A 115,343-nucleotide genomic window follows, 5' to 3' on the forward strand; every position below is an offset into this window, starting at 1 on the left:
AGCATTCTTAATAAAGAATGCTTTTTGTGTGTTTTTATTAGTTTAGTTCAGTTAGTTCAATGTTTGAATCCAGTTGTCTTCTTTCCCTGTTAATTCTTGAAATTTGGTATAGATAAAAACCTGATCAAATGAACTGTACCATCTTCTATAGTTTTCATCTAATATACGGTAATGATGAGTAATAATATTTTGTTGCACAATAAATCCATTACTATTTTCTTTTTCTACCCACCACACTTTCCCGCCTAATGTTTTTGGTTTTTCCCCACCGTAGTGATGATGAGTAATTGTTTTTACTACTTCCAATGGAGCTCCACCCAGTGCGTTTTGCAAAATAACACTCTCTTCAAATAAAGCAGTCAGTGCAACAACATGCATCCAACTAGCAGCTTGTCGTCCTTTTTCTATTTGTACCAGCGTTTTCTTTGATAATCCCAGCTTCTCCGCCATTTCTTCTTGTGTATAGGAAAACTCTGTTCTTACTAATTTAAATTGACGTGATAGTAGACTTATTAACTCATCTTTCCCCATAGGTGTCACCTCTGATTCTTTATGTGTAATTTTACACCCATATGTGAATATTGTAAATAATCTGTTTCCAAATAATATACGCTAGAGGCGGATTTGGCACATTCTAAGTGTATGTGTAGGCACACTTTTCCCCATGCTATTTGATTATATATGTCAAAAAAGCAGGCTAATTTCGCCTACTTTTATATTTCTAACCTTGTGGAGTCAAAATAAAACTACTAATTAATATGGGTAAATACCACATCACAAAAGTCGTTACTACTGCAACTGAAACAGGTACACGCAGTATCGTTGCGTATCCAATAGAAGCAATTACCCAGTTCCACACTGTAAAAATAGTCACAAAACCAAGTGCAATAGACAGATGTCCTACTGATAATTGAAAAACATCTTGAAGACTGTATGTAAGAATGGCTAATTTCCACTCCAAAATATGGGTAATCGCTTGCAAAATTAATCCAAGTGTAGGGATCACTTGCAAGAAAATGGCTAATGAGAATAAAGGCTTGATACTTACGCTGCTATGAAAAGCTTTAGCTACTCCATATACAATAAAGGCAATAATAAATATGGATAGTAGAAAAGTAAGAAGATCCGACAGCAATAATCCAGCTGACATATATGTATAAGATATGGTTGGAGGTGTTTGTACAGAATTCAAATCCCATTCTTCCGTTTTTACACGAGTTAGAAATAACATTGCAATTACATGTAATGTACTGAGAATAGCCAAAGGAATCCAAATAATTGGCTGTTCCTTTAGACGTTGAAATTCTATTTGAGGTCTCCAAATCATCCCCCATAAAGACGGTTTTTTCAAATCGTATCCCCTTCTTTTTTGTTGAAATTCACCTATAAAATAATTAGATACCAATTCAGAATTTTAAGGTATGAGCTAGGTATATTTTACATTTTGTATGACTTGGTATCCTATGAAATAATAATACCATATAAGCATAAACACGTATTCTTTTGAGGTGTATAAAATGGATCAAACACAATATGAATGGGTTAAAAAAACAAGAAATGATCTTTTAGACTTTTGCGAAGAAATAGAGCAAAATGATTTCACACGCCAAATGTCGGGATTTGGATTTCCATCTATTCGCAATCTTCTTGTGCATATAGCAGATTGTTATATTGGCTGGATTGGTTCTTTCGTTCTGTTTCAAACCAAAAAGCCACTTACTCCAAAAGAATTTCTCCATCAAATGGGTGTAAAAGCTGTCCGAGAACGTTTTCAGCAATCTGATAGATATGTGGAGCAATTTTTTCAAACATTGTCTCACGAACAAAGAAATACACTTATTACGAAAGAAATCCCTTGGTGAAATACAGAAGAAATCCTTTCGATTACCCCCAACAAACTGCTACTTCACGTTGTAACCCATGAATTCCACCATAAAGGGCAAATTGTTGCAATGGCTCGACAAATGGGATATGAGGAAATCCCTAATACAGATATTCTTGGTACGGATTGAAATCTACACATACAAAAGACCAGCTATACAAGCTGGTCTTTTGCGTTAAACATTGGTATATTCACGAATGGCATCTCGTAAAAATTTTGCTAATCCAGGTTGATGCTTATCATAGTAATCTCTAAATCTCTCATCATCTACATACATTTGCACTAAACCCATATGGGCTTCTTTGCTATAATCATTCCAAAAAAATGTAAGCCATTGTCTGTGAAGTTCAGCAGCTTTCTGGGCGACTTGGCTTATAGGTTTTCCACTTTTATATGCTTCTAGCAGTGTATCCATTACTTCTTTTTCTAATCTAGTTACTTCCTCATAATCGGATTGGGACATATTTTTTAGTTTTTCATTTGAGCTATTTGCCGCATTATCGCCATATTTTCCACGGACTTCTTTACCATATTTTACTTCGTTTTCATCAATGAGATTTTGTTTAAAACCTTCAAATTTCTCTTTATCTGACATTTTCACTCTCCCTTCTTGTGCTGCAATAGTTTTTTTGACATTGGAGATGAGTGCTTCCAACTGCTCTTTTTTCTCGAGTAGTTGATCATGGTGTTGTTTCAAAGCTTCAATTTTATCGAAGTTTGGCGCATGAATAGCCTCTTGTATTTTATCTAAGGAGAATCCAAGCTCTCGGTAAAAGAGGATCTGTTGAAGACAGTCCACTTCTTTTTGTTCGTATATCCGATAACCCGATGAATTAATTTTAGCTGGCTTTAACAGACCTATCTCATCATAAAACCGTAGCGTTCTAGAGCTAACACCTGCTAGTTGAGCTAGTTTCAAAACGGTGTATTCCATTCCTCCACCCCCTAGCTACATTTACGATATACCTTAACGTTATGGTAAGGTCAAACTTTTTTTAATTAGTCTCTGTTAAATCTTCATATTGATATTTGCATGATATTGAAGTGTATACTTCTGGTAAATGCTTTTCTTATACTTGTTCAATTGGCCGTACATATACCATTATTTTTTAAATCCTTTCTGATTGTTTCTTTCCATTTATTGATGTTGTTGATTGCATTCTCCTCTCCACCACTATATAAATCTTCCATTGTCAATGACCATCTTCTATATATACGTTTTCTTTTGTGGTTTGGCAGCGGATTGGTTATTTTGCCAACTTTTAAAATTAGTTCTCTATTTTTCCTAAGAATATAAGCCGTATCCCAATCATTATCAAAAGCTTCGATGAATAAGTTTATCAAATGATTATATCCATCTTTCGTATAGTTAGATGGGTGTTGAATCATATAACAAGAAACAAGCCAAAAATGTAAATCATATAATTTAGGATCGTTATGCTCCCAAACCAGTGGGAATTGAAACATCTCATAGCAGGAAAGTCCATCTGTTTCATTTGCTCCACATTCCATACATTTACCAGACTTCATTATAGTATCATTGTCAACCATTGCAGTTAAATCCTCCATATAAAAAATTACATTTCTCTCATTTCATTTATTCTTTCACGTAACGTAAAGGTAAATGGTTATTTAACTAGCCTAACCCAATCGTTGAATAAGAACTACGTATTAATCATGGTATAAACCTTTTACAGCATACAACCATATGGATATCAATCGATAATATATTTTAATCCTACCCTCCAAATTGCTTTTTCTTGTAGTAAGCTATTTATTCTTAAACTACCCTTTTATATTTTGCGTAAATCCACCCATTCCTTCACTAAGTACTTTGGTGCTGCACGCAAATATGCCTCTTGAATCAGCTCTGTTAATTCTCCCCAATCTTCCTCTTGTGGATTTAGAATAGAAATCCAACCATGCCGACCTATATATGGAGTCACGAAAAACTTCTCTTTTTGGATAAGAATCTCTTGGGTCTCGTGATTCGATTTCAAACATAAACCCGCTCTGCCTGTTATTTTCACAAAAGATCTTCCATGTACTTGAAAAGTAATATTACCAAACCCATCTTCTATTTCTACTGTTTCACGAAGAGTACTGCAAACCTTTCGTGTATTTGCAATAAGAACTTCTTGTGCTGAAGATTGCATATTTCTACACTCCTCTTCCTGTTTTTCTAAATGAATGTCTGATAGAAAAAAGACTTAGAATATCTCATCCTAAATCTTTTCACATACTCGCTAGAAAGAGTTATAAATTCATATCATTTAGTAAATCACGCAATACTCTTAATTCTTCGCTTGTAAACGTAACACCTTTGCCCATTTTCACATGTTCTGGATCCCATTCTCTCAGGTCATACTTTTCTTTTTTGCCATTCCAGCTGATCAGATTTAATTCCTTTTTCCATCCTTTTGGAGATTCAGAGAGAACACCTAAGGTTTTTTTGATCTCATACTTTATTTCTGCCATCGAAAACATCCCCTTGAATTTGTTTATGTTGGTTAATTGTGATATAAATCAATCCATTTGCAAATGTTCGGAAACCTAGATTCTTATAGTACTCCATATTTTCATCAGTGGTAAACAGCTGAATTGCTAACTTACACTCCCTACACTTTGTCACCATTTTATTTATCATATTTTTGCCTATACCTCTACGACGATAATCTGGATCCACAATTAGCCCTGATACCAATGCTACAGTAATCCCATCTGAAATTAATCTTCCTGTACCTACTAATTTACTTTGTTCATATGCACTAATGACATACCAACTGTTGCTGATAGCCTGATGTAATGATTCTTTTGTTAAATGTAGAAAATCATTCCACTGTTCCGTCTCGTAAAGTGTAAATAAATCAAGAGCATTTGGAGTTTCTTCCGTATAAATAATCCCCAATACCTACCAGACTCTCCTTTTTCTATATAATTACTGTGAACTATTATATCAAAAAACCATGACCTCCTCAGAGACCATGGTGAATATGAATAAACGCGGACTTTTTAATGGTGGTAGCATCTATACCTTATTTGGTAGTTATAAGTCTTTGGACTATTTTTTTTAATTTCTTTTGTTTCCATCTATGAAAATAGCACAAAAGACCATTATTCCATATACCACATATTTGCTCATCATTTCAATAAAAAATAATTCCTTCCTTGTTTTCTGCAAACGGGATATAATAGAAAAAAGTTGGCACTAGGGAAGGATTCCCCATGGGTAAGGTCCACATCGACGGACAGGAATACCCCTACGAGAACGGTGGTGAAATCTACATCAGCAACAGAACTGGTGGTGCTTTCGCCATCGGAGACAATGCCGTGGTGAAGTCGTACAACTACTCTCCGGCTCCGGCTAAGCCGGTCGCTGCTCCCAGTGGGCTGAAGCTCAAGCCGGGGATGGGGTTCGTAGAGGTCTTCTTCGATGGGCATTTCGTCAAGTTCGTGGGTGAAGAAACCATGATCTCTCCGACTTCAAGGACTCACTTCAGCATCGGCGGTATCCCGCTGGTCTACCGAGAAGGAGAAGGCAAGCTCTACCTCGAGGAAAACAACGTCGAGCTCACCAACGAGACAGCAGACGTGTTCCGTTCGAAGGGCGTAGAGGTCCACTTCGGTTGCTAACTCTAGGGTCGAAACTGCTCTAGAGCTAACTGCTGACCTGTCGTAGGTTGGCAACTGGGCATGTCACATTCGATAAAGAATGAGGCGTGCCCGGTCTGGTTTTTATCGGTTAATAATTCTAAAAATAGTGATCGCAATTATGTAATTGAATCTAATAAATAAGTATGAGAAATGGGAGAATCACTGAAAGGACCCTCTTTTTTCTTTATCTTTGATAAACGTTATGTACCTCTGATGTTTCATTGTACCATCTATATCGAATTTATAATCAACTTCTCTGATTAACAGCGCAAAAAATTAAAAAGTACTCCCTACTGCTTGTTTGTAGAAGATACTGACCCTCACGAAATTATTTTTGCCCAGAAAATCTAGAGTAAATTCGTATTCCACAAAAATGAGGAGTACTTTTTAAGAAACCTATTAAAAATTAATCGCAGACATAAAACACGAGTCTGCTTTTCTTTCCTACATTTTTTACTCATTCTAAAAAAATGTTGATTCAACACCCACATCGGATGACAACCTACCTATCGTTCAACTTCCGCCACCACAGGAACCACAACTACTACAAAATGAACGGCTGCTACATGAACCTCCACCACTGCCGCCTGGACAACTGCTACTGCTATTTTTTCGTTTATCTCCATCATCGCAAAGTTCTCCACAGACACCCGCTATTCCAATTACAAAAAATGACACAATAATATTCATAACCATAATATCTATCAGAAATTCGCCAACTCTTCTAAGCGAAAGATGGTTTCTGTCTATATTATATCAATTTATAATAATTACTGTATTTATACTTTGAATTATCTTTACACATAAAATTATATAATCTACATTTCTTTTTGTTCTGTATCCTTAGCAATGGAATCGATTCGATATTATGTCTAAAAACTCAAAATTCGGTACGTTTTTTAGACCTCCATTTCTTCATCATGCCTCTGCTCCTTTTTTTATAACAAATTGATAATCTATCCTCACTATTTATTCCTTTTCGACAGTATCTCTAGCTTTTTGTCTTCGCTATATGCTAAGAGAAATAAAAATGAAAATATAGATAAGAGCTGTTTCTATTTATCTATTAATCCATATGATAACAATAAGATTTCAAGTATAATCCAAGGAGGTTTTTTTGTGATACCAGAATCGAGTGGTTTAAACCATAATGAACTCATCCAAGAAATCAACAAAATTAAAGTCACAAAGCCATTAACTAGAGAGGCTATCATTCATAATCCAACGGATTTATCTGTTATAAAAAACGAAAAAAGCCGGGCTGTCATTGGCATTGATGCAACACATTGTGCTGTCTTTTATACTGATGAGATAAAAGCAGAGAAAGAGTATGAAGCTCTTCGATCAGCTGCAAAAATAGGGATAGCTCCGCAGGTTTTCGGAAGAAAAGGAACGTATGTAGTGATGGAGCCCATCCATGCACCTACTTTAGCAGACTATTTAGCCAATAGTTCCATAACATTAGATTTAACGAAGCAACTGCTTCAACTTCTGCACGATTTTGAAAAAATCGGATTTACTCGATCAGATCAAAAACCAGAGTATATCTATATGATGCCTGATAACAGCTTGAAAGTTGTAAATCTATATCGACACAATAGATTACCAGCAAAAACACTTCCAAAACGCATCATGAGAGGTATGGGGAGTCAATTAGCGTTGTTTTTACAATACGTAAAAAAATTGGAACTAGATACTTATAGAAGATGGAGAAAACATCCTGATTTCAATTCCGTTTTGCTAAAAGCAAAAGAAGTCTCAAAATTAAAAGGTAGTACGTAATGAACGTAGCCATGATAGGTTGGGAATACCCTCCACAATTCTCGGGCGGTTTAGGAATTCATTGCCAAGCTATCACTCATGGGTTAACAAATCTAGGTATTTCCATTAATTTTTACTTACCTTGTTTCCATATAAATACTTTTGAAATTCCTGACGGTATGAAACTTTATCAAGTAATGCTGGAACATTCGGTAAACAATAATTCATACCTAGGAAGTACCATGTGGGACATGGTTATAAAGTTTCAGCAACAGTTAGAATCCATTTTCCAGCCGGATGGGATTGATCTTATTCATGCACATGATTGGATGGGGATACTTGCTGTCACACCAATCGTCCAAAAATATAAAATCCCCTTAATTTGGACAGTACATTCTACTGAATATGATCGTGCTGCTGGAATGCCCATACATCCAGCCATTTATGCAGTTGAACGGGAAGCCTTAGAAATGGTGAAGCATACTATTGTTGTCTCTAATAAAACCAAACAAATTTTACTTGATAAATACGATGCTGACTCTAAACATATAACTACCATCTATAATGGAATTGATTTTGAAAAATACAAAAAAATTGCTGATCGAGATTATGAGAAAACAGATGGATATATCCTATTTCTTGGGAGAATCACTGGACAAAAGGCGCCAGATATTTTCTTGGAAGCAGCAAAATTAGTTATTGCAGAGCAAAAAAATGTACATTTTATGATGGTGGGTGAAGGCGATTTACTGCATAAATTAAAAATGTTAGCACAGCGCTGGAAGATCGATAAAAACGTAACCTTTACAGGAGGTATATTTGGAGAACAACTACTATCTTGTTATCAAAATGCTTTACTATATGTTCTTCCATCTCGGTCTGAACCATTTGGAATAACAGTTCTCGAAGCAATGGCTGCTGGAATCCCAAGCATTATCTCATCGACTACAGGTGTAGGTGAAATTGTGAATAACGTTTATATCGTTGAACCTGAACAACCTACAAAGCTGGCTCATGCAATGCTCACCTTACTAAACGACAGTGCACAACGCAAATATTTAGGACAGCAAGGTTACCAAGAAGCCCAAAAATGGTCTTGGACTCGTGTGGCGAAGCGAACAAGTCTACTTTACCAAACAACCAAAAATGATTTGTCCAAATAACTATCAATGTGAAAGGAGAATTTACGAATGGACAAATTCCCTTCTCTTGAAGAGATTCGCTCGATCTATGAAACGAATACGAACAACAAAAGACATGTTACCAAAGTAGAACTAATTTCTATATTACCAAGATTGCAAGATACTATCTTAGAATACCTTGTTACTTACGTACAAGAAGGAAGCATCAAGAAGGAAGCAGTCATTGGTAAAGCGTACAGTCAATACGAGAAAGGAATCTCTAGTTATCATTTTTTAAAATTTATTTGGACAAATTCATTTTATGATTTACAACAATTTAAAGTTGTTCGTCCGATCGCTTTCATACCAAAACAAAACTTCTTTCTAATGTCTAAAGCACCTGGAAGGAAACTAGAAGAGTGCCTCTATGATCGTACACTTGATCATATTCATATAGCTAATCAAATTGCAAAATGGTTAACTCATATGCACAATATTCCACATACATCTTTCCAAGTTAGCACGCCAAAAAGAACAAATCCTGAAATTAACCGATATTCTCATGAATTAATTGTATTACTCCCTCATAAACAATCTAGAGTTACATCTATATGCCAGCAGCTATCCAAAAAACTAAATTCATTACTTATTGATCGAGCAGTGCTTTTACATGGGGATTTTCATACTCGGAATATCTTTTTGACTCCCTCCCAAGTTGTTGCGATTGATTTTGATCATCATTTTATCGGAGATCCTGCTTGGGAGATCGCTTATCTCATTTGCCAAATTGAAATCAGTAGTTACTTTAAACTGGGGGTATTTGATGCTTTTTCTGTCATGATTCAAAAAATTATAGCTACTTATCTACAAGCGAATCCCTTTTATGACTGTGATCAATTTTATGATCGTCTTTCCTTTTATCGTGTTTGCTGCTACTTAGAAAGTCTTCATTATGAGTTATGTGTTTTAAAAACTGGAAATCAAGTGATTCCAGAACCCTTTTTACATCATTGTCAAACATGTTTACAGGGAAAGAGTATTTTATGATTAAACAGGGTATGCCTTTCGCTATTGTCCATCATGCGAACCAATATCTCATTACAAATGGTTACCTCAATCGACCGGGTATTTCTGAAATTATTGGTTCTCCTGACGCATCTTGTGGACTTCGAGCAGTCATGCACCTTCATTCTTTGTATAATATTCCTTTTCATCTTCATATCAGCGGAACATTTATTGAGGCATGCGCTTGGTACGATCCCTTATTTTTAGAAGAGATAAAAGATTTACAGGCTCATAGACTCGTCGAAATCATTGGATCAACGTATGCACAAAATATCATGACACTATTTGACTGCAAGCAAAACAAATTTCAAATCCAAGAAGAACTTGATTTGATTCACACTTGGATTCACCCTAATCGTCAAGCAGTAAAGGGATTTTGGGTTCCCGAACGAGTCTGGGATACACATAAATTAGCCAAATTACTGACTGACTCTACCCTAAAAAATCACGGATTTCAATATGTTCTTGTCGATGATCGCCTTCTATTACAAAATGATGCACGAAAAAAATACGATCAAAAACCAATCTTTCAACCTGAACTTTTTCAAGCATATCGTATTCGAAATGGAAATGGACTCATTGCTCTTCCGCTCTCCTATCCAATAAGAATATCAGTACCTTTTGAAAAAAAGATACAAGCAAAAAATTTCAGCCAAATCTTTGATCAACTATACAAAGCAAATCAACAAGAACAAAATTTGATTGCTATTTATGGGGATGATATGGAAAAAGTTGCTGCTATTCCTCCTTGGAATCCTCAAGCTCTCATTCATTATCAACATTTTTTGGATTGGTTGAGCTCAAATAAAAGAATAGAACCTGTCTTACTTCAGCAATGGCTATCGAATCAAGTAATTGAGAGTGAAATTAAAATTGGAACAGGAAGTTATCGAGAACTAGCTACTGAATTTGGAGCTGGTGAAGATTATCAAAACTGGGCCAATTCCAAAGCCTGGGCTCCTTATCAATCGATTCTAAACAAAACTTGGAAAAAACTTAATAAACTATCTACCCATAAAAATGTAGATTGTTCCCTGCTTACACTAGCTCATAAACATTTTTCTGCATGTACGTATGAAACAGCTTGGCATGATGCGGTCAACAGCATTCATTCTGATGGTAACCAAAGCATAGCAATGCCTGCTCCATGGGCTCGATCGCTTGCAAGTCATGCAAAAACCAGTTCGATTCTAATAAAAGCTGCTATCTGGAAAAAAGACCATGGTAGCACTAACTTTCTCCATTGTGATATAGCTGATATAGACGACGATGGTCATAAAGAAGTAATCTTACGAAACCATCTGATCGCCGCAGTATTCTCTCCAAACTTTGGGGGAAGACTGATATACCTTATCTCATATCTATCAAATCAAGATGCTCTAGTCGTTGGAAATCCATCTGATGATTGGAATTGGCTAGAAGAACCCAACGATTTCATGGATTCTCCGATGAATCATCCTGGTGCATTTGCTGATCACCGATTTGAACATGATAAATATAAGATTCACTCTCTATTGGCAAATAAACAACGTACAGAACTAATTCTTATGAATGATCAAAAAGATAGTCCAGCATTTGGTTTAATCAAACGCTTCACCATCGAACACCACTCCTCTCAAATTCATGCCAGCTATGAACAAATACCACCGTCCATCCTCCCCCTTTCCTTAGATATTGGACTATCTCCTGATTACTTGCAATTACTCCGTAATGGACGTAGAAATATTTTGCCCTACCAACATAAAAACAGAAAAGGATTTCAAAATGGAAACCTGATTGCTTGGATGGAGCCTAAATCAAATCATATCAATTGGATATTTCCTCGTAATCCCATTTTTGGTCATGGATTTTGCTTGAGTTTCCATATTACTTCCTCATCGGCTGCCTTATGTTTAGGTATTGCAACTCATCCTAACAGAAAGGAGGATGAAATATAGATGTCTAAATCGATACAACCTATCCGACTAATCGAACGTATGCCCCTTGGTTACTCCAAACCTCAACGTATACTCTTTAGTGATGGTAATTCGTATGTCGTAAAATTTAAAAATAACCCTTCTGGAACAAGAATATTAGTAAATGAATACATTTCTAGCGCGTTGGCTCAATTGCTCGCCCTACCTATCACTCCATTTCAAACTGTAGAGATAGACCAAAATTTTATCCATCAGTATGAATCATTTACAAAATACAGTTTTCATAGTGGTACCCAATTTGCTTGTCTTTATATTGATAAATGTAAGCATCTTACTTTTTCCAGTGACATATTGATACAAAACAGAGAACACTTTGCAGGAATTACTGCCTTTGACCTTTGGATCAACAATACAGATCGAAAAGTAGGAAATGTTCTACTAGAACCTCAACAAAATGATTCCTACTATATGTACATGATTGATCATGGTCGCATATTTGCAGATGCCAAGTGGACCATAAAAACATTTGATAAAAAGCCAAAAATAAAACTCAAACAAGATGTTCATAAATGGTTTATTTCTCAACTGCCTAATAAAAGTGAAATCCAAACAGCTGTAGAAAAAATCCAAACTCTTCCAAATGAAGAGATAACTAAAACGATATATTCCATTCCCGCAGATTGGGATGTTTCCGATGATGAGAAAGCTGCAGTTGTTTCTTATTTAATAGAGGCAAAGCAATTTTTGTCTCATATAAAATGGAAAAAAAAATAAAAGGTTCTATCCAAACGTTAGGGCAACTTTAGACTTGGATTTCCAAGTCTTTTTTCTTTGTGCTACTGATTGCTATCCATCATCATTATTATGTAAAATGCTCACTAGACGGTAAAAATAAGAGGAGCATGTCAAATGTTAACTATTGGTATTTTAGGATCAAAACAATTTATTGATACAATCTCGAAACACTATAGCAACTACCCAGATATTACTTTTATTTCCTATCTCTATCAATCTCCTAAAGACACGGAACCCTATATAGAAAAAGCATATCAAGAGACTGACTTTCTTTTATTTTCTGGAATCATTGCTTATTATCATGCTAGAAAACAACTGCAAAAGTACCCATTAAACAGCATGTATTTGTCTTTTCGAGAACTTGTACTGAGTCTGTCTCTTTTTTCGATTCACTACCATCACCACTTCCCCCTTCACTCTTTGTCGATTGATCTTCCAGATAAAAGCGTTTTAGATGGATTACTAAAAGAATTACAAATAACAGATAAACCATATGTAAAAGACTATGCCTGGATTTATCAATTGGAACAGCACAGGAATAGTCTTGATATCGAATCTTACATTCGGTTTCATGTAAATTTGTTTCATCAAAAGAAAACAACATTTGCACTCACCAGTATTCACGCAGTGTATGACCAACTTCAAAAACACAATATTCCTTCCATTTACATGATGCAACCTTCTACATTACTAAAAGAAGAATTAGAAAAAGTGGTGACCTTAGCAAAGTTAGAAAAGGCAAAAGATGCGCAGATCGCAGTTATTTCTGTTCATACCTCCTTTCCAGATACTCAAACAGATAACCATTCACTACAGCTCGCTATCTTACAAAAACTGCAAAAAATCGGAAGAAAATTAAATGCGCATGTTTCGATGGAACAAATGCAGCCATTTTTGGTATATACCAATCAAGGCACTTTGGAGCAATTTCAGATTGAAAATGTGTTACAGGAGTTAGACTCTTTGACAGAAGGAATAGATTTAAAATTTGAGGTGGGTATTGGATATGGATATACGGTACAAGATGCCGAGAGTCATGCATCACAAGCTTTATCTTACGCAGCCAAACAATCATCCAAACATACTATTACTTATTTAATCGATGAAAGAAAACAATTAAAAGGACCTTTATTTCAAAACGAAAAAAACATTTCCCTGCAAAACGAAGATAGTAATATTCAACAATTAGCAGCACAATGTCAAATAAGCACCAAAAATTTGCTTCGTTTTATTGAATTTGTTCGTGTCCATCAATTTCGTTCTTTTACCGCTTCTGCATTAGCATCCTACTTGAATTTAAGTAGACGATCAGCAGAGAGACTCATAAAAAGGCTACTAGAAAAAAATTTATTACTTGTTACCGGTGAGGAACAACCTTATGAACAAGGACGGCCTCGTGCTCTATACAATATCTCAGAAAAATTTAAACAACAAATAACTATTAAAATTTTACATTGACATTTAACGTTTACATCAATAAAATCATGTATAACTAAATAGCGACTATATAACGACGACATTTCTATTTGAGCAGAGGAGGAGCATCTTTGAAAATTGTTCAAGCAGATATTTACGGGATTCACCTGCCTTTAAAATCTCCATTTGTTATTTCTTATTCTTCCTATGACTATATGCCTTCTATTATTTTACGGTTAAAAACAGATGAAGGGTTGGTAGGATATGGAGAAGCTGTCCCGGATGAGCATGTGACAGGAGAAACGTTTTTCGGTGTCATTAACATTTTAAAACACCATCTACTTCCTGCTATCATGGGACAAAATCCTTTCTCGATCGAACAAATTCACCATATACTCGATCAAGCGATCTATGCCAATCCTTCTGCAAAAGCTGCCATCGATATTGCCTGTTACGATCTAATGGGAAAATTTCTGAGTCAGCCTGTATATCAATTAATTGGAGGCGCAGTTCATGAATCCTTAACTTTCCCAGCTGTATTGAGTATCGATGATCCTGATGTAATGGCTCAGAAAGCAAAGAAAGCGATCACAGAAGGTTATCTATACTTAAAATTAAAACTTGGCCGTGATCCCCAGGAAGACGTTGAACGCGTAAAAGCAATTCGCCAAGCAATAGGGGATAAGGTTACCATCTGCATTGATATTAATCAAGGATGGGTGAACTACTCACAAGCGATTCAAGCCATTGAACAGCTTACTTCCTATCATGTCGCTTGGGTGGAACAACCCATTCGTATACAAGATATCGACGGACTTGCAGAAATAAAAAAACATACGATGACACCTATTATGGCTGATGAAAGCGTTCATGATGGTTATCAGCTTCTAGAAATCATCAAGAAACAAGCAGCTGATCGCATTAATATCAAATTAATGAAATGCGGGGGTATTTATCCAGCTGTCCATATGGCAAAAATGGCTGAGTTTGCTGGTCTCCCTTGTCAAATAGGCTCCATGGTCGAATCTTCGATTGCATCTGCCGCAGGTTATCATGTTGCAAAATCACATCGTAACATTACCCATACAGAACTAACTGGCCCTCTCCTGTTTAGCAAAGATATCGGTGATCTTCAATACACGCTTCCATATGTTGAATTAACGGATCGAGCTGGGTTGGGAATAGAAGTGGATAAGCAGCAATTACATGAGCTGATGATTACACAGGAAACCATTATGTATTCTTCATAAAACAGTCGAGGTGAGATAATGGCACAGAAAGTAGATATTTCTACTAATAAACAGAATCCTCTATTAAAATGGTTTACTTTTCCTCATACCTACGCTATTTTGTTGATCATGATTATTGTAGCAGCACTAGCATCATATGTTGTCCCTGCCGGAGAGTATCAAAGAATAGAGGATAAAGAAACAGGAAAAACCATTGTCCAAAATGGAACCTATCATGCAGTAGAGAGCAATCCAGTTGGATTTTTCGATACTTTCAAATCCATTCCAACAGGATTAGAAAAAGGCTCACAAATCATATTTTATATTTTTCTTGTCAGTGGGGTTTTTGGAATTATTCGGTCAACCGGAGCAATTGAAGCAGGTATTTACAAAGGAGTGAAACTTTTAAATGGCAGAGAGAAAATTTTGATTCCTGCCTGTATGTTTCTATTTTCAATCGGAGGATTTACCCTTGGTATGGCTGAGGAGACTATTATATTTGTGCCGATTGGAATTGCAATTGCACGAGCAGTCGGTTTTGATGCCATAACAGGTACAGCAATGGTCACACTAGGGGCTGCGAGTGGATTTATGGGTGGAATGTTCAATCCATTTACCGTAGGAATTGCTCAGTCCTTAGCAGAAGTCCCTCTTTTCTCCGGTTTTATCTTCCGTGCAGTTGTTTATGTTTTCGTTCTTAGTTTCGCGATCTGGTACGTAAGCCGTTATGCTGCAAAAGTGAAAGCGGATCCAAAAAATAGTATTATCTATGAAATTGAAAAACAGCAAGCACCAGAAAAAATGGAGGATAAACCAAATATCCCAAACTATCATTTTCGACATACTCTTGTTTTTATTGCACTTGCAGGCGGTCTTGCTTTTAATGTGTACGGCGTTTTTAAATGGGAATGGTTTTTAATAGAACTTACTGCTTCCTTTTTCATCATGGGAATGATAGCTGGTTTGCTTGGAGGACTTTCCTTTACGAAAATATTTGATTCTTTCATTGATGGGGCAAAAGCGGTAACCTTTGGCGCGCTCATCGTTGGATTTGCACGGGCTATTACGGTTGTTTTAGAAGATGGAAAAATTATCGATTCCATGATCTATGGTTTAACTTCTCTAATCGGCCATTTGCCTGATACGTTAAATGTTGTCGTTATGTTTGTGGTGCAGGCATTTTTAAATTTATTTATTTCATCTGGAAGCGGGCAAGCAGCCACAACCATGCCCATCATGATTCCTATAGCAGATTTGTTGGATATTAAACGGCAAGTCGCTGTACTCGCTTTCCAGTATGGGGATTCTGTTACAAACTCCATTATTCCAACTTCCTCCGCCTTAATGGGCTATTTGGCAGTCGCAGGTATTCCTTATGAAAAATGGGTGAAGTTCATTTGGAAAATGCTTGTAGGCTGGGCTCTTATAGCTTGTACAGCCCTAATTGTTGCGGTATTAATTGGTATATCTTAGGTGAAAAACATGAAAAAAACAATTGAAACATTAAAACCAACTATCTTTGAAATCTATGATCGCCTTCATGGTCATCCGGAAATAAGCTGGCAAGAACATCATACCACTTCTTTTCTTGCTGATTTTTTGCGAAAATCTGGATGCGAAGTTACTACTTTTCCAGATTGTACGGGAGTAGTAGGAACAATAGGTAACGGAAAATCTGACCTCTCCGTAGGATTGAGAGCAGATATGGATGCATTATGGCAAGAAGTGGATGGGAAATTTCAAGCAAATCATTCATGTGGACATGATGCCCACATGACAATGGTACTAGGTGTGCTGCTCGTCTTACAAGCACAAAAGATAGAAGTTCCCGGACGAATCATGTTTCTTTTTCAACCTGCTGAAGAACAAGGCAATGGTGCATTAAAGATGATCGAAAATAAGGTAGTAGATGAATTGGATTTTCTATATGGTGTACATGTAAGGCCTATGGATGAAGTACCACATAACCAAGCAGCAGCTGGAATATTACACGGAGCCAATCAAACCATTTTTGGCAGCATAACTGGATATGATGCACACGGAGCGAGACCACATCAAGGAAACAATGCAATCGAAGTGATCTCTACCATTGTAGAACAGTTAAAAGGCATACATCTTGACCCAACAACACCATATTCCATCAAGATGACACAAGTGACCGCTGGTGAAAAAAATACGAACATCATTCCTGGTTCTGCAAAATTTCATTTGGATTTACGTGCTCAAACCAACGAAGCGATGAATGAACTGGTACACAAAACAGGACATGTTCTACAGTCTGTTGCACGGTTATATCAAACTTCTATTTATTATGAGAGCAGCAATCAAGTATATGCAGCAACCATAAATAAGACTGCTCAAAAATTGATGGAATATGCGATCACACAAACATTGGGTGAAGAGAACCTCATGGCGCCTATCGTTACACCAGGAGCAGAAGATTTTCATTACTATACGAAAGAAAGACCACATTTAAAAGCAACGATGCTAGGATTAGGTTGTGATTTACAACCTGGATTGCATCATCCTAACATGACTTTTAATCGAGAAGCACTATTAAATGGAATTGAAATTTTAACACGCACTGTCCTTCATACTTTTGATAAATAAAAAGAGACTTGCTATGTAAAATGCCCCTTACAAACGTTACACTTTAATAATGCGAGACCCTTTTTATATTATTCCAGTATTTGTTTTCTTGTCCACTTTTTAGTCTACTATTCAATATGCTTGTGTTTCTACCTGCACCTGTTTCTTTTCTTATAAAAAGGTTCTATCCAAATGATAGAACCTTTTCATTTATTTGGTTCGTTTATTAATGCTACAAATCCTGGCTGTTTCTCCCAGCGTTCATACCACTTTGGACTTAACTCTTGAACAAAATGAACAAATTTTTGCTTATTTACCCCCATATCACTTATTAATTTTTTTGCAAGAAGTACAGGATTAGGTTTTATAATGTGAACCAAATCGATGACTTTCATCTTTCCATTTGGAACTACATAGATATGACGAGCAGAATGATCGAAACGGTTAAATCCTACTTGCTCAAATGATTCCAACACATCTATGATCTTTACTGTTAATTCTTTCGTTAATTCATTTGTCTGAAGATACTCAAAGAGTGATGGATATGATAAATATTCCATTATGATGAAATTCTCTCCCCAAGAAAACACCTTTGGACAGATACCTATTTTTTCCCCTAATTGCAGAGCACGAAGTTCTCTAACAAGACTCTGATTGGCACAATAAATCTTCACACACCGTTGTTCATCTATCCGAAACACGGCTCCTTGAGCACCTGATCCAATCAATGGAAATTTTGTCGGATTTTCAATCGTAACTCGATTGGATCTTTTTGTTATATGAATCTGATCTAATTTATCGATAAGGTCTTGCTGCAAATACACAGTCAACAACTCCTTATTTTATACCAATTTAATTACTCACTAGTCATAGATTATTATATGTCAAGCTTCTCATTCGGTGTTTGGCGAATACCCTTCTTTATCAAAAACGAAAGACTTTGATAGAAATGGATTAATAGAAAAACCCACTCTCAAAAGAGTAGGTTTTTCTATACAATCATTTTTTTATACAAGCCCATTTTAATAATTAAAATAGAGAGCCTTGAGCTAATATAGAAGAGAAATCATTTCCTCGCAAATACTTACCAATACCAGCTCCCTTTGTAACATAATACTCTTTTTCCTCAAATTCTTTACCACTAAGATCATAGTATCCAACGACTACACTATTTTTCTTTGATTTCATCGCTTGAACTCCAATTGTCGTTTTGCTCGTCTTCGGATTTATCATAGATGTATGGAAAACGATTGCTTTTTTTATCGTAGATACTCCTAATATCTCCTTATCTTCATGGATATGATCCCAATAAAGAGCCTTTTTATTGGCATAAGCATTCTTTAACATAGAACGATTTTGTTTGGTATAGTAAGCGGTTAACGCTATTTTTGCTACTTTGCCATCTTCAAAACCAATTAATAGATTACCTTTGTAATCATTTGTTACCGTTACAAAAAGAATCGATTCATCTTGCAAGTTAAGAAGAGTTGGAAGGTATTCTCCTAAACCTGATAGTTTATGATCTTCTATCTCATATGTTTTGTATTTATAGCAGTTATACTTATCAGTAAAAATCAAGATATCAGAATGATTGGTTGTACTATATTGATTAATTATTTCATCCCCGTCTTTTACTTTCATTGCATTCCCACCGCGAAGAGAGGTTAGTGGAACTTTTTTGAGATATCCTTCTTTTGTGACACTGATACGCACATTGTAGTTGTCAATCGTGATTTCCTCTGGAGCTAAAGTCGGTAACTCATCAGCAAAAATAATTTGAGATTTTCTTTCTTGTCCATGTACTTTTTTCACATTTTTTAATTGTTGTATCATTTTCCTATCCAATTTCGACTTGTTGTGGATAATTTCATGAAGCTCTGCGATTTCTTTTTCTAATGTTTCAATCTCTTCAATACGATGAAGCAAATATTCTTTATTCAGATGACGTAATTTAATTTCTGCTACATATTCAGCTTGTAGTTCGTCAATTTGAAATGCTGACATCAAATTTGCAATGACTTGATTGTTTTTGTTTGTTTCTCGAATGATAGCAACTGCTTTATCGATATCCAGTAAAACTTGTTTTAAAGCTAATAAGAGATGTCTTTTTTGCTCTTTCTTTGTCTTATCAAATAAGGCCCCTCTTTTGATGGCATTTCCCCGAAATGCAACCCACTCTTGAATGATTTGTTTTATTCCAAGCGTTTGTGGTCTTCCATTGACAATTAAATTAAAGTTACAAGAAAATGTATCTTGTAATGGTGTCATTTTAAACAGCTTTTCGATAAGCACAGCTTTATTGGTGCTGTTTTTTACGGTTATCTCAATCCCTTTGGTGTTAATGCCATAAATATCATCAATATCAACGATATCCTTAATCTTTCCTTCTTTAACAAGCTGACTAATCTTCTCAATAATCGCTTCAAATGTAGTTGTGTAGGGGATTTCTTCGAAAATAATAGAGTTGCCTTCGATCCGATAAGTAGAACGGATTTTGAATGATCCTTTTCCAGTTTCATAGATCTGTCGCATATCTTTTTCATTATAAATAATATTTCCACCTGTAGGCATATCAGGTGCTTGAATATACTGCATTACGTCCGTCTCAGGTTTCTTAATACTAGCAATGGTGTAATCAATAATCTCATTTAAGTTAAAAGGTGCAATATTACTCGCCATTCCCACAGCTGTTCCACTTGAATTATTCACCAAAATAGATGGAAAAGTTACTGGGAGTAGTCGTGGTTCCTGCAATGTACCATCATAGTTTTCAATCATATCAACGGTATTCTTTTCAATATCTCGAAAAAGTTCTCCCGCGATTGCACCCAGTTTTACCTCTGTATAACGTGCAGACGCGTATTTCATATCACGAGAATAATGTTTTCCGAAGTTTCCTTTTGAATCAATATAAGGAATGAGCAATGACTCATTGTCCTTCGTTAATCTCACTAATGTCTCATATATTGCCATATCCCCATGAGGATGTAAAAACATTGTTTGTCCCACTACACCTTGAGACTTTTTCCGGCCACTCTTTAATAAACCCATCTGAAACATCGTATAAAGAATACGTCGTTGACTAGGTTTTAATCCATCAATTTCAGGTAATGCACGATGCATAATCACATGTGCGGTATACGGCATATAGTTATCTTTCAAGCTCTCGGTAATGTTTTGTAGAATCAATTGTGTCAACCTCCTTTACTCTTTTAATCCAATGCTACATCAATATACGCATGCAGATTTTCTTCAATATATTTCTTACGCCCTTGTAAGTCGTCCCCTAAAAATAATTCAAAGTGTTGCTGCGTAACATCCACATCTTCTTTCACAATCTGAATCAATTTGCGCGAAGCAGGGTTCATCGTTGTTTCCCACATCATTTCTGCTGTATTCTCTCCCAATCCTTTGGATCGTTGAATAACAACTTTTCCTTTTAACTTTTTTACGATTGCATCTTTTTCTTTGTCACTATAGGCAAAATAAGACTTGTCCTTGTGGGTAATCTCATAGAGGGGAGATTCTGCGATGTATACTTTTCCAGCTTCGATAAGTGTTGGCATCAAGCGATACAACACCGTCAACAGCAATGTTCGGATGTGAAACCCATCAATATCTGCGTCTGTTGTGATAATAATTTTGGACCACCGTAAGTTATTCAGATCAAAAGTGTGTAAGTCTTTATTATATTTTGACTTCACTTCAATCCCACAGCCTAATAGTTTTACCATATCTACGATAATATCGTTTTTAAAAATTTTGTCGTAATCTGCTTTTAAACAATTCAATATCTTGCCTCGTAGGGAATAAATCGCTTGAAATTCAGCATCTCGACCTTGTTTAGTCGAACCAAGAGCTGATTTCCCTTCCACAATATACAATTCAGTTTGATTATTATCTTTTGATTTGCAATTGATAAAACCATCGATTCGATTCGTAATATTATTAACCGATGATTGAAGCTTCTTTTTCACATCTAATCTTGTTTTTTCTGCTTTTTCTCTACTACGTTTGTTAATGAGAATCTGATCAGCAATCTTTTGCGCTTGGATGGGATTTTCAATAAAATACACCTCAAGCTTCTCTCGAAGATATTGTGTCATATACTCTTGTACAAACTTGGACTCCATCTTTTTCTTTGTCTGATCTGTATACAAAGAAATGGTGGAGTACGAATTACTAATAACAATGAGGCTATCTTTTACATCATCGAAACTAACCTTTTTCTCTCCTTTTGTATACTTATCTTTTAAGAGATAATCTACCGCTTTGGTAAAGGCGTTTTTGATGTAGTTTTCTGGAGTTCCTCCATGTTCTAACAAGGATGAGTTATGAAAAAACTGCATATGCTTTACTTCGTTATGGAAGGCAAAGGTAATCTCTGCTTTAAACTTAAACTCAGATTCTTCATTTTTTTCTTTTCCTTGTGTCTCCGTCCTAAATTGAACAACATCCGTAAAGTTTTTCCCACCGCTCAACTCATCAATATAGTCCAAGACACCATTTTCATAAAAAAAGACTTCCTCTTCACCTTGTATCTCATTAATAAAGGTAAACTTTAAACCACTGTTTACGATAGCTTGATTCTTAAGCGTTTCTTTTATAAAATCTGTATCTATTTCATTCTCACCACGAAAAACTTCTGCAGAAGGCAACCAGTGTATCAACGTGCCACGATAATCCAATTTATGTTTTTCCTTGATCAGTTCACCAACCTGCAAACCCTTTTCATAACGGATATAATATTTATACCCATTCGCATTAACTGCCGTACACTCAAAGTAATCACTGGTATAATTAGTTCCTGTTGCCCCTACTCCATTTGTTCCTAGTGAAAACTGATAATTACCAGTTGTATCATTATTGTTATACTTTCCACCAGACCAAAGCTCATCAAAAACTTTTTTATACGCATACTCTCCATCTTTGTTTTTATCCATTGGTACAGAACGGCCAAAGTCTTGAATTGTGATTGATCTATCCAAAAGCTTTGTGATGATGATTTCCTTCCCAAAACCTTCGCGATATTCATCAATTGCATTTGCCAGTATCTCAATAAAGGTATGATTATGATTTTCCAGACCAATCGAGGCAGGTTTTGCTCGAACACCACCAAGAATACCTAGTGATTGTATGGAATCAGAATTATATGTATCTATACTCAACAAGTGAACCCCCTTTAGTTTCCTTTGTTTCATCTTTATTATCTATTAATTATCTAAAAATAGATAATTATATATATGTTCTTTTGTCAAGTAGAAACGGACAAACTTACCCACGCACTACAAAAAGAAATGGGTAGGTTTGTTCGCTATTTTCTAACTTTTCATCCGTGTTTTTGTGGGAAAGAAATAGGTTGTTTTCTAACTTGATTCACAAAAAATACAAATATAAGACCAGTAATTAAAAGTAGTGAGTTCACAGGGGAAAATGTATGCAATACCAAGAAAGATAGAACCAAGTCCAATACCCAAATCAAATGCAGTTAGCAATTCCTCGTTTTTCGACTAAAATCATTTCGATATTTTTGCTGTGAAGTTGATGTGTTTCTTCAGATACGCCAAAAACCGCATATAAAGTGGTATGCAAAACAATAAATATATCTATTTTCATGATAATCCTCTATAATGAAAAATACGGTTATTCTTAGAGAGGTATCATGCCACTGCATTTCTACGAAACACGAAACCGAAAGAACTTTGAGATTTTTGGTGAATTGGGTGAATATTTTGTAAAAGGAATATGTGCTTCACGATCTACAAGGACAATGATCTACTTTCCAGATCTGATCTTTACTCATCGAAAATCGGGAAATGAAGTGCATATTCACCCTGTTAGTGGACTGATCTCCTTTTTGCAAATTGTTCCTATGAAAAACAATCCAGAAATCGAAAAACTCACTTTTCGAGGAGTAGCATTCTGTACCAGCTCAAAAGAACATACGGTGGGATGGTATTAGCCAGCTAATCCGCCAAAACGACCATGACAATGTGAATTGATCATGGTCCATCTTATTTTACTGCATAAAATAGCTGGTCATTTTACAGATTTAAGCAGCAATCCATAAACCCAATGAATACCCATACTACGTGTAAAATCAAAAAATACAGATTCACATCCAACATGAAAATCCCGAAAGTAGATGCTTTCTATGCATAGAACCCAAAGCAAATTTCTACTCTAACAAATATTGATGATGCCAAACAGTGATGTTAGTAAGATCCTCCGTCTATCTATTTCATTCTTTAGCTCCTTATCCCCAATTGTCCTAATGAAAAAAAAATAACAAAATTTACTGATAAACACTGCAGAAAAAACTTTTCATAATCAAGACAGAACTTGTCACTATCAGAGTTTATATTTATAGTTGTAAAACGAAAACAAAGGAGCTGGATGATATGAGCTTAGAAATGATCCCTTTTTTCATGATGGACGGAAATGCAAAAGAAGCAATAACTTATTACGAAAAAATACTAGATGCAGAAGTTGCCTTTATTCAAATGAATGGAGATAAAGTTGATCATGCAGTGCTAAAAATCGGAGAAAGCCAAGTGATGATTTCTGATCTCATCTCTGAAATACCTTATCAAAAAGGAAATCAAGTTAATATTTGTATCACCACACCAGACAGAAAACAAGCGGAACAAATTTATCATTCTTTAATAGAAGAAGGAAAAATACATTTACCTATGTGTGAAATGCCATTTAGCCCTGCATACGGCATCGTAACTGATAAATTTGGAGTTTGTTTTCAAGTCTTTACTCAAGTAAACAAACACCTGTAAATACAAAAACTCCCTTTCACAAGGGAGTTTTTGTATCCAAATTACTCTACAATACTAGGAATGCTCTTCACTACATCTACTTCTGCATCATAATCCACTTCTGATTGGTCAAACCCAAAAAGTTGGAAGAATTCTTTGCGATATCCTTCAATATCGGATAAATCACTTAGATTCTCTGTTGTCAGTTGACTCCAAAGCTTGGAAATCTGATCTTGAACTTCAGCTTTCATTTCCCAGTCATCCAAGCGGATACGTCCTTCTTCGTCCACTGGTGTTTCTGCTGCATACAAACGATCGTCAAACAGACGGTACATTTGCTCAATACATCCCTCGTGTAAGTTTTGTTCCTTCATTACCCGATAGAGCAAAGAAATATAAAGGGGAACAATTGGAATAGCGGAGCTTGCCTGAGTAACAAGTGCTTTATTGATAGAAACATATGCACTTCCATCAAGAGATTTTAATTCTGCTTGAATTGTTTTCGCTGTTTGTTCCAAATCGTTCTTGGCTTTTCCAATCGTACCATCTCGATAAATCGGTTGAGTTACCTTTGGTCCAATGTAAGAATACGCGACCGTTTTCGCACCTTTTGCAAGAACTCCAGCTTCTTGTAATGCTTGCATCCAAAAATGCCAATCTTCTCCACCCATCACAGCAATGGTGTGCTGAATTTCTTCTTCGGTTGCGGGATTGATAGTAATTTCAGAGATCTCGCCATTGTGGAAGTCAACTGTTTTATTGGAAAATGCTTCTCCAATCGGCTTGATGACAGAGTTAAACTTTTCCCCTGTTTTTGGATGGACACGTACAGGTGAAGCTAGGCTATATACTACCAAATCAACTTGACCTAAATCTTGTTTAATCAAGTCAATCGTTTGTTGTTTAATCTCGTCAGAAAAAGCATCTCCATTAATACTTTTTGCATATAACCCTTCTTGTGCAGCTGCTTCTTCAAAAGTAACGGTATTATACCAGCCAGCAGTTGCGGTCCGTTTTCCTGATGCAGGCCGTTCAAAAAATACTCCAATGGTACTAGCACCAGCTCCAAAAGAAGCAGTGATCCGAGAAGCCAAGCCATAACCTGTAGAGGCACCAATAACAAGCACTTTCTTTGGACCTTCTATTTTATTTTGTGCTTTTACGTAGTTAATTTGTTCTTGTACTTTTGTTGCACAGCCTTCTGGATGAGCAGTCGTACAAATAAACCCACGGAACTTTGGTTTAACAATCATCGTATTTATTCCTCTCTCATTAGCGTAAGATATGTAGATAAAATTAAGACCAAGTACTAATTCTATTATAGTATACCGAAAATATCAGCAAGTTTACAGTATAATCGTCAAATGCCTTTGTATGCTTGTTGTTTAAGCCAATTTCAAAGTATGATAAAGACAATACCGGAATAAGGAGGATGAAAATGTCAGCAATACGACCACCCAACTAAGGACAAATCTATCCCTTTCCTCGTTCCCCTCCTTAGGTGGATTGTGCAACTTGCAATCTAACTTTAGGGAGGAAAATTCAGAGATGTATAATATTTGGAAACTATATTTGATTCGTTTTTTTCAAGGTTTTATTCCTGCTTATGTGATTGAACGTTTATTTTGGGAACAGCGTGGCATGGCTATACAACTCGTGATTTATACCGAAATCATCTATGCTATCACCATTTTGTTATTGGAAGTCCCAACCGGGATCTTATCCGATAGATGGGGTCGCAAAAAGATGCTTCTCGTCAGTGCCTTTTTAGCCTGTTTTGAGTTTCTTCTATTATTATATGCTACGCAATTTTGGCATTTTGCCCTTGTTGTCATTTTTGCTGGCGTAAGTAACTCGTTTCTAAGTGGCACTGAAAATGCCTTTCTTTATGAATCGCTGCAACAAAATAAAAAAGAACACCTATTTGAAAAACATCTCGGGCTGTTGGAAGTGTGTCAAATTGTAGCAGCATTAATCGCCGCTCTTAGCGGTAGTTTATTAGCTATTTATTTTTCTTTGGAATTCAACTATCAGATCTCTTTTCTCAGTATGGTAGCTGTCCTATGGTGCTCTTTCACCTTACAGGAACCTATTTATAAACAACATACTGAGCCATTACCAAGTTTGTTCGATTATGTGAGACAATCTGTTTTCTTTTTTAGAAGCCATACTCATCTTTTCATGGTTGTTTTAACTGGAATCGTCATCGGGGCCTCACTCAACTTTGTAGATGAATTTTGGCAGCTATACCTTAGTGAATTGAGTATTCCAATATCCCATTTTGGCTTATTCTCAGCTTGTTGCATGCTGTTGCATATCCCTGGGAACTTGCTAGCACCGTTTTTACAAAAATACTACTCACAAACTTCCATTCTACTTAATATTCAAGTTATTTTTGTAATTGGATTTACGTATATTGCTTTGATCCATCATTTCACTAGTTTACTAGTTATAGGTGTTATCTTCCTTGCTTCTGGTGTCGTTGTTCCAATCGTGACTGGTTACATGCATCATCAAATTCGAGCTGACATGCGCGCTACGATCGACTCATTTCAATCTTTGGGTCAATACGTAGCAATTATGGTGATCGGATTGGGATTTAGTTACTTCACCAAAGATAACGATATATTTGGTGGTTTTGGTTTTATTGGTGGTATTTGTATGCTTTATTTCATTTATTTTTGTTTTATCTCTTGGAAAAATTCAAAAGAATAAAGAATACATCCCTTTCAATATGAAAGGGCTTTTTCCGTTTTAAATGTTGATTTTTATATCATTTAATAATATATTATATTCAACGATATATCATTAAATGATATAAATGATGAGGAGATTGATTATGCCACGAGCAGATACCCTTGAAATGGGAGAACTTACGGATAGTGCGTATTATATTTTATTATCACTATTAGAAGCGAAGCATGGCTATTCCATCATGAGATCAATCGAAGAGATGACTAGTGGCACTTTATCAATTGGCCCTGCTTCCATGTACACAACGATCAAAAAATTAGGGAAAGCAAACTTAATTAAAGAAATTAAAACAAAAGATACCCAAAACAAAAAAACTTATGTTGCAACCGAAAGTGGGATCTCCCTATTAAAGAAAGAGATTCAACGAAGGCGTGATATGGTAAGACATGCAGAAGAGATTTTTAAAACCAGCAAATGGAGTGACGCGAAATGAAAACTGTCAAATATGTGTACAACAGTGGACTAGCATTCTCTGAAAAAAAAGATATGCAAAGATTTAGTCAATATGCTAAAGAAGGATGGTTTTTGGAATCCTTTGCCTATTTAGGATTTGGTTATAAACTACGTAAAGGAACATCAAAAGAACTCATCTATAATCTAGATTACCGAAAGGACGCAGATGAAGAGTACTTTCACTTTTTTGAGGCAGCAGGCTGGGCACTTGTTTGCTCATTTGGAAATGAAATACACATTTTCTCTGCTCCTGTTGGAACAAAACCGATTTATACAGACCAACCAACTCTTGAAGAGAAATACGAACTTGAAAAAAACAAAATGGGAAAATATGCATTACCTTTTTTCATCTCTTGTTGTGTATTTTTCCTGCTATATGCAGTTGGTTCAGGAACTTGGTTACCTTTATGGGCGAGTAATATTCTTCTTGTTCTCGGGACAATAACAATAATCCCTCTTATTTTCACTGGATTACCCTATCTTGCACACTGGAAAAAATTAAATAAAGTTCGAAAATCATAGTAGTTAAAAAGGATATCAAGTTGGAGATTATCCCCTTGATATCCTTTTTCCTTAAAATGTCAATAAGTCACGTAGGCGTGTGAAAAACCTAGCAATATCTTCTTCTTGTTTGTATAATTTTTTCACAGTTTCTATCAGGAAAGTTGGTATTTTCATACCTTTTATATAAGAATAGAACATATGGTAACCTTCTACCAAATGCTCCCATCGATTATCATTTCCAGATTTGCGATACTCGGAAACATCGATGATTTTGGCATGACCATCTTGAAAGATGACATTTCCTAAATGTATGTCCCGTGGATTCAATCCCTTTTGTCTCGCATATTCCCGTGCTGCTTCTACTTCTTCTATTACTTCAGGATTAATCTCCACACCCTGTTCCAGACATTGATAGAGTGTTGGACCTTTTTCATAAGATAGTTTTAAGAAATTTGGTCCTTTTTCATAGCAGACAGCATATGTCTTACAATCTTTTAACTGCTCATAGATGGAATACTCTACTTCACACTTGTGCACTGCTTGATCAACATAAATCTTATAGACAAATGTAGGTTCGGTTTCATGCTGTACCACCACTGCATCTGTTCCTACACCAATTATCTGAAAAGTGCCGGGGATGTGTAAAACAGTTACCTCTTGTGAATCGACCTTCTTTTCTAATTTAATTGTGCTTAATTCATTGCTAATTGTGGATCTTTTTAAAGGGTCAGATTCAATACTAATTTTTATTCTCCCCTTTGATTTGAAATTGCATGGCATCTGCCACCCTGATTAAGATTTTGTATTTAGAATTAGTACTACTTTATCATACCATGAAGGAAACAAATAGTAGAGAAATCTATGCTCTGTTCAAATACTCGTCAAAGAGGTGAAAATATGTTCTCTGATATCCGTATTGTGATAGGCACAAATCACTATCACAATAACCCTGGTTGGATCCATACCCAGAAAGAGGAACTAAATTTACTAGATCGGAATAACTGGATACAACAGTATACACCTAATAGCATTTCAGCCATCTTAGCAGAACATGTTTGGGAACATTTAACCTATTCAGAAGGTGTGCTTGCTGCAAAGGTTTGTTTTGAATTTTTAAAACCACAGGGTTATATTCGCTGTGCAGTACCAGATGGTTTCTTCCCTAACAAAGACTATCAAAAAGTCATTCAAATAGGTGGACCTGGTCCGAAAAACCATCCTGCTTTCACTCACCAAATCGTCCATAATTATAAAACATTAACAGAAATGTTCCAAGAGGCAGGATTTCAAATAACGTTATTGGAATATTGCGATGAGAATGGAGAGTTTCACTTCATCCCTTGGAACGCAAGAGATGGATTCATATATCGCTCTTTCCGTTATGACCATAGAAACAAAAATGGAGAATTGCATTTTGCATCACTAATATTAGATGCCTTTAAACCATTTTCATAGACAGTTAAATCATTACTTTCCAACCGTCTCTCCCAAAAAAGACACCTTCTGGCAATACTCTCTTGGAAATATCAATATCATGTGACATATGTGTCAATATCATTTTCTGAGGCATTACCATCTCTTTTACTTGAAGTGCTTCTCTGACATCGTATATGGATCTTTTATGTTGATGAGGATAGTCAGATACATCCCAATAGGAAGCTCCTAAAATCAACAAATCTAAATGGTAAAAGGGTTTCAATTGGTCAGATGTCATACAGATGACATCTGATACATACGACCATTGGCGGTCTTTACTAGTAAATTTGATGCCGTATGAAGTTCCATTATTTCCATGATTGACCAAGTGAAAAGAAATAAACATATCATCCAAAACCACATGGTCTTTTGGCAGAAAATAAACGTTTCGCGAAGAATTAAGATAGGGATACTTTTGTTTCACTTCGTCCAGCACATTTTGGGGACTTATGATAGTTAATTTTGATTTTTGCCAAAAGCATAAATCAGCAAGATCACCTAATCCAGCAATATGGTCATTATGTGCATGGGTAAGCAGTAAGATTTTAGGTATCGAAAGGTTGCAATCAATAAATTGTTGACGAAAATCCGGAGATACATCTACCAAGATATTTGTTCGAGAATGCAAAAATATACTAGGCCTACTCCTCTTATTTTGAGGACTTCTACAAACTGCACAATCACATAACATCCGTGGGACTCCTTGAGCATCACTTGTGCCTAAAAATTGTATCATTGTTTTCAAACCTATCTTCTCCTAACGAAACTTATCTAGAAAGGTGTATTTGAATATGAATGATTTTTTAAATATTCACTATTTAAAACGTGGCAATGCTCGTCAGCAAAAAGTATATGATCTCTTACAGAAGACGCAAATAATGAAAAAGCTCCGTATTTATCAACCGATACTTGTTGGTACTATCCCTATCGGTATTGATCTTGAATCAAGCGATTTGGACATCATTTGTGAAGTGAAAAATGAAATTGCTTTTCAAAAACACCTTCAAGCCATGTTTAGATCCTACCCATGTTTTTGTCAAAAAAAGAAAGCCAATTATGTGGTTGCTACATTTAACTACAAGGATACAAAGATTGAGATATTCGGTCAAAATATTCCTACGATTAAACAAAATGGATATCGACATATGTTGATCGAACATCGCTTATTGACAATCCTAGGACCAACATTTAAAAGCAATCTAAAAAACTTAAAAAAGAATGGTTTGAAGACCGAACCAGCATTTATTAAATTATTAAATATAGATGGAGATCCCTATAAAGAATTATTACTCCTAGACAATCTCACTAATATCGAGTTACAAATCAGATTCTCACATCTTATACCATCCTAAAAGAGTGGATAGAGTATTTGCTCCGAATACAACAAAAAACAAAACCAACTCAGAATATTAATCCTAGATAATGAATTCTTTGTGCATTTGCTTCGAACTTAACCAATATCCTTGTCCCCTTTGACGAAAAGCCATTGAATCGCTTGTATGATATTTGAGGCAACATAGTCTGGTTTAATGGTTTTCCATTTGTGACGATATTTCCCTAATGCTTCTTCACCTGCACCTGTTAACACAAGTATTTTATAACACCCTGCATCCTGTGCAGCCACCATATCTGACCAGCGATCTCCAATCACGACACACTTACTCAAATCTAATTGATGATCCTGTGCAGCCTGATAAAGCAATCCAGGTAATGGTTTTCGACAAGAACAGCCATCTTTGTGGGAATGTGGACACAGATAAACTCCATCAAAGCCAAAAGATAACATTTCCTCATGGAATGATTCTACGGTCTCTTCTCCTTTTGCTATCCCTGGTTGATTGGTAAACGAGAAGATCTTTACTCCGAAATCTTTTAAGAGAGCTATTCTTTCTTTAACTAACGGATATAAGTGAAACTCTCCAGGATATTGCACTTCACAATCTCCCCCAATTGTTCCATCTCTATCCAAAAAAACTGCCATAGTATGAAAAATTCCCACAACTCGAGTCCTCCTTTTGTTAAATATGAATTCAAATTCTAATAAAAGCAAAAATGCGATATATTTCATTCACTTGATAAAAAACTACTTCCTTCTTTAGGAAGCAGTTTCTAGAAGAACTGATCAAATTTAATGAATAAATTCTTGCTCTACAGATCTATTCGTGAGTGCAACTTTCTTCCTCGTTTAATCTTAGAAATCTTATGGAAAGAGGGATACCGAAATCGGCACAAAAAACATCTTTTATTCTAGCATGAGGTGATTGGAAGTACATTCTGAGGAAGTTGATAGTGTAGAACTTCAAGCAGAGCCATCTGTATCCACTAGATCAGCAATACAATCTCTTGTTTGGGTAAATTAAGTTCCCCATGGCTCGATATCTTTCAAACATTCTCATCCTTTCGTTAATTCCCTTCCAGATTATACTATATGGTATGCACTTATCAACGCTACATCACCTATTTTTTGCGTTTATATATAATAAATATGTTCTGTCCTACCTAAGGGAGAAATTTAGTGTATGAATGGTTTGCGTAAGAAAAACAAAGCTGCTTTAAACACCAATTAGGTCAACATGCCAATACAATCTAAGAATAGAAAGAAATCCTAATACTGTACTCATAAAAAAATGGCAGTTTCTATCATCTGCTTATAAGATAATTGTTTCATTTGAGGCTTCAAGCAGTTAGGCTTTGGCTTCTCATCTTCCATGCGACAATAACTCCAGTATCACGGTGAGGATGTGTACTTATTTATTATATACAATCTTAATGACCTAGTAAAACCTGCCAACAAGCGTAGTCTACTTATATCTAAACGAGATTGCAAAAAACTCCTGATACTGACTCTTTAGAAACTATTTCTTTATTTGAATTTTCGCTATAATTGAACTGAACAGCAGCATTTCTATTATAGAAAAATCACAAAAACTGGTAATCATAATTTATGATGAGGAGCGATTAATTTGATCAATCTAAAAAAATGTTTATCCATTTTTAGTATTTTGATTATTTGTGCTGTAATTGCGTTTCAAACTCCCTTCAGCTATGCCTCTGAGAATTCCGATCCTAAACCTAAATCAAGTGAGTTTCAACTTATAATCCAAAATGCTAAACAAATTCCAACAAAATACAGGCAACAATTAACCCAAGAATTTTATCGAGTTTATCCTCTACTAGTAAATAAATTTAATAAAAACGCACCAAAAACAATATATTTAAAAGTTGACAATAAAACCGAGTATGGTGCATATGTAATAGGTCATACCATTTCCATCAATTACAAAGCAATTCAAATTGATTTAGACGCAGGAAATCTTGGTATAATGATTCATGAACTGACTCATATTGTGCAAGATGGATACCAAGGAGATGTTCCCTCCTGGATTGTCGAAGGAATGGCTGATTACGCTGTCCTCCTTTATGGAACAGAGAAAACAGATGTCTCTTTACCGAAGGCTTCTGAAGTAAAGTCTGGAAAAAAATATTTAGAGAAAGAAAGTTATCGTCATGTAACACGTTTTCTACTTTGGGTAAAGACACACAGACGGGCTACCATTTTTGAAGACATTAATGCTGCAGCAATGGCTGGAACTTATAAGGAATCATTGTTTAAAAAATGGACTGGACAAACACTGGAACAACTTACACAAGCTTATGCTAAAAATCCAGGATCCTTTGAAGAGAATAGCCAGTGTTTTGCCCAACGAAATGATTGTCCTGATGTAGTCCCAATTGAAATATACCATCAAGTCAAAATAAGTAAAGGTAAAGCGGTAAATCTTCGATCAAAACCTTTCAAAGAAGCAAAAACAGTAGGCTCTATTAAAAATGGTGAAATTGTAACAATTAAATGTCAAACAACTGGCGATCTAGTAGGCAAAAGTTCTAAAAAAACGAAACTGTGGAGCCATGTGCAAATCGGAAATAAGAAAGGTTACCTATCCCATATCTACCTTCCAGATATAAATAAAACCAATATAAAAGATATTCCTGCATGTAAAAAGAAATAACAATTCCAAATTTAGCCAACCCGATTTCAACAGTATTTGCTGAAATCGGGTTTTTTATCAAAAAAACTTACTGATAAACGACAAACCCATCACAACTGCAATGACAACACATGTCCAAAACAGCATAGTATCTTGTTTTTCAAATTGATTTTTCTTCATCTTTGTCACACCTATTATAATGAATTTTCATTCCTTACAAATATAGAATACATCTCTAATTGATACAGCTTAATAAATAGCATGAGATATCTTCTTTCTGGAAAGATTTCCATTGGAAATTCATCTTTAAAGTAGTTTATAGAAAGAAAGCCCATAAAACTGTAATTTTGATCAACAGACATAAAATGATGATTTTATATCTATGCTTTTAAATCAAATATAACTAATTTTTCATATTTTAACAATTAATTCACTAGACAGTTTTCCAATTTTTGTTATATTATACATAAAAGGGAGTGTGTAATGTGCAAAAAATTAACCCCTGTCTGTGGTTTAACTATCAAGCAGAAGAAGCTGTTCATTTTTATCTTTCTATTTTTAAAAACTCCAAAATAGTAAATACCAGTTACTATCCAGAAAAAAAAGCTACAGCAAATAAAACCGTTATGAGCATTACATTTGAACTAGATGGAAATACCTTTATTGCGTTTAATGGAGGACCGCATTTCACATTTAGCCCTGCTGTCTCTTTTTATGTAAATTGTTATTCTCAAAAAGAAGTAGATGAACTGTGGGAACGACTTTCTGATGGAGGAAAAAAAGGAGAATGTGGTCGGCTAGAAGATAAATTTGGAGTTACATGGCAGATTGCTCCTATAGAATTAATAGAAAAATTAAATGATCCTGATCCCCAGAAGGCATATCGAACGATGAAATCTATACTGAGAATGGGCAAAATTGAGATTGATCGGTTATAACACAAAACTGCGACCACATCAAAGTCGCAGTTTTTGATCGTTCACTTGTAACGAAAGGATTCTGTTTCTTTTGTGAATCTTACTAGTTGTGTCGCGTATACTTCATAAGTTCCACTGCATCTGTTCCTCATGTTTAAATTAGTAAAATTAGCAGAATTAAAAATTAAATTCACACATTATTTTATTAGACTATTACTATGTAAAAGACAGTTTCTATTTCATGTTGAAACCCATATAAAATCACACTTCCCTAGTTGTGAATTAATATTTTTATAGAAGGAAACAACCATGTTATAATATAATGTATTTTTTATACATCAAATCTTCTATCCCCTACTTACTCTATATCCTCCCAATCAAACCTTATTTTGTGATCTGAAATATTCTCCTAAAAAAATAAAAAAAAACGTTTACTTCAACTTATTTGAATGGTATATTGAGAATGATTATCAATTTCAATGCATGGTAGGAGTGATACTCAAATGAATCATCCCACAAGGGGACACAATGCCTATTATCTTACTAATCAAGAACTTCGTGAATCCAATGCTCGTTCCTATCCACGTCGTATCCCTATTGCTATTAAAGAAGCAAATGGAATCATGGTGAAAGATGTTGAAGGAAAAAACTACTTTGACTGCTTGGCAGGTGCTGGAACACTTGCATTGGGGCATAATCACCCCGTTGTGATTGAAGCCATTCAAAAAGTCCTCCACCATCAACTTCCATTGCATACACTTGACATTACAACTCCTGTTAAGGATGAATTTATCGGAGAATTGTTTAAAATCCTACCGAAAGAATTCTCTTCGAAAGCAAAAATTCTATTTTGCGGCCCTACAGGAGCAGATGCTGTAGAAGCTGCAATTAAACTGGTGAAGACTGCAACAGGAAAAAGGAGCATCTTTTCCTTCCACGGTGCTTATCATGGAATGACTCATGGGGCACTGAGTTTGACTGGAAATGTTAGCCCAAAACAATCAGTGGCGAATTTAATGCCAGATGTACATTTTCTGCCATATCCCTATAGCTATCGTTGTCCGTTTCAACAAGGTGGCGATCTAGGAGCACAAACTTCTTCCCATTATGTACAACATGTACTGGATGACCCAGAAAGTGGTATCGTCTCTCCTGCTGGAATGATTATGGAGATAGTACAAGGGGAAGGCGGGGTAATTCCTGCTCCAAATAGTTGGATAGATCAAATACGTTCGATCACCCAAGATAGAGGAATCCCACTTATTATTGATGAGGTTCAAACTGGTTTAGGTCGAACTGGGAAGTTGTTTGCATTTGAACATTCCGGCATTGTACCAGATGTAGTTATCTTATCCAAAGCAATCGGCGGTTCGCTTCCTCTCTCTGTTGTTGTCTATGACGAATCTTTGGACAAATGGTCTCCTGGAGCCCATGCAGGGACATTTCGAGGTAATCAAATGGCTATGGCTGCTGGAACAGCAACCATTCGCTTCATCCAGGAAAACAAGCTTGAGATACAAGCAGACAAGCTTGGAAACAAAATGATGGCTAGTTTAAAAGAAGTTCAAAAAAACAGTTCAAGTATTGGGGAAGTACGTGGTCGAGGTTTAATGATTGGGGTGGAGATCGTCAACACCCAACAAAGTCCAAACAAGATGCAAAGTTATCCTCCATACCCTGAATTGGCACGTCAGATTCAACATGAATGTCTGAAAAGAGGATTGATTTTAGAATTAGGCGGAAGGTATGGCAGTGTAGTTCGCTTTTTACCTCCATTGATTGTTACAGAAAAACAAGTTGATATAATATGTGAAATCTTTGATACTGCAATACAATCTGTAGAACGAAAATTACTACATTTCACATAATCAGGAGGTTTTCATGTTTCCTTCAAAAGAAAAAACCGAAAAATCAGCAGAACACCTCTTTTTAAATAACTCACAAAAATCTTGGCTCGCATACCAACATGGAATGACACAGACCCATCAAACAATTTATGAACAGTTCGCCAATCTATCCCTGCCTTATAGTGGAATTTCCATTCATGATCTAAAAGAGCAACTAGATTTATTTTCCATATGCCCAGAAGAAGGTCGTGATCTTTCCCAAATCATCATAAGTGTTGGTGAAACGATTCTTAAAAATTCAATAGCTGTACATCATCCTAATTGCTGTGCTCATTTACACTGCCCGCCACTGATTCCTGCTTTAGCTGCTGAAGCGATGATCAGTGCTAGTAATCAATCCATGGATTCATGGGATCAAAGTTCAGCTGCAACATTAATGGAAGAGAAATTGATAAGCTGGCTTTGTCACTTATTTGGGTATCAAGATGATGCTGATGGTGTCTTTACAAGCGGCGGGACACAATCCAACTTTATGGGTCTCCTTTTGGCAAGAGATCAATACATCAAAGAACATTTTAATTGGAATGTAAAGAAACAAGGGCTTCCATCAAACTTTCATCAATTACGAATTTTATGTTCCACTTCCGCTCACTTTACTGTAAAACAATCTGCTGCATTGCTAGGGCTAGGAGAAAATGCTGTCGTAACGATCGAAACAGATGAACAGATGCGTATGTGTTTAGACGATTTAGATAAAAAACTGGATATTCTTTATTCACAAGGACTTGCTCCATTCGCCTTAGTTGCAACAGCTGGATCTACTGACTTTGGCGCGATTGATCCTATTTTAGCATGCTCAAAACGTGCAAAACATTATAGGATGTGGTTACATGTGGATGCTGCTTATGGAGGAGCTCTCCTATTAAGTGACCAGTACAAACACTTGCTTACTAATATTGAATTAGCAGATTCTATCACCGTCGATTTTCACAAACTTTTTTATCAGCCAATTAGTTGTGGTGCATTCCTTCTAAAAAGAGCTAAATATTTTAACCTGATGAAATCCAATGCAGACTATTTAAATCCAGAAGAACATGAACACCAAGGGATACCGGATTTGGTTGCAAAATCGATTCAAACTACTCGCCGTTTTGATGCATTAAAGTTATGGATATCTCTGCAAGCAATTGGACGGAAAAAATTTGCTGAACTACTGGATTATACTATTGAGTTAGCTAAAAATACATCAAAACTCATCTTACATGATCCATCATTGGAACTACTGAATAAAAATCCCACCTTAAATGCAATTGTTTTTCGTTACACCGGAAAATCAATGGTAAATCAGCTTGAAACCTTGAATCGCCTGAATATAAAAATACGACAAAACTTAGTGAACAGCGGAAAAGTAATATTGGCACAGACCAAATGCAACGGTATTGCTTATTTAAAATTGACAATGCTCAATCCCCTTATGACGATAGGGGATGTCACGTTTATCTTAAATGAGGTAAAACAAATTGGAGAGTTACTTCAATCAAGGAAGAGAGAGGACGACAAGAATGTCTAAGACCATAGCTGAACAGGCCAGCATGCAAAATTTTATAAATTGCTACCTGAGGGAAGTAGATAACTTTGTATTTATAGAAGATAACAATTCCAACAAGACGCATTCTTTCTATCGGCTTTTCTCTGTTTGTCAGGCAGACAAATTGGTTATCTGCCCTCTTCCCCATCATGGGATTCATATTGTTGCACCAATTAAATATTGGTCTCTTACTGGTCGTCATCTGTTCCAATTTCCATGGCATTACTTGACGCCAAGCAAAGAGTTACTATCCCTTGATTATGTTACACTTGTAACCCTGATTACAAAAGAGTTATCTATTCACCATCATACAGCTGGATATCTAGATAAATTAGTTTCTGGAACAATACAGAGTTGTCAACACATCGATTCTTATATTTCAGCTCGTAAAACGGACAGACAAGAACTATATCATCCCACTTTTCGTTTTATTGATGCCGAGCAATCTCTTGTTTTTGGGCATCCGATGCATCCCACACCAAAAAGCAGGCAAGGTTTTTCTGATTTGGATCAGCAACTGTATTCTCCAGAACAAAAAGGAAATTTTCCTTTACACTTTTTTCGTGCTCACCAATCCATCATAAAAGAGGACTCAACTTTTTCACTATCCGCTACTCAATTAATAAAAAAGGAATTATTACAAGATCCTCTATTGAATGAACCATTTAAAAAACAATTTTTAAATGAGGATGAATATTCGATTTTACCTATCCATCCCATCCAAGCACAGCACTTGCTACAAAAGCGAGAAATCATAGATTTAATGGACAAGGAACTATTGATGGATCTTGGTGTAAGAGGACGAGCATATTTTCCTACCTCTTCTGTCCGAACCTTGTACCACCCTCAAGCCCGATTCATGCTCAAAAGCTCATTGAATATCAAAATTACAAATTCTGTTCGAGTCAATAAATTAAAAGAGTTGGCACGCGGCGTTGAGGTATCAAGAATCTTGGAAAGCAAGATAGGAAGTGATATGAAAAAACGATTCCCAAAATTCAGTATCATACAAGATCCTGCCTATCTTACCATCCAAATCCCCTCACTAGAAGAATCCGGATTCGAGTTAGTGTTACGGGAAAATCCCTTTATGAAGGGACAAGATAAAGATGTCACACTTTTAGCAGGATTAGGACAAGACCCTATTGTTGGAGACAAATCACGTTTGGCTAATATTATTACCGAATTAGCTCATAAAGAACATCGAAACATACGAGAGGTAAGTCTTGATTGGTTTAACCAATACTTGTCTATCTCATTTGAGCCGATCATGTGGTTGTATCTGCAATATGGAATCGCATTGGAAGCTCATCAGCAAAACAGTTTGGTGCAATTGCATAATGGTTATCCACATCACTTTTATTATCGGGACAATCAAGGCTACTACTATTGTGAATCTACTTTCTCTAACCTTGAACAAATTCTCCCAGGAATCAATCAACAAAGTCAAACCATGTGCGCTGATGAAGTAGCAGATGAACGACTTCGTTACTATCTCTTTATCAATCATATATTTGGTTTAATTAATGCATTTGGTACTTCTGAGTTAATTGACGAAGAAGAACTTCTTATAGAACTGAGGAAATCACTCGTCAAATTACAACCCTTAAATCGTGAGCCATCTACTTTAATTTCTAGTTTATTAGAAAAAGAGCAGTTGCCTTGCAAAGCTAACTTGCTAACCCGTTTGTATGATATGGATGAATTGGAAGGACCAATGGAAAGTCAATCTGTATATGTTCACATTTCTAATCCGTTAGTAAAAGGGGTCACAGATAATGGAATCACATCTTCATCTTGATAACTTCAGCTTCTACCATCAGAAGATTAGGAAAACAATTTCTTTTCGTCCTGTTCGTTTGGAACAAGACTTAGAAATGCTTCATCAATGGATGCATGAACCACATGTTATTCCCTTCTGGAATCGTGCCCTTTCACTAGAAAAATATGAAGTTCACTTACGGGATTTTTTGAAAGACACTCACCAATCCCTTCATATTGGATCATTAGATGATGTCCCAATCAGTTACTGGGAAACGTATTGGGCAAAAGATGATGTATTAGGTAAAAGCTATGATGTTCACCCAGATGATCAGGGAATTCATCTCTTATTTGGACCAACTTCTTATCTAGGAAAAGGTTACGCTCTTCCTTTTCTAAGCACAATGGTTTACTGCCTATTTCAGCATGAGAAAACCGAAAAAGTCGTAGCCGAACCTGATATTCGAAACGAAAAAATGATTCATATATTCAAAAAATGCGGATTTGAACTTCAAAAAAATATCAAGCTTCCTGACAAAGAGGCGGCTCTTATGTTCTGTCACCGCGAACCATTTTTAAGGAGTTGGAATGATGTCTAATCATATGGACACAGAAACACAGTCCTCTCTATTGGACCTCATCGGTGTGGGAATTGGACCTTTTAATTTGGGATTAGCAACCATGCTGACAAAAGCAGAAGATGTAAAAGCTATGTTTTTTGAGCAAAAACCTCAGTTTGATTGGCATCCTGGATTATTGTTGGAAGGAACTACTTTACAAGTTCCATTTTTTGCTGACTTGGTTACAATGGCTGATCCGACCAGCCCTTTCTCCTTTCTCAACTATTTGAAAGAACACAACAGACTATTCCATTTTTACTTTCTAGAAAAATTCCATATCCCACGAGTAGAGTATAATCACTACTGCCAATGGGTTAGTCAACAATTGGATTCCTGTTATTTTGGCAGACAAGTAACCAGTGTCACATGGCATAAAGGAAACAACCAAGACTATTTTTCCATCGAAGTAATGGAAATAGATAGTGGCAATACCAAGAAATACTTGGCTAAAAATTTGGTATTAGGGGTTGGAAGTACACCTAACATTCACCCTAAGTTCCAAGGCTTTCTTTCAGAAGAAGTGTTTCATTCTTCCACATTCCAGCATCATCGTAATCGGTGCCGCAAAGCCGACTCCATCACAGTTGTTGGATCAGGTCAAAGTGCCGCTGAGGTTTTCTATGCATTGTTGCTGGATCAAACTGATTATGATTACAAATTGGATTGGTTGACACGATCAGATGGCTTTTTTCCGATGGAATACTCCAAACTCGGATTGGAACATTTTTCTCCTGATTACACGACATATTTCCATCATCTCCCACAAAACAAGAGAGATGACCGCATCTTAAAGCAAGATTTACTTTATAAAGGAATCAGTACCAAAACAATAGCTGATATATATGATCTCATTTATGAACGTACTGCCTGTGGCTCACAAATTCCTGTGCGTTTATTATCGCAAATTGATGTTCAACAAATAAAAAAACAAGAGCAGGGCGAGAAACAAAACTATCAACTATCCTGTTTTCAAAAAGAGCAGGAGAAGCATTTTGTACATGAAAGTGAGATGGTGATCTTTGCCACTGGATACCAACGCAAAACACCTTCATGTCTCTCTCATCTAGAATCATTGATTTGTCGGGACGAAAAAAATAGAACCATTGTAAACCGAAATTATCAACTTGTTCTAACAGAAGAAACAAATTGCTCTATTTTTGTACAAAATGATGAGCTTCACACACATGGGATAGGCTCTCCGGACTTAGGACTAGGTGCTTACCGCAACTCTGTTATTATTAACGAGCTATCTCATCGAAATATCTACCCTGTCTCAGATCGAAACATATATCAACAATTTGGTATTTTCTCCCCTTCAGTTGATAATTCCAACAAAGATATTCAAAAAGGAGTATCTATCTATGAATAAACACCAAACGATAACTTCTGTACTTAATCCAATCTCATGGGAAATCGTATCTGTTCAATTATTGACCAAAATGATAGCTGAGTTTATGTATGAAGAAATTATCTATCCTGAACAGATAGAAACCAAAGGAAATATGATACGTTATCGATTACCATTAGACAATGGAATAGAATATACATTTGAAGCTAAAAAGCGTCTTTTTGATAGTTATCATGTTTTCTCTGAAACGATACAACGGCACCAATCTGGTTTATCGACCAAAGCGACCAATCCAAATCAATTTCTCCTAGACCTTCAAAGTACTATCGGAATGTCTGCTACCACAACGGCACACCTCATAAGGGAGTATAATCATACCTTAATTGCTGATGCTCATATTTTGGAAAACAAACAAAACCAACATAAAGATCTGACACAACTGGATTATAGCGAATTAGAGGGAGAGATGGATGGTCATCCTTGGATAACTTACAACAAAGGCCGCATTGGGTTTGGTTATGATGACTACTTGTCCTATGCTCCCGAACAAAAGCAGCCAGTTCAACTTCTATGGATTGCTGTCCACAAAGAAAAAGCAGGTTTTTATGCGATAGATGGACTTATGTACGATGAGCTTATCTACAAAGAATTAGGAGAACAAGCTCTCGATTTTAATAATCACTTATTGAAATCCAAAAGTAATCCTCATCATTATTATTTTATGCCTATACATGAATGGCAATGGAACAACTATATTATTCCATTCTTTGCTGAAGAACTAGCAAATAGATCCATTATCTATCTTGGAGTTGGTGAAGATAAATACCTTCCTCAGCAATCCATCCGAACATTTGTAAACCTGGATCAAAAAAATCGACATCATGTCAAGCTACCGATGAGCATCTTAAACACACTAGTTTATCGAGGATTGCCGGGCGAAAGAACAGTTCTTGCACCTACCATAACAACATTTATTCAAGATATTTGGCAGAAGGATGCTTTTTTGAATAAAGAGTGTCGATTGATTCTTCCAGGCGAAATAGCTAGCATAAATTATGATCATCCTCATTATTCTAAAATGACTGGAGTGCCATATCATTATCAAGAATTACTTGGCTGTATTTGGAGAGAAAGCATATATTCTTTCTTGGATGAAGGCGAACAAGCCATTACCCTTGCTTCTTTGTTACACTTAGATGAGCAAGGTAAACCGTTTTTCACTGCACTTTTGGAAAACTCGGGGCTATCTCTAGAGGAATGGCTTGACCATTTGTTATCCGTCATTCTCTCCCCACTACTTCATTACTTATATCGTTATGGCGTAGTATTTTCCCCTCATGGGCAAAATACCATCTTAGTATTAAAAGATTTTGTTCCTCATCGCATAGCGATAAAAGATTTCGTAGATGACGTAAATATAAGTCGTCACCCAATCCCTGAGCTTTCCAACCTGCCAAACGATTTGAAAAAAGTTTTACGCAGTGAAGATCCAGAAGGATTATGCCAATTCATTTTCACTGGATTATTTATCTGTCATATGCGATATTTATCTGATTTGTTGGAAACATATCATCAATACCCTGAATTCGAGTTTTGGAGTAAGGTTCGTTCAGCTATTGTCCATTACCAAAGTCGTTTTCCCGAACAAAGTGAACGATATGATTTGTTTGATTTACTTAAACCAAAGTTTACGAAGCTTTGTCTCAATCGAAATCGAATGCTCGACTATGGCTATGAAAATGGCGATGACAGACCTCACGCTTCTGAATTCGGTTATGTCAACAATGCTTTAAGTAAATAATTTTTTGACATCTTAACAAATGTCATATTCTGAACAGTTGTGTCTCAAAAGCTAAACTACCATAAAAACCGCTATCCTTATGATATAGATAGCGGTTTTTATTGCCTACAAGATAAAAAGATTTCATTCCTATTTTTTTACTGTAAATTACCAATTACATTTCCAGAACTATCGATCTGTTTTGTTGACCTTATAACAGTCGATTTAAATTTCCATTGGTTATTTTCTTTGACCATTGTATGTTCTGCTATGGTCCGATTGTTCTTAAAGCGAGGGTCACTCTTTTTGTTAATTGTGTCCTGTTCGACCTCAATAATCGCGGTATCACCTGAAATGGATACTGCTTTAAACCTTTTCACAGTCGATACAAGATCTAAGTTGGAAAAAGCATATTCCATTGTTTTCTCTGTTTGAGTAACAACATTTGGATCAGTGTCTTTTGAAAGCATATCCATATATTTAGTAAAATCTTTTTCATTCATAGCTTGCAAATTATCTTCGACTACTTGCTCTAACTCTTTTTCTGTCTGAGAAGTTGCAGTGCAGGCGGTAATTAGAAACAACATCATCATTGTGATGACCAAACGCATGTGTGATTTGTTCATAACATCTACCTTTCTTATCCCTATAAAATATTTTATTATAAAAAATAATAATTTTATACCTATTACAGCTATTTGATTTCCAAAAACGTGAACCAAGTTTGTAGTTAATAAGAATTACTCTTTACTCGACCAAATTGATAATAATAGACAAAAAAGATGAATAGGTGTAAAACAGCTAACACAAGAAAGATATTGCTATAAACATAGCCTAAAGAGTTCATCGAAATTGGGTTCCAATGAACAGTAGATCCAATATCTACTACACTACTATAAATAGCTGTACCTACACCTTGGGAAATAAAATTTAGCATTTGTAATATGCCCATCCCAACTCCTACTTGATCTTTGGGCAGTGTTTGAGAAGCAGAGTTTAACATAACAATAATCATAAAAGATTGTCCCACATTGCCCAGCACTAAAATAATAGCAACCAACCACGCTGGACTTCCTATAAAACTAGAGAGCAGCACAAAACAAATAACTAACAGACTAGATGCCAAAAAATATAAACTGGCATTACCTTTCGAGTCAGCTAGTTTTCCTCCTTGCTTCCCTAAAATCGCTGATGCCACAGTAGCTGGTACCATTGCAAAACCAATCCAAAACGTAGAAAGCTTTTGAACTTCAGATAAGAAAATAGGTGTTAAGAAATATAAGCTGGTCCCAATTCCATTTATAAAGAATGAAATTATCAAATAAAGCGTATATTTATTATTCGAAAATAGTTTAGCAGGGATAAATGGTTGTTTGGCTACTCTAATTCTTATCACAAATAAAGCTATGGAAAGGAATGCCACTACTAATAACCACCAGATGTGGTTGGTAACACTGAGCATAAAAAATACAATGGACACCCCCAATAATGCACTACCTGTCCAATCAAATTTATCATGGCTTTTTGGTGTATGATCCTCTAAGTACTTCCGATAAAAAGGCAGTGTTACCAGTATGAGCATGGGTACAACAAATAACCAGCGCCAGTTAGCGATGCTTGCTATAAGAGCTGAAACAACAGGACCTAATGCACTCCCTAATGCTAACCCAACTGCCATCATTCCCAATGCTCTACCTCTTTTTTCTGGCGGAAAATAACGTACTGGAATTAACGTTGCTGTTGCAGGGATAGCTCCTGCTCCTATTGCCTGCATGCATCTACCAATTAGAGCCATCCAAAATGTTTGGGAAAGCAAACCAATTAACGAACCAATTGCAAAAATTACTAAGCCGAACGTGAGTAAATTTTTCAACTGAAATCGATCTGCTAGTTTACCATAGGTCACTGTACCTATCGCATAAATAATTCCATATGAAGAAGAAAGCCAACTAACCTGTGAAAGAGACAAATGAAATTCCTTACTAATTTCAGGTAATACATAGATAAACATCAGCACACTCATCGAAGATAGGATAAGTGTAAACATCACAATCTTCATCAATATTTCTCCTGTTTGCTGATTAACCTTTGACTCCATATTCCATACCTCCAAGTAAGTTCGTGGTGCAAACGAAATATTCTCATAAATAGGCAGAAAGTAATCTCTGCACTTTTCCCTTAAGCAATTTAACAAAATCGATTGTAGATCAGGTTCCACCTGGAAAAATCTCCAACTTTTCTTTGTATTCATAACTCTTCTTTTGACTAGCATGGTTATGATGCCTTTATTCACCAAGATAGTCTAAACTGACTGTTCTACATTTTTGAAAATAGAGTATGTTCAAGCCTCATTTAGATAAAACTCACTCTTCACCTTTCGTTTCAGTCCATGCATTCATCAACATCTGCTTAATCATCTTTCAAACTGCTCCTCTGTAAAATCATGCGAAAGTGTTTTGGACCGATACATTAGTTTTTCCTTTATAAATCCCTGCATTTCCAATCCCTTTTCTGTCAGTGTTACAAGATAAGCTCTACTATCCAGTGAAGAACGAATTCGTTTTATGCATCCTAATTTTTCCAATCGACCAATTGCACGGGCAGCAGCTGATTTGTTGATAAACAAATTCGCAGACAATTGTTCTTGGGATACACCATCTTTCTCGTAAAGATTTACTAAGTAAATATACTCGGATGAATGAATATCGTACGCTTTTAACTCTCGATTGAGATAAATTTGAAATTGACGGTGTATAACGGAAATCCATCTTGCAATAGTAGCTTTTTCATTCAAGATACATGACTCCTTCGATTAAAGTTGATTAGTCAACTAAAAGAAATATACATTATACTTAGTTGCATTGTCAACTATATTTCAATGAAAATCATTTTTATTTTTCGCCTAACTTGTGTAATATAAATATATAATGGATTGAATTGAAATTAGGAGCGACAAACTTAGAAAATGGACACAGTAATAACAACTGTATTGAACTTAGTTTTGATAATGGTGCTCGTTTTGTTAAATGGTTTCTTTGTAGCGGCTGAGTTTGCATTGGTCAAAGTCCGCACCACACGGATCGCACAGATCATGACAACAAGAGGACAAATGGCTCAAAAGGTTCTGCGTAATCTTGATGCCTATCTTTCTGCTACACAGCTGGGAATTACCCTAGCATCTTTAGGACTAGGTTGGGTAGGAGAACCCACATTAGCTAGACTACTAGAACCAATTTTCCACTATCTGCATCTTCCAGATTGGATGAACCATACTATCTCATTTATAATCGCATTTTCCATCATCACCTTTTTGCATATCGTTTTAGGTGAGATGGCCCCTAAGTCATTGGCAATACGACGATCTGAAGCAACTACCCTCTGGACAGTAACTCCTCTGCATTGGTTTTATGTATTGTTTCGTCCTTTTATCGTTGCCCTAAATGGCTCCGCAAATCAAATCTTAAAATGGGTTGGTATTGGATTAGAAAACGATCATCAACAGGTCCACACAGAAGAAGAAATCCGGATGGTAATTGCGGAGAGTCACAAAAGTGGAATTATTGATAAGGCAGAGCTTGCACTCTTCGACAATGTATTTGAATTTACAGACCGTTTGGTTCGTGAAGTCATGCTTCCCCGGGTAAAAATAATAGGTTTGGATATTCAAAAATCTTCTGAGGAACATCTACAAATCATGTTAAATACAAAGCTGACACGCTTCCCTGTCTATGATGGTAACAAAGATCAGATTCTCGGAATTGTACTTCTGCGTGATTTCTTTGAAAGCATGGTAAGAGAAAAGAAAAATGTAGAAATTCAATCTCTTATGAGACCTGCTCATTTCGTACCAGAAACGATAGAGGTAAAAGATGCATTTATGCAAATGCAAAAAGAAAAAAGTCATATGGCGATCGTTGTTGATGAATATGGTGGTATATCAGGACTTGTTACAACGGAAGATATTATCGAAGAGATCTTTGGAGAAATCCAAGATGAATTTGATAACGAAAAACCATTATTCCAAGATACAGAAAAAGGGGTTTCGATCGAAGCAAGACTGCTTATCGAAGATGTCAATAAATATTTTCATCTTCATATATTAGATGAAGATAACGATACAATTGGTGGCTGGCTTTTTTCTCAGTTTGAAAGAATACCATCTATTGGAGAAGAAATAAAGTACGAAGATGCCACCTTTATTATAGAAAAAGTAAGAAAACAGAGTATTGAACGTGTTTTAGTAAAAAAAACAGATCCCTCAGATAATGAGACTCTTTAACTAAAAACAGACATCCTGAATCAGGATGTCTGTTTTTGGTTTGTATCATGCTATTTATGTCCAAATCCATTCAGTTTTCCGTTGCTTTTTTGATTTGTATGATACAATAAGAGGTATTTGAAAATTCATGTCTTTGAGGTGTTAAATATGGACAAAGAACAAAAATTAATTGATTTACAATCTTTGCTTAATATTCCTGATAATTATCAAAGTAAAGAAGAGATCAATCGAACTGCTATCGAAAGCAGGGAGAAGCAAATGGATGAGACTCAATCATTATCTGAATATTTAGGATTGTAATCCAAATAGAATTTATCGATTAGTTGACCGAAATGACAAACAATATTTTTAGCTGTATGACTAGGTAAGTTGATGCTCAAGTCATAAATTTCCATATAAATAAGAAACCGTCTGGTTGATAGAAACTAGACGGTTATTTTTGCTATATGAGTGGGTACGTACAAAATTCTCTTAGACAAATACTTTCATAGGCAGAGAAGTTAAAGACTGACCTGGAGCTGAATCAGTTAAGCTACTCTCTAAATCAAACGATGCAATAGGTTCTATACCAGAAAATTTTTGTAAAAATGTACGTAGTACCATCTGTACTTCTAATCGAGCAAGAGGTGCACCAAGGCAAAAGTGTGGACCACTGCCAAAAGACAGATGCTTCTTACTATTACTCCGGTGAATATTCAACGAAAAAGGGTCTTCAAACATTGCCTCATCCATGTTGGCAGCGCTCATCCACGAAATCACAACGTCACCTTTTTTCAACTCTACTCCTAACAAATCGTTATCCACTTTAACAGTACGATTTCTTCTTGAGATATGAAAACGATATCGAAGCATTTCTTCTACTGCGTTTGGGATCAGTTCCAAGTCATTCTGGAGAGTCTCAAACAATGATCTATCATCATAAAGAAAAGAATAAAAAGTGTTTGCTATCAGATGACTGGTTGTTTCTACACCTGCTCCCAATAAAAGCATAGTAGCTTTTACAATCTCATCATCGGTAAACATTTCTTCGTCTACTTCCACTCTTGTTAAGTCAGAAATAATATCATCGCTAGGTTTCATACGTTTCTGGACAACAATAGGATACAAGAACTCATAGTATTCTTTTGCAGCATGATGCTTCTTTAACAAAATCTCTTCTTCTGTGTTTTTATCATAAGGTTGAAATAAAATGTCTACCCAATTTTTAAACTGGACTCTATCTTTTATCGATACTCCAAATAAATCTGCAATGACCAAACTAGGCAAAGGTGCCGCTAAGGATTGAACGATATCTACCGTTTCATTTGGAGGAATTTCTTCTACAAGATCCTTTGCTAGTTTTTGGGTTCGTGGTTCCCAATCTTTCAAACTGCGAGGAGTAAAGGCGGAAGAAAACAAGGAACGACTTTTTCGATGCAAAGGAGGATCGAGATCCGTCAAAGCCAATTTACCGGATAACCTCTCACCAGTCCCCACACTCGTCGTTGTCCTTGTGCCCACATTTGAAAAAAACTCAAAATTTCCCATTACTTGTTTTACATGATCATACTTAAATACATTCCAAGTATTTGTTTCTTCATGATAATAAACAGGATTATCGTGAAGCATTTTTTTGTACCATTCGAGTGGAAAAAACTCCATAGAACGTGTTGAAAAATTCGTAATATCATTAGTGGAGATAATATCTTTTTTCATTGAACTTCCTCCTTTATGTTAAACTAACATATATTAATTTAACACATTGAAAAGATGGCATCAAGGTAAAAATCCCTTAATTTAGAATTATTTAATTTTTTATCCTATTACACTTCTTCTTTTGAGAATATAAAAAAAGAACCTGTCGGTTCTTTTGTGAAAATTTTATAAGCGGAAAAACCAAAGAACATTTTAAACTTTCAATAGTAGGCTGTCTATCCATGCTATCTCGTCTCTGAGTCTTTTTGTGGAAAATTGCAAAACTTGATTTGTATACTCGCTTTTCTTTACATTAGAAGGTTCTCTTGAGAGCAGCTTGTTTAGGTGCTGCTTTCTTACATTTAAGATACGAATTCGATCTTCATGGCTGATACGATCAAAAAGCGCTACTCTAGCCAAAAATTCGATGTCATTTTTAGCATTTTTGGTATTAAAATCTCTTACCATTTCACAAAGGAGCTCTGTTCCCTTATCTGTTATATAATACACATTTCGATTCGGTCTTCCTTCTTGTTCACTTACTTTTTTGATTATTGCACCTTTTTCTTCAAATCTTCGCAAGGATGGGTACAACAAATTATGATTTACATCTATTACTTCACCTAATTGGTCTATGATATTTTTTTTAATTTCGTACCCATACATAGGGGATATCTCAATTTGATGTAAAACTAATAAATCAATATACATATTATCCTTCTCTTCCAATATTCTTTTCACGTTTCATATCCATGATAACAATACAAAAAGATTCGTTCAACGTGTATATTTTTACTTTCCTTGCAAGAGGAGGAATTGTATAAACTCACCCATTTGGAAGACAATTCCATTTCTTCGATGGTTAGGTAATGAAGAACAAAATCAGTATTTACACGATTTTCCCCTATACTTAAGAAGGACTTCCTACGCTCAAAGCCCTTCATTCAAGTTCTTATGCTGGTTGATCACTGGCAAAACCATATATTTCTTCCTTAATGCTATAAATGGCGGTTTTCAAGCTTCATCTTTCAACAAACAAAATCCCTTATAAAATTTTCTCGTAAATGGACGAAAAAGGCAATTTTAATTCTTTATGTTTACTGTTTTATAAAAATATTTTACGATAATTTAATTGGTCTTCTATTATATTAATATAATTTAATTTATACGGAGGTAGTTGCATCCATAAAGTTTAAACATGTTAGGAAATCGTTTGATGCTTGCGCACTTACGGGCAAGTTGCGCTATGTTTTCCGCGTCTGGTAATTGAATGAATACCTACAAAGAACGCACCACCCGCGAATATCTTTTTTTGTGTGGAATAATACAACAAGCTCTATATGTTCAAATACTACAACTTAAATGAAATTCATTATTTCCATAAACTAAATACAATATTAAATTTTTTCGAATGATCTTTTTTAAATAATCACTAATAGACATCTACATTCTTTTCCATACATAAAAATCCCTTGCTTTAAGCAAGAGACCACAAATTGTTAATATGCTGGCCAAACCCAATAAAACAAGAGTTTGATCAGATTTTTTTCAGTGTGAATAATCATGATAGAATATGCAGCTTATCCCAGCCAAAGCCAAGATCCCACATATTAGATCATCTCTTTTACGGCCACCACTGATAAAAAAATCATACATGACTGCCACTACAAGCAAAATGATACCAATTACCTTGAGTGTCATCACATCTCCCAAAGTAGACGGGGAGTCTCGCAGCTTATTTTATTGTATGATACTTCGGGATAAGTTACTACTGATTCAAGGGTGATTTTATATTAATTCTTATAAGCTATGAACCTCCCTCCACTTTGCTGACACTTAGGGATGAGAGACTTCTTAAGCAAGTATGTCAAATAATTATTATCAAATCACTTTGTTCACATAAGGTACTTTCACCAGGAGAGAAGCAATCAAAAAGCAGGTGATGGTCCCACCGACACCTACAAGAGCAAATTTAAGCAGAGGCTGTAAAGAAACACCTTTCAGTAATAAAGCATATCCGACTAGTACGATTGGGTGAATGATGTATACCGCAAACGCACTCCTAGAGAAAATAGACCAAAGGGTACTGGTTTGATTGTAATATTTTTTAAACCAAGCAAGTAATCCGACACAAATACCAAATGCAAGTAGATTTTCCCACATTGCATAGTGGAATGCTTGAATATTGAAACCTCCATTTAAATTACCCTGAAATAAGAGCAAACTAATTGGAAAAAGAGGGGCAACAACGGAAAGACCCAGTACCCATTGCTTTGTCGTTTTCTTAGGGACTTCTTTCAGCCAATTTTTGCTACCTGCAACAATTCCTATTACAAATAGAAATAAATAAGAAGGCAAATATGCAATTTGAATTCCCCAAATCCACAATCCGATTGGAAAGACAAGGCGAATTGCAAATGTACAAACACCTAACAAAAGGGCAGTTATCAAAAGAGCTTTTGAAGAAGGAAATAGGTCAGCTTCATTTTTTGGAGATTTTTTCATCATAAGTCGATATAAGACATATGACATGGTAAAAATTAACAATACTTCTGCAAACCAAAGTGGACCTGTTTCAATACTTTGAAAAGTTAAAATTTCATTCTTATAAAACATCCAAAAACTTTGACTCTTGATAGTAACCATATACCGAACAACTGGACTCAAAATAAACAAATAAGCCAATACAGGGATGCCCAATCTCAGAAGTCTATCCTTTATAAACTGTCGCGGAACTTTGCGATCAAAAGACATAGGAGTAAAATAACCCGCTAAAAAGAAAAAGAATCCCATAAAAAAAGCCTGATTAATTGCAATAAAAAAACCTAGCATAGCAGATACAAGTGTTTGTCCTTTTTCCATATCTGAGATGTACCAAACTCCCTCCATATTCGTATAAGGCAAGGCAGCATGATGAAATAGGACAAGAATAGTAAGAAACACACGAATATGATCCAAATAATAAACACGATTAGCATTAGTCATGTTGTCACAACCTTATCCATTGAAATCAAAAATAAAAATACTCCTTAATAGTTTTATAACACAGCTGTATTAAATAAATCAACTTTAACTTATAGGGTAAAAAGGACCTGAACACCCTCCGTAAATATAGACTATAAATACATGAAAATGGAGCTGTTCAAACCTTATGAAAAACCCTTGTTTTTATTTCGTTCTTTCTCTACTTGCATATAGATTGCAGATGCACTTCTAATGCCTTTCGGATGATATCTTTTGTCAAGGTACCTTGGTTTGCGTTCCAATGAAGAGATAAACCATCTACAAGTGCATGTAAGCGTTCTACCTCCACTTCCCTGTCCAATGTTTCATCTAGAAAGCCTCCTTGACTCAGTAAATCAATATACGTCTTTTGCATATACCGCATGTATTGAAAAATACGCAATGAAAGATCTTGGAGATTTGGATTTTTCTTAGCAAATGTGATAATGGAATACCATACATCCATATCTCTTTGTCCTGAACCTTCCATAGGTAAGATTTCAGATACCATCTGTTTGATTACTTCATTTCGTGTCAAGGATAAATCGATATGCGATAAAATGTGGTGGTGCACATTTTCTCCTGCAGATCTGATACAATATCGCAATAATTCGTTTTGTGTAGGAAAGTAATGTCGAATTGACCCCGATGAAATATTCATTTGGTCAGCAATTTTCCTTACAGATACTTCTTCAATTCCTCTGGTTTGAATAATTTCCCAAGTAGCTTGTCCTATTTCTTTTTTTCGTTGTTCATGATTGACCATTTTAGGCATTTCGATCACCTTCTACATCAAACTTCAATTATTTAACTTTATTTTAGGTGTAGAAAAGTTATTATACAAGAACAGGCAGAGAGGTGTATTTAAAAATCTTAAAAATAAGCTATAAGGATTTAAAGTAGTTTTTATTTCCTTTACACTCACCAAAGTAAATAATTGACCATCTGCAAATTCTCAAAACCATAGAAAATATCTATGGTAAAATGCTCTTGACAAGTAGCAAGCTGACTCAGGAGGATTACTTTGAGAATGACAGCTCCAACTAAAATGGTTCTGCGCGAACTACTTTCTGCTCATCAAGAAAATCATAAACTCTATGGGCTAGAAATTTGTGATCTCACTGGATTGGGACATGGTACGGTGTATCCTATTCTTGATCGCCTTGCCGAAGAAGGATTTGCACAAAACCAAAAGGAAGATAAAAAAGACCGTGTTGGACAAGGAAGACCTCTTCGCATTTACTACTGGTTGACAGAAAAAGGTGTTAAAAAAGCTAATAGTATTAGGTACTAATACTACGATGACCAACTATCGAAAATATAGTTGGTCATCCCATCAAGTTATCATTTTGGACTGAAGCCAATATCTAGTCCCAAATATTTGCTCGTTTCACATCCGCTGTTCTTAAATAATCTAACATCTGTCCTGTATGAACAGCTTCATGGTATGCAACTCTTAACAACATATCACCTAAAGAGCGAACATAGCCCACATCGCTACGATCAATTTGAATATCAGATAATTCCTCTTCTGTAAAAGCTTTGACTGTAGCTAAAAAATCTTTGCGATAACGTTGACTAAATTGAAGTTCATCTTCAACAGAAACAAAGCTTCGATTTTCAAATGGTGATTGATAGAAAGATAAACTGCCTCTATTTTTTATACATAGATGATAATAATGTTCTGAATCCAGCACATGTCTGATCATTTCTTTCATACTTAGTGCTTGTTCATCTGGTTTCCAAACCAATAGATTCTGAGGTATTTCCTGCCATACTTTTATGCTTCTACGTCTAATTTCTTCAAAATTGTAAATGATTAATTCATTACTTTTCATTTTTTCATACCTCAGCTTTCCACTTGTAACATTTTGTTTCTAATTAAGTATATAGTAATCCATATCCCAAAAGGATTGAAAAATCCTACCATCTGTCTTTATCTCGCACTCCTTCCCAAAGGATGATCTATATCTTGGACCTTTGTAAAACAAAAAAGCTGAAGTGGTCATCCTGCTATGTTTAAATATATAATTTTCAGGTTTTATGCTATACGATTACTCCGAATTTTCACTTCCCCTTTTCTTTAAAAAGATCATCCATGCCCACAGATCAGTTGGGTGAAATCTTAATACATAACACATCCTGATCCAATGACGCAAAGCATTCAGGCAACCTTCTCATCCACGACTTTCCTTTCATTAGCTGTCAAAAAAATAACTTTGTAATTAAGTCTATATGAATCCAATTGACCACGGAATCCCAAAACACTTTCTTGCTTTCCGATTATATTTCTGCAAAAAAGCAAGTAACATTTGATTTATGAATGAATGATATTTAATTATGAAGTAAATTTTGATAGCATCTCTGCTATTATGTTTGCTATTATTCATGGTAGGGACTGATTTACCTTCTATAAAGTCAAGGTAAATTTAAATCTGTTTCTATATATGATAAGAAAAACGAGAGAACCACACAGAAATAATATGAAAAACCAAGGATATCTAAAGTTTTTGGTGATCTGTATAAGGGAGAGGAATTTATAACTACACAATACATTGGAAGTTTTGTTAAAATTTCAAGTAGAAGCCAACTACTACTTTTTTGATCAATAATATCTATACAATGGGAATAATATGGAAGAGACATGCTTCAAAAATATCAATCCCTATTTTATTTCTCTATTAACGTTTAGCCACTGCACTCTAAAAAGATTTAATGATTTTTCATTGGTTATCAAAAATGGAAGGAACTATAAAATTACAAGTAGGAGGAGGAATCAAAATGCCAAATCAAAAAGGTAAAGAGGAAAAGCCTTGGAATGATTTACATGGACCTAACTTAGCATACATACTAGAGCAATATGAAATATATAGCAAAAATCCAGAATCCGTGGATTCCACCTTGAAGAGTCTTTTTGAGGAATGGGGATCTCCCATTACTTCAGAAAACAAGCAGCCGAAAATAGAGTCGGGTATAGATGTACGAAAAGTAATTTCAGCTGAAAAATTGGTACAATATATTCGAACATACGGTCATTTGTCTGCAAACATTAATCCTCTGACAAAAAATCAACATTCTCTGCCTAACCACGGTGAGTATGGATTAAATGAGGAAGATTTAAATCAGATACCCGCAGAATTAATTTGGACAGGGTTATCGGATAACATCCGAACAGCACTAGATGTCATCCAACACCTACAAACTATTTATACAGAATCACTAGCTTATGAATTTAGTCATGTTCACAATCAAGAGGAAAGAGAATGGCTCTATTCTGTGGTCGAATCCAGACAGTTTCTTACCGATTTAACTACCGAAAACCGATCAGATATACTCAAGAGGCTGATCGAAGTAGATGAATTTGAGAAATTTCTTCAACGTACGTTTACTGGCCAAAAGCGATTTTCGATAGAAGGTGTAGACATGTTGGTGCCCATGATTGACGAACTGATTCGTGCCAGTTCTCAAGTGGGCGTCCGTCATGTAATGATGGGCATGGCACACCGTGGTCGTTTAAACGTACTCGCTCATATACTTGGAAAACCATATGAGAAGATTTTTTCCGAATTCCATCATTCTACCAATAAAGAAGTTGTTCCATCTGAAGGATCTATGGGCATTAACTACGGATGGACAGGTGATGTAAAGTACCATCTTGGTGGAAATCGAGATATAGATGGCAGTAATAGTGTCCGCACGCGTGTAACACTGGCTAACAACCCCAGTCATTTAGAATTTGTCGATCCAGTGGTAGAAGGATTTACCCGAGCTGTTCAAGAAGATCGTACCAATCCTGGTTATCCACAACTAGATACCAGCAAAGCTATCGCTTTACTCATTCATGGAGATGCAGCTTTTCCAGGAGAGGGCGTAGTAGCAGAAACTTTGAATTTAAGTCAGTTAACAGGATATCGCACAGGTGGAACGATCCATATTATTGCCAACAACCAATTAGGTTTTACAACTGATCACTCAGATTCTCGTTCTACTACTTATTCCAGCGATTTGGCCAAAGGATTTGAAATTCCGATTGTCCATGTGAATGCAGATGATCCAGAAGCATGTCTGGCAGCTATTCGTCTTGCATGTGAATATCGCACTCGTTTCCAAAAGGATTTTCTAATCGATCTCATTGGGTATCGTCGCTTTGGTCATAACGAAATGGATGATCCAACCGTTACACAACCGCTTATGTATGAAATTATTCAAAAACACCCAACCATTCGCACACAATATGCTGAAAAATTGAGTGAAAAATGGGTAGATGCTACGGAAATTAAAACATGGGAAGCGAATATCAAAGAAACATTACAATCTGCACACGAAAAAATGAAGGAAGAAACAGATAACCAAACAGAATACCATTCTGAAACAGGCTTGAATCTACCAACAGAAATAAATACTGGAGTTACCATTGAATCGTTGAAAGCTATCAACCATGCCCTGTTAGAGCGACCAAAATCTTTCAACGCATATCCCAAACTAGAACGTACATTATCCAGACGAATCAGTCTACTGGATGAAGAAGAAAAAGTAGATTGGGCATTAGCTGAGACATTAGCTTTTGCTACCATTTTAAGCGAAGGAACAGCTATTCGTTTCACTGGTCAAGATACAGAAAGAGGAACTTTTGCGCACCGCCATCTTGTCCTGCATGACAGCAAAACAGGTAAAACATTTAGCCCGCTACACTCTATCCCTCAAGCGAAGGCAGCATTTGGGATTCATAATAGTCCATTATCTGAGACATCGGTACTTGGGTTTGAATATGGATACAACTTCTTTGCCCCAAATACCCTTACGCTTTGGGAAGCTCAGTATGGAGACTTTGCGAATGCAGGCCAAGTAATCATTGATCAGTTTCTATCTGCTGGACGTGCGAAGTGGAGACAAAATTCTAGTTTAGTGATGTTATTGCCTCATGGATATGAAGGACAAGGACCAGAACACTCAAGTGCACGTTTGGAACGCTATCTGCAATTAGCTGCTGAAAATAACGTAGTAATTGCTAATTTATCAAGTGCAGCTCAATACTTTCATTTATTGCGCCGTCAAGCTGCTATGACAGGAAAAGAAGAAGCTCGTCCTTTGATTTTGATGGCTCCTAAAAGCCTCATACGCAGTAAACGCACAGTTTCGCCTAGTGTGGAGTTAGAAACAGGCTCATTCCAAGCAATAAAAGAAGAAACAGGTTTAGGAAAAAAATCCGATCAAGTAAAACGATTAATTTTGTGTAGTGGCAAAATCGCTATTGATTTGTCGACTGAATTGGAAGCTATGTCTCCAAAACAAAAGAAATGGTTACATATTTTACGAGTAGAACAATTATATCCATTCCCGAAAAAAGAGATCCAATCTATTATGAATAGATACAAACATTTAGAAGAAGTGGTCTGGGTACAAGAAGAGCCGAAAAACATGGGTGCATGGACTTTTATGGAATCTAGAATTAGAGAAACAGTATCTGATCAAGTTTCCATTCGTTATATTGGTCGACCAGATCGGTCAAGCCCTGCAACTGGAAAATCCAATGTACATGATGTTGAACAACAACGTATTCTCACAGATGCTTTGCATCATAAATCATAACTGTCCTATACCAGGAGGGAAAAATCGTGACTGAGGTAAAAGTACCAAATCTAGCAGAGTCCATTACAGAAGGGACCATATCCAATTGGTTGGTCAAGGAAGGAGATCGTGTACAGCAAGGTGATATCTTACTTGAATTAGAAACAGATAAAGTGAATATGGAGATTTCCGCGGAACAAGCAGGAGTAGTGAAAAAAATCGTCAAACAAGCAGGAGAAAATGTTGAAGTTGGTGAAGTAATCGCCCATCTTGATGAAAATGCGGATGCAGGATCTACTTCAGGTCAACAAGAAAAAGAAACAGCTGATCAACAAACATCCTCCACTCCAGCAAAGAAAGAGTCGAATTCTGAGCAAGAAAAACAAGACTCTCATACAAAAAGAAGCGTAGGATCCAATGCTTCCCCTGCAATGAGAAAACTGGCAAGGGAAAAAGGCGTTCCAATAGAAGATCTTCAAGCGGAACGTTTCCAAAAAGACAATACTGATTCTGAGAAGAAAATAGAGAAACAAGCTTCCCAGACGTCTTCTCCTTCCCAGCCGGAAACCAATCAAATCACTTCACCTTCTAAGCCGGTGGAACGCAAACGGATGACTCGCAGACAACAAACGATTGCAACCAACTTGGTACAATCACAACACAATGCGGCCATGCTCACTACTTTCAATGAAGTAGATATGTCCAAAGTCATGGACATCCGTAAAAGACGGAAACAGGCATTTATCGATAAACATGAGATCAATCTAGGCTTTATGTCTTTCTTCAGCAAAGCAGTAGTTGGTGCTCTAAAGGCATACCCTATTCTCAACGCAGAAGTCGATGGCCAAGATATTGTCTACAAAAAATATTACGATATTGGAATCGCTGTTGCTAACGACGCGGGTCTTGTCGTTCCTGTAGTCCGTAATGTAGATTCGCTGAGTTTTATAGAAATTGAGAAGCAGATCGCCACACTAGCTCAAAAAGCTCGAACCAATAAATTAACATTAGAAGATTTAAAAGGTGGTACTTTTACCATTACCAATGGTGGCGTATTTGGTTCTCTCTTCTCTACTCCTATCCTCAATGCACCACAAGTAGGAATCTTAGGAATGCACACCATACAAAAACGACCTGTAACGGTAAGCACTCCAGAAGGCGATAAATTAGAACACCACCCTATGATGTACATCGCCCTTTCCTATGATCATCGCATTGTAGATGGTAGAGAAGCTGTTGGTTTCTTGGCTACTATTAAAAAGCTGTTAGAGGAACCTGAGTTATTGTTACTGGAAGGTTAAACACGAGGATACTATCACAAAAAGAGTCACCAGCTTCGAGTAAAATAGCGGTGACTCTTTTACTATCTAAGTTTTTCCGTTTAATCCAAGGTCTTTACGTGGATCTCCTACCATTTTCTTTAGATCGATGTTCTTATCATACTCTTCTACGGTAATATAACCACTAGAAATAGCTGCCTCACGCAGAGTTGTATTTTCTGCAAATGCTTTATGGGCAATTGCTGAAGCTTTATCGTAGCCAATAACTGGGCTCAAAGAGGTTACAAGCATAAGCGATTCATTCACATGCTTTTCAATTCCCTGTTTGTCTAATGTTATCCCCTCAATACTATACTTACGCCACATTTCACATGCATCACCAAGGATTTTACTAGAATGCAACACATTTTTAGTGATTATTGGACGCATGGTGCTCAGTTCAAAGTTTCCTTGGGTTCCAGCAATAGCAATTGCATTGTCATTGCCGATCACTTGAACACAGACCATAATCATCGCTTCTTCTTGTGTTGGATTCACTTTTCCGGGCATAATCGATGAACCAGGTTCGTTAGCAGGTAAATTTAACTCATGAATCCCAGCTCTAGGTCCGCAACCAAGCCAACGAATATCGTTAGAGATTTTCATAAGTGCTATCGCAAGGGCACGTAGAGCTGCACTAGCATTCACCATTGCATCCAAGGATGCTTGAGCAGCAAATTTATTAGGTGCTGTTACAAAAGGATGCCCGGTAAGCTGTGCGATCTCAGAGGAGATACTTGAGCCAAAACCGGGAAGCGTATTTATCCCTGTCCCGACTGCTGTACCACCAGCTGCAAGTTGATATAGTCCAGCCATCGAATTTTTGACGAGCTGAAGTGCATCTTTCAACTGTGTAACATAGCCGGACCACTCTTGACCAACAGTTAGCGGAGTAGCATCTTGTAGATGAGTTCGTCCTATTTTAACAACATCCACCCACTCTACTGCCTTATCCCACATCATATGAATCAGTTTTTCCACACTAGGTATCAAGTGATTCGAGAATTCAAGTACAGTGGCAATGTGCATAGCAGTTGGAAATGTATCATTGGAAGACTGAGACATATTGACATGATCATTTGGATGAATGGGATCTTTTGTACCTAAAGTTCCTCCTACTTTTTGAATTGCACGATTCGAGATTACTTCATTTATGTTCATATTGGTCTGTGTTCCAGAACCCGTCTGCCATACAAATAGCGGGAATTCGGCATCTAATTGACCTGTGATCACTTCATCGGCAACTTGCATAATCAATTCTGCTTTATCCTTTGATAAAACACCTGCATCCCTATTTACTTTGGCCGCAGCCTTTTTTACATATCCATACGCATGGTACACTTCCAAAGGCATTCGATCATCGCCAATAGAGAAATGAAGTAACGACCTCTGGGTCTGTGCCCCCCACAATTGCTCTGCTGGAACCAATATTTCCCCCATGGAATCCGTTTCGATGCGATATTTTCCATTTTCCACTAACATACCTGCTTTATGAGCTGAATCTCCTTCGAGTTTCACCAAATCTCTCCTTCTAATTAAAAAAATTTACAGTACTGCCCTTTTTTCTTCTCACATAGTCCAATTCCATTCTACTACGTTAAACACGGTAACCCCAAATCTCTCTTATCCATACACTAATAAAAAAGGAGAATACCGAACATGCCTCACATTGAAGTCTCGCTATCCAAAAGACGACTGTACTTATATGAAGGCAACACGCTCATCAAAAGTTATTTGATCGGTATCGGTAAAATACTCACACGAACACCTGTCGGTAATTATGTCATTATAAACAAAGTCACCTATCCATACAGCAGACCTGGTGGACAGCTTACTGCATATGGAACATTGTGGATGGGACTGTCTCGTCGAGGTTACGGTATTCACGGTACGAATCGTCCTTCCTCTATTGGAAAAATGGTATCAAAAGGTTGTATTCGTATGTATAACAAAGATGTCGAGGATCTAGGCAAAAGAGTTGGTATTGGGACATCTGTAATCATCCGTAACTAGCTGTGGACTATCCTTCCTCCTCTAACGAAAGAGGGAGATTCAAATTATAAACTGTTATATAATAAAATAACTCATTTAAATATATTCCTATTTTTAAAAAGAGGTGAAAAAAATAAAGATAGTTTTTCTTCGGAAAATACTTGTAACGTTTGTAATGGTATTTGTAACTCCTGTATATCTTCTTTTGATTATGCATGATCTAACCTTTAGTGAATCTATCGGCATATTTATCATCTCATTTACGACTGCTATCCTGTTTATGTTCCTATATGCACTTCCTGTTTCTATCCTTGCTGAATACCTATCACAAAAAATTCGGTATCGCAGATTATTGTCATTTTTCATTCATGTGGCCTTTTCTATCGCATTCTTTACATATGTGAAAAGAGCTGAAGGAGAGATTCAACTTTTTAATCCTGGAAATCTCATAGCAATACTATTTTGGGGGTTAGATGAATGGTTTCGATATTTGCAAGAGAAAAAAAGAATACAATAATTCCTTTGCATTCTTAGTTACCTTCCAGTTAGAAATCTCATACATCATTATCTTAATATCATCAGAATTATCTATACATTCATTCAAAAATAGAGAGGAAACAGAAGATAATCGAACACCTAAACACCATATTAAGTCTACATTCCGTCGTCTGGCTATTTCTCATCGTCTTTCTCATTCATGATTTTGAAGAGATTATTTATATGGAAACATGGTTCGCGCGTCATTATCACAAATTTCGTCACAAAATACCATCTCCATTCTTAAAAATTACGGATCAAGCCTCGAAAGTAACAACACAACAGTTCGCTCTAGCAGTTCTTGTCGAACTTCTTTTTTTAGTTATTGCAACTCTTATAGCATCAGAAGGAATGGATTATCTCTTATTTCTAGGTGTGAATATCATAATGCTTCTACATGTGTTTATGCATATTGGTCAATCTATATATTTGAGAAGATTTGTTCCAGGAGTTCTAACTGCCATTTTCTTCATTCTCCCTTACAGCCTATACCTATTTTACCGCCTGCTAGTCGAAAAGGTGGTAAGTTGGTCAGATATAGTTATAAGTATACCTTTTGGTTTTCTACTTGTTCCTATTGTGCTTTTCGGTCATTACCTAGCTGGAAAGCTTTTAAAAACAAATGATTAGAAATTAATCTACTTTTTATTTGAGTCGTTTCCTTCTCTTCTTGACTCAACTTTATCGAATTAACTTCAAAAATTATCTACGAAAAACGATTTATCCTTATATAGGACTTCAAAGCCACGGCATACAAAAAATCTGAAATTCCAAAAATAGGGGGATTTCAGATTTTTTATATCTAGCAGGTGATAATCTAGCTTCATTATGACGAATATCTTGTCAAGTTTCCTCAGTAAAATTATCTCTTATTTTTTTGATACTATTTCATATCTGATTATTAGTATGTATAATGGATTCCTGCAAGGTGTTGTCAACCCGAAGGAATACCCTGTGCAGACGATCAAGCTCAGCTACTCGGACTGTGTGGAAGGCGGCTACGAAGATAAGGAAGTTAAAGCCACGGAAGGGGATCGTAAGCTTTTTGTCCATGCATGGATGAGCGATCCTGCTTATACCCATGTCCGCCCTGGTGAGGATGCACACGCCAATGTCTGCTATCATCCAACTGGCATTGATAGTGATGGTTCCGTCATTCAGGATTCACAGGATTTCCCATGTGCTGAAGGTCTCCAGGTGGAACAGGTTGGTTACAAGCCTTGGACATGGACCAGCCCTTGTGGGTCGTTTCGGTTAGTCTTCGAAGTGAAGTAGCCTACGACTAGGTTGGTCTCCATGCGGGGTAACTCACTTGGAAAGTTACCCCGCACTGCGTTTCCCTAGATTTTTCATATATTGCTAACCAATAAAAATGGGTTCAACAAGTATCCCACTTTAAATTGGGAAGATTTTGATTGTTGGTACTGGATTCATTATTTTCCACCCACCTATCTTACTTACATGCCGGTAGCCCCATCCCTCTTAGCTACTATAGCTTCGCATGTGATACGGATTATCTGTCCCAACCAGCTCAAACATAGTTAAACAAATAGGGGGTGAACTGTTTTTATGATGGATCACATACCCCCAAATATCACCTCGTTCTACCCGGCTACCGTGAAACTGCAACCATTTGTATAAGTTTTTTCTTAGCTGGACAACCTTATAATACGAAATACCATCCAAATAAATGGATGGTTAATGCATACTTTTTTCAAACTAATCACGACGTAAGCCCATCTGAACAGGTGGATCTGTTAGCAGACTCGAGTCCAAAATCTCATACCATTTCTCTTGTTCAGTCCTTCGGGTTTCCCATTCGGGATCTTGGCTTTTTTGTCGTACTTTTTTACGATATTCGCCCCACTCAGCTTCATTTTAGAAAGTCACAATATGTTCGACAGCGTGAACATCGATACCGATTGTTCTTACATACCACTCTGTTTTTAATACCATCTCAAGCCCATCATAAAACCAATGCTCTCTATCTTGCATCCATCTCCAAAATTCGCCAGAGTTTGCTCGTGCATAGGCAGTAGGTTGAAATTTATATACCAAATATAACATATTGATCATCCCCTTCCATAAAGCTTCCTTTAAGCCCAATTAGACCATGAAATATCAATTGCTTCAGGTCTAGTTAAAAATCTTTTTTTCCAATGTTCCACAACAGACTTGTTATATTTGCGGGCTAAGGATTCACTTACGAATCCCGATTTCCCATGTGGTGGAAAGATAACCATGGCTAATGGATAAAGGTGTGCACCTCTTCTTACTTTTGATTCCCACGCAGATATGGAAAGATGTATATGTCGAAAACCATGTTGAGCTGCCCATTTCACAGCAGCATAGTGTGTCAGAACATAATAAGAATAAGGAGGTGCATCTATATCCGCTCCCCAATATCGACCATAGAGCCAATCGTGATGTCGATAAAATATTGCTAGTGCCATGATTTTTTCTCCTACACGAGATAGTGCTACGATAGCCTTTTTCGCAACTCCGCTTTGTAATTGAGCAGAAAAGGTACGATGCATCCATTCTAATCCACCACTAGAACCATACTTACTCCGGTTTGCAGCGATCAATCTAGCCGCCAATTGTATTACATCAAATTCTAATGGTTTCCACTCTACTTCTCCGCCAGAATGTTGAAAGTCTTTTATTTCTTTTTGCCATTTTTTCCTATCATTGCGTCGTGCAGCTTGTAGGAAACCCTGAAATCCATCCGCTGGTATATGCACTACAGGGTCTGCAGAGTGCAGGACGAAATTTGCTGATGGACAACATCGAGCAATTTCGCATGCTTCCTCTAGAGAAAGATATGGCCATACAATTCCTGAAAATTGATGTTTATCAGCATAAACACGGACAGCATGGATCAATTCACGAATAACATGCGATCGCTGCTCCCCCTTCGTACAGATAAGAGAGTTTGCAGTAACTCGGTGCCCTCCTAGCCATAAAAACTGTTTGTCCCATGATCCAGGCAAATCACCAATCAATTCTGAAAGCGTGAACAATGGATCTCCAGATAAATCGCCTCTCCATGATGGTATCCCTCCTAAAACTTTATCATCGATTTGTGCTAAAAAGGTCGGATTAGTCCCATGTGCAAGTTCTAAAGAATGAATCCACTCATAACTAGAGTAAAAAGCATTGGGACCTACAAGCGAATTCCAACTCTTGGGAGAATGAATAAGAGATATAGGGGTAAAATTGATCGATATAGGACTTATATCTTTACATTTACCATGATAATGTATATCGATCCCCCCTATAGTTACCATTTTTGAAAAGGAAATATCAATTTCAAATCCCATTTACATTAAACAAAGTATTAATTTTATTCTCTAAATATAGAATTAAATATAACAAATGTAAAGATTGGGCTTCCTATTTGCAAAAATTAACACTTTTCTCAAGTGAACTAACCTTATACTTATTTAATAATTATGAAATATAGTTACAAGAACAAAAAAAGAAAGCCAAAGCTACTTGGATTTCAAGCACTTAAGACTTTCATTTAGTTAGTTCTATTGAAATTCTCTTCCTATATCATGTTTTTCAACAGTCGCTATCAAATCCGATTATTGCTTCTATTACTTAAACCCCGCGCAAAGGACGATACTCAGGCTGCCACATTGCTTGTTTAACTGCTTGTTCGATATCGCTCGGATGTTTACGAGCCACTCCATCTATTATAGCAGCTTGTACCACACTAGTAGCAACAGATACTGATACTTCACGCAGTTGCTCCACTGGAGGTAATAAAGATGAACCAGGCTCTGATATTTCTACCATTCCTGCTACTGCTTCTGCTGCGGCTTCCAGCATTTTATCTGTGACACGTTCTGCTCGAGACACAATCGTCCCTAATCCAATACCAGGAAAGACAAATGCATTATTAGCCTGACCGATCTCATACGTAACCCCATTATGTGTAACAGGTTCAAACGGACTACCAGTTGCAATAAGTGCTCTGCCATCCGTCCAGGTCAATAGATCGGCTGGAATTGCTTCTGAAGAAGTTGTTGGATTAGACATCGGCAAGATGATAGGTCGATCTACATGAGCAGCCATCTGGCGAATGATCTCTTCTGTAAATGCACCACCGACTGTTGACGTTCCAATCAAAATGGTTGGCTGTACTTGACGAATTACTTCATCAAAAGAAATGTTACCATCAGATCCATTGTGATCCCATTCTTTGATCTCATGAATAGTTCGAGCATAAGGACGTTGAAAATCAGCAAGGTTTTCCATATTTTCTATTAGAAGACCAAACTTATCAACACACCAGAACTTGCGATTCGCATCTTCTTTGGATAGACCATTATGAACCATTGCATCTCGGATTTGCTCCACGATGCCGATCCCAGCTGAACCAGCGCCAAAAACCACAATCCGATGCTGATCCAAAGGAATTCCAGAAGCTCGAACCGCAGATAATACCACAGCTAAGGAAACAGCACCTGTTCCTTGAATATCATCATTGAACGTGCAAATTTTGTTTTGGTATCTCTCTAAAATCGGTCGAGCATTAGGCTGAGCGAAATCTTCCCAGTGTAGCATTGCATTGGGAAACATACGATTAGCAGTAGTTACATAGGCATCGATAAAAGCATCATAACGTTCTCCACGTACTCTCGGGTGTCTTCTACCGATATACAAAGGATTGTCCAGTAAACTTTCTCGATTGGTTCCAACATCTAAAATAACAGGGAGAACACGACTAGGATCAATTCCACCAGCTGCGATATATACCGTAAGTTTACCGATGGCAATGTCAATACCACCAATTCCCCAGTCTCCAATTCCCAAGATTCTCTCTCCATCTGTAGCGACGATCAAATCTATTTCGTCTGAATCGACTCTCAGATTGCGAAACGCTTCCTCAATCCCATCTGGATCATCGATCGAAAGATATACCCCGTGAGGTCCACGATACACTTGACTATAGCGCTGGATTGCTAGACCGATCGTTGGTGTATACACAATCGGAAGCATTTCGCTTATATGCTCGGAAACCAACCGATAGAACAAAATCTCATTACGTGCTCGTAATAGGCTTAAGTATACATATTTACTAAGATCATCAGGTTGGTCTTTAAACTGTTTATAAGAACGTGTTACTTGTTCTTCAATAGTCAGCACGGCTGGTGGTAACAATCCATTTAACCCAAGTGACTGCCGTTCCTCAATCGAAAAAGCGACCCCTTTATTTAACTTTGGAGACTTTAAAATACTACGACCTCGTAGTGTTGTTTCTAGGTGTTCATACATAAGAGTTCCCCCAAATTTTTGCGTATTTATTATTTTTCCTGATCATAATTGAAATCATCAAATGACTGGAGAAACCTTACATGATTTTTTATTCCGTTACAAGGTGAGCAAAATGAAAGTATCTACCTAGAGCTGTCACAAGCACTTGTATACTTTCAACACCTACTATTTATACAAAATGAAGAAAATTGTTATGTGTTCATTTCCTTATTTTACTTAATTGGTAATTGCTTAACATCATATAAAATATTTTACTTTATTTATTCACTTTCATGATTTTCTTTATACAAGAGAATACCCCATAAAGTCTATTTCTTTTTTGCAGGAAAATAAATATTCAAATAATTAGAATGCATATACTATCTATAGTATTCTTAATTAGGAGGTGTTTATTTGCATTGAAAAACAATAGAAATAATTACAAAAGACAACGAATCATCAGAAGAAAATATATTGAGTTTAAAAAAGCGTTTAAAAGAAAAGCAAGAGTCCCTCTCTATCCATTCTTAGCCATTCAATTTATTTTGGAACAAATGAAATTAGGTTACAAGCCAAGTTTAGATCGTATTGTTTTCCAAACAGACAGCCCACTTGAACGAATGCTGTACTATGCGATCCGCTGCGATTACAAAGGGAAAATAGTACCACAATATCCACTAGGACCATATTGGGTTGACTTAGCCATTCCTTCAAGAAAACTTGCTTTGGAATGTGATGGTCAAGCCTATCATTCTAGTTCAAAAATGAAAGAACACGATCGAAAACGAGATGCTTATATGAAACGTATGGGCTGGAAAGTAATGCGTTTTACTTATCAAGATTTATTGCAAGATCAGTTACCAATTTCGATACAAAAAATCTATACTTATATGAATCCAAAGTCCATATCGAAGAACAAGAAAGCGAATTAGGATCATTGATAAGATATAAAAAATGCAGAAAACAAAAGTTCCGATCTTTTATGGTCGGAACTTCTTAATAAATCTATACTGTTTCCTCTGCCGCCTTCGCTTGTGCTAACTTATCTAAATAATATCTTTCTTCTCGATACATATGATCAGCCATTAATGGTGCAATCGTCCCAAGAAGCGTCTTGTTTGTAGTCATTTCCTCTACTTCTTTCAAGAAATTTTGAAAAATTTTCATCTGCAGCTCAACATCCTGGTTAAAACGACTTAAAGCGGGAAAATGCATACAATTGGTGCGCAAATACCCAGCTAGTTCAATCGCTTTTAAATAAAATGCTTCAAATTGCTTAGTAAAATAAGCAGTTTTGGCTAACCATTCTTTCTCTACACCATCTGTATTTTGGTTTAATGCAGTAGCATGACCAGCGGCATCTGGTAACCATAGCAGATGATGGTGCAGAGAATGGAGATGCTTTGGCACCTTATTTCGTTGGAAACAATCAAGAATTCTCAAATACTCATCGAGTTCATTTACCATGTGATTGACGAATGTGGGAGTAAGATGAAAAGAGATTTGCTCTGTCAACAATCTTTTTAATAAGTGAAGTTTAAATTTCCTCAACTTACAAACAGCTTGATAAACTGCTGAAAGGTCATGCGAGTGGTGCTGGTACAAATTATCAAATGAAGCGTAAAGTTCTTGGGCTTTATAGATCTCTTTTTCTTCTGTGGGAGCAAGAGCTTCCAAGATAAACTGACAATGATCTCGAAGCACATGAAGCCAAAAATGTTGCTCATAATCAAGAATTTCTTTCAAATTATCCACTGCATTCACCTCTTTTTATCACTCTTTTTTAGATATATGACAAAAAAATGGAGTTATTATTTTATGAATCATATTTAAACTACTTTCTGGTGCATGATCTTTTGATGTATGTCATAAAAACCATTATGATTGAAGAAAAAGATGGACGCTCAGCGTAAACTTGAGTTTCTTGTTTCATTTTTTCATGGTCCATTAGGGTCACTGTATCTGTGAAAACCAATAAGATTGGCGTTGCGCAAGACCGCGTCATTGTCAGGACATAGGTACAGGGTAGGTAACGGATATAAAATAAATCCTCTGCTTTGTAATGTAACAAAGTTGGAGGATTCATCAAAGAAATCATGGCAAAAAAGATGTCGTATGACATTTTATTACTTTCTATATAGAATAACTGTTTAATTGATAGTGCGGTATCATGTCACTTGTTTCTTCTCATTCATTGGTATATTTTCATTTAAGGTTTGGAGAAGGGATTATTCATCCCTTTATCTGACTCCTTTTATTCTTCAGTACTTCTGGCTGGACAGGATCTTTTACAAAAAAAGCAGTGAAGAGGGCAATCGCACTTCCGATCAATCCATATAGAAATAGATGATGAATACCTGCCATAAAATCATCTGACTGATTTAGAAATATACCCATAATAGTAACACCAATGGCAGTTCCAATATTACGAATAAACAAGGTAAATGAAGTAGAAACTCCCTTTTCATTTTCTAAAACAAGTTGTTGCGCTCCAATAACACCTGTTGTAGAAAGTAAACCAAAAGCTGAACCTTGAATCAACATGACAAAAAACACATACCAAAATCCATGTTCCATCTCTAGCAAAAAAAGGAAAATACCTGAACAAAGCAACACAGCATTTCCAATTATAAATAGCGGACGATAGCCGTATTTTGCTATCCATTTCCCTGCTGCAACAGATGAAAACATCCAACCGATTGCTGTGCCAAGTAATGCTAATCCACTTATGAAAATAGAAAGGTGCGTTATCTTTTGCAAAAACAATGGGATATAGCTCGCTGTCCCAAATAAAGAAACCCATCCCAAAAATCCATTTACGTTCATCCAGCGGAGTTGTTTATCTTGAAACAAATAAAGAGGAATAATCGGTGATTCTTGTTTTCTCTCCACCAAGATAAAAACAATGAGAAAGAAAACGCCAATGACACCATAAAGTATTTGATAAGTTTTAACTACTGTTGTTAAAAGTAGTAAACTCACACTAACTATAAATAAAATCGTCCCTATGTAATCAATCGAAGTTTTTTTAGGAGTATACACTTCTTTATAAGGTAGTAACGTAACCAACGCAAGGATTGCAATAGGTATATTGACATAAAATATCCATCTCCAAGTCAAATACTCAACAAATAAAGCTCCCAACATCGGCGCAAGTACAGCTGATAATCCCCACATAGCTGTCCCCAGTGCTTGGATTTTTCCACGTTTCTCAATGGAAAATAGATCTCCTGCAATAATAGCGGGAAAGGGAAGCATAAAACCAGCTCCAATCCCCTGAATACCCCGAAATATAACTAGTTGCACCATATTCTCTGATATTCCACATAGCAGAGAACCAACTAAAAACAAAACAATCCCAAAAGAAAATACTCGTTTTCTACCATATATATCAGATAAGCGACCTGCTATAGGAGAGAAAACAGTTGTGGTAATCATATAAGAGGCAAATATCCATGCAAACAAGTCAAATTGACCAAGGTTTTCTGCGATAACAGGGGCGGTTGTATTCATGATAGTAGTATCCAAAGAGGCGACCAAAAGAGAGAGAATGATACTAATCAAAACAGATATTTTCCTATTCATTATGACCTCCTACTCCATTTCATACTTTTGGTTATTAGGTACACAATAATGTATCATTTATTACAATATAGTAGAAGTAAAGGAAAGTACATATATAGTTGGAAAAATTAAAACTAGGCCTACTATAGACCTAGTTTTAATTAAAGAGAAGAAGAATAACCAATCCGATTCATCAATGCTTTACTTTCTTCATTCAATCCTCGAATCATCACTTCTTTTTCTAATTGTTTGTATTTGCTTTGAACCTTGGCAATTGCTGTGACAGCTGATTGATCCCATATATATGGGAATGGGTAAAGTCGATTACAATTTCTTTTGGATCATCATGGTAGGTAAAGAGATCTGTAAAATGACTCATTGTTCCAAAAAAGAGTTGTCCAGATATGTGATAAACTTTGTTTCATCTTCCAGTTTAAATAGATACATCCAATCTTGTGATTTTCCATCCAAATAGAACAGCACTTAAAACCACTCCAGTGGTAACCCCTTTTGCTAAGTCATGCGTTGCAACTACAATCGCTACCGTTACCAGCATCACTAACGCATCGCTGCTTGGAATACGATGCAAACTTCGCAATGATTGCCAATCAAATGTACCAATCGAAACCATAATCATTACTCCAACCAAAGCAGCCATTGGAATTTGTTTCACAATATCCCCTAGTACCATGATCAAAAACAATAGAAAAACCCGGCAACTATTGTGAATATACGACCTCGACCATCAGATTTTAAATGGATGACAGATTGCCCAATCATCGCACATCCAGCCATACCACCAAAAAATCCGGTTACGATATTGGCGATTCCCTGACCTTCTATTTCTTGACTTTTCTCGCTTTTTGGTGAACATTTCCCATGTCAACGGAATATGTGAAATGTGAAAGAGGGGTAAAGCTTGCTTGATTTCTCCCATGTCCTCTACCGTACGAAGATCCAGATGAAAAGCAATCGCTATTATACTCATTACAATAATCGCTACTAAAGAAGACGGAACTATTTTTGTAAAATGTGGCAAAATATAAATAATTGCTAAAGTACCAACGACCATTGCATACATCATCCATGATTGTCCCGTAAAATGAGTTGAGCCATAAAAATCAAAATAGCTAAGGCATTCACAAAACAAATTACAACCGATTGCGGAATAAAACTCATAAAACGCCCAATTTTAAAGATCCCAAATATGAATTGGATGATACCCGTTAAAACAGTAGCCGCAAATAAATATTCTAGGTCATGATCTTTTACAACGTGACCATCAATAAAGCCATAGCTCCTGTAGCAGCGGAAATCATCCCTGATCTTCCACAACAAATGCAATGACAACCGCCATACAAAAAGAAGCATATAATCCAACCATTGGATCAACACCCGCAATAATCGAAAACGCAATCGTTTCTGGAATGAGAGCCAATGCAACGGTCATTCCAGCTAATACGTCTGCTCGAATATTTCCAAACCATTGTTGCATATACAATTGTTCAAACTGTACTTTCACTAATCTACCTCTTTTCTTTTTTATTCACTCGAAAATTACACTTGCGAAGTATACCATGTGAAAACACTTACATAGAGGTAAAAAATATTATTCTATTTGTCTCTTCAAACAATAATCCTCCTAAAAGTATGGAGCCTTTTTTTGTATGAATTTTGTCTCTTTCCATGTGGAAATCAAAAAAAGAATGTGATACGATATTTTTAATTTGATATCAGGAGTTGAAAAGTATATGTAATTTTTCTTGCTAATAAAGTAAAACATGAAAAGCAATTTTGTTTGTTTTATTTTTTATATGCAAGAAAGTTACTAAATCTTTTCACTCAAACCATGTATACTTATCTAAACCCGTAAATGGGTTAGATTTGCTATATTTCATTGAGCCACGAGAAAGTAACTTTCTTGTGGCTTTTATTTGTATTTTTCAGGAGTGTGATTTCATGTCTTTAATAAATGTTACAAATCTGACATTCGCCTACGATAATAGTTACGATAACATATTTGAAAATGTAAGTTTCCAAATAGATACCGATTGGAAATTGGGATTCACAGGAAGAAATGGTAGAGGAAAGACAACATTTCTCAACTTACTACTTGGTAAATATGAATACAGCGGAAGTATCCATGCGAGCGTACAATTTGAATATTTCCCTTTCCACGTCAAAAACGAAGAACTGAATACAATTGATGTAATCGACGAAATTTATCCTGATTATCTTCACTGGGAATTAATGCGTGAATTTTCCTTACTAAAAATTTCAGAAGATGTCTTGTATCGCCCTTTTGATTCTTTGTCCAATGGAGAACAAACCAAAGTATTATTAGCAACATTATTTTTGAAAGAAAATAGTTTTCTATTAATTGATGAACCTACCAATCATCTGGATCGAAATGCAAGAAAACTGGTAAGTGATTACCTTCACGCGAAAAGTGGATTTATTCTAGTATCTCACGATAGATCATTTCTTGATAATTGCGTAGATCATATCCTTTCCATCAATAAGACTAACATCGAAATCCAAAAAGGTAACTTCACCACTTGGTGGGAAAATAAACTCAGACAAGATAACTTTGAGTTTGCAGAAAACGAAAAACTAAAAAAAGACATCAATCGATTGTCTAAATCTGCCAAACAAAAAAGTAACTGGTCACACAAAGTGGAAAAAACGAAAAATGGAACCACAAACTCCGGTTCCAAAGTAGATAAAGGATATATAGGTCACAAAGCTGCTAAAATGATGCAGCGCTCCAAAGCAATGGAGAAAAGACAGCGAGCTGCTGTTGACGAAAAGTCAAAGCTCCTCAAAAATATCGAAAGCGCAGACAGCTTGAAGATTTCACCACTTGCTTATCATAAAAAACAACTTGCTGAACTTGAGAATGTCTCTATTTATTACAGCAAAATGTTAGCTTGCACAGATATAAGTTTTACGATTGAACAAGGGGAACGAATTGCGCTTTCTGGTAAAAATGGATCCGGCAAATCAAGTATTATCAAACTTATTTGTGGGGAGAACATCGACTATACTGGGGTCTTTAGAAAAGGAAGTCAGCTTAAAATATCCTATGTTTCACAAGACACCACAAACTTGCAGGGAAATTTAACTGCCTATGCGAGAAACAATGGACTTGATGAAAGTCTATTTAAATCAATTCTAAGAAAACTTGATTTTTCTCGAGTCCAATTTGAAAAGGATATTTCAACTTTTAGCGGTGGTCAAAAGAAAAAAGTATTGATTGCAAAAAGTCTTAGTGAAAAAGCTCATTTGTATATATGGGATGAACCACTTAATTTTATTGATGTTATTTCACGTATGCAAATTGAAGAATTATTGCTTGAACACTCCCCAACTATTCTTATTGTGGAACATGACAATGAATTTTGTAAGAATATCGCTACGAAAATCATTGAACTCTAATGTAATTATTTCATCATTTGCTTTGTGTATCCTCATAAAAATGCAGCGTAAAAAGTTAATGACTCAAGAAAAGATGGAGAAAAACTCCACCTTTTCTTGAGTTTCTTTATCTTATGGGACAAGCTCCCGTTGCGCAATCTTCATTATCTAATTCAAAGTCCTCACCAGTATCTTCGAATTGCTCTAACAATGTATAATCAAAAGGCTTCATATTTTCTTTCATAATCTCAAATTTCTCTTTGGTAATACTCTCGTAAGGTGCTAATTCATAAGCATGGCCATCCAGTTTTAGAAAAGAAACTGCGACCATATCATCCCAATGTGTATAAATATTATCCGCAACTTGCTCCCATTCTCCATCCTTTACAGAGATCGTATTGGAGGAATTGTGCTCTGTATAATTATCTTGGAAATTGTAGTACGTATTTAATTGCTCGATAGCTGAAACTTCATACTTGGTTCGAGTTACGGGAGAAGATATCGGAAACTCAATAACTTTCGTATCAACTGGTACAAACCGCTTTGTCCCATTTTCGTCTGTTATCGATATACCTTGTCCAACTTCATTATGAACAGACCATCCAAGCTCTTCCGCTACTTTGCATAATGGATCGGTAGCATTTATCCGCACCCGACGAATGAAATATGGAGAATGTGTATGATGCAGTCCAGAAGATACACCTCCTGCAACTTGGGAAATAGTTCCTTCTGGTTTCACCGCTGTAGTTAACAGAGGACGTGGTGTACCTAAAGAATCAGCATACTCATTCGCAGCAGATCGAGCTGCATCTCTCATTTGTTCCTGCAATAACTGTTCTTGCACTTCATCATAACCAAGTGCTTCCATCGCATCTTTCCAACCTGTGACAGAACATCCAATCAATCTATCTCTCTTCTGTACTGCATCCCACTTATAAAGTTCTAGGTCAACGTTTGTCATACGATAGCCAGCTCGTGCAGATAGTTTTTGTGCTTGTAATAAGCTAGAAAGATTTAATTCGCCATTTTCCACAAAAGCCATCATATTTATAGTGGTTAAATTACACAGTCCCCGTGAGTCCAGTAATATCTCCACACATGGATTTACACCTTGAAAATTTGGTCGTCTTTTCCTCGCTGCTTCTGCATTGACAAAACAAGGCTCTCCTTCATTCTCCAATACATCAAACTGCCATTTCAAGCGCTCCCAAGATGGTTTTTCTTCATAGAAAATACTGTTATTACTCATATAACGATGACTTTTATCTGGATATTGCCAAAGATTTTGTTTTGCCATAATTGTTTCATCGTCTTTTGCATCTAGCAAGGCGATTTCACTTGTACGCCGCACCCCTCCAATAACCACATTTTGGCCAATAATATTACAAATATCTAGTAAATGAACTGGTCTTAATTGCCCGTTTTCTGGCCTTGGTGCAAATCGATCTGTTGTAAGTACATCATGAATCTTCTCAAACATAACTTTCAATGAGTCATGACCTGATGCTGTGCCGCCAAATGTTTTTAACCGTTCACCTTTCGGCCGAACATCATTATAATTTATAATTACTGTCTCAATCCCTCGATAATCTTTATTCCAAAATAGTTTTAAGTACAAAGATAAAGCTTGTACCCATCCTTCTTTGGAATCACCAACTTTAATCTCGGCAACATCTCCCGTGAAAATGATCGATGTATGATCTGTTCGTGCATATTTTGGAGTTGCTTTATACTTCGTATGAATCAGTTGTAAATTGTCTCGAACCCTAGGAAACTTAGCAACATCAGAGTTAAGAATCCTAAATCCAACTCCTGTGCCAACCATAAGTAAATAAAACAAATCATCAATTGCTTCAAAATCATCCATTACAACAAAACTACAATTAAAGTTCGCCATTGGATATTTCTTTGCAGCTTCTGTACCACCAATCCAAAGGGTACGTCCGGAAAGGAATTGACGAAGATGAAACATATTATCAAAGAGACGTTCTGCTTCTTGTTCCGTTGTCTCTTCAATTAGGGAACAATTATACTCAACAGCTCTTTTACATGTTTCTTTCCATGTTTCACGTCGTTTTTCTTCAAATAACCAGCGTGAATATGTTCGTAAATAAACAAATTTAGAGTATGCCGTCATATGTTCTGGGAATTCATCATACTGCTCTAAAAATTTATCGGATAATTTCATTACCATTCAGATCCTTCCACTTTCATTCTAGATAAAAACTAGAATAGTTTAATATGTACATTTTCATAAAAGTAGAAACAGCATAAACTTCCGTTCATGACCGCCCCATATATAGTCCTATTAGAGTATAACTCATACTATATATTGTGTGAAGAGGAAATACGGAAGAAAAAATTCTGTATATTTCCGATCAACTAGAAACGACTTTTGGTCCTCTTATTCAAAATAATGATTTCATTAGAGTTTGATTTCGTTTTCTAAAAAGGTCATCAGTTTATATACTTATTATCAAAAAAAAGAAGAAAGAAGAAAATGGTAACGAATATGTTCCAATTCAACAAACTTGCCAACCTAGTATTAATCTCATTGACAATAACAATTTAAAGGGAATGAAAATGTGGTCATAGTGATATGCTTAGAGATAAGGAGCCTTCAATCACTAACGTATTTTGACCGTTTGATACCTATGTAACTCGAGACCGCTGATTTGTCAGCGATTTTTTTCTTTTCTTCTTAAATAGTAGATAAATGCAATACCAGCGAAAGCCGAGATAAATGTTGCAATTGCAAAGTATACATAAGCTATAGCAGCTAATTCTTCGATTCTGTTAAAATACATTGCTAAACAAACGAAAATAGCAAATAGTATACACATAGCTAATATAGGAATAGACTAATAAATAGGTTTATTAGGCAATAGCTTAAATAGTATATATATACTGATTCCTATATAAGCTATTAGTAATATTGGCAACAGTAGAATATTTTCCCGAAGAAAATCATGGATTAAGATTCGCTCTATTTCAATTATCAAGGACTTAAGTTGACTCATTTTATCATTCTCCTATATCTAAAATTGTAAAAATATATATACTTCATTATTATTTTTTGTTACTCACTAGCTGTCTATAATGATTTTCACTTTAGCTTTCATATAATATTATTCATAAAATTACATCTAATTTGGGTTGGCAGAATAGAGAATTCCATAAAAGAATGAATGACTTTTGCCCAAGTAAAACCAAAAAGTATATTGGTGATTGTATTTCGTAATTATTCTAACAATATATATCCATCTCACAACCCATAGATTAGATATTAGTTTCTGTACAAAAAAAGGAAGAAATAGTTATCTTTTACACAAGTAAATCATTCATAAGAAAATTAAGATAATAAGTTGAATATATGATGAGATAAGTGTACGTAGATCAACCCCCTGACACTCCATATAGGAGATAGAGGCATAAAATGACCATGTCACTTGACAGTATCCTCAGTTCTCTCAAGGCACAGATCACTCAAGATCTGAGCAACAGCCGAGCGCTCAAGGAGTTGCTCCATGACGAAAATCACTGCCAAGTGGATTGTCAACACCAAACTAGACAACTTTTTTAAGATGTGATTGTTTGTACTCCTCTGGACTCACATATCCCAATGTTCCGTGAATACGAAATATTGAACCAGTTCACATAGTCACGAAATTCGATTGTAAACTGTTCCAGACTGTCAAAAGTCGTTGGATATACAAATTACGTTTTAATGATTTTAAAAGTAGCTTCTGCAACTGTGGTGTCATACGGACATGCTTTCTTACTGAGGGACCTACTAATGTGAAAGGTGGCTAATGTTTCATCCAACAGTTGGTTGGTAAACTCGCCACACTCCCCACTTCCTTTGTTCAACGATTTGCTCTAATGCCTCTACGATATCTTTTTCGAAGGGTCTTTTGGTCATCTGACTAGCCTGATGTAATCCATTTTGAATGAACTGGTCAGAGAGTGATGGATTGGATAAAACTTGGATGATGCCTTGGGCGATCGCTTTGGGGGAGTGATATAAGCATTGTGAAGATGTTGACAGAAGTCAAGCACTTCTCCTGAATCGGCGGTCATAACTGATGTACCACAAGCCATCGCTTCCAAGGGTGATTTATTCAACAAGTACTTTGAACGAAAAACCTAATCACTCACCCTTATAATCAGATTAAATCAGATAAAAGTCTCGTTTCTACAAGAGAAGATTTTTCTTATCCCGTTCCCTCTTATACAGAGATACTGGAAGAGTTAAAGGATTGGATGGATTTCCAACCCAATTTGAGAATAGAAGCTATTTCAAAAGTCGATTGACACACAAAAGGATGAACACAACGCACCTAAATCAAGTAGATGAATGCATGAAAGAAGCCCATCAAGCATAAGTAATGATGAGCTTCTTTCATGTGTTTCTATGTTATTTGTAGGGGATCTATCAATCCTCTTTCAGATTATTCACAATTTGACTCAACGCCTCATTGATTGGGGTAACTGGACGTCTGAGGAGTTTTTCAAAATCATTGCTCTCCACTTCTAATGTACCTTCTCGAATATCTTTCTGGATGTTAACAAGCATAGGAATAAGGAAATCTGGCACGCCAGCACCTTTCATTATATCTGCATAAGTAGCGTCATCAACCTGTTGCACAGGTACTTCTTTACCCAATACAGCTCCAAGAGCAGATACAAGTTCTTCTTGAGTCCATAACTTGCCAGAGAGCTCATAGATTGTATTTTCGTGTCCCTTTCCAGATAGTACCTCTGACGCAGCTTCTGCATAATCTTGTTGTAGTGCCCAACCTACTCGTCCATTTCCTGCTGATGTTACCCAGGGAGTTCCAGCTAGGACACCTTGAATATTTGAAATTTCATTCTCCAAGTACCAGTTGTTGCGTAAAAAAGAGTAAGGAATCCCTGTTTTCAAGATCGCTTTCTCCGTGGCTCGATGAGATGGAGCAAGGAACAACTTGCTTTCACTTGCATTCACTACACTAGTATAAGCAATAAAATTAACTCCATTACGCTCTGCCGCAGTTACCGCATTTGTATGTTGTCGAATTCTTTCTTCGGTGTTGCCAGTATCCGTAGAAATAATTAATAAACGGTCAATACCGACAAATGTAGTATCTAATGTGTCAGGATGATCAAAATCTCCTTGGCGAATTTCCACTCCACGAGAACGTAATCCTTCCGCTTTTTCTGGATTGCGTACACTTACAGCTAGTTGACCCGGTGGTACAGTCTTTAATAGTATCTCTACTACTGCCGATCCTAATTTACCTGTTGCACCTGTAATTAACATCTTCATAATTTATTTCCTCCACTATATGTTCGTCACAATGATTCTTGATATACAGCAATGTAACCAATACCCTTAACCCAACATGTAATCATTGTCTGTTTCTATAAAGTTTTATTTGTTGAGTTATCAAGTATAGGCATATAATATATTCATAGTCCTAATAATAAAAGTAGTTATCTTTTTATGACATAGTCACAAAAACAGAACCATTAAGAAAGAGAGGCGCTTAACATGGCTCGAGTTTCTTTTCAGGGTGAAGTGCCTGAGGAACAAAAAGAGGTATGCCCAGTCACTGTAACTCAAAATGTAATTGCAGGAAAATGGAAAATCATTATTCTTTGGCATTTAAGTAAACAAACAAGACGGTTTAGCGAACTTCAACGGCTGGTACCTGGAATTTCAAAAGGAATATTAACAACTCAATTGAGAGAATTAGAAAAAGACCAAATTGGTTGTTTAGAAGTAGAAGGTATCTTCCATGACGGGAGGTGGATATTTTGGATTTCACAGAGTGACGAGGTCAGTTCCCACATAGACAGCAGTTTTTGCTGATGTGTGCTAAACCAGCGCACGCCTATGTGGGACTACTACTTCTAGTTAAGTAAGGAATCTAACAGCACGAGAACTAGACTGCTTTTTTAAAAAACGACTGCTTATATTCTTCAGAACTTAGATATCCCAATGTTCCGTGAATACGTAACTTGTTGAACCAGTTAATGTAATCACGAAATTCAATTGTAAGCTTTTCCAAACTGTCAAAAGTCATTTGGTACACAAATTCCGTTTTAATGATTTTAAAAGTGGCTTCCGCGACAGCATTGTCGTAAGGACAGCCTTTCATACTCAGTGACCTGCTGATGTGGAAGATGTCTAATGTTTCATCTAACAATTGGTTAGCAAACTCACCACCTCGATCCATATGGAACATGAATCTCGCGTAAATCCCCTCGAACAGATGCAAAAGCCCTTGCAACCAACTCTTTATTCTTCTGAGAACCAGTGCTAAATCCACTAATCTCCCGATTAAAGAGATCTACCAGCACACAAATGTAATGCCATTTATTTTGGACTCTAACGTAGGTTAGATCACTTACGACCAGTTTTTTCGCTTCCTCTTGATGGAACTGACGATTCAATTTATTGGTTTGTTTGGATTCATTGCTTAGTGTTTTTTGTGGTTTAAACCGAGCTTTCGCGTAGCAAGAAACAAGCCCTTGATCCTTCATGATCCGACCAATTCGTCTTCTGGACACGATGATTCCACGTTTATGTAACTCCACCTTGATCTTACATGTCCCATAAGCTTTTCGATTTTTATGAAAAATCTCAAGAATGTCGCCGGTTACGTCATCCTCGGATTTGCGTTCTTTGGCTTCATAGTAATATGTGCTTCGAGGAATTTGTAGGACTCTACACATTGCTGATACCTAGTATTTGTCCGTGTTTTGCTTGATGACAACTACTTTCGTCCTATGATCAGCGCTGCTTGCTTTAGTATGTCGTTCTCCATACGTAACTGTTTGACTTCTTTTCGAAGTTGGATGAGTTTTTGTTCTTCAGGAGAACGCTTGTCTTTTTCTTTGAAAGAACCAGAGGTTTCCTCTTGTTTGATCCATTGTCGCGAGCAGATGGAGTTAGATCGTATTCCTCTACGATTTCTTGTATTTCTTTTCCATTTTGGTAAAGTTATACCATTTGCTTTTTGAATTCTGCTGTGAATGTCCGGCGTTTACTCTGTTTCATATTGGACTCTCCTCATCTGGTTTAGGTCAAGTGTATGTGACCTTATTTTTTCTGTCCAGATAAGTGTAGACGATCCAAAGTGATCAAAGCGAGGCAGCAGGGCAAGAGGCATTTCAAGCTTCTTATATTGATGGCTCTTCCTTTGGATCAGTTGTTCGAAGCGACTCACATGGACACCTCTGAACTCTGCCAGAAGCTTGACATGGATGACATGAACGACATCATCCTCGTTCGTCAGGTGCTCGAAAGTGCAGAGCGAGTCGCGAACGGCGACGAGATCGAGCTCACGAGTCTGTCCGTGAGATGCGTGTACTATCTGGCGCCGTTTCATCTAATAGCGGAGCCCCTCTTCGTTAGGGGTGGTGGGATTGCTTATTGTATACTTTCGTGTACAGGAGCAATCTCACCTCTCACCAATTTGATCTTTGCCTTAACCATGTGATCCAGTCTACTAATCTTATATATAAAATGAAAAACGATCCAATTAACTGGATCGTTTTTTAAACCCCATTTAACTTGGTGCATTTGTATCTACACTATTGGCAATGATAATAAATATCTGTATCAACAAAATTCAGACACTTAAACAAGAAAATATCATCATACTTTCGTTAAAAACGTTCCATCGTTAAATCAGTATTTACAGAAATTGCAGCTTTACTACCATCAGCAGCAGATATCATTAATGAAGAAGGAGCAGATTTTTCCGTTTCTCCAGCAATATAAATGTTTTTTTGTGTTGTTCTGCCGAAACCATCTGTTACCACTGCCCCGTTTTCTTCCACTTCACATCCCAGTTTTTCTGCAAACTGATTTGGACGATAAAAAGAAGATGGAATAACAAACCCACCTGATCTTAGGATTGTTTCCCCTGAGACAAATTCAATTTTTTGCAGATAACCACCATCACCAACTAAATTTTTTATCGGCTCTGATTTTATTTTGATGTTACGTTTTTGTAACTCTTGTACACCTTCTTTCGATATTTCAACTCCATTTGTTGAGACAACTAAATCCTTCGACCAATTATAAACTAACTTAGTCATGTGCAATATTTGGTCTTCTTTTTCTGCAAATATAATTAATGGCTTTTCCCTTAGTTCCCAACCATCGCAATAGGGGCAATTAAAAATGCTTTTTCCGTAATACTTTCTAATACTTGGAATAAAAAATACTTCTTGAATACCAGTAGCTAATAATATCTTTTCTGTCACATATTTTCGCCCATTGGTTGTTTTAACAATAAATTTTTTCTCCCTGTCTCTAATTATTTCAAGAACTTTTGTTTGAAAAAAAGATATAGATGGATAATTTTCTAATTCTCGCAATCCTATATCTTTAAATTCTTGAGGTTTTATCCCATCCCGAGTAATAAATCCATGCGATTGATTCGTGACTTTATTCCTATTGGTTCCATCATCAAATAATGCAATTTCTCTCCTAGCTCTACCTAAAGTCAAACTCGCACTTAACCCAGCAGGACCTCCACCTATCACAACACAATCAAACACTTTCATTTCTTCCCCTCCTACACAAAAGTAACTTTTCAAAATAAAAGACTTCAAAGGCATATTATGTCTATGATTCATTTAAAAAAATAATTTTACACATCTACCTCCACTTTTTTTGCTAACTCAGCTAATGTCTGATTTCTCAAATGGTCTTCCATCTTTTCTTCTGCCAATAATACCACCTGCTGAATCGCACATTCTGATCCATGATCCAAGCTACAATCGAACAAAGAGGCCTTTCCTTCAATGGTGTGAATAATATCAAGGAAAGAGATATTTTCCCAATTCCGCTTTAACCTATATCCACCTCGAGCTCCTGACGCTGATTCAATCATTCCAGCTTTGACTAGCTTGGTTAATATTTTGGACAGATAGGTAGCAGAAACACCTAACCTCTCCGCGAGCTTCTGCACACCAATCGGTTGATTTGGTGTGGCTGCTGTCAGAAAGAGCATAGTGTGAAGGGCATAGTCAGTAGCCTTTGAATACTTCAACTTAAATCACCTACTCTATCAAAGACTTCACATGCCTATAATAGCTTTTATATATGGACATCGTCAAGTATTCCCAACCTACTTTTCATTTGTAGGCCGCCTCTAACCTATATTTATCTATCCTTCCTATCGGACTGCAGAAACACATCAAATAATTTATTCTTTAAATTACTTTGGCCATGCTGAAACTACAAATAAAAAAGTCGTCCAATGACGACTCTAAACAAATATATGCTTATGGTCTTATTCAAGGACCAGGACAACTGTAGAAACTATTTAAGTGTACTCTTATCAATGTATTCAAACAAAAATGATTCGCCATTACGGTAAAATCTTGGATCGTAGATTCCTATTCTTTTATCGTCATCTACAACAACAACAAAAGGGGCCCATTTATATAATGTTTTGGCTCGAGGATTCATAGCAAATAATGTATGAAGGTCCTTTTCGCTACTAGATTGAAGTCTCTCCACCATATCAGCTTCTGTTATTAGAGAATCATTAATAATATCTACGGCATGGTCGTTTTTCCCCACAATCGTATAATGCCAAGGAATAAAGCTTGCGGATAACGCAACTTCTTGATAAGTTTTTTTATATTGTTCGTACATCAAATAACCTTGTATCGATTGAACAACTATATGTAAGACTACCAAAGCCCAGCCAATCCGAAAGATAGAATATGGCTTTACTTTTGGATAAATTTTGCTTGCAATAAACGACAATAAAAAGATAAGCCAGATAATGAAATCAACGATAGGAATGGTCCCAAAAGTTATCCGAACGGACGAAAATGGTTCCAAATAGCCCGTTCCCCAAGAATTGAATAGATCACTGGTATCATGTATAAATACGGAAATGAGAGCAACAAAAAATGATTGCATCCCCTTTATCCGAAAAATAAATCGATGTATCAGATAAAATAACAATGCCCATATAGGAATAAGAAAAACGGAGTGTGTAATTCCCCTATGCCACATCTGATATTGCCCCATTGTATCCCAAAGCTGGGAGATGACATCAATATCAGGAATTTGACTGGCTCCTATAGCAGTAAAGAGTAAAGCAAATTTCTCTTTCTTGCTCATCTTATCTTTATTGATACTCTTATAAATTCCGACTCCAAACAAAGTATGTGTAATAGAATCCATTTCTTCATCAGCTTCCTATTATATAATAGCAAAACAACTGAGGTGTTCAGCAATCTATCATTTTACTTCTTCATCCTTCTCCCTCGTTTGTATCTATACAGATATTTGTTCACCATATACATAAGATACAGAATAAGGATCTTGTGTCTTTCCCCACAGCTCATCAAAAACTCGTTTTCACCTCTAATTTATATTATATTCTTTTTAATGAACTCTTTTTTCTATAAATAAAGCATATTTTAAATCACAGTAAATGAAAAGCTCAATTTGTTGGTTGTACTCTTATAGGAATCTAGTCAGTTGTTTTATACGAATTTTATTTGAGAATGGTTTTACCATTAAAATATCCTTTATCCATTCAGTTGGTTTGAGTCGTCTACACTTATCTGTACAGAAAAGGTCACTACACTTGACTAAACTAAATGGGAGAATCCAATATAAAACAGAGTAAATGTCGGACATTTGCGGCAGAAGTCAAAAAGCAAATGGTGCAGCTCTCCCAAAATGGAAAACAAATCAAGCGCTCATAGAGGAATATGATTTAACTCTGCTCTCGACAAATGGATCAAAACAAGAGAAAAACTCTGGTTCTTTCAAAAAAAAAGATAATCGCTTTCCTGAATAACAAAAACTCATTCAGCTATGAAAAGAAGACAAACAATTACGAATGGAGAACGACATACTAAAGCAGGCAGCGTGAACATAGGACGATAGTAGCTCATCAAACAAAACATAGACAATTACTCGGTATAAGCAATGTGCATAGTCCTACAAATCCTTCGAAGTATGTAATACTATGAAACCAAAGAACGAAAAACCGAGGATGATGTAAGCCGCACCATCCTTGAGATTTTTTCAAAAAATCGAAAAGCTTGTGGAACACGGATGATCAAGTAGAGATATAAAAGTGTGGGTTCTTCGTATCCAGACGACGAATTAGTCGAACCATGAAGGAGCAAGTGCTTATCTCATGCTATACCAAAGTCAGGTTTAAATATTTAACCGCCAGTTCAAGCAAGAAGAAGCGAAAAAGGTGGTCGTCAGTGATTAACCTATGTTCGAGCTCACAAATGATACTATATTTGTGTCCTGATTGATCTTTTAATCGTGCGATTATTGGGTATAGCACAGGTTCACAGAAGAGTAAAGAACTAATTGCACGGGCATTTGCATCCGTTCGGGGTGATTTACGGGAGATTCAAATGTTTCAAACGGATCGAGGTGGGGAGTTTACCAACCAACTCCTAGATGAAACGCTAGCTACTTCTCACATTAGCAGGTCACTCAGTATGAAAGCGTGTACATATGACAACCCAGTTGGAGAAGCTACTTTTATGATCATTAAAACAGAGTTTGTATATCAAATGACTTTTGACAGTCTAAAACAACTTATGATTGAATATCGTGACTATGCAAATGGGTTCCATAAATTCCGTATTCACGGAACATTGGGATATGGTATGTGAGGTCCAGCTGAATATAAGTAGTCGTTTTTTAAAAAAGCGCTCCAGTTTCGTGTTAACAATCCATAAACTGAATCACAACATTTTTAAATACAATATGTATAAGAAATAAACTTTACGATTTGTCCTTTTTCAAATTCTTCATCATTTATTGCTATCTGCTTAAATCCGATTTTCTCCAGAACTTTTTGAGATGCTATGTTATTAATGGTTGTTTTGGCTAAAATTTGTTTTAAACCTTGATTATTCATAGTTTCAATTAACATCTTTAAAGCTTTGGAAGCAATACCCTTCCTAGTATATGCTTTACCTACCCTATAACCTACATGACCTAGTTTTTGAGAGTTATCTATATCAATTATGTTGATCCTTCCAAGAATCGAACCATTATTATTCTTAATCAGAAAAAAATAGGATAATCCTTCAGCTTGTTCATCTAGTAAGGCTTTATGTCTCTTTTTAAAGTTCTCAAAGACATAGTATTCATCACCACGGCATGGCACCAATTCCTCGAAAAAAACTCTGTTTTCAAGTTCAAATTCAAATAATTTTTCAGCATCTGTTTCGTGTAATTTTTCAATTGTAATATTCATAACCATTACCACCAATTCTATGTTTGCGGTTTAATATCCTGAGCGAAACTATAAAAAACAAATTCTTTATGGATGAAAGCGTTTAATGCTAAAACCAATAAACATAGCCCTTAAAAAGTTGTCTAGTTTAATGTTGAACAATCCAGTTACACAAAGAAACACTTTTAAACATTATCCCATACATGTTTGTGATGCTAGGAATTTTACAGACTCCGTAGAACCCATGCTCTAACTGGATCTTTCCATTGCTCATAAAGATTCCTTATACTCAGATTTTAAAATCCCGTATACGACCGAATCACGATACTGTCCATTTTGGTTCATTGCTTCTCTCAACACGCCTTCTTGAATAAATCCCAATCTTTTGGGTATTGCTCTGCTTCTCTTATTTGCTGGATCACATCGAATTTCCAAACGGTTCAACTCATATTCTTCAAAACAAATTTGCATTACTTTTTGGCAGCAATCCGTTATAATTCCCTTTCCCTGATGTTCCTCTGCAAGCCAATATCCAATCGCAGTCATCTTTGCAGCCCAATCAATCGGATGAATACCAATCATTCCAACCAATTCTTCTTTATAGTAAATACCGCTTTGAAATCCTTTGTTCTCTGCCAACTGAAGTAACCATTGTTGAATGACCTCTTTGTAATCTTCTAATGACTTCATATATTTGACCCAAGGAAGGAACTTTCCTAAATAAGGTCGAGAACGATCAACGAGTTGGAAAATCTCATGGCTATTCTTCTGTTGCATTAATCGTAGTTCTACTTCTGAACTCACAAGGATAGAAAACATATGCCTATCAAATCCTTTCCGATAAAGAATTACTCCAAACCTGATCCGTTTATCCTTTACTTACCTCAAATTGAACTTGACATCAAAAAGGAAACCATGGCCTGGATGGTTTGTGGTTTGAAAGAAATTTACCAGATATTGTGGAAATAATATAAATATTTTCACATATGTTGCAACGACCGACTCTGATTCTACTATTTCGTGTATCAAGGTTGGTCTTGTTATTTATATTTTAACTGTGTGTAGGCAATATTCCCTCTTAGGAGCTTAGGACAATGATCGACACTTGACCAACTCCTCCATACCACTTATTTTGATCTTGGTCATGAAAAAACTAGAAACTCACCTTGCTTTCCTGTCTATTTTACTTTTAAAAAACAGCTGATTGGTTATATAAAATTTCTCATTTATTTGTTATTGATCATATTGTTTATTTGTAATACAATTAAATCATAAAACAAGAATATGGAGGACGAATGGAGATGCACAATGATCAAAGAGAGGTGGTAGTAAAATCACTAAGTCGCAAAACGCTGTCCAAACAAGTAGAAGAACAAGTGATTCAACTACTGGTAAGTGGTCAATTAAAGCCTGGAGATAAATTACCAACGGAAATGGAATTATTGGAAAAATTGGAAGTTAGCCGCCCTGTACTACGGGAGGCATTGAGTTCTCTTGAATCATTAGGTGTGATCAAACGAAAAACAAGAGAAGGTACCTTCTTTTCGGAAAAAATCAGCAGCGAACCTTTTTCAGTCATGCTAGCTCTATCAATAGGCAGAATCAAAGAAATAATTGAAGCTCGTATGTCTCTTGAATTGGGGCTTGTCACATTAGCGGCAGAAAAGATCACAGATCAACAATTGGAACTTCTTCGTGAAAATATAGACAAAATGAAAACTGCTGATGATTCCTATCCATCCTACGACAGAGAATTTCATCAAATTATTGCACTTACCGTTAACAATAATGTTGTAGCAGGAATGATAGATTCTCTCTTGATTGCTTTTGACAAGATGAGTGCAGAAATTCAAATTCGCCATCCAAAAACGACAATTGAACATCATGAAGCAATATTTTCAGCTCTCCAAAAACGTGATCCCCATGCTGCTTTCGCTGCTATGTATCAACACCTAGATTTCGTACGTCAAAAAATTTTATTCGAAGGAGATCGTCTAAATTGAGTGATAGACATACAACTTTGCCGTCAGGGATACTTGGTTTCCCTGTTGCACCTTTTGCCCAAAATGGAAAATTAGACGAAAATGCATTTGCTGCGAATCTTAACTTTTTACTTGATGCTGAAGTTTCCTCCCTTTTTATTGCTTGCGGTTCTGGTGAATATCAATCATTAACACGTTCTGAATACCAGCAAATGATTGAGATTGCACTTTCTATTACCGATATGAAAGTTCCTGTCTTTTCTGGTGTGGGTGGACAACTGGAGCAAGCTTTAGACTTAGCGCAACTATCTCAAAATTTAGGCGTTGATGGCTATCTCATTCTTCCGCCTTATCTCGTTCATGGTGAGCAAGAAGGGCTTTATCAATATTACAAGTTAATCGCAGAAAGTACTGATCTCCAAGCAATTATCTACCAACGGGATTCTGTCGTCTTTCAGACCGAAACACTTAAAAAATTGGCTCAGATCCCACAAGTGGTCGGCTTTAAAGATGGGCGTGGTATCATGGAGCAGATCACCGAATTAAAACAAGAAATCGGAAATGAATTAGTCTGGATGAATGGTCTACCTTTTGCAGAGATCACACAGCCTATCTATCATAGTCTTGGATTTCAATCTTATTCATCCGCTATTTCCAACTATATACCTCACATATCCAAACTGTTTTATCAAGCTATCCAACAAGACGATCGGAAGACCATTACAACACTCTATCAAGAAGTGCTCTTGCCGATTAACCGAGTACGGAAAAAACGAGCAGGATATGCAGTATCTCTAATCAAATCAGGCATGGAAATAATGGGATTACCTGTAGGAGAATCGGTTCGAGCCCCGTTAATACCAGTAGAAAAAGAGCATTATCAAGAACTAGCGGCTATATTAACCCATACCATGGACCGATTCCCTCCAACATAAAGAGGCGAATAATAGTGAAAAGAATTGATTCAGGTCTATTAGAAAACCTAGTAAAACAAATTTTAACTCGAGCAGGGGTATCGAAAAATGAAAGTGCTATCATTGCTGAATCTTTGGTACACGCTGAATTATCTGGATGCCCCTCTCATGGTATATCCAAGCTGAGTGATTATTTGAAACGATTAGATGAGAATTTGATCGAGAAAACCACAACCATCACCACCGTGCGAGATACATTTACAACAGCAGTACTTGATGCCAACAATGGCTGGGGGCAGGTCGCCTCTCAGCGAGCTGTTGATCTAGCAATTGAGAAAGCTAGAAACTACGGCAGCGCATGGATTTCCGTTCGTAATTCCAATCACAATGGGCGGTGTGGGTATTGGGCTTCTAAAATAGCAAATGCTGGAATGGTTGGCATCGCTATGACCAATACCTCACCTGTTATGGTAGCTTATGGATCATCTGAATCTACTTTAGGTACCAATCCGATTGCCATCTCTGTCCCTTCTTCATCTGGAAATCCTATCTCACTAGATATGTCTACCAGTCATCAAGCAAGAGGGAAAATTACGCTCGCACATAAAAAAGGGGAATCGATTCCAAAAGGATGGGCAGTAGACGCACAAGGACTGCCTACAACAGATCCTAGTGATGCATTAGCTGGTAGTTTATTACCTATGGGTGGACATAAAGGTTCTGGGCTAGCAATCATGATTGATATTTTATCTGGTGTTATGTCCGGAGCATTATTTGGCAGTCATATTCCTCGTTTCTATGACGATGCTCTTCCCCAACAAATCGGTCATTTATTTGTAGCGATGGATATCTCCACTATGATGCCATTAGACGAATTTACGGACCGCATTTCTCAAAAAGAAAAGGAAACACGAAATAGCAAACCAGCCCCAGGACGTGAACAAGTCTATATGCCAGGTGATTTGGAACAGAAAAAATACATGGAAAATCGCAAAGCTGGGGTACCGATTCCGGAAGAGATTCTTCTTGAGTTAAAACATTTAGCAGCAAAAAATCAGGTGGCACACTTATATAAAGAGCTGATTAATTAGGAGGTAACTTAGATGACAACATACCAAAACTATATCAATGGTACATGGGTAGATTCCCATAGCGGACAAACGATCTCCATTACAAATCCAGCTAATTGGAATGAACCTGTAGGGTTTGTTCAAAAATCAGACCAAAATGATGTATCTTCAGCTGTACAAGCTGCCAAACAAGCAAATTCCACTTGGGGACAACTTTCTCCTATCGCTCGTGGTGCCTATCTAGAAAAAACTGCACGTATTCTAGAAGAAAGAATAGTAGATATTGCTACCACCGCTACACAAGAGATGGGTAAAACATTAGTAGAAACAACAGGAGAAATGGGCAGAGCCATCGCTATATTAAAATATTATGCACAAGAAGGCTGGAGAAAAACTGGAGATGTGATCCCATCTTCCGAAGAAAAGAACTTACTCTATACGACAAGAGTTCCTCTTGGTGTTGTAAGTGTGATCACTCCATGGAACTTTCCGATTGCTATTCCGATCTGGAAAATCGCTCCTGCATTAGTTTTCGGCAATACCGTTGTCTTTAAACCTGCGGAGGAAACTTCTATCACAGGAATCAAGCTCGTTCAAGCATTCCATGATGCAGGTCTTCCAGCAGGAGTAATCAATATTGTAACAGGAAAAGGTGCCGAAATCGGACCTGAAATGGTTCAAAATCCATCTGTTAACGGAATCACCTTTACAGGCTCTAATGGCGTAGGAAAAGGAATCGCCATGGAAGCCTTATCCCGTGGATGTAAATACCAACTAGAGATGGGTGGAAAAAACCCAGCGATTGTTTTGGCAGATGCTGATTTGGATCACGCAGCAACTTTAGTAGTTAGCGGTGCCATGAAACATACAGGTCAAAAATGCACTGCCACAAGTCGGGTGATCATAGAGGCATCTGTTTACAAGCAAGTAAAAGAAAAAATTCTAGAAAAAGTGAAGCAAATCCAAGTGGGCAATGGGCTGGATGAAGATACTTATATGGGTCCAGTTGTATCCAGCAAACAACAAAAAAATGTACTGAACATGATTGAGAAAGGAATTTCCGAAGGAGCTACTCTGCTCTACGGTGGAAAAATACTTACAGGCGATCAGTTCGATCAAGGATATTTTATTGAACCAACACTTTTTGAAGATGTAACCAATGATATGAGCATCGCACAAGAAGAAATTTTCGGACCGGTTCTCTGTCTCATAAAAGTGGATTCATTGGAAGATGCCATACAAGTCGCTAATGACAGTTCATATGGTTTGAGCGCTTCCTTATTTACTCGTGATCTAGCGAAAACACTTCAATTCACACAGCAAATGGAAGCTGGTTTAATTAAGGTGAATGGTGAAAGTGCAGGAGTTGAACTACAAGCGCCATTTGGTGGAATGAAAAGTTCCAGTTCTCATTCTAGAGAACAAGGCCAAGCAGCAGTGGAGTTCTTCACCTCGATCAAAACGATTACCATCACCCCTATCACATAGAAGTTGGGAAACCAACTTCGCCATATGTTGAAAGCGCATACAGCATAGATATCCCACATCAGGAGGAATATTATGAAGACTGAAACAACTGTGGAACAAAAACAAGCTGCCCACTCTATCACTAAGATCAAACAAACCTTAAAATCATATGGCCCTGGAATTATTGCTGTTCTTGCTTGGCTCGGTGCCGGGGATCTTGTAACATCATCAGTCGCTGGTTCTGACTATGGATATAGTTTAATGTGGATTCTAGCATTATCACTTTTATTACGTTTCCTTATTGTGAATATCATTGCACGCTTTCAGTTAATGAACAAAGAAGGTTTAACAATTATGGAGGGCTACGGCCGTCTGCATCCTTTCTTTACTTATTTCTTATTTGCCTACGCTCTTATCATGGGTCATCTGTTTAACGCTTATATGATCAAAGGTGCAGGAGAGGTTTTATCAACTATTTTGCACATTAATCAACCATTTATTTGTTCCATTATTGTAGTCGGAGTAGCACTATTTTTGTTAGGAAAAAGTATCTATCTTACCATTGAGAATATCATGAAAGTACTCCTAGCTTTAATGACACTCGCATTTTTTGTATTAGCATTTCAAGCTGGACCAGATATCGGTCAGATTGTAAAAGGCACAATTGGATTTAGTATTCCCAGTGATACAGGAGTCCATGGTGCACTTCTAGTGGCTGTCTCGATCATCGGCGCAGTAGCTGGTTCCATTGCTAACTTTGTTCATCCTTACTTCATGAAGGAAAAAGGCTGGGTGAAACCAGAACATAAAAAACTGCAACGCAACGATTTATTATTCGCCATCTCTGTTGCAATCGTTATCAATTTGGCTATTTGGGTAGTTGGAGCAGAAATACTAAAACCAAATGGTATCAAAGTAGAAACCATAGATGATTTAGGTAAAGCACTGCAACTCAACTTCGGATTCATTGGATGGTTAATCTTCTATTTCGGTGTATTTTGTACCTTATTTGCTAGTATCATCGGAAAAACAACTGGTTTTCCAAAATTAATTACAGATACACTTCACATCATCCGAAAAGATCGCAGACAGAAATATGGCACCAAATTTGAGAATGATCCCATGTACAAATGGTTTATGTTGTTCATGCTTATCACCCCTCTCATCTGGTCTATCCCTGGTATGCCTGGGTTTATTAGCTTAGTTGTGGGAGTCAATGCCTTGAATATCGTTGGATTTCCTGTTATCGCGATTGGTCTGTTGATATTATCTAATAAGAAGAGCTTACTAGGAGATCATCGAAACAACTTAGTAGAAAATATACTTTTGGTGCTGTCTGTTATCCTAGCTCTTTGGTCTGCGGTTCAGTTAGCGATGAATTTCTTTTAAACCGCTCCATTAAATACGAGATAAATAATAGGCACCTATCTTAGTCGTTTGGGATGAAGACTTAAATCTAATGTAATAGACATCATCCAAGAGAAATGAAAACTACCTGTCTCCTATACTAAGGAAACAGGTAGTTTAGGCGTGTTGAATCTCTATAACAACAGGTATCTTTTCTGCTTTTATGAATAGCTAGATGTAAAAATTCACAATAAATAACATGGATATTTAGACTGTTCCTCTACTCCTCGCTATAACCATTTCCTATTTATATTTTAATATTTTTAATATTATTATTTAGATTTTTTTGCACATTTATTTCCTTGTATACGTTCATGTCCGAAAAGCAATGCTTGCGCTTACCATTCTTTCGGTTCTTCTTTTTCACTACGTTCAGAAAACTAAGGTTTCCTCTCGCTTTTAATCTAAACTAAATGCCATAGCAATTGATAGATCAGACGACTTCGTTTTGGTGACCTGTTCGTTTAGCAGTTTAAATATAATAGAATATTACATGATAACAGGGTTATTTCAAAAAATAGTAGGGATTATGTTACGATTAAGTCATATCGTAGGTTGATCTACGATTGGAGTTTCTATGTCCATTCCGGTTTGGCTGCTGGTTGTAGGATGCGTCATCAGTTCATTCTCGGCCTCTACACCGCAGTATTTCTCATCAAGTACCTGACCGAAATTGGTCCACCACGCTATTACTCTCATTGGAACCCCCACCCTTATTTTTGGAGAGGATGGAAGTATAAGAGAGAATGGAAGAGGAGCAAGAAGCATAGCTCCTGAGAGAGAATCCTTCAGTATAATGACCGACTGGATTTATCCAATTTCCATTGGATAAATCCAGTCGTCGCATTTAATCCCATGCGATCAGTAAAGCTACTTCATTTTTTGTTTTATCTTTGTCTAAGACTTCAATATCTTTACTTCAAAGTCTTTAGACAACATCCTCTGTTACAGATGCTTATATTCGTTATGCGGCTTTGAATCGCCCAGTGACAGGATTAATGCGATGGACCACAAAGTAATAATGTGGGTTCAAACAAACACCTATGTCAATCAATTATGTTTCCTTATAGCTATTTTTAGTGGATCGATCTCTCATAAGTCATTGTGCCAATAGCAATTCTTTTTAAAAACAGAAGTATTGGTATGTCAGATTCTCGTTTTTTACTTTTGTGAAGCAACTAAAAAAGTTCAAATCGTATAGTCATTCCTTCATTGGATCAAAATACGGTTGCCGACATGTTTAAAGCAAACAATGCGGTTTCAACTATTGCCCCTGTAAAAAAAGCGTGAGGTGAGTTAATGAAATCCAAAGTCACAGTGAAAAATGTAACGAAGATATTCGGTAAATCTCCAAAGAACGCCATAAAATTGCTTCAGAAAGGTTATTCAAAATCGGAAATTTTAAAGTATACAGGAGCGACGATTGGAGTAAATAATGCTAGCTTCGAAATTTACCCTGGGGAAATTTTCGTAGTGATGGGGCTTTCAGGTAGTGGAAAATCAACATTAATCCGTATGCTAAACCGGCTAATTGAGCCGACTGGAGGCCAGATTTTTATAGATGATGAAGACATTGTGAAAATGAATACACAACAACTAAGGGATGTGCGTCGGAAAAAAATCAGTATGGTCTTTCAAAATTTCGCCTTGTTCCCTCATAAGACCGTTCTTGAAAATGCAGAATATGGTCTCGAAATACAAAACATTCGACCTGAAGAAAGAAAAAAAAGAGCGCAACAATCGTTAGAAATTGTAGGTTTAGAGGGATATGAGAATCAATATCCTTCCCAGTTAAGTGGCGGTATGCAGCAAAGGGTTGGGCTTGCAAGAGCGCTTGCAAGTGACACAGATATCTTATTAATGGACGAGGCTTTTAGTGCATTGGATCCTTTAATTCGGAAAGATATGCAAGATGAACTACTGGAATTACAAGAAACAATGAAAAAAACGATCATTTTCATTACCCATGATCTTGATGAGGCTTTGCGAATCGGTGACAGAATTGCGCTTATGAAAGACGGTAGCATCATTCAAATTGGCTCGCCGGAAGAAATCATGATAAATCCTGCAAATGAATATGTGGAACGTTTTATTGAGGACGTGGACCTCTCAAAAGTCTTGATGGCATCTCATGTGCAAAAACGAGCGGAAAGAATTATGTCGGATCGTGGCCCTAGAGCAGCTCTGCAAATTATGAGGGATCAAGGGTATTCAAGCATTTTTGTTGTGGATCGAAAACAAAAACTATTAGGTGTGATTACCGCTGATGATGCTTCCAATGCCATAAAGGAAAATAAAACGGTCGAAGAAGCTATGCAAAAAGAGATCGTTACTGTTTCAGAAGATACATTACTTATCCATGTTATCGATGCTCTGGCAACATCCGTGCTTCCAGTTGCTGTTGTGGATGCAGAGAAGAGATTAAAAGGTGTAATTATCCGTGGGGCTGTTATTGGAGCTCTTGCAGGTAATAAAGAGAATTTGAATGCAAAGGAGGTTAACTAAGTGGATTTGCTGCCAGAAATACCATTAGCTGATTGGGTTGATTCCTTTGTACATTGGATTACAATACACTTTCAAACCTTTTTTAGTTCGTTAACTCAAATTATTGAAACCCTCTTAGATAACCTTGTAAAGGTTTTAGGAATGGCTCCATCACTTGTCCTTATTTTATTGATTACCATACTAGCATGGTACACAAGCCGGTGGACAATGGGGCTGTTTTCATTACTGGGGTTGTTGTTAGTTGATAACCTCGGACTTTGGGACGCAACGATCAACACACTAGCATTGGTGTTAGCATCCGTTGCGCTTACGGTTATTATAGGAATCCCACTTGGTATATGGGCTTCACAAAACGATAAAGTGAAACAAATCATTACCCCTATCCTAGATTTTATGCAAACGATGCCAGCTTTTGTATACCTTATTCCAGCAATTCTCTTCTTTGGCATTGGGGTAGTTCCTGGAATCTTAGCATCTGTCATTTTCGCTGTACCACCTACCATTCGGCTGACAATCTTGGGGATTCGAGAAGTACCAACGGAATTAATCGAAGCATCCAATGCGTTTGGTTCGACCACATGGCAAAGACTTTTTAAGGTACAGCTCCCACTAGCGGCACCGACGATTTTAGCAGGAATAAACCAGAGCATTATGTTGGCGTTATCGATGGTTGTGATTGCCTCACTAGTAGGTGCTCCTGGCTTAGGTGCAGAAGTGTATCGGGCAGTCTCACAAATTAAGGTAGGCGCTGGTTTTGAGGCTGGTTTATCCATTGTAATCATTGCCATTATCTTAGATCGTATTTCGCAAAACTTACGGAAACCTGTATACGGGAAAACAATTTCTAAAAAGTACGTATATGGATTATTTGCAGCGCTCTTGGTTATTCCGTATCTTGTTACTTCTTTTGGTGGAAATACAACTGAAAAAATCTCTCCAAACAATGTAGGAGAACAAGTTCAGTATGAAATTACAGGGATCGATCCTGGAGCAGGCCTCATGACAGCAACGGCAAAAGCAATGAAGGATTATAACTTAAAAGATTGGAAATTGAAAGAAGGGTCCTCTGCAGCAATGACTGCTGAGTTACAAAAAGCGTATGAGCAAAAACAACCAATTATTGTAACAGGGTGGACTCCTCACTGGATGTTTGCAAAATATAAGCTAAAGTATTTAAAAGACCCTAAGGAATCATTCGGAAAAAGCGAATCCATTCATACCATTGTAAGGAAGGGATTCAAAGAAGATAATCCAAATGCATACAAAATCCTTGATTCATTTTATTGGAATCCTACGGATATGGAAGAGGTAATGGTCGATATTCAAAATGGAGCGAAACCTGAGGAAGCTGCTAAAAAATGGGTAGTGCATCATCCAGATATCGTTAAGAAATGGACACAAGGGGTCCAAAAAGGAAATGGGCAAAAAGTTAGTTTGGTTTATGTTGCATGGGAGTCTGAAATTGCCAGTACAAACGTGATTGGTTCTGTGTTGAAAAATCAGGGTTACAATGTGACATTGAAACAAGTGGAAGCAGGACCGATGTTTGCAGGGGTAGCTAATGGAAGTGCAGATGCGATGGTAGCTGCATGGTTCCCTACCACCCATAAAGATTATCTCAACACATATAAGAATCAACTCGTGGACCTTGGCCCTAACTTAAAAGGTACAAAATTAGGACTTGTTGTTCCAGAATATATGCCGATTAATTCTATCAGCGATTTGGAAAATAAGTAAACAAAAAATATCACTCAAGGAGAAAAGTACTCCTTTTGTGCAGCATTCTTTTTCTTGTTTATCGTATTTTTGTTTCTTTATCAAGCTGGCAATAATATCAGAGAAAATCAGATTTAACGAAGCAAATAAAGGAAAAAATTCTTTCTTTCGATTTGCTCCGGCATTCGCCAAAAGGAAATATGTACCCTCGCTGTTTAAAAAGTATGAGAAAAGCGTTGGAACTGTTTCGTTGGTTTCCGATCTTTTCTCTTCTCCTGTTTCATATTCAATGGAGAGTAAAACATAAAAAAATAAACCTCAACAACGGCTGGTGAAATGATGTACCTCCCCATCATTCGTCACACTATTATCAAATCAATCTCGGGTATGTGATCTATCATTCCTCGAATCGTTCACATACTCCGTATTACTATTCATCTGATATAAAATGAGAAAAAACAAAAATAGCGGACTTTGCCCACTATCCGAGTAATCTATCATAAAATATACCATTCATTTGTTATTTTATACCAGATAAAAGAACAAATCATTTCGTATATGAGCCTGTTGCATTATTCGTATCAAAAGCGAAGATGATGGAGCTTCCTTTGTGTTTTCAACAACAGACGGGAAAACACATACATCAAACAATTTATCTAGTTTTCTAATTTATTTATGCAACAGCCTCATATAACTCTATATTTAGTATCAAGAATGCTCAAATTACATTCATCACACCAAAAAAGCACACCTAAAAGATTACGCTCTTTTATGTCATGTAGTTTTTAAGTAAATACGATTTCCAGAAGGATCTATGGTGACAAACGAACCATTTTCTTCAGTAACTGATGCACCAATACTCTTTAACTGGTTAACCGTATTATTTCGTTTTTCTTCATTTGGGAGGATTAAATGAAATGACTCTAGACCGACACTGTTACTTGGTGGTTTAGGTGCCCCTACACCATTCCATGTATTTAGACCTATATGATGATGGTAGTTCCCTGTAGAAATGAAAAGTGCTTGGTTTCCATATCGAAAAACTACTTTAAAACCAAGACCTTTTATATAAAATTGTTCTGTCTTTTCTAGTTCTGAGACATGCAGATGGATATGTCCCATGACAGTACCAGCTGGTAAACCATTCCACTCATCTGCTTGTCCCTCCTTAAGAAGGCTTTCTGCATCTAATGGCAATGTTGCCATTTCCACTTCATCATTATTCCAAACCCATGTGGATGGATCACGGTCACTATATATTTCAATTCCATTCCCATCAGGATCAGCTAAATAAAGTGCTTCACTTACGAGATGATCGGATGCTCCTTGTAAGGGATATCCTATTTGAATAAAGTGTTTCAATATTTTGCCTAGATCCGCACGGGTAGGTACTAAAAGAGCAAAATGATATAAGCCTGTTGTACGTGATCGTTTTGGTATTATGTTTTCTGGTTGTTCAATTGATAACATGCTTGTTTTACCATCTGTTGTTAACGTAACAGATTTCTTTGACTGCTCTAAAATTTTAAAACCGATAACCTCTTGATAAAATGCAAGAGACCGCTCTAAGTTTTCTACTTTTACTTTCACATGCCCTACAAATGTATTAGGTTTACAATGAAATATCATTTTTCTCACTCCTGTTTTTGAATAAACTTGCTATCTAAATAAACTTATTTGCTAATCAGTTTTAGTTTCTTGTTTTTGTTGTAATTATTGCCATCGTGACAATTCTATTGCGTATTCAATAAGTATTTTGTCCATATGGTATACCATTACAGGTCTATTTAATTTTTTGTTATTCTCTTGTTTTCTTATCATATGAAAAACCGGCAATAATTCTTTTCTAACTCACATCATTTTCTATCAATGCTTCACTGTCAGTTCTAGATCCAAAAATCTCCTCTCTATTTGATAACTTCGCTACAAAGTATACTTCACATATAGGGAAAAGTATCCTGGATGAAAGTGCAAGATATCGCAGATGATAATATAGCAATAAGAAGACATTCTCTATCTATCAGTTTCAATAAGCCTACACCTTAATTCTTTCCCTTTTAAAAAAACGAGCTTTTGCCTGCCATCTAAAAAAATCACTTTTTCTTGGTTAATGAAAAAACTCCCGTGTTGAGGTTAGGGAGTTTTTTCATTATTCATGATACTATTGCTTGCTTTCCTTGTTTAAAGAAGTTTATCTAAAAATTTCAGACTTGAATTTTCATCAAGAAAAAGGTCATCTGGAAATGCATAGATTGTCTTGTACGCGACAAGTTATATCCTGCTGGTGTAACTTGAATGCTTTCATTACTATGAATGCATTCATTTGCTACTTCCGGTCATCTTTTATGAAACGCTGTAGACGAGGGAAAGCTAAACTGCTTGAATAACAGCCTGAACAGTCAGAACCATGATCTCTGTCAATCGATACTTGGATCTTTCTTGCTTTAGGTAATCCTGTAGCAATCGAACGACCTTGTCTGATAAAAATCAGTTCGAGATTTCTTACTCTCCCCATGAGATTTCAACACGACAATTTGACATGAATAAAGACTTTAGAAATGGGAAAATATTGATTTCCTCTCAATACAAATTTAAATGTTCCTTTATCTTATTAGCCCATTTGTGGATTACGGAATGGTGTACATGCCAAGAATCCCAGATTGACCTAGCCCATTTTACAGAGAGTTGTTGCAATTCATAGATATCGGTTTGGGGAATAAGATCTGCCACTGTAATTAATCCGTTTTGTATGGGAGGTTCCAGCCAATTGAACTGATCGGAAAAATGAGTCACTGTCTGTATCATCCCCCTTCTCCATTCCAATTTGTTAATCCTGTACTCGAAAATCAAACATAAGTTGATAAGATGACCCGTGACAGATTGGATCGCCCGAGGAGATGGTATACCTGGATGTTGAATCGCGTATGCGTCGACACAGATGCGGTGGACATCGGATGATGCCAGACTACTTTCATAGAACCGCTGTAAAATTTCCCCGTATGCATTCCAACATCCCGGTGATGAAATCATATAAGGATGAACCGGGCCATTAAAAGGAGGAAAATGGACACCACATCCGACACATGCTTCAGTATCTGGAAGATTTAAATCCTTATTCCTCTTCATTCTCACACCCCATTATATTCTGCCAAGTGTGAGATATTGCTGATGCTAATTCAATACCTCTGGATTTCAAATATCGTCTCACAATCTGAAAACCTACTCCAAATCCGGCTAAATGCGGAATCCCATACGTTGGATACCCTTGTGCTGAGACAAGCAGATCACCGTAAAGATGTGCAGCCACCAGATTAGCTTCTGAACGATTGACTCGGGAAATAACTAACTCTTTCACGAAGTCGATTTCCTCATTTGATAGAGGAACAACTTCTGGCAAACACATGTCACCAGCGCGAATTAGAGTTCCATAAATGTTAAACATGATGTCGTCATACCTCTTTTTTCCGTAATATCTAGCAATTCTTGACAATGCTTCTCCCCAATCATTCGGGGGAATAAAAGCAGCTAACTCAGGATGCTCCACATCTGGAAACATATCTTGCACAAAAGATGCTGCTAACCCTTCCATAATAATTGCTTCACCAAGTGTGATGGCGGTTTCGGATTTTCGTATCCTTCTGCGAATTCCATGGATAAAACTTCTCGCTATAACCATTCCAAGACGTTCCATATTGCCAATCGTGGGCCAAATCCGTAAGTATAAATAGCCTGGAGTACGTCCATAACAACTTAATCCCGATCCTAACATCATTAATTGTCCATTGGCGCAATCCGCTGGAAGAATAACTACAACAAGTTTCTCTGGCAAAAGGGACGAAGGAAATACTTTTGACATATTCTCCAGCATATTCCCAATTTGTTTTGTAAGTTGCAATCGTTCTGATTCATTGAAACACCATTTTGTTGCTTCTTTGTTCCTCGTTGGATTGAATAAACCATATTGTTGTTGACCTTCCAGTATATCAATTCCATCACTTCTAACAATAGACAAGATATCAAAGTCTTGATATCCATCTATTTCTTTCATTTCTTTTAAAAGGGAAATGCTCCCTTTTTCGCTTTGAGCCCACTCCAAGTATTGGAGTAAAAGTTCTTTCGGTTTGATCGACTCTGTAAAGTATCGTTCTAGTACAGGAAGTGTATTGTAAATCATCATTTTCACGATATAGTCTTCCTCTTTAATATAATTTTAAAATATTCCAATAGAGAGGAGCATAATTGTTCATTTTTTCTTCACTATATTGCTCCAATCTTAAAAGCAAATTCTATGATCATTCCTATATTCAAGATCTTTTTTTAATTAACGAAAGGAAAGTTGCACCAAAATTTGCTTTATATGTCCTTTAATCGTTTATTCGCCATCTTCATAATGGAAAATTTTAGAACAACCATTAAATATTCATACCTCGACATCTTTTCACCCTTTATCAAGCGAGAGAAGACCCAAATTATGATAATAAGAAATTGTTCTTTTTGTTATGCCTGTCCCCGCTCCAAATGATCAGTGATATAGATCACAATCACCTTTTTTTATACTATAAAGGTTAACGTTACGTGAAGGTCAATAAATGTTGAAATGGTATTTGATCTTAATTAGATAAAAAGTTCCAAAAAACACACGAAATATAGAAGTAAATTTGGCTTTTCTGTAAGACAAGTTGCTCGTTGTTTTCATGCTATATATTTTCCAAATGTTAAATGAAATCTTTACATTTAAAATGAGTGCAATTATTGTGGTTTGTCTACTATTACAAGATGAAAGGAGAGGGGTCCTGCACAAGCGATGACTAATTATCCTAACTAGTTTTGTTTTATTAATTGCTGGATTTGTTTCTGGAATTTTTTCGTCCAATAGGAAGATGCAGATATTAATAAAATCTTCAAAAATCTAGGTTGGAGCAAATTATTGCTCAAGGTAAAATTGGCGTTGGGCAACAGGGGCTATAAGCCCTTTACCTACTGGAATCCGATTATTTCAACATACCAATTGTTTCATCTGACTTAACCTGTCAAAAGAATAAAAAGGACACTGATTTGACAATCCACACAACTAAAGCTGGGGATTCTTGGGACGATAGTCTAATGACTACTTCCTTACCAAACTAACCCCATGTCCCCACGGTTAAATATGGTTCTTTGTTGCTACAGTAAAATAGACAAACAAGTTGGTTTTCACAATCTGGCTAGCCGTTTCCATACATATCGCATTTTACGTGCAAAATGATTAGTTTGCACAACCCTATATACTATCTTGTTTCAACAAGTAACTAGGTACCCATTGACAGAACACTCATTCGCAAAGGTATTTCGAAAAATATTGTCAGACTTTCAGGAGGTAAAATCCTCCTTTGTCTAACGCTTCCTATCATCCCACGATTAAAACCGTGGATTTTCTCACTCAAAAACTATAAATAAACGTGTTTCTGCAATTTGAAAAAATGTTAGTTGATTAAGAAAAGAGAGATGTACTGTGCATAGGCTGAACTTTTGCTTTTGGATCCATATAGGCTTTTGCATTGTTTACAGCCGTAGGACCTTCTCCAAAACCTGTAACAATAAGCTTTACTTTTCCATCATAAGTACAAACGTCCCCTGCTGCATAAACTCCCGGTAGATTGGTTTCCTGTTTGGAATTTACGACAATTGCATTCTTTTCGATCATAAGACCCCAATCCTTCATTGGACCTAAAGATGATACAAAACCATAATTTACAATTACATCGTCCACATCAATACTTTCTTTTTGCTCCTCTTTCGTTTGTTTAATGACAATTCGACTAATTGAATCATTCCCTTTTAATTCTACTGGAACATATGGGGTTCTTACCTCTATAGAAGATTTCATCAAGTTCTCTATACTGTGTTCTTGAGCTCTAAATTTATCGCGGCGATGAATGACTACCACTTTTTCAGCAATAGGCTCTAACATCAGAGCCCAATCGATAGCTGAATCTCCCCCTCCCAAAACAGCCACTTTTTTACCTGTAAACCGATTCATATCTTTTACGAAGTAATGGAGATTAACATGCTCAAATTTTGCTGCTCCATCTAGTTCTAGCTTTCGAGGCTGAAACGCTCCATTACCAGCTGTTATGATAATCGTTTTTGAATAGTGAATGTCACGATTGGTTGTTAGTTTAAAGCTATCATCAGCTTGTTTTTCCAGTTGTTCTACAGATTCTTCTAAGCATAATGTCGGTTCGAATTGCTGCATTTGTATTTTTAAATTATCGACTAACTCTTGCGATCGAATCTTTGGAAAGCCAGCCACATCATAAATATATTTTTCCGGATAAAGTGCTGTTAATTGCCCACCCAATTGAGGAAGACTTTCAATGATTTTCACTTTAGCTTGTCTTATCCCTGCATAAAAAGCAGTAAACAACCCAGTAGGACCGCCGCCTATAATTGTAATATCATAGATATCCCTTTGATGTGTCAATATCACTCACCTCTATCCTGTATTTTCTTTATATTTATAACTTAATATCCATCTGTTTTTACATTTTTAAAATAAAAAATATAAAAAAGGACAGGTACCACTAGTATGCAATAAAGCTCCACACTTTAATTTTATCAAATATTTCATAATAATACTATAAAAGAGGGTAATTTACGGTTTATCCTCGAACGATAGACTGGTAAATTACTGAATGAGTTACCCAAACTCTGCTATAAAGAATCCTAAAATAAAAAGCCAAAACCCCTAATTTCCAAGGGGATTTGACTCTCGTGTTGTGTGTCTCAAAATAGCTTATGATTTGATCTTTAAAAAATCTACCAATCCGTTCTTTGTTTTTGAATAGAATCAGTCGTCTTATCTATATCATCCATCATCTGTTTCAATTGCCGCAAACCTTGAATTAATTGTTGCTGTTGGGAATCAATACGGTATGAGAATGCACGCAATCCTTCACGAGTAATGGAGTAGTAGCATTAGAAGCATCAACAATTTCCTTTTCAATAGAGTCAAATGCTTTTACAGATGCTTCTAGGATCTCAATTGCAAATTTTGCTTTATCTGCGATATGATCGATATTCAGTGCTGCATATTTCGTTTGTGAATTGCCCCAATCAGATGACATATAGTTTGGTGTTGGCTTCGGTGTATAATCGCTCACTCTTATACCTCCCTTATTTCTGATAATGATCTGTAATGTCGTCGATTTTGTTTGTTAGATTATCGATTTCGTCTGTCAGGTCATCAATTTCATCTGTATATCTATCAACATCTTTGATGTTCATTTGAACCTCTGCAAGATTGCTGCTGACACCTGTTACCTTAGACATGATTTCTGTACAAATGGAGCCAACTAATACTTGTACATGATCAGGAGCATTTTGTCCCACTTGCTGCACAAGGCGATCTACTAATGGTTTGATTTGTCCTAATGTATTTTGGGCATTGGTCAACTCACGTCCACAAGAGTTCAGTTCAGCATCAATCTTATCTGCTGTGCGGTCAATCTTAGACTGTGTAATCTGATCAATATCACGAATTACCTTATCAATTTCATTACATAACTCTCGAACTGCATTTTTCCTACTATCATTCTGTTTCCTCCTGCAGTAACAGCCAATTCAATTGGTTGTAATAAGTAGTAAACGTAAATTCGTAAAGTATAAAACAGACTAAAAAATTAAAAAAATGATGCCAATTTTCGTAATAACCATAATGTATAGAAATATCTCTCCATAGTAAAGTTTAAATCAAGTGAATATAAAGGTAAAGAATAATCATGCTTATGCCCACTCATCCATTATCGGCTTTTTCTTCCCATTGTTCCATTAAACTGATATCCGATCAAAAGTAAAAGAAGAATTTTTTTATCCTTTTTAATTATGTTAATCTTGGAATACTATTGATTCAGCAAAATAAATTGCATGAGATTAAACAATATATTGATGATGCCATTGAAATCAGTAAAGAATATAAAGATGATCTTGCACTGAATCATTGATGGCAATAGGACAATGGTGTATTCAGCAAAAACTATATACAGAGGCAATTAATCTTTATAAACAGGCCAAGAAAATTGCCCAACAAAATACTTTTTTCAAAGGAATCCGAGATATTAACTAACTTATGTATCTGTTTTGAAAACTTCTACCATTCGTTTTAATGGATGACCAACCAATATCCGAAAATACTAGCTGGTCATTTCCTATTAAAAGAATAGATTATTTCCATCCTTTTATTTATTTTGGTGCTGGTATGGATATTGGTTTCCCTTCTTGTAAAGATTGTTTTGCAGCATGCGCAATCACCTCTGCTTGCAAAGCGTCGAAACCATCTACTGGTACTGCTTGCTTATCTAATATAGCAGATATAAATTGACGTAACTCTTCTCGGTAAGCCTCTCGATATCGTTCAAGAAAGAAAAATTTTGGTTTATCCTGATAAACTCCTGTTGATGTAAGAAGTTGAGCTGTATTTGGATAGTCATTGTCAATACGAACACTGCCCTTGGAACCCAAAATTTCTACTCGTTGATCATATCCATATATTGCTTTTCGACTATTATCAATGACTCCTAGTGCACCACTAGCAAATTTGAGCGAAATGATAGCAGTATCGACATCATCATACTTAGAAAATACAGGATCTATCAATGCTGCTCCTTGCACATAGACTTCCACTACTTCACTTCCTATCAGAAATCGAGCCATATCGAAATCATGAATGGACATATCTATAAATATTCCACCTGAATGGGCGATATACTCGTCAGAAGGTGGCTCGGGATCACGTGAAGTGATTTTAAGGAGATGAGGTACTCCTATTTCATTCGTCTCTACCATGGAACGAACCCTCTGGAAATTGTGATCAAAGCGCCGATTGAATCCAACTTGCAACTTCCTTCCTAACTCCACAGCTTTCCGTACTGCTTGTTGAGATTCAGTCAAGGAAAAACTTACTGGTTTTTCGCAAAATATATGTTTCCCTGCCTCAGCAGCTTCTATCAAGATTTGTGGGTGGGTATCCGTTGGTGAACAGATCAATACTGCATCAATTTCTGGATCGTCTAGTATTTGCTGATAATCATCGGTAATCATTTCAATTCCAATATCCCTTGCCCAATTCCATGCCTTCGTAACGAATATATCGGATATACTCTTGACTACGACATTATGAAAAGTTTTGAGATTCTCAGCATGCAACCGACCAATACGACCAGCTCCTATCACACCAATTGTCACCTTTTTCAAATAGGTTAACCCCTTTTCTGCTGTCTATTTTTTAGAGTGAGAATATCCGAAACAGATAAATAACTTCATATATAATTCATTATAATAATTTTCCCGACCTGGATGATATACTTTTATATCCTATTCTTATTAAAATGGTCTACTCCATTTCAGGCTTTTGATTCACCGATTGATCCAGTTGTAGTTTTGCTTTAATGGATTGCACTGATTTCAGCTCATTTACACTGAATGGAGTGGAATTCAATGGAGTTTGACTGGATGGATTCTGGTCATTTTGTGGCAAATCCGCATAATAGTTAACGGTAAAATTGGTTGCCAGTGTCTTCCATTGTGGAATCTGGGAGAACTGATAGATTTGTTCTGCCTTTTGTTCTATACTCTGATTCCCGTCCAATAAATGTACATAGATGGATGTATGGGAAGGAATCTCTTTCAGTTTAGTTTGATAATCTTTTACTAATCCTGTATAAGTTACAGAGTCTGTATTGGTACTATGGAACGATATGGTCACTTGCAAAATCATATTTTTGATCTTCAAATGTGATTGCACAAGTCGCTGGAGGTCGTAAGCCATATATTGCTCCAAATAATCATTGTGAAAAGCTCCCCCATAGCTGCGATGATAGTTTACAGTAAACACAATGTTGGGATTGGACTGAGGTGAAGCTTCAGCCTTAAAAAGTTCTCTACTGCAATCTTTCTCTTCCTGTTTCGTGAGCGCAATACATTCCTTTTTAGCTGACTTTATCACAAATGATTCTATATATTGATCTTCTAATTTCTTTTTGGCGAATAGTTCAAACTCCTCTATATTATCAGGCTTTCCCCATGCATTCTGTGAACAAGCTGAAAGTATAAATATCATCACCAATAAGCTGCTCACAAATCCTCTCTTTTGATTCATTTTCAATCCCCCATGTTTTGTTTGATGTCCTCAATTTCTTATTTCGATCTATAAGAATGTTACTGTTTTTATGTCCAAAACTATAGTCCGGATAGATTGACTTTGAAATCTCTCTACAAACTCTTTCCATGAGGGCTTTACTTATGTACCAATCTCTAGGTATAACCTGCCAAGTTTGATCAAAGAAAAGTTGTAAATTAACAAAATAATGGAGGTATTTCCTCTTCGTTTAAAAGTATTTCGTTTTACCTCCTTTCAAACTAACGGTATATAAACTTGCCCAATGGATCTTAGGCCCATCCCATAAAAATTGTAAATTTCCTCCACGAAAGTAATTAATCAATACCTTAATAGCTATTGCATGAGTTACTAGTAAAATATTTTGGCCAGCATGTTGAATGAAAATTTGATCGATAAAAGACTTCAATCTCCTTTGCATATCAAAAAATGTTTCCCCTTTTGTTTTCTTTGCTTTAAAATGTCTTGGGTGTCCATTCATCAGCTGTATTTCCTTTGGGAATGATGCTTGTCCACTTTCTCCCTTGCCAAGTTGCAAAATCCATTTCCATAAGATGATTGATCACTTTCTCTTGATTTTTTCTCAAATAAAGTGCAGTAGAAAATGCACGATTACTGGAACTAGAATAGATCGAATCAAAAGAGATGTTTTGTAATTGCCGTGCTAACTGCTGAGCTTGATGCACACCAGCATCTGTCAGCGGAGAGTCGAGCCTTCCTGTATTCGCTCTTCTACATTCCAATACGTTTGTCCATGTCTTACTATATAAAGATTGGTAGCCAACAAAAATCAAACCTTTCATAATTGGATCGTTACAAGCACCTCTATGGATGAATCCAAACTAAATATCTCACAATCATAGTCGTCAAGAAACATCTTTGATTACAGACATTCATTATACAAGGACTGATCTCCTATTGCGCCTCGTGCACAAGAGAACTAACTCCTTTAACTCATAACAAAAAAGCGATCCTAATGGATCCGCTTTTTTGTTTCATACCCTTGTAGCTAATTTTTTAAAACAGGATATCATATTTAGATTTATTCAGGTCATCGTTCTGATAATGAACCACAATCTTGTAACTTCTCTATTCTGTACTCGATTTTGCAAGCTGTAACGCTTGCTCTAAAATCTTATCCCCTCTCATCATTCCATAATCAAGCGAATTAATCACATCTACTGGGATATGAAGATCTGCAAGTCGAGTTTGAACCTTTGAAAGGGTATATTTCATTTGCGGTCCCAATAGAACCACATCTGTACCTTCCATATTCTCATCTAAAAATTTGAGTGGAATAGCCTGAATATCTGCATCAAGCCCCTTTTCGTCTGCTGCCTTTTTCATTTTCGTTACCATAATACTGGTTGACATTCCTGCATCACAAGCTAGTATAATCTTCATGCTTGTACCTCTCCTCTCTCTTTAAGCATCTTTATTATTTCGCTAGTCTCTTGTAAATCTATCTCCTGAATCGGGCTTTGCTGTAACCTTAGTGCAGTACCAAAATGATAATGGTTGGTTTGAACTTGTCTATGGACTTCTAAGATATTCCTTTTGGTTAACCCACTTCCAACTAATATGGAGATATGCTCAGATAAGTTAGCCATTTCTCTAATCGCCTGCAAGCGATCAGACCAATCACCCACTCCTCCAGAAGTTAAAACGGATGTAATCTCCTTGTAACTTGTTAATGTTGCAACTCCTTGAACAGGATCAACTAGGCAATCGATCGCACGATGAAATGTTACTTCCAACCCTTTTGATACATCCAAAAGACTTTCTAACACATGATAGTCAATGTGGTTATGTTCATCCAATGCACCAAATACCACTCCATTTGCTCCAACAGAATGTATCGTTTCGATATCTTTTTTCATGATCTTGATATCATCATGGGTATAACAAAATGATTGAGCATGCGGTCGAACCATAACGTTTACAGGGATGCTTATATTGCTGACTACACTTTCCATTAAGCCGAAACTAGGAGTTAATCCTCCTTCTGTTAAAGAGCTGACTAACTCAATTCGATCTGCCCCTGCCTGCTCAATTCTTTTTGCATCCTCTAATGTAGTTGCAATACATTCAATTAACATTTACAAGTACTCCTTTTAGTTCTCAGATGTTTCCTCTTTATATTTCTGACGGTCAATAATTTTTATGAATGGATAGTAGATAAGCCCGGCAATAATCATATCCACTACCTGTAATACAGCACCTGTCCAACTATTGGTAATCATGAATCCTTGAATTATTGGAGGGGTAGTCCAAGGTAAAACGACGCCTGTGGGTCTTGCAACTAGATCAAAATACATGGCAAAGTAGTTGACGATCGTAATCACAATAGGAGCCAAATTAAAAGGGATAAGCATTATTGGGCTTAGGATAATAGGTAGTCCAAATAAGATTGGCTCATTGATGTTAAATAGCCCTGGTGGACCAGCTATCCGTCCAAGCTCTTTAAACTGTCTCGATCTAGCACGAAAAATTAAGATGATAGCCACGACCAAGGTAGCCCCTGCTCCTCCTATCCAAATCATATCGAAAAACTGTTCCGTAATAATATTAGGTAAAGGCTGCCCTGCTTGAATTGCTTGGATATTTTCCTTTTGCAAATCAAGCCAGAACGGTCTTAATACACCGTTGACCAATGAGCCACTGTTGATTCCTATACTCCACAACATCGTAATCGAAATAGTAGTAGCAAGAGCACCAAATATATTATTTGCAATAAATAAGGTAATCGGTTTCGCTAACATCACATAAATAAATTCATTGAGTGAGTGATAGGATGTTTGTAAAAATAAAACCTTGATTAAAAGCATGAGAGAGAAAATCGTGAAAGCTGGAATTAGGGCAGAAAAAGCTCGGGCAACTGTCGGTGGAACCTGCTCTGGCATCTTAATAACAATCTTTCGTTTCAGAAAAAAGTTGTATATCTCCGTGACCAAAATGGCAATGATGATGGCAACAAGTAAACCTTTGGAGCCAAACCATTCTCCCATTGGAATCACATTACTTATAACCTCATTTGACTCACTTATGAGCGTAGTAGGCGCAATAATAATATAGGAAACAAGGCTCAATATACCAGTTGTAATAGCATCAATTTTATAGTACTGTGCCAATCGATAAGAAATTGCGAACACCACATAAAGGGATAACAAATCAAAGGTCGCTTTTGCTGGCATCGTGATTAAATCAGGAAATGCAGCTCCAAACCATTCTACTTGTTTGACATCCCACCCTGGTATTGGGAAGTTTTGGATAATCAAAAAAATAGAGCCTACAATTAACAAAGGGATCAAAGTAATAAAACCATCACGTAAAGCACCTAAATGTCTCTGTGCAGCTAGTCGATGTGCAAAAGGTAAAATTTTCTCCTCCAAAAACTTTAAAATTTTTTCCATATGCTTTCCCCCCTGTATACGCTTACTTTTATATGTTTTACAAAAATTTGTAGTTCGATCATACAGGTTGATGAATTCTTTTTTGGTAATTATTCAGCCACTCTTCACTTGCTAACTCCACTTCTGTCATTTTATTGCGAGGATTGGCAATATATATGGTAGGTTCTAGATCATGGTTAGCAACTACAAAAGAAAATTCTACATTCGTCGCGACTCCCCATTCACCTTCCGAATTCATACATACCACGGACATCGCACCCGCTTTGCTATACTTGCGCTGCAATTTTTCTGTTAATTGAAATAAAGCTTGATCAGCGGCTTTTTGCGGATGTATGCCTTTAGACATTAACTGGACAACTTCGTAGGAAAGACAACCTTTCATAATGTCTTCACCAAGACCTGTAGCTGTTGCTCCGCCAATGTCACTGTCGACATAAAATCCTGATCCACTCAGGGGTGAATCTCCAATTCGCCCTTTTTTCTTCATAAACAAGCCACTAGTGGAGGTAGCAGCTGCCATATTTCCAAATAAATCCAAACCGATCATTCCAACAGTGTCATGCCCATCGTACGGGCTTAATCCTTTTTCCTGAACTGCTTTCACTCTTTTCTCCCATAACTTTTTCGCACGAGTTGTAAGCATATTGGTTCGTTCAAATCCATTGTGATGAGCATATTTCTCCGCACCCGCACCTACTAAAAAATTGTTATAACGTTCTTGACTTAGCTTCCGAGCGATAGAAACAGGATTTTTATAATCCATTAATCCTCCAACTGCTCCAATAGCGAGAGTATTCCCATCCATAAATGCTGCATCCAACTCTACTTCACACTGCTCATTTGGCAAACCACCATAACCTACTGATTTGTAAAATGGAAAATCTTCTACAAGACGCACTGCCAATTCCACCCCATCACCAGCAGATCCCTTGTTTTTCAATGACTGCACCGCTTGTCCTACACCTTCATAAGCCATTCTCCAAGTGGCAATAATTCCCCATTTATCATTCATCTCTTTCACGTTCCTTATCTAAACGCAGATATAATTCACAAAATTCATTGGTTAACCTTTGCATCATAATCGCATTCATGAGGTGATCTTGGGCATGAACCATAATAATGGAATATTCCCCTTTATTCCCCTGCGCCTCTTCGGTTATTAATTGTGTCTGTGAATGGTGAGCCTGTAATAATAAATCATTTGCATCATCCATTTTTTGATCGGCTTCTGCAGCTTTCCCTAATTTTGCATCTTGGATCGCTTGGAAAAGCAGTGACTGAGCATCGCCTGCACTACTTATAATTTTAAACGCTATTTCTATTGTTTCTGAATAATCCATTTCGCTTCATCCCTCCTTACTCTACATACTAAAAAAAGCTTTGTATCATTTCTAATTAATTTTTTCCTAAGGGAGCGGAAAAAAAATACTATCTTTCTTTTCTTATTCAACTAAAATACTATGTAATACAAATAAAAATATAAGCATTTGGATGATAAACACGAACTAGTATACAATCCATCTTTCATCCATAAAATGATATGGAGGTGATGGGCTTGTCCCTGTTACATACACGCGAAAAAAAACTGATATCTATTTTGTATAGAAATAATCATTGGATAAAGAGTTCAGAGCTTGCTTCACAACTATCCGTAACTTCAAGAACCATTCGCAATGACATTCGTAAAATTAACCAAATGCAAAAAAAGACTATCATTACATCTTCCAGTCTTGGTTACAAGTTGATTGATCCTGCTTTTGTAATGAAACAAATCTACAGGGAAGATCCGAAAATCATTCCCAACACGCAAAAAGAGCGTATCTTTTATTTACTTCGAAAAATGATGACGCAGGATCATATAAATATCTATGATCTATCAGAAGAAATCTATGTAAGTGCCTCAACCATCGACAAAGACCTAAAAAAAGTACAAGCGTTTCTTGATAACATTTCCGATATGAAAATCAAAAAAAAGGGAGATCATATCTATATTCAAGGTAACGAAAAAGAAAAACGTACTTTGGTTAGTGAGATCCTCTTCCAAGAAACCCAAAATTCGTTTTTCAATCTGCAAAATTATCAGCCTTATTTTCCAAATTACCAATTGGAATACATCTCAGAAATCGTTCTATCTATTACTAGCAAATATGATGTATTAATCAATGATCTTTCACTCGTTAATTTAGTAGTACACATAGCAATCACCTTAGATCGTGTCCAAGACGCTAACTTGATTAAAGACCCCGCCTTGTCTATCAACCAAGAAACACCTGAGTACCAATGTGCTCTAGACATTGCTAACGAACTTTCTTTTGCGTATAGCATAACTATTCCTGAGAGAGAGATCGTATATTTAGCCTATTTAATCATCGGGAAAAAGATTACAAACCGTCTTGCCCATACAGATCCATCATTGGAGGGTGCACTGGATTCTACCTATGCTCATCTCATCTCACAAGTATTAAAAAAGTTGGAAATCACTTTTGGTGTACAACTGTTTGATTTAGAGTTAAATATGAATCTAGCATTACACACAAAAACGGCTGTTGACCGCGTAAAAAATGGTTTGTTAGTGAAGAACCCGTTTCTAACAGAGTTAAAATCGCATTATCCCTTTATTTTTGAAATCGCTATCTTCCTTGCAAATGAACTTTATAAAGAAACAGGCTATGCTTTTCGCGAAGATGAAATTGGCTATTTCGCCCTTCATATCGGTTCTACTTATGAGAAAATAAATCAAAAAAAGCGCAACACTTTACAAGTGGCAATCATTCACTCTAAATATTTTAAAGAAATAACAGATTTTATTCATAAAATAGAAGAGCTCTATCACCTGTCGATCCGCCCGATCCATGTTTCCACTCTTTATGATCAAAAAAAGCTTAACAATCTTGAAGTGGATCTTATTTTATCGACTCTGCCTATCGATATAGAATTGGTTCATCCTATTGTACAAATCTCGCCATTTTTCAATCAAAATGATCAATCCAAGTTCGAAAAATTTATGAAAGACTTTTATAAACAAAAACAATTAAAGTTATTAAAGAAGCTTATAGATCAATACTTTCACGAACAGCTATTTTTTAAGAACCTTTTGTTTCACGATCGCTTTGAACTGATTCAATACATGGGAGATGTGTTGATCCAAAGAGATATCGTTTCTAAATCTTATGTTGAATCTATACTTAAAAGAGAAGGCATTTCTCCTACTTCTTTTGCAAGTCATTTCGCTATTCCTCATGCGATACAAATGAGTGCAAATAAAACTGCCATTGGTACTGTTATTTTGGAAAAACCATTGAAATGGGGAGACTATCCTGTTCATGTTGTCATTGTTATTGTGGTGAAACAAGAAGAACGAAAAGACTTCATGTTACTATACGAAAACCTAATACCGATCTTAACAGATCCTCGAAAAATAGCAGAGCTTACGAAAGCCAAGGATTTCAATCATTTTAAAGAAATCTTACTGAAAGAATATGTACATACATCTTAATAACAAAAGCTGATGATGTTTGTTATTAAGTCCAACTGCATAACATACCTCTACAACCTTAAATCTTCGAATAGAGATGCTCTAGGACAAAGTTCGTGTTGATCTCACGGTATTTTCGGTATGAAGATAAACCCACTCATCATCACAGTGTAGGCAGACTTTACCTACGTTTGGGGACTCGTACTAATCTGTCCTATCTCCTTCAAGGAATGCAGTTGGATTTCCTAGTATTCGTTCTGCCATTCGTGTCGAGTCATGCTGTTCTTGAACTCTTTTGGTGTCCATGCAGCTCCGTAGAGTTGTTTTCCTCCAGTTTGATGTGAGGAGGTTTGACCTTTCAAAAGAAACCTTGTCCCTTCTCTTTCATCAAATAACATTCATCTTAAAATTTTTTGCCCCCTCTTGATTCATAAATACTTCAATTTCCTCTGTAGAAAATTTATTACAGTCTCCTTTAATTGTATGTTTCAATGCGGAGGCAGCTGTTGCAAAGGATATCGTATAATCCATACTTTTTTTAGTCAGTAACCCATGTAAAATTCAAGCAGCAGCATCTACACCACCAACACGATCAACGATTGGGTTCAGTTCAGGACATGCTTCCTTGAAGAGTAAAGGACTCCTTCCCACCAATGTATGATGACTAGCAGATTCTACTTGTCGTATCGTCGAATAGAACAATGTGATATTGGGATAACGCTCTTTCATTTGCTCGTATAATTTCCCAGCAGAACAATAATCAACATATGGAAGCAATGTGGATAATACCTCTCTGGCCTTGTGAGAACTCCACATTTTAGCTCGATAATTAATATCAAAACTTACCTTCACTTTTCTTTTTTTGGCTTCACTCATCAATTTTTGCGTCATGATCGCCCAGCTATTTGATATTGCTGGTGTTATTCCAAACTCTATTTATTTGCATACGCTCGCTTGCCCTGGGTGTCTTTACTTTGCTGTCTACTCTATTTCTGGGAAGATTAGCAATTTTTTATTTTTCATACATATGAGATGAGAGCCTGAATCCTTAGTTTTAGAAACTTTATATATAAACTTGCAATAATGTACTATATGCCATTGGACTTTAGGATGTATAAATACATGAAAATACCCTTAAAAGGAGTTCTCTCATGA

General features: G+C 36.5%; 98 protein-coding genes and 6 pseudogenes (1 of these 104 running past the window's edge). 48 read left to right on the plus strand and 56 right to left on the minus strand.

What is annotated here, in order from left to right; genetic code table 11:
- Positions 1–51: 51 nt before the first annotated feature.
- Both GSM42_RS15740 and GSM42_RS15745 read right to left on the minus strand, forming a co-directional pair.
- Positions 52–531, minus strand: a complete 480-nt coding sequence (locus tag GSM42_RS15740; RefSeq protein ID WP_160802496.1) for a helix-turn-helix transcriptional regulator — start codon at positions 529–531, stop codon at positions 52–54.
- Between the two features lie 190 nt (positions 532–721).
- Complete coding sequence (locus GSM42_RS15745) at positions 722–1,351, minus strand: YIP1 family protein (RefSeq protein WP_160802497.1); 630 nt, start codon at positions 1,349–1,351, stop codon at positions 722–724.
- A gap of 166 nt (positions 1,352–1,517) precedes the next feature.
- Between GSM42_RS15745 and GSM42_RS15750 the strand changes: the two are divergent.
- Positions 1,518–2,012: pseudogene (locus GSM42_RS15750) on the plus strand (DinB family protein).
- A gap of 45 nt (positions 2,013–2,057) precedes the next feature.
- Here GSM42_RS15750 and GSM42_RS15755 read toward each other — a convergent pair.
- From GSM42_RS15755 to GSM42_RS15775, 5 genes are all read right to left on the minus strand, one after another.
- Positions 2,058–2,816: a MerR family transcriptional regulator gene (locus tag GSM42_RS15755; RefSeq protein WP_160802498.1), complete on the minus strand. Its 759-nt coding sequence runs from the start codon at positions 2,814–2,816 to the stop codon at positions 2,058–2,060.
- A 146-nt stretch (positions 2,817–2,962) separates the two neighbouring features.
- On the minus strand, positions 2,963–3,433 hold the full coding sequence (locus GSM42_RS15760; protein ID WP_160802499.1) for a DUF5946 family protein: 471 nt from the start codon (positions 3,431–3,433) through the stop codon (positions 2,963–2,965).
- Between the two features lie 242 nt (positions 3,434–3,675).
- The gene (locus GSM42_RS15765; protein WP_160802500.1) at positions 3,676–4,038 is read right to left on the minus strand and encodes an MmcQ/YjbR family DNA-binding protein; all 363 of its coding nucleotides are present in this window, start codon (positions 4,036–4,038) and stop codon (positions 3,676–3,678) included.
- 100 nt (positions 4,039–4,138) lie between these two features.
- Positions 4,139–4,360, minus strand: a complete 222-nt coding sequence (locus GSM42_RS15770; protein ID WP_160802501.1) for a YdbC family protein — start codon at positions 4,358–4,360, stop codon at positions 4,139–4,141.
- Positions 4,341–4,790 carry a GNAT family N-acetyltransferase gene (locus GSM42_RS15775; RefSeq protein ID WP_160802502.1) on the minus strand — a complete coding sequence of 150 codons (450 nt, stop codon included), beginning with the start codon at positions 4,788–4,790 and terminating at the stop codon, positions 4,341–4,343. The genes GSM42_RS15770 and GSM42_RS15775 overlap by 20 nt, the downstream gene beginning before the upstream one ends.
- Positions 4,791–5,107: 317 nt before the next feature.
- Between GSM42_RS15775 and GSM42_RS15780 the strand changes: the two genes are divergently transcribed.
- The gene (locus GSM42_RS15780; RefSeq protein ID WP_160802503.1) at positions 5,108–5,515 is read left to right on the plus strand and encodes a hypothetical protein; all 408 of its coding nucleotides are present in this window, start codon (positions 5,108–5,110) and stop codon (positions 5,513–5,515) included.
- A 527-nt stretch (positions 5,516–6,042) separates the two neighbouring features.
- Here GSM42_RS15780 and GSM42_RS21055 read toward each other — a convergent pair.
- Positions 6,043–6,165 (minus strand): hypothetical protein, encoded by a 123-nt coding sequence (locus GSM42_RS21055; RefSeq protein ID WP_275402164.1) that lies wholly within the window; start codon positions 6,163–6,165, stop codon positions 6,043–6,045.
- A 490-nt stretch (positions 6,166–6,655) separates the two neighbouring features.
- On the opposite strand from GSM42_RS21055, the gene GSM42_RS15785 reads away from it, so the two are divergent.
- From GSM42_RS15785 to GSM42_RS15825, 9 genes are all read left to right on the plus strand, one after another.
- On the plus strand, positions 6,656–7,318 hold the full coding sequence (locus GSM42_RS15785; RefSeq protein ID WP_160802504.1) for a hypothetical protein: 663 nt from the start codon (positions 6,656–6,658) through the stop codon (positions 7,316–7,318).
- Positions 7,318–8,460, plus strand: a complete 1,143-nt coding sequence (locus GSM42_RS15790; RefSeq protein ID WP_160802505.1) for a glycosyltransferase family 4 protein — start codon at positions 7,318–7,320, stop codon at positions 8,458–8,460. Before GSM42_RS15785 ends, GSM42_RS15790 begins: the two co-directional genes overlap by 1 nt.
- Before the next feature lie 27 nt (positions 8,461–8,487).
- Positions 8,488–9,465: an aminoglycoside phosphotransferase family protein gene (locus GSM42_RS15795; protein ID WP_160802506.1), complete on the plus strand. Its 978-nt coding sequence runs from the start codon at positions 8,488–8,490 to the stop codon at positions 9,463–9,465.
- Positions 9,462–11,420 carry a hypothetical protein gene (locus GSM42_RS15800; RefSeq protein ID WP_160802507.1) on the plus strand — a complete coding sequence of 653 codons (1,959 nt, stop codon included), beginning with the start codon at positions 9,462–9,464 and terminating at the stop codon, positions 11,418–11,420. Before GSM42_RS15795 ends, GSM42_RS15800 begins: the two co-directional genes overlap by 4 nt.
- On the plus strand, positions 11,421–12,173 hold the full coding sequence (locus tag GSM42_RS15805) for a HipA family kinase (protein ID WP_160802508.1): 753 nt from the start codon (positions 11,421–11,423) through the stop codon (positions 12,171–12,173).
- Positions 12,174–12,308: 135 nt separating this feature from the next.
- Positions 12,309–13,652, plus strand: a complete 1,344-nt coding sequence (locus GSM42_RS15810; RefSeq protein ID WP_160802509.1) for a hypothetical protein — start codon at positions 12,309–12,311, stop codon at positions 13,650–13,652.
- Between the two features lie 89 nt (positions 13,653–13,741).
- Complete coding sequence (locus GSM42_RS15815; RefSeq protein ID WP_160802510.1) at positions 13,742–14,860, plus strand: mandelate racemase/muconate lactonizing enzyme family protein; 1,119 nt, start codon at positions 13,742–13,744, stop codon at positions 14,858–14,860.
- A gap of 18 nt (positions 14,861–14,878) precedes the next feature.
- Positions 14,879–16,312, plus strand: coding sequence for a YfcC family protein (locus GSM42_RS15820; protein ID WP_160802511.1), 1,434 nt, complete (start codon positions 14,879–14,881; stop codon positions 16,310–16,312).
- 9 nt (positions 16,313–16,321) lie between these two features.
- Positions 16,322–17,449, plus strand: coding sequence for a M20 peptidase aminoacylase family protein (locus GSM42_RS15825; RefSeq protein WP_160802512.1), 1,128 nt, complete (start codon positions 16,322–16,324; stop codon positions 17,447–17,449).
- A gap of 185 nt (positions 17,450–17,634) precedes the next feature.
- On the opposite strand, the gene GSM42_RS15830 is transcribed toward GSM42_RS15825, so the two are convergent.
- From GSM42_RS15830 to GSM42_RS15845, 4 genes are all read right to left on the minus strand, one after another.
- Positions 17,635–18,252: a hypothetical protein gene (locus tag GSM42_RS15830; RefSeq protein ID WP_160802513.1), complete on the minus strand. Its 618-nt coding sequence runs from the start codon at positions 18,250–18,252 to the stop codon at positions 17,635–17,637.
- A gap of 205 nt (positions 18,253–18,457) precedes the next feature.
- Entirely contained in the window at positions 18,458–20,617 is a 2,160-nt protein-coding gene (locus tag GSM42_RS15835; protein WP_202404961.1) for a DNA gyrase/topoisomerase IV subunit A, read from the minus strand.
- A gap of 23 nt (positions 20,618–20,640) precedes the next feature.
- Entirely contained in the window at positions 20,641–22,596 is a 1,956-nt protein-coding gene (locus GSM42_RS15840; RefSeq protein ID WP_202404963.1) for a toprim domain-containing protein, read from the minus strand.
- A 310-nt stretch (positions 22,597–22,906) separates the two neighbouring features.
- Positions 22,907–23,044: a hypothetical protein gene (locus tag GSM42_RS15845; RefSeq protein ID WP_160802515.1), complete on the minus strand. Its 138-nt coding sequence runs from the start codon at positions 23,042–23,044 to the stop codon at positions 22,907–22,909.
- A 46-nt stretch (positions 23,045–23,090) separates the two neighbouring features.
- On the opposite strand from GSM42_RS15845, the gene GSM42_RS15850 reads away from it, so the two are divergent.
- Entirely contained in the window at positions 23,091–23,390 is a 300-nt protein-coding gene (locus GSM42_RS15850) for a hypothetical protein (protein ID WP_160802516.1), read from the plus strand.
- 439 nt (positions 23,391–23,829) lie between these two features.
- A complete protein-coding gene (locus GSM42_RS15855) occupies positions 23,830–24,216 on the plus strand; it encodes a VOC family protein (RefSeq protein WP_160802517.1) in 387 nt (128 codons plus the stop codon).
- A 41-nt stretch (positions 24,217–24,257) separates the two neighbouring features.
- On the opposite strand, the gene fabV is transcribed toward GSM42_RS15855, so the two are convergent.
- Positions 24,258–25,448 (minus strand): enoyl-ACP reductase FabV, encoded by a 1,191-nt coding sequence (gene fabV / locus GSM42_RS15860; protein WP_160802518.1) that lies wholly within the window; start codon positions 25,446–25,448, stop codon positions 24,258–24,260.
- A gap of 295 nt (positions 25,449–25,743) precedes the next feature.
- On the opposite strand from fabV, the gene GSM42_RS15865 reads away from it, so the two are divergent.
- From GSM42_RS15865 to GSM42_RS15875, 3 genes are all read left to right on the plus strand, one after another.
- Positions 25,744–26,910 carry an MFS transporter gene (locus GSM42_RS15865; protein ID WP_160802519.1) on the plus strand — a complete coding sequence of 389 codons (1,167 nt, stop codon included), beginning with the start codon at positions 25,744–25,746 and terminating at the stop codon, positions 26,908–26,910.
- Between the two features lie 124 nt (positions 26,911–27,034).
- Positions 27,035–27,382: a PadR family transcriptional regulator gene (locus tag GSM42_RS15870; protein WP_160802520.1), complete on the plus strand. Its 348-nt coding sequence runs from the start codon at positions 27,035–27,037 to the stop codon at positions 27,380–27,382.
- Positions 27,379–27,924, plus strand: a complete 546-nt coding sequence (locus tag GSM42_RS15875) for a DUF2812 domain-containing protein (protein ID WP_160802521.1) — start codon at positions 27,379–27,381, stop codon at positions 27,922–27,924. The genes GSM42_RS15870 and GSM42_RS15875 overlap by 4 nt, the downstream gene beginning before the upstream one ends.
- A gap of 51 nt (positions 27,925–27,975) precedes the next feature.
- Here GSM42_RS15875 and GSM42_RS15880 read toward each other — a convergent pair whose 3' ends face one another.
- Positions 27,976–28,686 carry a serine/threonine protein kinase gene (locus tag GSM42_RS15880; protein ID WP_160802522.1) on the minus strand — a complete coding sequence of 237 codons (711 nt, stop codon included), beginning with the start codon at positions 28,684–28,686 and terminating at the stop codon, positions 27,976–27,978.
- A gap of 117 nt (positions 28,687–28,803) precedes the next feature.
- Between GSM42_RS15880 and GSM42_RS15885 the strand changes: the two genes are divergently transcribed.
- Positions 28,804–29,361 (plus strand): class I SAM-dependent methyltransferase, encoded by a 558-nt coding sequence (locus GSM42_RS15885; RefSeq protein WP_160802523.1) that lies wholly within the window; start codon positions 28,804–28,806, stop codon positions 29,359–29,361.
- A 4-nt stretch (positions 29,362–29,365) separates the two neighbouring features.
- Here the strand turns inward: GSM42_RS15885 and GSM42_RS15890 are convergent, their stop codons facing one another.
- The gene (locus GSM42_RS15890; protein WP_237446670.1) at positions 29,366–30,118 is read right to left on the minus strand and encodes an MBL fold metallo-hydrolase; all 753 of its coding nucleotides are present in this window, start codon (positions 30,116–30,118) and stop codon (positions 29,366–29,368) included.
- 55 nt (positions 30,119–30,173) lie between these two features.
- Here GSM42_RS15890 and GSM42_RS15895 point away from each other — a divergent pair, with 55 nt between their 5' ends.
- Complete coding sequence (locus GSM42_RS15895) at positions 30,174–30,734, plus strand: DUF4269 domain-containing protein (RefSeq protein WP_160802525.1); 561 nt, start codon at positions 30,174–30,176, stop codon at positions 30,732–30,734.
- A gap of 98 nt (positions 30,735–30,832) precedes the next feature.
- Here the strand turns inward: GSM42_RS15895 and GSM42_RS15900 are convergent, their stop codons facing one another.
- Positions 30,833–31,375, minus strand: coding sequence for an HAD-IIIA family hydrolase (locus tag GSM42_RS15900; protein WP_160802599.1), 543 nt, complete (start codon positions 31,373–31,375; stop codon positions 30,833–30,835).
- A 970-nt stretch (positions 31,376–32,345) separates the two neighbouring features.
- Between GSM42_RS15900 and GSM42_RS15905 the strand changes: the two genes are divergently transcribed.
- The 8 genes from GSM42_RS15905 to GSM42_RS15940 all read left to right on the plus strand — a co-directional run bounded on the left by GSM42_RS15905 (position 32,346) and on the right by GSM42_RS15940 (position 43,253).
- Positions 32,346–33,392: a basic secretory protein-like protein gene (locus GSM42_RS15905; protein WP_160802526.1), complete on the plus strand. Its 1,047-nt coding sequence runs from the start codon at positions 32,346–32,348 to the stop codon at positions 33,390–33,392.
- Positions 33,393–33,856: 464 nt separating this feature from the next.
- The gene (locus GSM42_RS15910) at positions 33,857–34,309 is read left to right on the plus strand and encodes a VOC family protein (RefSeq protein ID WP_160802527.1); all 453 of its coding nucleotides are present in this window, start codon (positions 33,857–33,859) and stop codon (positions 34,307–34,309) included.
- A gap of 482 nt (positions 34,310–34,791) precedes the next feature.
- Complete coding sequence (locus GSM42_RS15915) at positions 34,792–36,156, plus strand: diaminobutyrate--2-oxoglutarate transaminase (protein ID WP_160802528.1); 1,365 nt, start codon at positions 34,792–34,794, stop codon at positions 36,154–36,156.
- 13 nt (positions 36,157–36,169) lie between these two features.
- Positions 36,170–37,705, plus strand: coding sequence for a pyridoxal phosphate-dependent decarboxylase family protein (locus tag GSM42_RS15920; protein ID WP_160802529.1), 1,536 nt, complete (start codon positions 36,170–36,172; stop codon positions 37,703–37,705).
- The gene (locus GSM42_RS15925; RefSeq protein WP_160802530.1) at positions 37,698–39,524 is read left to right on the plus strand and encodes an IucA/IucC family protein; all 1,827 of its coding nucleotides are present in this window, start codon (positions 37,698–37,700) and stop codon (positions 39,522–39,524) included. Before GSM42_RS15920 ends, GSM42_RS15925 begins: the two co-directional genes overlap by 8 nt.
- Entirely contained in the window at positions 39,502–40,083 is a 582-nt protein-coding gene (locus GSM42_RS15930) for a GNAT family N-acetyltransferase (RefSeq protein ID WP_160802531.1), read from the plus strand. The genes GSM42_RS15925 and GSM42_RS15930 overlap by 23 nt, the downstream gene beginning before the upstream one ends.
- Positions 40,073–41,473 (plus strand): lysine N(6)-hydroxylase/L-ornithine N(5)-oxygenase family protein, encoded by a 1,401-nt coding sequence (locus GSM42_RS15935; protein WP_237446665.1) that lies wholly within the window; start codon positions 40,073–40,075, stop codon positions 41,471–41,473. The genes GSM42_RS15930 and GSM42_RS15935 overlap by 11 nt, the downstream gene beginning before the upstream one ends.
- Positions 41,466–43,253 carry an IucA/IucC family protein gene (locus GSM42_RS15940; protein WP_160802532.1) on the plus strand — a complete coding sequence of 596 codons (1,788 nt, stop codon included), beginning with the start codon at positions 41,466–41,468 and terminating at the stop codon, positions 43,251–43,253. Before GSM42_RS15935 ends, GSM42_RS15940 begins: the two co-directional genes overlap by 8 nt.
- Before the next feature lie 137 nt (positions 43,254–43,390).
- Here GSM42_RS15940 and GSM42_RS15945 read toward each other — a convergent pair whose 3' ends face one another.
- The 3 genes from GSM42_RS15945 to GSM42_RS15955 form a co-directional block, all read right to left on the minus strand.
- On the minus strand, positions 43,391–43,858 hold the full coding sequence (locus tag GSM42_RS15945) for a nuclear transport factor 2 family protein (RefSeq protein WP_160802533.1): 468 nt from the start codon (positions 43,856–43,858) through the stop codon (positions 43,391–43,393).
- A gap of 104 nt (positions 43,859–43,962) precedes the next feature.
- Positions 43,963–45,330 (minus strand): MFS transporter, encoded by a 1,368-nt coding sequence (locus GSM42_RS15950; RefSeq protein WP_160802534.1) that lies wholly within the window; start codon positions 45,328–45,330, stop codon positions 43,963–43,965.
- Positions 45,331–45,645: 315 nt separating this feature from the next.
- Complete coding sequence (locus GSM42_RS15955; RefSeq protein ID WP_160802535.1) at positions 45,646–46,026, minus strand: MarR family winged helix-turn-helix transcriptional regulator; 381 nt, start codon at positions 46,024–46,026, stop codon at positions 45,646–45,648.
- A gap of 171 nt (positions 46,027–46,197) precedes the next feature.
- On the opposite strand from GSM42_RS15955, the gene GSM42_RS15960 reads away from it, so the two are divergent.
- Together GSM42_RS15960 and GSM42_RS15965 are read left to right on the plus strand one after the other, a co-directional pair.
- On the plus strand, positions 46,198–47,511 hold the full coding sequence (locus GSM42_RS15960; protein ID WP_160802536.1) for a hemolysin family protein: 1,314 nt from the start codon (positions 46,198–46,200) through the stop codon (positions 47,509–47,511).
- A gap of 117 nt (positions 47,512–47,628) precedes the next feature.
- A complete protein-coding gene (locus GSM42_RS15965) occupies positions 47,629–47,811 on the plus strand; it encodes a hypothetical protein (protein WP_160802537.1) in 183 nt (60 codons plus the stop codon).
- Positions 47,812–47,982: 171 nt separating this feature from the next.
- Here the strand turns inward: GSM42_RS15965 and GSM42_RS15970 are convergent, their stop codons facing one another.
- The 4 genes from GSM42_RS15970 to GSM42_RS15985 all read right to left on the minus strand — a co-directional run bounded on the left by GSM42_RS15970 (position 47,983) and on the right by GSM42_RS15985 (position 52,963).
- The gene (locus tag GSM42_RS15970) at positions 47,983–49,206 is read right to left on the minus strand and encodes a cytochrome P450 (RefSeq protein ID WP_160802538.1); all 1,224 of its coding nucleotides are present in this window, start codon (positions 49,204–49,206) and stop codon (positions 47,983–47,985) included.
- A gap of 192 nt (positions 49,207–49,398) precedes the next feature.
- Positions 49,399–49,926, minus strand: a complete 528-nt coding sequence (locus GSM42_RS15975; RefSeq protein WP_338055320.1) for a PadR family transcriptional regulator — start codon at positions 49,924–49,926, stop codon at positions 49,399–49,401.
- Between the two features lie 1,140 nt (positions 49,927–51,066).
- The gene (locus GSM42_RS15980; RefSeq protein WP_160802540.1) at positions 51,067–52,170 is read right to left on the minus strand and encodes an acyltransferase family protein; all 1,104 of its coding nucleotides are present in this window, start codon (positions 52,168–52,170) and stop codon (positions 51,067–51,069) included.
- Between the two features lie 199 nt (positions 52,171–52,369).
- Entirely contained in the window at positions 52,370–52,963 is a 594-nt protein-coding gene (locus GSM42_RS15985; RefSeq protein WP_160802541.1) for a TetR/AcrR family transcriptional regulator, read from the minus strand.
- A 255-nt stretch (positions 52,964–53,218) separates the two neighbouring features.
- Between GSM42_RS15985 and GSM42_RS15990 the strand changes: the two genes are divergently transcribed.
- A complete protein-coding gene (locus tag GSM42_RS15990; RefSeq protein ID WP_160802542.1) occupies positions 53,219–53,482 on the plus strand; it encodes a PadR family transcriptional regulator in 264 nt (87 codons plus the stop codon).
- Positions 53,483–53,555: 73 nt separating this feature from the next.
- Here GSM42_RS15990 and GSM42_RS15995 read toward each other — a convergent pair whose 3' ends face one another.
- Positions 53,556–54,026 (minus strand): DinB family protein, encoded by a 471-nt coding sequence (locus tag GSM42_RS15995; protein WP_160802543.1) that lies wholly within the window; start codon positions 54,024–54,026, stop codon positions 53,556–53,558.
- A 943-nt stretch (positions 54,027–54,969) separates the two neighbouring features.
- Between GSM42_RS15995 and GSM42_RS16000 the strand changes: the two genes are divergently transcribed.
- Together GSM42_RS16000 and odhB are read left to right on the plus strand one after the other, a co-directional pair.
- Complete coding sequence (locus GSM42_RS16000) at positions 54,970–57,777, plus strand: 2-oxoglutarate dehydrogenase E1 component (protein WP_160802544.1); 2,808 nt, start codon at positions 54,970–54,972, stop codon at positions 57,775–57,777.
- 26 nt (positions 57,778–57,803) lie between these two features.
- Positions 57,804–59,057, plus strand: a complete 1,254-nt coding sequence (odhB, locus tag GSM42_RS16005; protein ID WP_160802545.1) for a 2-oxoglutarate dehydrogenase complex dihydrolipoyllysine-residue succinyltransferase — start codon at positions 57,804–57,806, stop codon at positions 59,055–59,057.
- Between the two features lie 66 nt (positions 59,058–59,123).
- Here odhB and fumC read toward each other — a convergent pair whose 3' ends face one another.
- Complete coding sequence (gene fumC, locus GSM42_RS16010) at positions 59,124–60,557, minus strand: class II fumarate hydratase (RefSeq protein ID WP_160802601.1); 1,434 nt, start codon at positions 60,555–60,557, stop codon at positions 59,124–59,126.
- Positions 60,558–60,734: 177 nt separating this feature from the next.
- Here fumC and GSM42_RS16015 point away from each other — a divergent pair, with 177 nt between their 5' ends.
- From GSM42_RS16015 to GSM42_RS16030, 4 genes are all read left to right on the plus strand, one after another.
- Positions 60,735–61,088, plus strand: coding sequence for a L,D-transpeptidase (locus GSM42_RS16015; protein ID WP_160802546.1), 354 nt, complete (start codon positions 60,735–60,737; stop codon positions 61,086–61,088).
- 103 nt (positions 61,089–61,191) lie between these two features.
- On the plus strand, positions 61,192–61,584 hold the full coding sequence (locus tag GSM42_RS16020) for a hypothetical protein (protein ID WP_160802547.1): 393 nt from the start codon (positions 61,192–61,194) through the stop codon (positions 61,582–61,584).
- A gap of 164 nt (positions 61,585–61,748) precedes the next feature.
- On the plus strand, positions 61,749–62,234 hold the full coding sequence (locus tag GSM42_RS16025) for an HXXEE domain-containing protein (protein ID WP_338055324.1): 486 nt from the start codon (positions 61,749–61,751) through the stop codon (positions 62,232–62,234).
- Positions 62,235–62,444: 210 nt separating this feature from the next.
- Positions 62,445–62,879, plus strand: a complete 435-nt coding sequence (locus tag GSM42_RS16030; RefSeq protein WP_160802548.1) for a hypothetical protein — start codon at positions 62,445–62,447, stop codon at positions 62,877–62,879.
- A 603-nt stretch (positions 62,880–63,482) separates the two neighbouring features.
- Here the strand turns inward: GSM42_RS16030 and GSM42_RS20415 are convergent.
- The 3 genes from GSM42_RS20415 to GSM42_RS16045 form a co-directional block, all read right to left on the minus strand.
- On the minus strand, positions 63,483–63,671 hold the full coding sequence (locus tag GSM42_RS20415) for a hypothetical protein (protein WP_202404965.1): 189 nt from the start codon (positions 63,669–63,671) through the stop codon (positions 63,483–63,485).
- A gap of 29 nt (positions 63,672–63,700) precedes the next feature.
- On the minus strand, positions 63,701–64,927 hold the full coding sequence (locus GSM42_RS16040; RefSeq protein ID WP_160802549.1) for a GNAT family N-acetyltransferase: 1,227 nt from the start codon (positions 64,925–64,927) through the stop codon (positions 63,701–63,703).
- Between the two features lie 283 nt (positions 64,928–65,210).
- The gene (locus tag GSM42_RS16045; protein ID WP_160802550.1) at positions 65,211–66,890 is read right to left on the minus strand and encodes an NAD-dependent malic enzyme; all 1,680 of its coding nucleotides are present in this window, start codon (positions 66,888–66,890) and stop codon (positions 65,211–65,213) included.
- A 398-nt stretch (positions 66,891–67,288) separates the two neighbouring features.
- On the opposite strand from GSM42_RS16045, the gene GSM42_RS16050 reads away from it, so the two are divergent.
- Positions 67,289–67,801: an endonuclease domain-containing protein gene (locus GSM42_RS16050; RefSeq protein ID WP_160802551.1), complete on the plus strand. Its 513-nt coding sequence runs from the start codon at positions 67,289–67,291 to the stop codon at positions 67,799–67,801.
- 73 nt (positions 67,802–67,874) lie between these two features.
- Here the strand turns inward: GSM42_RS16050 and GSM42_RS16055 are convergent, their stop codons facing one another.
- From GSM42_RS16055 to GSM42_RS16065, 3 genes and pseudogenes are all read right to left on the minus strand, one after another.
- Entirely contained in the window at positions 67,875–68,624 is a 750-nt protein-coding gene (locus GSM42_RS16055) for a DUF2935 domain-containing protein (protein ID WP_338055321.1), read from the minus strand.
- Positions 68,625–69,101: 477 nt separating this feature from the next.
- Complete coding sequence (locus GSM42_RS16060; RefSeq protein ID WP_160802553.1) at positions 69,102–70,454, minus strand: MFS transporter; 1,353 nt, start codon at positions 70,452–70,454, stop codon at positions 69,102–69,104.
- Positions 70,455–70,594: 140 nt separating this feature from the next.
- A pseudogene (locus tag GSM42_RS16065) lies at positions 70,595–71,928 on the minus strand (SulP family inorganic anion transporter).
- Positions 71,929–72,392: 464 nt separating this feature from the next.
- Here GSM42_RS16065 and GSM42_RS16070 point away from each other — a divergent pair.
- Positions 72,393–73,871 (plus strand): Lsa family ABC-F type ribosomal protection protein, encoded by a 1,479-nt coding sequence (locus GSM42_RS16070; protein WP_160802603.1) that lies wholly within the window; start codon positions 72,393–72,395, stop codon positions 73,869–73,871.
- 106 nt (positions 73,872–73,977) lie between these two features.
- Here the strand turns inward: GSM42_RS16070 and nrdJ are convergent, their stop codons facing one another.
- The 3 genes and pseudogenes from nrdJ to GSM42_RS16080 form a co-directional block, all read right to left on the minus strand.
- Positions 73,978–76,044: a ribonucleoside-triphosphate reductase, adenosylcobalamin-dependent gene (nrdJ, locus tag GSM42_RS16075; protein WP_160802554.1), complete on the minus strand. Its 2,067-nt coding sequence runs from the start codon at positions 76,042–76,044 to the stop codon at positions 73,978–73,980.
- A gap of 1,385 nt (positions 76,045–77,429) precedes the next feature.
- A pseudogene (locus GSM42_RS21435) lies at positions 77,430–77,558 on the minus strand (hypothetical protein); the annotation flags it as partial.
- Positions 77,559–78,285: 727 nt separating this feature from the next.
- Complete coding sequence (locus GSM42_RS16080; RefSeq protein WP_160802555.1) at positions 78,286–79,158, minus strand: SDR family oxidoreductase; 873 nt, start codon at positions 79,156–79,158, stop codon at positions 78,286–78,288.
- A 225-nt stretch (positions 79,159–79,383) separates the two neighbouring features.
- Between GSM42_RS16080 and GSM42_RS16085 the strand changes: the two genes are divergently transcribed.
- Positions 79,384–79,704: a winged helix-turn-helix transcriptional regulator gene (locus GSM42_RS16085; protein WP_160802556.1), complete on the plus strand. Its 321-nt coding sequence runs from the start codon at positions 79,384–79,386 to the stop codon at positions 79,702–79,704.
- Between the two features lie 73 nt (positions 79,705–79,777).
- Here the strand turns inward: GSM42_RS16085 and GSM42_RS16090 are convergent.
- From GSM42_RS16090 to GSM42_RS16105, 4 genes and pseudogenes are all read right to left on the minus strand, one after another.
- Positions 79,778–80,895 (minus strand): annotated as a pseudogene (locus GSM42_RS16090) (IS3 family transposase).
- A gap of 611 nt (positions 80,896–81,506) precedes the next feature.
- On the minus strand, positions 81,507–82,412 hold the full coding sequence (locus GSM42_RS16095; protein ID WP_160802557.1) for an NAD(P)/FAD-dependent oxidoreductase: 906 nt from the start codon (positions 82,410–82,412) through the stop codon (positions 81,507–81,509).
- An 86-nt stretch (positions 82,413–82,498) separates the two neighbouring features.
- The gene (locus GSM42_RS16100; RefSeq protein ID WP_160802558.1) at positions 82,499–82,900 is read right to left on the minus strand and encodes an Rrf2 family transcriptional regulator; all 402 of its coding nucleotides are present in this window, start codon (positions 82,898–82,900) and stop codon (positions 82,499–82,501) included.
- A gap of 272 nt (positions 82,901–83,172) precedes the next feature.
- On the minus strand, positions 83,173–84,051 hold the full coding sequence (locus GSM42_RS16105) for a metal-dependent hydrolase (protein WP_160802559.1): 879 nt from the start codon (positions 84,049–84,051) through the stop codon (positions 83,173–83,175).
- A gap of 422 nt (positions 84,052–84,473) precedes the next feature.
- On the opposite strand from GSM42_RS16105, the pseudogene GSM42_RS16110 reads away from it, so the two are divergent.
- Positions 84,474–85,517 (plus strand): annotated as a pseudogene (locus tag GSM42_RS16110) (IS3 family transposase).
- Between the two features lie 83 nt (positions 85,518–85,600).
- On the opposite strand, the gene GSM42_RS16115 reads toward GSM42_RS16110, so the two are convergent.
- Positions 85,601–86,107: a GNAT family N-acetyltransferase gene (locus GSM42_RS16115; protein WP_160802560.1), complete on the minus strand. Its 507-nt coding sequence runs from the start codon at positions 86,105–86,107 to the stop codon at positions 85,601–85,603.
- 249 nt (positions 86,108–86,356) lie between these two features.
- Positions 86,357–86,905 (minus strand): GNAT family N-acetyltransferase, encoded by a 549-nt coding sequence (locus GSM42_RS16120; protein ID WP_160802561.1) that lies wholly within the window; start codon positions 86,903–86,905, stop codon positions 86,357–86,359.
- Positions 86,906–87,387: 482 nt separating this feature from the next.
- On the opposite strand from GSM42_RS16120, the gene GSM42_RS16125 reads away from it, so the two are divergent.
- From GSM42_RS16125 to GSM42_RS16145, 5 genes are all read left to right on the plus strand, one after another.
- A complete protein-coding gene (locus GSM42_RS16125; protein ID WP_160802562.1) occupies positions 87,388–88,089 on the plus strand; it encodes a FadR/GntR family transcriptional regulator in 702 nt (233 codons plus the stop codon).
- Positions 88,086–89,003: a 5-dehydro-4-deoxyglucarate dehydratase gene (gene kdgD / locus GSM42_RS16130; RefSeq protein ID WP_237446667.1), complete on the plus strand. Its 918-nt coding sequence runs from the start codon at positions 88,086–88,088 to the stop codon at positions 89,001–89,003. Before GSM42_RS16125 ends, kdgD begins: the two co-directional genes overlap by 4 nt.
- A gap of 14 nt (positions 89,004–89,017) precedes the next feature.
- Entirely contained in the window at positions 89,018–90,073 is a 1,056-nt protein-coding gene (locus GSM42_RS16135; protein ID WP_338055322.1) for an Ldh family oxidoreductase, read from the plus strand.
- Positions 90,074–90,085: 12 nt separating this feature from the next.
- Positions 90,086–91,540 (plus strand): alpha-ketoglutaric semialdehyde dehydrogenase GucD, encoded by a 1,455-nt coding sequence (gene gucD / locus GSM42_RS16140; RefSeq protein ID WP_160802563.1) that lies wholly within the window; start codon positions 90,086–90,088, stop codon positions 91,538–91,540.
- 72 nt (positions 91,541–91,612) lie between these two features.
- On the plus strand, positions 91,613–92,908 hold the full coding sequence (locus GSM42_RS16145; protein WP_160802564.1) for an Nramp family divalent metal transporter: 1,296 nt from the start codon (positions 91,613–91,615) through the stop codon (positions 92,906–92,908).
- Between the two features lie 561 nt (positions 92,909–93,469).
- On the opposite strand, the gene GSM42_RS16150 is transcribed toward GSM42_RS16145, so the two are convergent.
- Positions 93,470–93,625 (minus strand): hypothetical protein, encoded by a 156-nt coding sequence (locus GSM42_RS16150; RefSeq protein WP_160802565.1) that lies wholly within the window; start codon positions 93,623–93,625, stop codon positions 93,470–93,472.
- A 600-nt stretch (positions 93,626–94,225) separates the two neighbouring features.
- Between GSM42_RS16150 and GSM42_RS16155 the strand changes: the two genes are divergently transcribed.
- Both GSM42_RS16155 and GSM42_RS21060 read left to right on the plus strand, forming a co-directional pair.
- Positions 94,226–95,431, plus strand: a complete 1,206-nt coding sequence (locus GSM42_RS16155; protein WP_160802566.1) for a quaternary amine ABC transporter ATP-binding protein — start codon at positions 94,226–94,228, stop codon at positions 95,429–95,431.
- Between the two features lie 6 nt (positions 95,432–95,437).
- Positions 95,438–97,168 carry a glycine betaine ABC transporter substrate-binding protein gene (locus GSM42_RS21060; protein ID WP_160802606.1) on the plus strand — a complete coding sequence of 577 codons (1,731 nt, stop codon included), beginning with the start codon at positions 95,438–95,440 and terminating at the stop codon, positions 97,166–97,168.
- A gap of 753 nt (positions 97,169–97,921) precedes the next feature.
- Here GSM42_RS21060 and GSM42_RS16165 read toward each other — a convergent pair.
- From GSM42_RS16165 to GSM42_RS16235, 14 genes and pseudogenes are all read right to left on the minus strand, one after another.
- Complete coding sequence (locus GSM42_RS16165; RefSeq protein ID WP_160802567.1) at positions 97,922–98,776, minus strand: VOC family protein; 855 nt, start codon at positions 98,774–98,776, stop codon at positions 97,922–97,924.
- Between the two features lie 951 nt (positions 98,777–99,727).
- Complete coding sequence (locus GSM42_RS16170; RefSeq protein ID WP_160802568.1) at positions 99,728–100,273, minus strand: DUF5946 family protein; 546 nt, start codon at positions 100,271–100,273, stop codon at positions 99,728–99,730.
- Positions 100,260–101,324, minus strand: a complete 1,065-nt coding sequence (locus tag GSM42_RS16175; protein ID WP_237446673.1) for a DUF2268 domain-containing putative Zn-dependent protease — start codon at positions 101,322–101,324, stop codon at positions 100,260–100,262. Before GSM42_RS16175 ends, GSM42_RS16170 begins: the two co-directional genes overlap by 14 nt.
- Before the next feature lie 1,293 nt (positions 101,325–102,617).
- Positions 102,618–103,610, minus strand: coding sequence for an NAD(P)/FAD-dependent oxidoreductase (locus tag GSM42_RS16180; RefSeq protein WP_160802570.1), 993 nt, complete (start codon positions 103,608–103,610; stop codon positions 102,618–102,620).
- Positions 103,611–104,031: 421 nt separating this feature from the next.
- Positions 104,032–104,289: a hypothetical protein gene (locus GSM42_RS16185; RefSeq protein ID WP_237446668.1), complete on the minus strand. Its 258-nt coding sequence runs from the start codon at positions 104,287–104,289 to the stop codon at positions 104,032–104,034.
- A 13-nt stretch (positions 104,290–104,302) separates the two neighbouring features.
- A complete protein-coding gene (locus tag GSM42_RS16190) occupies positions 104,303–104,581 on the minus strand; it encodes a hypothetical protein (RefSeq protein ID WP_237446669.1) in 279 nt (92 codons plus the stop codon).
- 786 nt (positions 104,582–105,367) lie between these two features.
- Positions 105,368–106,378, minus strand: coding sequence for an inositol 2-dehydrogenase (gene iolG / locus GSM42_RS16195; RefSeq protein WP_160802571.1), 1,011 nt, complete (start codon positions 106,376–106,378; stop codon positions 105,368–105,370).
- Positions 106,379–106,517: 139 nt separating this feature from the next.
- Positions 106,518–107,282 (minus strand): hypothetical protein, encoded by a 765-nt coding sequence (locus GSM42_RS16200; protein ID WP_160802572.1) that lies wholly within the window; start codon positions 107,280–107,282, stop codon positions 106,518–106,520.
- 229 nt (positions 107,283–107,511) lie between these two features.
- A pseudogene (locus GSM42_RS21440) lies at positions 107,512–108,103 on the minus strand (histidine phosphatase family protein).
- A 286-nt stretch (positions 108,104–108,389) separates the two neighbouring features.
- Positions 108,390–108,704, minus strand: coding sequence for a PTS sugar transporter subunit IIB (locus GSM42_RS16215; protein WP_160802575.1), 315 nt, complete (start codon positions 108,702–108,704; stop codon positions 108,390–108,392).
- Entirely contained in the window at positions 108,701–109,399 is a 699-nt protein-coding gene (locus GSM42_RS16220; RefSeq protein ID WP_160802576.1) for a copper homeostasis protein CutC, read from the minus strand. The genes GSM42_RS16215 and GSM42_RS16220 overlap by 4 nt, the downstream gene beginning before the upstream one ends.
- A 15-nt stretch (positions 109,400–109,414) precedes the next feature.
- On the minus strand, positions 109,415–110,713 hold the full coding sequence (locus tag GSM42_RS16225) for a PTS sugar transporter subunit IIC (RefSeq protein ID WP_160802577.1): 1,299 nt from the start codon (positions 110,711–110,713) through the stop codon (positions 109,415–109,417).
- A gap of 58 nt (positions 110,714–110,771) precedes the next feature.
- Positions 110,772–111,725, minus strand: a complete 954-nt coding sequence (locus GSM42_RS16230) for a glycosylasparaginase (RefSeq protein ID WP_160802578.1) — start codon at positions 111,723–111,725, stop codon at positions 110,772–110,774.
- A complete protein-coding gene (locus GSM42_RS16235) occupies positions 111,718–112,053 on the minus strand; it encodes a PTS lactose/cellobiose transporter subunit IIA (protein WP_160802579.1) in 336 nt (111 codons plus the stop codon). Before GSM42_RS16235 ends, GSM42_RS16230 begins: the two co-directional genes overlap by 8 nt.
- 215 nt (positions 112,054–112,268) lie before the next feature.
- Here GSM42_RS16235 and GSM42_RS16240 point away from each other — a divergent pair, with 215 nt between their 5' ends.
- Entirely contained in the window at positions 112,269–114,209 is a 1,941-nt protein-coding gene (locus GSM42_RS16240) for a BglG family transcription antiterminator (protein ID WP_160802580.1), read from the plus strand.
- A gap of 540 nt (positions 114,210–114,749) precedes the next feature.
- Here the strand turns inward: GSM42_RS16240 and GSM42_RS20795 are convergent.
- Positions 114,750–115,079: a carbohydrate kinase family protein gene (locus GSM42_RS20795; RefSeq protein WP_160802581.1), complete on the minus strand. Its 330-nt coding sequence runs from the start codon at positions 115,077–115,079 to the stop codon at positions 114,750–114,752.
- A gap of 260 nt (positions 115,080–115,339) precedes the next feature.
- Here GSM42_RS20795 and GSM42_RS16250 point away from each other — a divergent pair, with 260 nt between their 5' ends.
- A protein-coding gene (locus GSM42_RS16250) for a LysE family translocator (RefSeq protein WP_160802582.1) crosses the window boundary here: on the plus strand, positions 115,340–115,343 show its start. Its footprint extends 572 nt past the window's final position; only the first 4 of its 576 coding nucleotides appear in the window; its start codon is at positions 115,340–115,342; the stop codon falls past the right edge of the window.

Origin of the sequence: Shimazuella alba (genome assembly GCF_009831235.1) — a bacterium.
GTDB lineage: Bacteria > Bacillota > Bacilli > Thermoactinomycetales > Thermoactinomycetaceae > Shimazuella > Shimazuella alba.

Bases quoted from the DNA above. Each gene is read 5' to 3' on its own strand.
- GSM42_RS15895 (WP_160802525.1), top strand. From the start codon at position 30,174: ATGAATGATTTTTTAAATATTCACTATTTAAAACGTGGCAATGCTCGT.
- GSM42_RS15820 (WP_160802511.1), top strand. From the start codon at position 14,879: ATGGCACAGAAAGTAGATATTTCTACTAATAAACAGAATCCTCTATTA.
- GSM42_RS16015 (WP_160802546.1), top strand. From the start codon at position 60,735: ATGCCTCACATTGAAGTCTCGCTATCCAAAAGACGACTGTACTTATAT.
- GSM42_RS15790 (WP_160802505.1), top strand. From the start codon at position 7,318: ATGAACGTAGCCATGATAGGTTGGGAATACCCTCCACAATTCTCGGGC.
- fumC (WP_160802601.1), bottom strand. From the start codon at position 60,557: ATGTTAGTGGAAAATGGAAAATATCGCATCGAAACGGATTCCATGGGG.
- GSM42_RS15760 (WP_160802499.1), bottom strand. From the start codon at position 3,433: ATGGTTGACAATGATACTATAATGAAGTCTGGTAAATGTATGGAATGT.
- GSM42_RS15960 (WP_160802536.1), top strand. From the start codon at position 46,198: ATGGACACAGTAATAACAACTGTATTGAACTTAGTTTTGATAATGGTG.
- GSM42_RS16200 (WP_160802572.1), bottom strand. From the start codon at position 107,282: ATGAATCAAAAGAGAGGATTTGTGAGCAGCTTATTGGTGATGATATTT.
- GSM42_RS15855 (WP_160802517.1), top strand. From the start codon at position 23,830: ATGAGCTTAGAAATGATCCCTTTTTTCATGATGGACGGAAATGCAAAA.
- GSM42_RS16230 (WP_160802578.1), bottom strand. From the start codon at position 111,725: ATGAATGATAAATGGGGAATTATTGCCACTTGGAGAATGGCTTATGAA.
- GSM42_RS15800 (WP_160802507.1), top strand. From the start codon at position 9,462: ATGATTAAACAGGGTATGCCTTTCGCTATTGTCCATCATGCGAACCAA.
- GSM42_RS16120 (WP_160802561.1), bottom strand. From the start codon at position 86,905: ATGTTTTCTATCCTTGTGAGTTCAGAAGTAGAACTACGATTAATGCAA.
- GSM42_RS15865 (WP_160802519.1), top strand. From the start codon at position 25,744: ATGTATAATATTTGGAAACTATATTTGATTCGTTTTTTTCAAGGTTTT.
- GSM42_RS15825 (WP_160802512.1), top strand. From the start codon at position 16,322: ATGAAAAAAACAATTGAAACATTAAAACCAACTATCTTTGAAATCTAT.
- GSM42_RS15810 (WP_160802509.1), top strand. From the start codon at position 12,309: ATGTTAACTATTGGTATTTTAGGATCAAAACAATTTATTGATACAATC.
- GSM42_RS16095 (WP_160802557.1), bottom strand. From the start codon at position 82,412: ATGAAAGTGTTTGATTGTGTTGTGATAGGTGGAGGTCCTGCTGGGTTA.
- GSM42_RS16080 (WP_160802555.1), bottom strand. From the start codon at position 79,158: ATGAAGATGTTAATTACAGGTGCAACAGGTAAATTAGGATCGGCAGTA.
- GSM42_RS15870 (WP_160802520.1), top strand. From the start codon at position 27,035: ATGCCACGAGCAGATACCCTTGAAATGGGAGAACTTACGGATAGTGCG.
- GSM42_RS15850 (WP_160802516.1), top strand. From the start codon at position 23,091: ATGCCACTGCATTTCTACGAAACACGAAACCGAAAGAACTTTGAGATT.
- GSM42_RS16175 (WP_237446673.1), bottom strand. From the start codon at position 101,324: ATGATGATTTACAATACACTTCCTGTACTAGAACGATACTTTACAGAG.
- GSM42_RS15875 (WP_160802521.1), top strand. From the start codon at position 27,379: ATGAAAACTGTCAAATATGTGTACAACAGTGGACTAGCATTCTCTGAA.
- GSM42_RS15795 (WP_160802506.1), top strand. From the start codon at position 8,488: ATGGACAAATTCCCTTCTCTTGAAGAGATTCGCTCGATCTATGAAACG.
- GSM42_RS15980 (WP_160802540.1), bottom strand. From the start codon at position 52,170: ATGACTAATGCTAATCGTGTTTATTATTTGGATCATATTCGTGTGTTT.
- GSM42_RS20795 (WP_160802581.1), bottom strand. From the start codon at position 115,079: ATGACGCAAAAATTGATGAGTGAAGCCAAAAAAAGAAAAGTGAAGGTA.
- GSM42_RS15890 (WP_237446670.1), bottom strand. From the start codon at position 30,118: ATGATACAATTTTTAGGCACAAGTGATGCTCAAGGAGTCCCACGGATG.
- GSM42_RS15930 (WP_160802531.1), top strand. From the start codon at position 39,502: ATGGAATCACATCTTCATCTTGATAACTTCAGCTTCTACCATCAGAAG.
- GSM42_RS15920 (WP_160802529.1), top strand. From the start codon at position 36,170: ATGTTTCCTTCAAAAGAAAAAACCGAAAAATCAGCAGAACACCTCTTT.
- GSM42_RS16125 (WP_160802562.1), top strand. From the start codon at position 87,388: ATGCACAATGATCAAAGAGAGGTGGTAGTAAAATCACTAAGTCGCAAA.
- GSM42_RS16220 (WP_160802576.1), bottom strand. From the start codon at position 109,399: ATGTTAATTGAATGTATTGCAACTACATTAGAGGATGCAAAAAGAATT.
- GSM42_RS16085 (WP_160802556.1), top strand. From the start codon at position 79,384: ATGGCTCGAGTTTCTTTTCAGGGTGAAGTGCCTGAGGAACAAAAAGAG.
- GSM42_RS15945 (WP_160802533.1), bottom strand. From the start codon at position 43,858: ATGAACAAATCACACATGCGTTTGGTCATCACAATGATGATGTTGTTT.
- GSM42_RS15940 (WP_160802532.1), top strand. From the start codon at position 41,466: ATGAATAAACACCAAACGATAACTTCTGTACTTAATCCAATCTCATGG.
- GSM42_RS16170 (WP_160802568.1), bottom strand. From the start codon at position 100,273: ATGAAGAGGAATAAGGATTTAAATCTTCCAGATACTGAAGCATGTGTC.
- GSM42_RS21055 (WP_275402164.1), bottom strand. From the start codon at position 6,165: ATGATGGAGATAAACGAAAAAATAGCAGTAGCAGTTGTCCAGGCGGCA.
- GSM42_RS15765 (WP_160802500.1), bottom strand. From the start codon at position 4,038: ATGCAATCTTCAGCACAAGAAGTTCTTATTGCAAATACACGAAAGGTT.
- fabV (WP_160802518.1), bottom strand. From the start codon at position 25,448: ATGATTGTTAAACCAAAGTTCCGTGGGTTTATTTGTACGACTGCTCAT.
- GSM42_RS15755 (WP_160802498.1), bottom strand. From the start codon at position 2,816: ATGGAATACACCGTTTTGAAACTAGCTCAACTAGCAGGTGTTAGCTCT.
- GSM42_RS16165 (WP_160802567.1), bottom strand. From the start codon at position 98,776: ATGATATTTCATTGTAAACCTAATACATTTGTAGGGCATGTGAAAGTA.
- GSM42_RS15985 (WP_160802541.1), bottom strand. From the start codon at position 52,963: ATGCCTAAAATGGTCAATCATGAACAACGAAAAAAAGAAATAGGACAA.
- nrdJ (WP_160802554.1), bottom strand. From the start codon at position 76,044: ATGGTAATGAAATTATCCGATAAATTTTTAGAGCAGTATGATGAATTC.
- GSM42_RS15885 (WP_160802523.1), top strand. From the start codon at position 28,804: ATGTTCTCTGATATCCGTATTGTGATAGGCACAAATCACTATCACAAT.
- GSM42_RS16215 (WP_160802575.1), bottom strand. From the start codon at position 108,704: ATGAAGATTATACTAGCTTGTGATGCAGGAATGTCAACCAGTATTATG.
- GSM42_RS15880 (WP_160802522.1), bottom strand. From the start codon at position 28,686: ATGCCATGCAATTTCAAATCAAAGGGGAGAATAAAAATTAGTATTGAA.
- GSM42_RS16105 (WP_160802559.1), bottom strand. From the start codon at position 84,051: ATGGATTCTATTACACATACTTTGTTTGGAGTCGGAATTTATAAGAGT.
- GSM42_RS15770 (WP_160802501.1), bottom strand. From the start codon at position 4,360: ATGGCAGAAATAAAGTATGAGATCAAAAAAACCTTAGGTGTTCTCTCT.
- GSM42_RS16225 (WP_160802577.1), bottom strand. From the start codon at position 110,713: ATGGAAAAAATTTTAAAGTTTTTGGAGGAGAAAATTTTACCTTTTGCA.
- gucD (WP_160802563.1), top strand. From the start codon at position 90,086: ATGACAACATACCAAAACTATATCAATGGTACATGGGTAGATTCCCAT.
- GSM42_RS15925 (WP_160802530.1), top strand. From the start codon at position 37,698: ATGTCTAAGACCATAGCTGAACAGGCCAGCATGCAAAATTTTATAAAT.
- GSM42_RS15995 (WP_160802543.1), bottom strand. From the start codon at position 54,026: ATGAAAAGTAATGAATTAATCATTTACAATTTTGAAGAAATTAGACGT.
- GSM42_RS15935 (WP_237446665.1), top strand. From the start codon at position 40,073: ATGATGTCTAATCATATGGACACAGAAACACAGTCCTCTCTATTGGAC.
- GSM42_RS16070 (WP_160802603.1), top strand. From the start codon at position 72,393: ATGTCTTTAATAAATGTTACAAATCTGACATTCGCCTACGATAATAGT.
- GSM42_RS15740 (WP_160802496.1), bottom strand. From the start codon at position 531: ATGGGGAAAGATGAGTTAATAAGTCTACTATCACGTCAATTTAAATTA.
- GSM42_RS15915 (WP_160802528.1), top strand. From the start codon at position 34,792: ATGAATCATCCCACAAGGGGACACAATGCCTATTATCTTACTAATCAA.
- GSM42_RS15780 (WP_160802503.1), top strand. From the start codon at position 5,108: ATGGGTAAGGTCCACATCGACGGACAGGAATACCCCTACGAGAACGGT.
- GSM42_RS15845 (WP_160802515.1), bottom strand. From the start codon at position 23,044: ATGAAAATAGATATATTTATTGTTTTGCATACCACTTTATATGCGGTT.
- GSM42_RS15805 (WP_160802508.1), top strand. From the start codon at position 11,421: ATGTCTAAATCGATACAACCTATCCGACTAATCGAACGTATGCCCCTT.
- GSM42_RS16060 (WP_160802553.1), bottom strand. From the start codon at position 70,454: ATGAATAGGAAAATATCTGTTTTGATTAGTATCATTCTCTCTCTTTTG.
- GSM42_RS16235 (WP_160802579.1), bottom strand. From the start codon at position 112,053: ATGGATTATTCAGAAACAATAGAAATAGCGTTTAAAATTATAAGTAGT.
- GSM42_RS16155 (WP_160802566.1), top strand. From the start codon at position 94,226: ATGAAATCCAAAGTCACAGTGAAAAATGTAACGAAGATATTCGGTAAA.
- GSM42_RS16115 (WP_160802560.1), bottom strand. From the start codon at position 86,107: ATGAATATTACAATTGAAAAATTACACGAAACAGATGCTGAAAAATTA.
- GSM42_RS16045 (WP_160802550.1), bottom strand. From the start codon at position 66,890: ATGTATGAACACCTAGAAACAACACTACGAGGTCGTAGTATTTTAAAG.
- GSM42_RS20415 (WP_202404965.1), bottom strand. From the start codon at position 63,671: ATGTTATATTTGGTATATAAATTTCAACCTACTGCCTATGCACGAGCA.
- GSM42_RS15970 (WP_160802538.1), bottom strand. From the start codon at position 49,206: ATGAAAAAAGATATTATCTCCACTAATGATATTACGAATTTTTCAACA.
- GSM42_RS16000 (WP_160802544.1), top strand. From the start codon at position 54,970: ATGCCAAATCAAAAAGGTAAAGAGGAAAAGCCTTGGAATGATTTACAT.
- GSM42_RS16145 (WP_160802564.1), top strand. From the start codon at position 91,613: ATGAAGACTGAAACAACTGTGGAACAAAAACAAGCTGCCCACTCTATC.
- GSM42_RS16150 (WP_160802565.1), bottom strand. From the start codon at position 93,625: ATGAGAGTAATAGCGTGGTGGACCAATTTCGGTCAGGTACTTGATGAG.
- GSM42_RS15990 (WP_160802542.1), top strand. From the start codon at position 53,219: ATGACAGCTCCAACTAAAATGGTTCTGCGCGAACTACTTTCTGCTCAT.
- GSM42_RS15950 (WP_160802534.1), bottom strand. From the start codon at position 45,330: ATGGAGTCAAAGGTTAATCAGCAAACAGGAGAAATATTGATGAAGATT.
- GSM42_RS16040 (WP_160802549.1), bottom strand. From the start codon at position 64,927: ATGGGATTTGAAATTGATATTTCCTTTTCAAAAATGGTAACTATAGGG.